Consider the following 114,523-nt stretch of genomic DNA (forward strand, 5'->3'; position numbering starts at 1 on the left):
GGTGCGGGGGGCCGCGCCGGTCGTCGATGCAGCACTCCAGGCCGGGCCGGTGCGCGGTCCACCGTGACAGGTCGTGGACGCTCAACACCCCTTGCGTGCGCAGCGACTTCACCGGGAGGAAGCGGACCAGCGTCCCGGTCGTCCCGTCGGCCGGGAGGGGTTCCAGGCCGGTCACCGGAAGGCCGAGCTCGTAGCGCTGCGTCCACGCGCCGTCGAGGCGGCGGTTGGTGTGGACGAGCCGCTCGCTGAGCGCCGCGACGACGGACATGCCGCGGCGCGCGAAGCCGTCAGGGAGCCTCTCGGGATCGGGCGAGTCGAAGAAGCGCAGGTCCTTCGAGGCCATCACCGGCTTCTTCACGGTCTCGCCGTGCTCGTCGACGCGGGTGTCCGTGCCCCGTCCGTCGTCCGCCACGGACACGGAGCCGTCGCGGTGCAGGGTGACGGTGCAGCGTCCCCCTGCCCGGCTCGCCGCCTCGTCCGCGGCGTAGGCGACGATCTCGAGGACGAGATGGCCCGGGCCGCCTGGCGCGTACCTCTCCGGATCGCGGCGGACGGCGGCGAGGTGGTCACGGTCGACGGCACGGGACCAGTCGTGGGTGGTGTTGGCCCAAGAGGCCCTGGACGAACGCATCCGCACAGTCTCCCGCCCGCCGGATCCGCCCGGAGGGACAGCCGGTCCGTAGGCCGTTCTCCGGGCCGCACGCGGCGGATCCGGGGCCGCGGGGCGACGCTCGACGATCTTGCGTACGCAGGCACCGCGGTTCGCAGCTGTGACGTCGTACGCTCGGAGATATGGCTGATCGTAGAGAGTCCGAGGCCGACGCCCTGTACGTGGACGCGCAGCAGGGCGTGGCGGAAGCGCGCCGGCACGTGCGCGACGCGGCAGCCGGAACCGACAGCACGCAGCTCGAGATCGCTCTCGACGAACTGGAAGCGGCGCTCGCGCACCAGGAGGCCGCCCGCGCACGCCCCCAGGACGACGACTGGCTGCTCACCGCTCTCGGAGCGGCGAACGCCATCGATCCCGAGTTCCACGGCGACGTGGCGACGCGGCCCCACCAGGACAGCGCTGAAGCGGAACCCCCCGGCTGAGCGGCCGGGAGCGTGCGCCGGGGCGACTGCCGTAGCCGAGTGCGCCCGGTTTCCCGGCGCGCGCCGGGCCAGCGCCAGGCGCTGGCCGCACCCGGGCGCCGCCCGGTTCCATCCGGCCCCCTCCGCCGGGCCGTTCGTCTCTCCAGCCGTTACAGCCTTTCCTCCGTGCGCTTCAGAACCGCTCTCCGGAGCGGCCCCCTCGTCCACCGCGACCTCGCTCCGGACGGCACTCCGCGTTCCGCGCCCTCGGCCCGCCTGCCCGGATAACGTCGCACAAGGGCGAGAGTGTCCCGTTTATCGCGCGACACGAAGCGTCGCACCCACGGTTTTCGAAGCACTCTTGACCGATCGGCGCCAGTGCTTGAAATTTCATCATGAAACTAGTTCGGCAATGACACCTGTAATCCATGGGAACACTGCGATGACCTGCGCAGATTGATCACTTCAGTGGTTGCACCGGTGCTGAGATTTTTTCAGCGCCGGTGCTTTTATTTTCCTTCCAATCCGTCGGCGTGTAAGGCGAGTTACCACTGGTACGCTCGCCGCGCACTTCGAGGCTGCGGAATTAGTTGCGCTGCCTCGCACGCGGACATTGCTCGACGCGAAGAAGGAGATATGCGAAGAAGAACACTGTGGACCGCACTGGCGACGACGTCGGCACTGGCCCTGACCGTGGCGGGGGTGACGACCGCCGTCGGCGCGGAGGGGGCGGCGGACTGCGCCCAGACCCGGGTCTTCGAAGTCGGGGGCCACGGCGACGGCGACGCCAAGGTCTACGACAAGAGCAACGGCCGGCTGCCGGCGGGAACCGACTTCCAGAAGGTGTCCTACTCGGCGCAGATCGCTCCGTTCCCGGGCGACACCATCTCGATGGACGACTCGGTTGCCGAGGGAATCAGCAAGCTGGACAAGGCAGTTCGCGATTACCACGCGCAGTGCCCCGACGCCCACATCACCATCTCCGGGTACTCCCAGGGCGCGATAGTCGCCGGCGACGAGCTCAACAAGCTGTCGCAGGAGCAGTCCATCCCGCACCAGCAGATCGACGGTGTGCTCTACGGCGACCCGCGCCGCCCCGGTGTGAAGGGCGGTCCCGGCGGCATCGAGACCAACCTGCCGACCATCATCCCCGGCATCACCATGAAGGGCCCGCGGGGATTCGGCGACATCGCCGTCCACGAGATCTGCAACAAGAACGACGGGATCTGCTACTCGGAGAACCCCGTCACGAACCTGCTCGGCTTCGCCAACGGCGTGGCCGGCTACTTCCTCGGCGACCACAACTACGACATCGACCCGATGGCCCACCGGGGCAACGGCGACACGGTCCACGACCAGCCGCCGCGCGTCCCCCACGGCCCGCCGCTCCCCGTCCCGGCGAAGACGCCGTACGAGCAGTACAAGGGCGGCTCGCCGGAGGCCCAGCGCATCGTCGGCACCTTCCGGGAGGCCGTCGTCAAGCACCTGCCGGCCGACGCACGCGACCGGCTCGACGAGTTCCCCTGGCTCTCCGCTCCCGAGAAGTAGCGGACACCCCCTGTGCCGGGTCGCCACTCCTCCCCCCGCGGCCCGGCGCGCCGCGCCCGCCTGCGGCAGCGCACGCTGCGCAGGCGGGCGTTCCGTGTCCGGGTACCGCCGCACGGCGGGCAGGCGGGCCCGGCGGCGCTCGCACGTCTGCGGCGCCGCCAGCCCTGCGCGCCTGAGCGGGTCAGCGCTGCGGCAGCCCGGCGGTACGGGCCGCTTCCCGCAAAACGTCCCGGAGCATCTCCGGCGTCAGCGTGCCGGTGAACATGTTGCGCTGGCTGGGGTGGTAGCCGCCGACCAGCCGCAGCTCTCCCCCGTCCCGCTCGTCGGCGAGCAGCACCTCGCCGCCGTGCCGGAACGCGGGCCGGGGGCGCGGGAGTCGCCATCCCGCGTCGCCGAGTACGGGCAGCAGCGCCTGCCAGGCGAACCCGCCGAGCACCAGGACGGTGCGCAGGGTCGGCCGCAGCAGTTCGAGTTCGCGGGCGAGCCAGGGGCGGCAGGTGTCGCGCTCTGCGGTGGTCGGCTTGTTGGCGGGCGGTGCACAGTGCACCGGCATGGTGATGCGCACGCCGTACAGCTCCATGCCGTCTCCCCGGTGGACGGCGGTACGCCGGGAGGCCAGCCCGATGTCGTACAGCGCCGCGAAGAACGCGTCGCCCGAGGGGTCGCCCGTGAAGACCCGCCCGGTGCGGTTGCCGCCGTGCGCCGCCGGTGCGAGCCCGACGACGGCGAGTGCGGCGTCCGGCGGGCCGAAGCCGGGGACGGGCCTGGCCCAGTAGTCCCAGTCCTGGTAGGCCCTGCGTTTCGTGCGCGCCGCCTCCTCCCGCCAGGCGACGAGTCTCGGGCAGGCCCGGCAGGCGGTCACCGCCTCCTCCAGCGCGGACGCGGACTGGGCGCGCGGGGCCGCCGCCGCGGGGAAGCGGGGGTCGTCGGGCGGGGGCGTGGGCAGCGGCACCTCGTACTCCTCGGGACCTCTCGGCCGAGTGCGGCGGCTGACGCACCGGGCCATGGACGCGCGGACTCCTCCCCGGATACGTGACCGGTGCGGCCGGACGGCAACCCCGCCGGGCCTGGCCGGCGGCGGATATGCGGGAGGGGGCATGCGGAGGGGCGGGCATGCGGAGGGGCGGGCATGCGGAGGGGCGGCCCGTCTCCGTGACCGCCCCTCCGCTTCCTTCCGTGTTCCGGTCGCGTGACCCCCGTCCGCCGGTGTCAGCGTGCCGACGCCCAGGAGTGGGCGACGTCGACGACGAGCCGGTCGCCCAGCGTGAAGACGCGGAAGGGCAGCCGGGCCCGGACTCCCAGGCCGAGCTGGGTGGTTCCCTCGTAGCTGGCGCCGAAGCGGGCGTCGCGGAACGTCTTGTAGCCGGTCAGGTCGACGCCCGGCAACGGTTTGCCGCCCTTTCCGCCGTACGTCGGCTGGTGGGTGTCCGGGTCGTAGCTCGGCGCGGACGCCACGATCTGGAGGACGGCTCCGCCGTTGATCTTGATGAGGTGGCCGGAACCGTCCTGGTAGAACTTCTCGACGTAGCGGACGTCGTAGGCGGGCGTGCCCGCCGGAGTGCCGCCGCGGATGTCGAGGACCATCCTGTCGTAGCAATCGTGCCGCCCGGTACGGACGTTCGTCAGCGGACGGCTGCCCGTCGCCTCGCTGGTCTTGGGCAGGCTCCCCCAGGTGACGCCGCAGGCGGCTGCGACGGTGCTCCGGGTCGCCTCGGTGGCCCCCTTGGAGCCTTCGGTGCCGCTCGCGGCCGCGGTGCCCGCTGACGCTGTGGTCAGCATTCCGGCGGCGACGAGGACGGCGATGGCAAGCAGCCTGATGTCACGCATGGAGGCCCCCTTGTGGCGCATTCCTCTTGTAAAGCTCCAGACATGTGATAACAGGCCAAAGTTGCACAGAATGCACTCTTTTCTTGAATTCCGCCCGAAAGAGCTGCCGGGAGGCGCACCGCTGCGCCGGAGTCCGAGCCTCCGCCACCGGGGTACCGGGCGGTAGCCGCTTCCGCCCCGCGACCTGCGGCGGAACTCCACGCGTGATCGGACAAACTCTGCGGGCGGACGGGCAGTTCGGCCCGTGACCGCCCCTACTCTGCTCGTGAGGGGCCCACCGCATCCGGGTGGCCGGCTCACGGGAGGGGGAGGTCGTGGGTGGTCCGTCGCCATGGCCGTTCGTCGGACGCGAGCCGGCGGTCGCCCAGTTCGACGAGGCGCTCGCCGGACAGCAGTGCCAGGCGCTGATCGTCCACGGCTCCCAAGGGGCCGGAAAGTCCCGGCTCGTCCAGGTCTGCCGGGAGCGGGCCGAGGGGCGCGGCCACGCGGCCGGCCGGGCCGTCCCCGTCTACGGGAACCCCGTGCCGCTGGCGTCGCTGGCGCACCTGCTCCCGCCGGGCTCCCGGGCGGGCGATCCCGTCGCCCTGTTCAGAGCGGCGCGCGAGGCACTGACCGAGGAGTGCGCGAGCGGTGCGACCGGCAAGCGGTTCGTCCTCGTGGCGGACGACCTCGACGGTCTGGACGAGGCGTCCGCGTCGCTCGTCGGGCAACTCCGCGAAGCCGGCGCGCTGTTCCTCGTGGGCACCGTGACGTCGCTGCCGTCTCTGGGGCCCGCCGCGTACGCGCTGCAGGCGAACGGCGCCGCCCGTCGCGTGGACCTTGCCGGGTTCGACGAGCGGCAGGTGGCCGACGTGATGCGCCAGGCCCTCGGCGGTCCGGTGGAACCGCGGACGGCGGCCCTCATGCACCGCACAAGCGGAGGGAACGCCCGCTGCCTGCGGGAGTTCGTGCGGGCCTCGCTGGACGGCGGCAGCCTCGTGCACGACGGGGAGTCGTGGACGCTCGTCTCGGATGTGCCCGCGGCGCCGTTGCTCGCGGAACTCCTCGAGAGACGGCTGGCCGGCGTCGGCCCCGAGACCCGCAGGACGCTGGACCGGATCGCCCTGTGCCAACCCGTGGAGGCCGCGGGACTGTCCGGCAGCGCGATGGACGAGCTGGAACGGCTGGACCTCGTCACCGCGACGCGTGACGGGCGGCGCGAGTCCGTCTCCCTGAAGCACCCGGCGCACGAGAAGGTGCTCCGGTCCCTCATCCCGTCCTCCGCCCGCAGGCGCATCCTCAACGAGGAGGCGGAGCTGGTCGCTTCACATGGCGCCAGGCGGCTGACCGACAAGATCCGAATCGCCTCCTGGCAGCTTGCCGCCACCGGGTCCGCCGACCCGGACACGCTGCTGCGCGCGGCGACGCTCGCCCGCCGGACGCAGGACTTCCGTCAGGTGCGCGAACTGTCGAAGGCCGCCTGCCGGGACAGCGAGGAGCTGCTGCCACGGCTGCTGCTGGCGGAGTCGCTGTACGAACTCGGCGATCTGGACAGCGCCCGGGAGGTCTTCGAGGACGCGGCCTCGCGGGCCGACTGCGAACTGGACCGCCTGCTCGTGGCGTTGGGCAGGGCGAGGCTCCTCGCGTGGGGGTTCATCGACGGCGAGAAGGCGCTGGAGGTCAGCGCGGAGGCCATGGAGCGGATCGGCGAACCCGCCTACCGCGACGTGCTGACGGCCGTACGGGGCGCGGTCTTCATGGCCTTCGGAAGACCGCAGGAGGCCCTCCAGGCGCTGCACGGACTGTCCCTCGACGGCAACTGCATGGCCGGACTCTTCGGAAAGGGCCCCAGAGCCGCCGCGCTCGTCGCCACGGGAAGCGCGAAGCGGGGACTCGTGCTCGCGCGGGAGGCGTACGACGAACGGCTGGGCCTGGAGGACTCGTTGGGCGTCCCCCACCCGGTGCAGTACCTCAACACGGTGATGTTCGCGCTGGAGGAGGAGGGCCGCCTCGACGAGGCGTGGCGCACCGGGGAGGAGGGCTGGGCGGAGGCTCTGGCCGGGGACGCGGCCGGTGCGCAGGCGTGGACAGCCGCCGCGCTGGCGCGGTGCGCTCTGCTCCGCGGACGCCCGCAGGAGGCGCGCCGGTGGGCGTCGCAGGCGGTATCGGTGGCCTCGCGCAATTCGCTGGTCGGCACCCTCCACATGGCCCTGGCCCGCAAAGCGGAGGCCGCGGCGCTGCTCAGGGACGTCCCCGCGGCCCGGAAGGCGCTCGACGCGTGCGAGGGACTGCCGCAATGGGGTGCCTTCCGCTGCGAACTGCCCCTGGGCCGGGCGTGGTCGGCAGCCGCACAGGGCAACGTCCAGGAGAGCCGCAAGGTCCTGTGGGAGGCGGTGGCGAGCGCCCGCGCGGCGGGCCATCGCGCCAGCGAGTCGCGGCTGCTCACCGACATCGCGCGGCTGGGCGACGCCACAGGGGCGGCGGGCCCGCTGCTGGAGATCCGGCGCTCCATGGACGGAGCACTGGTCGCGGCCCGTGCCGCCTACGTCTCCGCACTCGCCGACGGGCACGCACGCCGCCTCCTGGAGAGCGCGCGTCTGCTGGCCGGTGCGGGAGCCTCGCTCCCGGCCGCGGAGGCGGCCGCGTCGGCGGCCGTGCAGTTCGGCCGCGACGGGGAGCAGCGGGCGGCGACCGCCGCCGGGAACCTCGCCCTCTCCCTTCAGCAGCGCTGTGCGGGTGCCTCCACCCCGGGGCTCTCGGCGCTGGGGGTCGCGAAGCATCTGACGGCCAGGGAGGCGGAGATCGCGCGTCTCGTGTGCGCGGGGCTCACCAACGCCGAGGTGGCCGAGGCGGTCACCATCTCCAAGCGCACCGTCGACAACCACGTGCAGAACATCTACCGGAAGCTCGGCGTCAGCAGCAGGCGCGCCCTCCGAGCGGAGTACCTGCGCCAGGAGTTCGCCTGAGACCGCCCGCGTAGCCGGAGGGTCCGAGGTGCCGCGCGGGGCGCCGTACTCGGTGCTGCCCGGGGTGGTGCCGTCCGGGGTCGGCTGCCGTCGCGCGGCCGGACCTTCGCGGTCAGCTGTCGGCGAGCGCCCGTATCTCGGCCGGGGAGAGCGCCTTGCGGAACGCCCTCACGTCATCGATCGAGCCGTCGAATCCGCGGATGAACTCGTCGCCCTCCATGGCACGTCCGACGACGAAGTCGCCGTCCGCCGAGAAGTCGCCGCCCAGGCCCTCGGTGTCCTGCAGCCGGCCGTCGACGTAGAGGCGGATCTCGCTCTGTTCCTCGTCGTACACGCCGGTCACGTGGGTGGAGACTCCCGTGGCGGGGCCCGAGGGGCCGACGGCCTCGTCGAAGTCGGCGTCCTCCGAGTCCTCCTCGGCGACGCGCATCTCCCAGCGGTCCTCGTCCCCGTCGTACTGGAGCTGGAATCCGCTGATCTCGTCGGCGTCCTGGCTCGCGATGGTCTGGAACTCCCCGCTCGTCCCGAGCTTCACGTCCGCCGAGACGGTGAAGCTCTCCTCCGTGTCGACCACGGGGCCGTTCGCGGCGACCGACTGCTGCCCGGAGAAGTCGATCGCCCCCGCCTGCAGGAGGCGGGGCAGCGGGTCACCGACGAGCGTCCCGTTCAGGCCGTTGCCCGACGTGTCCTTCGTGACGCCGCCGGCCACGCCGTCGAAGAGCCATTCGAGAGCCGCTCCGCGGACCGGCGGCCGCGACGGACGCCCCGTGTCGCTCGGCTTCTCCGGCTTCGAGGGGCGGGTCTTCGTCGCGGTGACCGTCGACGTGGCCGTCGCGGTGGCGGTCGGCGGAGCGGGACGGGGCGGCTTCGGCGACTCGGAGGACTTCTCGGGAGGAGCGATCGGCTCGCTGCTCTGCGGGTCCCCCGGCCGCAGCGCGCCCGAATACGCCAGCGCGACGACGAAGGAGCAGAGGGCCACGAGGGCCGCGCTCTGCAGCACCCTGTTGATGCGCCGGTTCCTGCCGTGAGCGGTGCCGGCGCCGGCGCCCTTGCCGGCGAAGAACCGGCGGAACCTGCCGGAGGAGGGGGCGGGCGCCGCGACCGGGACCAGTTCGGTGCTGGGGACCACCGCGGGAACGGTGGAGCCGGCGTACTCGCTGCCGCCCCACGGCAGCAGCGCCTCGGCCAGGAACCTCCCGCAGTCGGAGTGCATCCTGCCCAGGTCGGCGACCGCGCGGGAGCAGTAGGCGCAGGACTCCAGGTGCGGGACGAGGTCCGCGGCCGTGTCGATGCTCTTCTGGTCCGCGTAGGCGAGCACCATGCGGTGGAAGCGGCGGCACTCGTCGACCGCGCCGTCGTGCAGGAGCTGCACGTACGAGTTGTAGAGCTCCCTGCGCGCACGTCTGTCGAGGAACGACACCCCCTCGACACCGGGGCCGATCAGGAACTCGATCCGCTCGTCGTCGTCATGCTCGACCGCGCGGTGCCACAGCACCGTCTGGCTCCTGTCGGAGAGGTCGGTGAAGGCGAGCGCGGCGAGAGTGGGAGGGGGGAGTCCGGGGCCCACGGAGTCCTCGGAGATGACCACGGGCTGGGACTCGATCCACTCGGCCAAGTCCGCGTCGAGCGCGCTGCGTTCGTCGGTGCCGTACCAGTCCGCGGCCGTGCGCAGCACCGCGGAGAGCGCGTACGGGCGTACGGCGCCCGTGGCGCTGCCGTCCTGCAGGCGCAGCGCCCGGCGCCAGGCCTGGACGGCGAGTTCGTCCGAGGAGAGTGAACTGATGGCGCACACCGAGGCGAAGGCCCTCACGGCGGGGAAGTGCCGTTGTTCCAGCTCTCCGAGAGCGGGCAGGGACGACTCTCCCCCCTCCCGCACGAGTGGGAGCAGCTCGGCGTCTGGCAGTCGCGCGCAATCCATCCGTTCGTTCATTCCCTACGCAGTCGACGGCGTCTCTGACGAGACGGATGCCTCACGGGCCCGCTCGGCTCCGGGACCGTGACACGGACAGTCGGTTGTGGTCACCCTCCAGCTCACCGGATGGTGACCGGAAACGCCATAGGCAATAGGTACCTAGTACTACGGCCCGGACGGTGATGTGGCCGCTTCCGGAGAATTGTGCGAGCTGCGAGCGCTATTGGGCGCGCGCCCGCGTGCAGGGGCGATGCCGGCGGCGGCCGCTACCTTCTGCGGATGGGCTCCGAGAACGGTGACGCCGGCGGGAAACTCCCCGGGAAGTGGCCCATCTGGCCCTCTCCCTCGACAGATCGACGACGGGCTCCCGGCCGGACGTCGCCAAGTGCCTCGAGCCGACCGCCACTTGACGCGAGCGGGACCCCGGCCGGACAAGGGTGGACCTCGACGTGCCGCTCCGGGAGCTCGCCCGCCGCCGTGGCGCCGGCACCGTGCGGGTGGACAGCGGGGGGACGCTCGTCGGCGCGCTCCTTAGAGCGGGCCTGCCGACCGAGGTGAGCCTTCTCCTCCACCCCTGCCTCGCGGGTATGGACTGCAGCCGGCCCCGGTACGGCCGGGCGGCGACCGCGCGGCGGATCTCGCCCTCGTGGCCTGCGAGACGCTCCGGTGGCCTCGTATGGCTCCGGTACGAGACGACCCGGCCCGGCTGCGGCCGGGTAGGCACCACCGCCGGTCCCTCCGCCGGGACGGGCGGCCGGTTCCGGCGGCTCTCGGGCGACCGCCAGTAACACCCCGGGCCGGGGACGGCGCTGAGGGAATGCGGGCGCCGGAACCAGCAGCGGGTCACCAAGCGTTTCCAAGCGGGTCCGCACCGTCATTCCCTCCATCGTCGAGACGCCTCGCGCGTCGGATTGGGGCCTCGTGAGCCATCCCGAACCCATGCACGGGCAGCCGTATCCGTACCAGTCGCAGGGCGGACCGCCGCCGCCCCCCGAGTACACGCAGGGCCCGCCGCCTCCCCCGGGGTACGGGCAGCCGGAGCCGCCGCCGCGCCGCGAGCGCCGTCCGCGTGACGGAGGCGGTTCGGCGAGGACCGCCCTGATCGTCCACACGATCGCGGACATAGCCGCCGTCTTCCTCGGCCTGTGGATCCTGCTGTACCTGCTGGAGGCGAACCAGGCGAACCCCTTCGTGGAGTTCGTCAAGGGCGTCGCGGACTGGCTGGCCTGGTGGGCCCAGGACATCTTCACGATGGACAGCGAAGGCCTGCGCGTCTTTCTGAACTACGGCCTTCCCGCCGCCATCTACCTGCTCGTCGGCCACGGCATCTCCGCGCGGATACGCAGGCTCTGACGGCCGGCAGGCCCGGCACCGGCGAGGACGGATGACCGGACGCGGCTGACGAGCGGTCGGCAGAGCCGCCCCGGGGACGGGAAGGCCGGACGAGCACGAGGCGGCTCCCCGCCTCCCACGGCGGCCCGCAGAGCAGCAGCCGCCGCGCCGCCGCATGCCCTGACGCCGAGGTGCGGCGCGACGTCGACGTGCGTCCGGCACCGACGCGTGCCGCGGAAACGCCGCGCCGGCGCGCGCAGTCATCCGAGCGCCGACGGCTTGCGCGGCGGGGGCAGCCGCTGCAGCAGCTCCCACAGCGGCCGGGAGCCCGCCGCCCACTCGCCGAGAGTCCCCCGGTCGACGAGATGGAGCCGCTGCGAGCGGGCGAGCGGGGCGCACCCGGCGGTGAAGCGGCCGTTCGTCACCAGGACGACGACGTCCCCGTCGTGCAGCTGGCGGCCGGTGCCGTTGAGGACGTGCAGGTCCGGGGTGCCGACGGGGGCTCCTGCCGCGCCCTTCTTGCGGTGCTTGCACTGGATGACCCAGCGCCTGCCGAACGGATCGGTGGCCTTCACATCGGCCCCGCCGTCCCCGGCGCCGCCCACCTGGACGGAGTCCGTGCAGCCGTCCCGGCGCATCAGGTCGCGTATGGCGAACTCGAAGTCCCGGTGGTGGAGTCCGTCGAGCTGGCTCAGCCGGAAGCGCAGGGCCTGGGCGTGCACGTGCTGCCAACGGGCCTTCTCCGCCCGCTGCTTGATCCACAGCGCACCCGCGCAGAGACCGGCCGACGCCATGAGAACGAGCAGCCACCAGTGCAGGAGCAGCCACTGCACGACCGCGACGGCCACCGCCACACCCCCCACGGCAGCCACGAGCAGGGCCACGAGGCGATCGGGCTGCCGCCCCGCTCGCCTCAGCGGGCTCCTGCGGGAACGGGACCGCCGTACGGGCCTGCGCCGGGTCACCGGTGTGCTCCCGCTGCCGGGGCGGAGACGCGCGGCCGTTCCCCGCCCGGCTCCCGCTCACCGCCTTTCTCGATCTTTACCTGGCCGTTTCCGGCACCCAGGACCACCATGCCGACGACGATCAGAGACGCCAGCTGCGTCCGCGCTCCGGGGGCCCAGCGGTCATGGGCCCGCACCTCGGTTCCGTCCTTCTTCGTGTACTGGGCGATCTGCGGCACCGCGCCTCCTCGGTCTCCTGCACCGGCCTCCCTGGCCGCACTCAGAGAAGTGCAGCAGCGAGGTCTGACACCGCGTCAGCTCAGAGAGGCGGGGAGCGCTACTTTCCGGCCGCCGGCCGGGAGCCGTGGGGCGCCCGGGACGAGCCCGCGGTGACCGGAAGCGGGCCTCCGAGGGCGGACCCCCTGCGAAAGTGGCAGCTCAGGGGCACGGAAGCCGTCCTCGCGCACCTACATCGCATTTGCTGATCTTTGCCGCGAGGGAAACTTTCCGGACAGTTCCAGGAGGCGCCGCGCCCCGACCCCACCCGTACCGCCCGCCCCATCAGCCACCGGCCCGGCCCGACCCCATGACACCCGCCGCACCCGCCGCACCCGCCGCACCCGCCGGGGAACGGAAGCCCGGCACGGCGGAAGCCAGGCGCACATCGCGGCCGGACACCCGGGAAAGCACCGCAAAGGAAAGGCGAATGCGGCGCGACGCACTTCCGTGCAACTGGCGCACCCGCAGGCAATATTGAGACGCACCACCCAAAAGTACGGGAGGGGCCGGGAACGGCGTCACAACCGTGACGGAATTCCGCGGATTCCGCGCCGCCGTCCGGCAGTCGCGGAGGTGATCCGGAAATCCTGCCCCACTCGGGGAATCACAGGACGCCGCTCGGCGCCGCCCCGGGACGAAGCACCCCGAACCCCCAGGACAGATCGCCCGATAGACCCACGAAACGACACCGCTCCGTGCCCGCGCGATAACCGTCCGCGACCACAGTGAACCGTGTACGGATCACGGGAAGAAAAGACGTCCGCGGCACTATTCGCGTCCGCTCTCCGGATGGCACTGTGACCCGAAAGCCGTCCGGAGAGGTGCCTTATGGTGTCTGCCAAACGGGTCGCGGCCCGTGCCGTCTACGGATCGCGATACGACAGCGTGCCCTGGGCACAGCGCGTCTACATCAGGCCCGGGGAGCGGGCGGTCAGAGAACTGCAATGGCGGTTGAAGCTCCGCACCTCACCGGTGATACCCCTCGACGAATACCGCTCCCGCGTCGAACTCGGCGCGATAGAGGAGTTCATCGCCTGCCACATGTGCGGGGAGTCTCGTCAGCAGCCGCTCCACATGCCGTCCAGGACGAAGAAGGACGGTACGACGGCGTGGAGTTACCGCGTGGTGCGCTGCCCGTCGTGCGGCTTCCTCTACCGGAACCCCAACATCCTTCCCGAGCGCCTCGGCGACCTCTACTCGAAGAACTACAGCCGCTTCCTCACCGGCGACTACGCGGCCAACAGGCAGCGCCGCTACCGGCAGGCCATGGACGCCTTCCACCCGGTCTTCGCGGAGGGCGGCGGGCGCAGGCTGCTCGATTTCGGCTGCGGCGCGGGGTACTTCCTGGAGCTGGCCGAGCAGCGCGGCTTCGACGCGTGCGGCGTCGACCTCTCCCCCGACTCCGTGAAGGAGGCCAACGAGCGCCTGACGGCGGCCACCGCCCACTTCGGCGCGCCCGAGGAGGTGCCCGAGATCGCCGCGGGCGGCTTCGACGTGGTCACTCTGTGGTCGGTGCTGGCCCACCTCCCCCGTCCCGTCGAGGACTTCCGCAAGTTCCGCGAACTCCTCTGCCCGGGCGGCGTGTTGATGATCCTCACCGTCAACGCCCAGTCGCTGCTGCTGAAGGCGTACGGCTCCGGCTGGAACGGCTTCACCCGCAACCATCTGATGTTCTACTCGCGCGAGACGCTTCCGCTGCTGCTGCGCCAGGCCGGGTTCGCGGGTGTGGCCTTCGCGCCCTTCTACGGTGACACCGTGGAGGCGGGCACCACGCGGCTCAGCCCCGGACACAGCCGGCGCCTGAAGCGCGGAGTCGACTCGTCGGACGGCGGCAACATGATGCGGGCCCTGGCCTTCGCCGACGAGAAGGCGATCGAGCGCTGGGGGGACGAACTCTCCGTACACCGCGTGGACTGAGCGCCCCGCATCCGCGGGGGCGCGGTCCGCGAGCAGGCCGGAACGCGCGGACGTCGTCCGCGGGACGGCGAGTCCGGGGGGACGGCCGCACCGGCGGACGGGAGGGCCGGACCCCGAGGTCTTCCGGGGCCCGGCCCTCCCGCGTTCGTCAGCGCCTCCTTCAGCTCGTCTCCGTCAGCCCGTCCGTAGGCCCGCGTCCGTCAGCCGGCGACCGGCAGCGCGTCGCGTGGACGCACAGCCGCCAGGTCGACGCCCACGGGCTCCCCCGTGTCCGCGTCGACGACGCTCACCCGGGCCGCGGGTGCTCCGGCCGTGTCACGGCTGGCCGTCGCGTCCAGCGCGAACACGACGGACACCGGACGCGCCTCGCCGTCCTCCTCCACGTACAGCCCCGAGTAGAGGAGGAACCGCCAGCCCGCCTCGTCCCAGTGGTCGAGGAGCCCCGAGCGGACCACCGGTGAAGCGGCCTGCCACGCAAGGGAGTTCTCCAGCAGCTGCACGGTCGCGGCCACTGGCACCTGCTTGCCGCCCGCGGTGCCGCCGGCCAGCGGATGCCCGAAGAGGCGCATCCGCGTGCGGCGCAGCGGCAGCAGCCACCAGCGTTCGAGATCGGCGGAGAGCGCCGTCAGGAGCACGCCCCCCGCGGCCAGTACGGCCGCCGAAGCGGCGGGCCGCTCCCCCACCGTCGTCCACCACGCGGCGGACGCCGTGGCGGCCGCGGCCCCGCCCGCGAGCACCAGGCCCGCGCGTGCGAACGCCCGCCACGTCACCGGCGCCGAGTCGTTCGCCGTGCACCCGCACGAGGACTCCGGCGCGATCACCCGCGCCCGGGCCAGGTAGCCGAGGAAGCAGGCGCCCAGCAGGGCCGTCGCCGCCCCGGGCAGCGGGCTGCGGGGCGCCGCCAGCAGCCCTGCCGCGAGCAGGAGTTCGGCGAGGCCCGTGGCCCGTAGCACGAGGACGGCCCGTTCGCTGCTGCTCAGCATCCGGGCGAGGGCGGTCTTGGGCGCCTGCCGTGCGGCGCCGGAACCGAAGAGCTTCAACGCACCCGTCCAGCCGAGCAGTACGGCCAGAGCGACGGGGGCGAGGCTCGATGTCGTCGAGAGCATCTCTTCTTCTCCCGCCGCCCGTCAGTGCCCGACCGAGATCCGTACGACGTCCACCGAGTTGTCGGACGGCCGCCACGCGCCGAGCACTTGGGCGCTCTGCCCGATGCGCAGCCGCGACAGGTCTGAGGTCGGCGCTCGGCCCGCGTAGGCCGCGCTGGTGTCGCCGATGACGTTGCCGGTGATCTCGTGGCTGCCGTGCGCGAGGTGCAGCCGCTGCTTCTCTATGCCGCGGATGGTGGTGTGGATGTTGACGATGTTCACCCACACCGCGTCGGCGGCGACGGTGCCGTCCGGCATCTTCACTCCGCGCGCGTAGAGTCCGTCACCGACCTCGATCACCTTGGCCGTGGTGGGGCGGACCTTCCACACGCTCGTCGCGTTGGTCATCTGCACGCGGGAGCGGTCGCCGTACGATCCCGCGACCTCCAGCACGCTGCCGCTGATGGCGGTGATCCTGCCCTCCACGAACTCGGACTTGCTGATCGCCGGGTCGAGCGAGGGCTGCTGCGCGGCGAAGGCGGCGTCGGCGTCGATCCCCCCGAGGGCGGTCGCTCCGACGATGGTGGCGCCGCCGAGGGCGGCCCGGGCGAGGAGACGCCGGCGGTCGATGCCACCGCTGCCGGTCTGGTGTGCGGTCATCTCGGTTCCCCTCACTCGTAGATGTAGACCGGCAGCATGCCGGAGCTCAGGTCGCCGAGCGCCGAGTAGGCGGCAGGCGTCAGGTCGAGGACGCGGTTGGTGCGGCACTGTCCGTTGCAGCAGGAGGCCTCACCGCACCACTCCTTCGTTCGGGGGCCGCAGTCGGTGATCGTGATGCAGACGGTGGCGCCGGAGCACTGGTGCTTGACGTTCATCACCGATCCGCAGCCGCGTCTCGGGATGTTCTCGCCGCACAGGTCGGGCCGGGTGATGTCCCAGCATGCCTGTGAGGCGTTGGGCCAGGCGCCGTGGTTGGCGCTGGACTGGCAGTTGCCGCACGCGCCGCCTCCGGCGCCGGTGCAGGGTCCCCATGCGTTGCCGCAGCAGAACCAGCTCGTCTCCCCGGCCCAGAGGCTGGTAGATCCGCAAGCCATGGTGCTGTCCCTCTCTGTGAATTTGACAAAGACATGACATGCACATGTGCCGAAACGGGCCCTGTGTCCGTGCGTGAGGGTACGGCCCGATGCGGCGGGTGGTGACGGCCTTGCTGGCGGAGCGGTCCAATGATGCGCGTGTGTACGCCTGTTGGCCAGAGTGTCCGTTCACTGCCTGTGGTCGGCCCAATGGCGGAAGGGAGCCGCGCACACTCACGTGCCGGACGCTCGCTCGCGGGACGCCTGCGGCGGCACACCCTCCTGCGCCGCCGCGGAACACCCGGCCCCGTGCGGACGGCGGCCGGAAGCCGCCCGGCGGGGCGAACGGACGCTACGCGGCGCGGTAGCGGCGCAGCGCCGGCATCGCCAGTGCCAGGGCCGCCATGGCGACGACGACGAGCATCCCGCCCCCGGTGACCGCCGTACGCGCGCCCAGCACGGAGCCCGCGGTGCCGTGGAGGAGGTCGGCGAGGCGGGGGCCGCCCGCCACCACCACCGTGAAGACGCCCTGCATGCGGCCCCTCATCTCGTCCGTGGCCACCGACTGGAGGATCGCTCCGCGGAAGACCATCGAGACCATGTCGGCCACGCCGGCCAGCGCCAGGAACGCCACCGCCCACCACAGGCTGCCGCTCAGCCCCGATCCCGCGACGGCCGCGCCCCACGCGATGACCGCGCCGATGACCATCAGTCCGTGCCGGCGCACTCGGGAGAACGTCCCCGAGAGCAGACCGCCCGCGACCACGCCCAGCGGTATCGCGGCGAAGAGCAGGCCGAGGGCGAACCCCTCGCCCCATGACCCGTAGGCGGTGGCGGCGAGTTGGGGGAAGAGCGCCCGCGGCATGCCGAGGACCATGGCGACGATGTCGGCCAGGAAGGACAGCAGGAGCACCTGATGCGCGGCGATGTAGCGGAAACCCGCGGCCACTTCGCGCAGCCCCGCCCGCCGCGGCGCCCCCGCGCCCTGCCCAGCGGCGACGAGCGGCGGCAGCGGGGGCAGCCGCCATACGGCGACGAGCGCGGCGCACAGAGCCAGCGCGTCGATGAGGTACAGCTCCGGCAGGCCGATCAACGGGATGAGCGCGCCCGCCAGCAGCGGGCCGAACACCATGCCCGTGGCGGACACCGTCGAGATGAGGGCGTTGGCGGCGGGCAGTTCGGAGGCGGGCACGAGCCGTGCGACCGAGGCGCTGCGCGTGGGGGCGTTGATGCCGAAACACGCCTGCTGCGCCGCGAGCAGCACCATCAGCAGCGGCACCGATCGCGCACCCGCCGCGGCCTGTATCCAGAAGAACAGGGACGTCGCGGCGATGCCCGCGTTCGTGACGAGCAGCAGCTTGCGCCTGTCCATGCTGTCGGCGACGGCGCCGCCCCACAGCGCGAAGATCACGAGCGGCACGAGACCGGCGAGGCTGGAGTAGCCGACCCACGCGGAGGAGCCGGTGACGTCGTAGACCTGCTTGGGTACCGCGACCGCGGTGAGCTGGCTCCCGACCGCCGTGACCGTGGTCGACGACCAGAGGTGCCGGAAGCCGGACGACCGGAGGGGGCGGGTGTCCATCAGCAGCCGCCGCCAGCCCGCGCGGGGCGGCGCCTCCTGCTCCGGCCCCGCGGCCTTCTCCGCTCCCGCGCTCTTCTCGGCGGGCTCGGCACCGTGCACGGCAACTCCGGTTCGTCATACATCGATTGGGCGGAGCCAGTATCGCCCGCACGGCGGCGGGCGCCGGGCGAGGTCCGCTGTTCGAGACGGTGGAGAGGCCTCGCGCGCCGAACAGCCGGACGGAACACGGGAGACGGCGTGAAACGCCCGGGGGGCCAACACCCCCTGGAATCCCGGGGATTCAGCGGGTGAACCCCGGGTCGCCCTGGGTGATCGCGCAGGCGTCTTCACAGTACCCACACGTAACAATTTCCCGTCTGGCACTCACAGGTGTTCGAGGCAATGGAAGGCTTCGCAACGGCCGACCACCCATCGGCCGGTGCCGCGTTGCGACCCCCACACTGCGCGCGCGGCGCCACATCCTCGGGGAGAGGACGTAGAAAGTGGATTCCAACCGCTCCGTCGCCCGCCGCAGAACGCTCACCGCGCTCGCGGGCACCGCAGTGATAGCCGTGGCCGTGCAGATTCCTGCGACGGCCGGTACCCCCACAGTCTCGGAGTCCCGTTCGGGCAGCTCCTCCGCCGCGCAGCCCTTCGACGCGGCAGCCGACGACGAGTACTACAAGGACGCCGAAGGCAAGACCGGCGAAGAGCTCAAGACTGCCCTGAACAAGATCATCAGCACCGACGCCACCGCCATCTCGTACGACGAGGTGTGGGAGGCGCTGAAGGAGACGGACAAGGACCCGGACAACGCGGGCAACGTCATCCTCCTCTACTCGGGTGCCTCCTCCCCCGCCGACAACAACGGCGGCGGCGAGGACCAGTGGAACCGCGAGCACACCTGGGCGAAGTCGCACGGCGACTTCGGCACCGCCACCGGCCCCGGCACCGACGTGCACCACCTGCGTCCCACGAACGTCAAGGTGAACAGCACCCGCGGCAGCAAGGACTTCGACGAGGGCGGCGAAGAGGTCGAGGGAGCCCCCGGCAACTTCACCGACGGGGACTCCTTCGAGCCCCGCGACGAGGTAAAGGGCGACGTAGCCCGCATGATCCTCTACATGGACGTGCGCTACGAGGGCACGGACGACTTCCCGGACCTGGAAGCCAACGACGAGGTCGAGAACGGCTCCCAGCCTCTCCACGGCAAGCTCTCCGTGCTGAAGAAGTGGAGCGAGGCGGACCCGCCCAGCGCCTTCGAGAAGAACCGCAACGAGGTCATCTTCGAGAAGGTCCAGCACAACAGGAACCCGTTCATCGACCACCCCGAATGGGTCAACGAGATCTACAAGTAGAGTTCCCGGCAGGCTCTTCCTGCCGCCGCTGGACACCCAGCGCGACGAACACGGACGCCCTCGCCCCGAATTCGGGGTGAGGGCGTCGTTCTGCTGTTCCCGGTTCTTACGGACGAATAAGCTCGTCATTGCTGACGAATACGCTCGGCCGCCCTTTCCTGGAGCGGGCCACATCGCCTCGCGCATTGCCACCGCCGTCCGGGCAGCGCAATGCCCTCGTCCCCGGAGAACTGGGGACGAGGGCACTCGCGGTCAGCGCGCCGGCTCCGCGCTGACCCGTCGACTGAGCCCGGCCGCTACCGCCGAGAGGCCGGCGCGGCCAAGGGGGATGGGCTCAGTACTTCTTGGGACGGTACGCGTCGTACTCGTCGTTGCCGAGACCGTAGCTGCGGGTGCTGTGGTCGGTGCCGTGGCCGCCGCGCTGCTCGTAGGCCCTGTACGACTTCTTGGCGGAGCTGGTCCACTTCTCGAAGATGACGACGTGACGGGTGGTGTTGCTCCCCTTCGCGTCGATGATGAGGTCGCCCTTCTTGAGCTGCGACATCTTGATCTTCTTCGTGAAGCTGGAGGAGGCCAGGCCCACCGTGTTCGTGCCCGGCTTGCCGTACTTGAGCGCCATGCTCACGTAGCCGGAGCAGTCGGTGCGGTAGCCGCCCCACGTCTTGGACTGGCTGTAGGGCACCTGCTTGCCGCCGTTGGCGGTCAGCCACTTCTTGGCGCGGTTGATGACCGTGGCACGGCTGATGGCCTGTGCGTCGACGTCCTGGGCGACGGTCTTCTTCGCCTTCGGCTGCTCCGTCGCGTCGCCCGCGATGGCGGAAGGCGCGAAGGGCGCGAGCACCGCGGCACCGGCGACTATCGGCAGAACAGTGCGCGTAATACGATTCATAATTCTCCCCGTGCATTCTAGGAGTTTCCCCTGGGGCGGGCTGTCGGGTGCTCCGCACGGAATGAGCGGTCGTAATTCTCCGAACGGAACGGGGGTGCAACCTGCTTTTCTCCCGACGGCCGGGAACGTTAAGGGGATTTCGTCGCGGCCGTCAAGGCTTTCCTGGGAACCTGACCCGGTCGATTCCTTTCACGGGGACTGGAATTCGGGCACGCCGGTACGTCCTTCCGGCATGCCCCGAATCGGCTCCGGCGTGGGGTGTGCGCCGCGGCCGGTCTCCGTGTCCGGAGCGTGTGTGAAGTCGGGCCTCGCTCTGGGGTCGGGGGTGGGGGGTGGCTGTGGGGGGTCATGAACACGTCACAGTCATGCACGCGTCACGCCTGGTCGCACATACTTCCCTGCACCCCCAGACGGCGCATGAGTACATGTACTCAGATCGAGCGGCGGGGCACGGCGCGGGCCCACCGCCCTCAGGGCTCCCCCGCCGGCATGCCACGGCCCGCCACGGAGCGGACCGTTTCGCAAGCCTGACGCCACGTCAGCGCTGGTCACGGGCGCGGCCTCACGCCAGCCCGGGAGCCCGGGCGTCACGTCCGGAACGGAAAGGACCGCCGTCGCAGCGGGCGACGGCGGTCCGGCGTCGTCTGAGTACCGGCGGGCCGCTGAGTACCGGCCGGCCGCGCCTCAGGGGCGGGCGCGGCCCGCGGCTTCGAGTGCGGCAGCCGCGGAGTCGTGCAGATTCAGCACACTCTCGATGCCGGTGATCTCGAACAGCCGCCTGACGACGGGCTGCAGCGGGCCGCCCAGATGCAGCTTGGTGCGCGCGTGGGTGCGCAGGAGCATGTTCAACGCCGAGGAGTCGGCGAACGTCACATTGGAGAGGTCGATCACCAGGCCGCCGGGCTGCGCCGCGAGCGCCGCCTCCAGGACAGGGGCGATCTCCTCGACGACGTCGAGGTCCAGGTCTCCGGAGAGGGTGAGGAGCTCCGTGCCGTCGCGCTGCTCCCGGGACACGGGAGAAGGGGCATCGTCCGCTCCGCTCTCGCGCTGCTTCGGCTCGGGCTCTCTGCTCGCATCGTCACCGGTCGTCACAGCGTCATACATTGTCATATGCGAGGGTCTCCAGGGGTCAGGATGCGTCAGGTTCCGGACACTGACATGGCCGGATGCAGCCACTGCGCACGCATCGTCTTCCCGCCCGCGACTGCCACCACTTCCAGCGAGTCGGCGCACTGTTCGGCGATCCGCAGGCCCCAGCCGCCGCTGCCGTCGAGCCGGCCCTGGCGCCAGCGGGGCGGCGTGGGGTCGCTGTCGGTGACGTCCACCCGCACGCGGTGCCGCTCGGCCTGGACGCGCAGGGACCACCGCCCCCGGGCGTGCCGCTGGGCGTTGGTCACCAGCTCGGACACGACAAGGAGGACTCCGGCGAGATCCACCCAGGACGAGCTGCGTACGAGATGGTTCTCGACGGCCCTCCTCACGTCGCCGATGTCCTCGCAGTTCGAATCCAGGAGAAGCACTTCACGCTCCCCGTCGCCTGTCGCCGTGGCAATTCGCCCCGATGACACAGGCGTCACCTCCACTCCCGGTTCAGGTGACCGGCTCGTCGACCCGTCGCCCGCTTCGCGCGCTCCGTTCCCCGGCGGGCAGCACACGCCTCGCCGCGGGGTGCGTTCTCAGCATGTCCGGTACTCCTCGGCTCGCATCTCTCACGTTCGTTACATGCGCTTGCCCGGTCACAGTCACCCCATGCCGAACCCGCACGAATGTCGGAACTCAATACCCCGCATTGCGTTACAAAACGGACAAGAACCAGAACTGGTACGCGTGTTCAGCATCATGCTGGGTACGCGGTCAGCCCGACCGGTTGTTCCAACGAGGTGAAGGGCAGGTTCCAGCGATGACTTCCGCCACGCCGACCGTCGCGACAGCGGAGAACGCCACGGCCGAGGTGACCGTCCCGGAGGGACGGGCAGTTGAGGAGACCTCGGTCCAGCTGCCCACGATCGACGAGCCGGAGAACCTCGCCCCGGAGGACGCACGCCAGCTGTCGAAGACCCTCTTCGACAGGCTCAACGTGCTGGAGGAGGGGACGCACGAGTACCAGTACGTGCGCAACACCCTCATCGAGATCAACCTCACACTCGTCCGGTACTCCGCCCGCCGCTTCCGTTCGCGGGGCGACGACATGGAGGACATCGTGCAGGTCGGCACGATCGGCCTGATCAAGGCGATCGACCGCTTCGACCTGTCGCGCGAGGTGGAGTTCACGACCTTCGCCATCCCCTACGTCGTCGGTGAGATCAAGCGCTTCTTCCGCGACACCACCTGGGACGTCCGGGTCCCGCGCCGTCTGCAGGAGATGCGGATGGACCTGGCGCGGGCCAACGACAAGCTCACCGCCAAGCTGGGCCGGTCCCCCCGCGTGAGCGAACTGGCCGAACACCTCGGGGTGACCGAGGAGGAGGTCGTCGAGGGGCAGGTCGCCGCCAACGGCTACAACTCCTCCTCCCTCGACGCCACCGTCAACGACGAGGAGGGCGAGGCCTCGCTGGCCGACGTCCTGGGCGAACGCGACGGCGCCATGGACCTCGTCGAGGACTTCCACGCGCTCAAGCCGCTGCTCGCCCAACTCTCGGACCGGGACCGGAAGATCCTCGAGATGCGGTTCGGGGACGAGATGACGCAGGCGCAGATCGGCGAGCATCTCGGACTCTCGCAGATGCACGTGTCGCGGCTGCTCAGCCGCAGCCTCTCGGCACTCCGGGAAGGCATGCTCGCAGGCGGCTGAGCATCGCCCGGCCCCGCTCCCCCGACGGAGCGGGGCTCAGCGCTGCCGCACCGCCGGCCGCAGCCGTGAGTCGGGGCAGCCGGGCAGCCGCGCCGGGCACCACGCACACGGAACACACAGAACACGGAAGGAGGCCCCGTGACGGCAGATCCGTCACGGGGCCTCCTTCGCTGTGCTGGGGAACCCGTCCTGGACGGGGCCCGGCCCGGTCAGTGCCGGAAGGCGTCCTTCGCCTTCTCCGCCGCGTGCCGGGCGTCGCCCTTCGACTGCTCGGCACGGCCTTCGGCCTCGAGCCTCTCGTCACCGAGCGTGCGGCCCACGGTCTCCTTGACCTTCCCCTTGATCTGGTCGGCCTTGGCCTTGTTCTTCTTCTCCGCGCTCACAGGTGACTCCTCCTTACGGGAGCTCTACTCCGACTCACCCACCGGGTGCCCGGCGTCCCCGGTGGAAAACGTCGCGAGCCGGCCCTCGGAACCGCCGACGGCCGTGCTCCGAGGGCGAGTTCACCGCAGCGGGCAGTCCGCCAGCAGCTCGTCCGGCGAGGCGTCCCGGGGCCTTTCGACGGTACGGCTGGCCGGCGGCTGCTTCCCGTCCCCGATCCAGTCCTCGAGCGCGGTGAACGCCGAGCGGTGGCAGGGCGTGAGCGGACGGAGCTCGTCGGGGAACTCGTCCGCCAGCGAGTCGACGTGGTTGCCGTCCTCGACGCGGTAGTAGCGGAAGAGCTTCTCCCGCCCGGCGTCGCGGACCATGCGGGCGTAGACGTCGGAGTCCTTCGCGATGGGCAGCAGCGTGTCGCGGGTGCCGTGCAGCGTGACGAGGGGCTTGCCGATCCTGCCCGTCAGCCCGGTCTTCGCGGCGGCGTCGTGGACGCCCGCCGGCCGGGAGCCGTAGTCGTAGTCGGCGTCGCAGGGCGGCCCGCCCGGTGTGCCGGGAGCGCAGAACGGGGTGCCTGCCTCCGTGCCGCCGTCGAAGAGGGGGTCGATCTCCTCGCGGTAGATCCGCTGGGTGAGGTCCCAGTAGTTCTCGTAGAAGTACGGCCACAGGAACTCGGTGCCGCGCGGGAACCCCGCCTGGTGCATCTTCCGGCGGGCCTCGTCCGCGCCGTCCCCGCCCCGCGCGTAGGCCGGGTAGTGGCGCAGCGCGGGCGGCAGGAAGGTGAGGAGGTTCGGCCCTTTGCCGTCGGCCCGCCACAGTGTCCCTTCCCAGTCGACGCCGCCGTCGTAGAGCTCCGGGTGGTTCTCGAGCTGCCAGCGCACGAGGTAGCCGCCGTTCGACATGCCGGTGGCGAGAGTGCGGGCGGGCGGCCGCCGGTAGTGCCGCGCGACGGTCTCGCGCGCGGCGCGCGTGAGCTGGGTGACGCGCCGGTTCCACTCCACGACGGCGTCGCCGGGACGGCGGCCGTCGCGGTGGAAACCGACGCCGGTGTTGCCCTTGTCGGTCGCCGCGAAGGCGTAGCCCCGCTTCAGGGCCCAGTCGCCGATCGCCCGGTCGTTGGCGTACTGCTCGCGGTTGCCCGGCGAGCCCGTCACCACCAGGCCGCCGTTCCAGCGGGCGGGCAGCCGGAGCACGAACTGGGAGTCGTGGGCCCAGCCGTGGTTGGTGTTGGTGGTGGAGGAGTCGGGGAAGTAGCCGTCGATCTGGAGTCCCGGCACCCCGCTCGGCGTGGGCAGCTTCGCGGGGGTGAGCCCGGCCCAGTCGGCGGGGTCGGTGTGGCCGCTTCCGACCGTCCCGGCTGTCGTCAACTCCGCCAGGCAGGCGGCCTGTTGGTGTGCCGCACCGGGTACGCGCGGGACGTCCGTGCGAGAGCAGCCGCGGTCGCCCTGCTGAGCGGCCGCGCCGGCCGGCGCGGGGAGGGAGAGCACCGCCAGGGTGAGGGCGGCGAGCGTGGCGAGGCGGTACGGGCGTCGTGCGCTGCTGTGGGCCCGTGTCATCCGGGAGCCTCCGTGGCGGGGTCGAGGGTCGGGAGAGGACAGACGCGACTGACCCCGCGCAGTGCGACGCGCAGGGTGAGGGCAGGCTACGAGCGCCGGTGCCCTCCCCACACGTCGCCGTCCGACACCTTCGGCGCCGCGGGCATGGTGCCGAGCGACATGGTCCGGAGGCAGCCCGGTGCCGCCCGGTGCCCCCACGGCACCGGCTCCGTTCCCGCGGGCGCCCCTCGGCTGGCACCCCCCGCCGCACACACATCCCTCCGCACGCGTACGGAGCCCGCGCGCCGCACTGGCGCACGGGCTCCGCGGGGGCGGCCGCTCAGGACGGGGCCCGCCGGGCGCCGTCTCTAGACCGTCATCGGGGTCCGCTCGGCCGAGGACGACTCGTGGGCCCGCGCCACCTCCGCCTCCACCTCCCGGTGCAGCCGCTCGCAGGTGCGGCTGATGAGGCGCGAGACGTGCATCTGGGAGATGCCGAGCTGCTCGGCGATGCTGCTCTGGGTCATGTCGCAGAAGAAGCGCAGGTAGAGGATGTAGCGCTCCCGCTCGGGGAGGTTCCGCAGCTGCGGCTTGACGGCTTCCCGGTACGTGACGCGGTCGAAGCCCGGCTCGGTGGCGCCGAGGGTGTCGAGAAGGGAGTAGCCGTCCTCGTTCTTGGACAGCTCGGCGTCCAGCGACAGAGCGCTGTAGCTCTCCAGCGCCTCCATGCCGACGACGACGTCCTCCTGGCTCAGCCCGCTGTGCTCGGCGATCTGCGCGACCGTGGGCGAGCGGTCGTCGAGGGTGACGCCCAGCTCCCGGCTGCTGGCCCGGACCCGGTTGCGCAGCTCCTGCACCCGGCGCGGGACGTGCAGGTCCCACATGTAGTCGCGGAAGTGACGCTTGATCTCGCCCACGATCGTGGGCACGGCGAAGCTCTCGAAGGCGCAGCCGCGCGCCGGATCGTAGCGGGCCACGGCCTTGACCAGGCCGAGCGCGGCGACCTGCTGCAGGTCCTCGAGGTTCTCACCGCGGTTGCGGAAGCGCTGGGCGAGCCTGTCGGCCATGGGCATCCAGGCGCGCACGACCTCCTGGCGCAGCGCCTCCTTCTCGGGCCCGTCGGGCAGTGACGTGATGCGCTCGAAGTGGGCCGCGGTGTCGGGTGCATCGTCATGCGGGTGGCGTGCGTGCTTCGCACGGAAACGAACGGCTGACATGACCTGCTGCCTCCCGGTGCACGGTGATCTTGGGTAGCGCATCACCACGGGAGTCGACACAGCGATCAAGCGCGGCGGCGCCGACCGCCCTCCCGCAGCTGTGCCTACTGGCCGAAGCACAGGATGCTCAAAAGCACCCAAAGAGTATGGAAATCGTCTGTTACTCCCGATCCCCTTCAAACTACGTCGATGAGGAGCGAAGTGCCACACGTAGGCCCCGGTACGCAGTGATGCGTCCGGGGCCTCTGGTGCAAGCCGCTCTGAGCGCCGCCGAGTTGGCGGCCGGCGGCCGGTTCAGGTCTCCGATTCCACCCGCTTGCCCTGGGCAATCGCCTCATCGACCTCGGCGGTCCGCTCGGCCTCCTCCGCGGCGAAGCGCTCCGCGTCGAGCTTCTCCGCGATCTCCTCGTCCTGCGCCATCAGCAGGTCGAGGTTCTGGTCTCCCATCTCGAAGACGCCCATGTCCACGTACGCCCGCTGCAGCCGCTCGCCCCACAGCCCGATGTCGCGCACGCAGGGCACGATGCGGCTGAAGAGGAGCCGCCGGAAGAGCTTGAGGAAGTCCGACTGCTCGCTGAAGGTCTCTGCCTCCGCCTGCGGCACGCCGAAGTTCTCCAGCACCTCCACGCCCTTGAGGCGGTCCCGCATCAGGTAGCAGCCCTCGATGACGAAATCCTCCCGCTCCCGCAGCTCGGCCTCGGTGAGCTGCTTGTAGTAGTCCCGCAGCGCCATGCGCCCGAAGGCGACGTGCCGGGCCTCGTCCTGCATGACGTAGGCGAGGATCTGCTTGGGGAGCGGCTTGGTCGTGGTGTCGCGGATCATGCCGAAGGCGGCGAGGGCCAGTCCCTCGATGAGGACCTGCATGCCGAGGTAGGGCATGTCCCAGCGGGAGTCGCGGAGGGTGTCGCCCAGCAGCGCCTGCAGGTTGTCGTTGATCGGGTAGACCATCCCGACCTTCTCGTGCAGGAAGCGCCCGTAGATCTCCGCGTGCCGGGCCTCGTCCATGGTCTGCGTCGCGGAGTAGAACTTCGCGTCCAGGTCGGGAACGGACTCGACGATCCTCGCGGCGCAGACCATGGCCCCCTGCTCGCCGTGGAGGAACTGGCTGAACTGCCAGGACGCGTAGTGCTGCCGCAGGTCGGCGCGTTCCGCGTCGTTCATCTTGTCCCAGTAGGACGTGCCGTAGAGCGCGATCGCCTCGTCCGGGGTGCCGAGCGGGTCCTTGGGGTCGACCTCGAGGTCCCAGTCGATGCGCCGCTGCCCGTCCCACTGCTTGTCCTTGCCCTTCTGGTAGAGGGCGAGGAGGCGGTCACGGCCGTCGTCGTAGTCCCAGCTGAATCTGGCGGACCCCGAGGCGGGCACCTCCCAGTCCTCGGCTCCGGGGCTGCGTACGTAGAGGTCGTGCGTGGACATGGACGCCTCCTCCTGCCGACAGGCGGGTCCGGGGGCCCATGGCCCCTCGGGCACGGTCTTCGCAGGCTCACACGCGGGTTACCGCCGGGTCAACAAAGACGGCGCAATGTACGCACAGGGGGATGCAATGACGCACGGGGGATTGACTGGCTTACTGACAAGCAGTCTCATAAGAGGACGGCTGACGTAACCTTCGGTAACCCGATGAAGAGGTGCCCCGCATGACGATCACTCCAGAGACGGCCGCCGGCGAGCACGCGCCGGAGGCGCTCCGGGACGCCCTCGGCCTGCTCAAGGACCGCGAGCAGGTCGCGGAGCGCCTGCTCAGCTCGTCCAAGAAGCACTCGTTCGATCCCGACACCGAACTGGACTGGGACGCCCCGCTCGAAGAAGGCAAGTGGTTCTGGCCGCCGGAGCTCGTCTCGCTCTACGGGACCCCCATGTGGAAGCGGATGTCCGAGGAACAGCGCCTGGACCTCTCCCGGCACGAGGCCGCCTCGCTGGCCTCGCTCGGCATCTGGTTCGAGATCATCCTCATGCAGCTCCTCGTCCGCCACATCTACGACAAGTCGCTGACCAGCAACCACGTGCGGTACGCGCTGACGGAGATAGAGGACGAGTGCCGCCACTCCAAGATGTTCGCCCGCCTGATCGGCAAGAGCGGCGCCCCCGCCTACCGCGTCTCCCGCCTCCACCACAATCTGGCCCGGCTGCTGAAGACGGTCTCGACGACCCCCGGCTCCTTCACCGCCACGCTCCTCGGCGAGGAGATCCTCGACTGGATGCAGCGGCTCACCTTCCCCGACGAGCGCATCCAGCCGCTCGTCCGCGGCGTCACCCGCATCCACGTGGTCGAAGAGGCGCGGCACGTCCGGTACGCGCGTGAGGAACTGCGCCGTCAGATGGTCCAGTGCCCGCGCTGGGAGGCGGAGCTGACGCGCATCAGCTCGGGCGAGGCCGCCCGCGTCTTCTCCCTCTCCTTCATCAACCCCGAGGTCTACACCAACGTCGGCCTGGACAAGCGGGAAGCGCTCGCGCAGGTCAAGGCCAGCGGCCACCGCCGCGAGGTCATGCAGACCGGCGCCCGCAGGCTCACCGACTTCCTCGACGAGATCGGCATCATGCGGGGCGTCGGACGCAGGCTGTGGGTCAGCTCCGGGCTCCTCGCCAAGTAGGCGCGGCGGCCCCCGGAGCCGTTCCCCCGTCCGCTCCGGGGGCCGTCCCGCCGTCCCGTCCGGCCCCCGGCCCCCGCCCGCGCGGCGGCGGTTACGCTCGTTGGATGAGCAGCAGCGGCACCGCCCCGGCGTATCGCAGACTCACCGTCGACCAGCGGCGTTCGCAGCTGATCTCCACGGCCCTCGGCCTCTTCGCGCACAATCCGCCCGAGGACGTCTCGCTCGACGACGTCGCGGCCCGCGCCGGCGTCTCGCGGCCGCTGGTCTACCGCTACTTCCCGGGCGGCAAGCAGCAGCTCTACGAGGCGGCCCTGCGCAGCGCCGCCGACGAGCTGGAGCAGTGCTTCGCCGAGGAGCAGACGGGCCCTCTCACGAGCCGCCTCACCCGCGCCCTGGACCGCTACCTCGCCTTCGTCGACGAGCACGACGCGGGCTTCATGGCGCTGCTGCAGGGCGGCAGCGTCGTACAGACCTCCCGCACCCACGCGATCGTCGACGAGGTGCGGCGTACCGCGGCGGACCAGATCCTCTTCCACCTCGGCTTCCGCTCGGAGGAGCCCGCCCCGGGCGGCACCGGCACGGCGGGCCCGGGAGCCGGCGCCCCGGACGCGGACCAGCCGAACCCCCGGCCGGAACCGGGCGCTCCCGCCCCCGGCCGCCCCGCGGGTTCCCGGCTGCGCATGACGGTGAGCACCTGGATCACCGTCGTCGAGGCCGCGTCGCTGATCTGGCTGGACGAGGGCAAGCAGCCGCCCGTCGACGAGCTCCGCGACTGGCTCCTGGACCACTTCGTCGCCCTGCTGATGGCCTCCGCCACCCGCGACGCCGAGACCGCGGGCATCGTTCGGCGCGCCCTGGACCTGGAGGAACGCGACGGCCCCGTCGGGGAGTTGGCACGCCGCATGCTGCCCGTGGTCACCGACAAGGCGCACCTGCTGTGACCCGGGGGCCCGGCCGCCGGCCGGAACGAGCCCCCGCCGTCAACTTAAAGCGAGCTTGAAGCCCGCGTAGGCTGGCCCCATGTCCACCCATCTGTCCTGGCAGGCCAAGGAGGCGACCGTCGGCGAACTCGCCGAGCGGGCAGGCGTGGCGACGTCCGCGCTGCGCTTCTACGAGCGAGAGGGCCTGATCCACAGCCGCCGCACCTCCGGCAACCAGCGCCGCTACAGCCGTGACACCCTCCGCCGCGTCGCGTTCATCCGCGCGTCCCAGCGGCTGGGCATGCCCCTGGCCGCGATCCGCTCCGCGCTCGCCCTGCTCCCCGACAACCGCACGCCCACCCGGGAGGACTGGGCGCGGGTCTCGGAGTGCTGGCGGGAGGACCTCAACCAGCGCATCAAGCTGATGACGCAGCTGCGCGACCACCTCACCGAGTGCATCGGCTGCGGCTGCCTCTCGCTGAGCCACTGCGCGCTGGCGAACCCCTACGACAAGCTCGGCGAGGAAGGCCCCGGCGCGCGATCGCTGGCACGCCCCCGCTGCGACGGCGACGACTGAGAAGCGAGAGCACTGTGCGAAGCGAGGAGACGGTCTTCGTCGGCGGGCCCATGGACGGCCGCGTGCTGCCCGTACTGGTCGGCGCGAACGGACGGCCGCCGAAGACCTACGAGGTGCCGGTCCCCTCCACGGAGTCCGGCCCGGAGACGGTCCACGTGTACCGCCTCGAACCCGCCACCCACACGCCCCGTCTGCGGCTGCCGCGGGGCTGGCGCTACGTCCACGAACCCGGCGCACGCCCGCGCGGCAAGCTCAAGTGGCCCTGGAGCCGCACCTGAACGCGCCGCGAGCACGGACGCGGCGGCGGCTTTCCGCCCTGACGGGCGGCGGTGGTGCGAGCGGGGCATCGGGTGCGGAGCCGGACCGGCCCGGCACTCCCCCCAGAAGGAACATCTGTGCGTTCGGTGACAATTTCCGGGCCTCACGTGAAGTTTGCGAAGAACTGCACAGCTTCTGTCCCGACTATCCCCTTGAACACGCTGTGCGCCTAGTCTGCTACGCGTGATCCAAGGGATGACCGGCCTGCGCAGCACAGATCCCCAGCAGTTGGGCCCGTACCGGCTGCACGGGGTGCTGGGCAGCGGCCGCATGGGGACCGTCTACCTCGGTCGCGGGGCGCCTCGGCGCGGGGCACGCAAGCAACTGGTCGCCGTACGCACACTGCGGCGGGAGCTGCTGCGCGACCGTCCGCTGCGCGCGAGGCTGCGGCAGGAGATGCAGACGGTCGGCATGGGCGTCCGCAGCGCCTACGTCGCCGACGCGGCCGGATGCGAACTGGACAGCGACCAGCCCTGGATCGCCGGGGCCTTCGTGCCGGGCGTCTCCCTGGAGGCCCTCGTCGCCCTCTACGGCCCGATGCACGAAGGCGCGGTACGCGCCCTCGGCGGCGCGCTCGCGCGGGCGTTGACGGCGCTGCACGCCGTGCAGGTCTCCCACCGCGACCTGGGCGCGCACAACGTGCTGCTCACCATGGACACTCCGCGCGTCGTCGACTACGGGCTGGCTCTGGGCCGCATGTCCGGCGGCGGCTCGGACGAACAGGCCGACGACGTCTTCGACCTCGCCGCCACCCTGGTCTTCGCCTCCAGCGGCCACCGGCCCTTCGCGGGGAACATGCTCCCGATGGCCAGGGAGGACCCTGATCTGACGGGTGTTCCGGACGGGCTCTGCCCCGCGCTGTTCGCCTGCCTGCACAAGACGCCCGAGTCGCGCCCGTCACCGAAGGTGCTGGCGCACGCGCTGGACCTCTCGGAGAGCGCCGAACAGCCCGCCGGGCAATGGCTTCCCGAGCCCTACGTGCTGGAGATCGAGGCGATGACGGAGGCGGCGAGGCGTCTCACGTCGCGGCGCCTCTTCGGCCGCTGACCGCGGCCGCCTGACGGAACTCGCCCCGCGGCGCCCCGCTCTGTCGGCGTGCCCGGCGTGCCCCTGCCGCTCCCGCGTGCGGCTCTGCCGCTCGGACGACGGCCCCGAACCCTTCGGGTGACGGACCCCCGTTCGGCGCCCCTAACCTCACCGGTAACGCCATCCGACGTGCACGATCGCTCGGGTATCGAGTCAGATCGGAGGCGAGCCCGTGTCACATCCACCCCGTCTGCGCGCCGTCGGCGCCGGAACGCTGGCCGCCGCGACCGTCGCGGCGCTCGCGTTCCAGCCGACGCCGAGCGTCGCGGACCCGTCCGGCAAGCCCGTCAGCGAACTCCTGCGGGAGCTGCAGGTCCTGTACGCGAAGACGGAAACCGCCACCGGCGCCTACCGGCGGACGGCCGCGAAGCTCGACCGGCAGCGTGAGCGGACCGAGGACGCCGAGACGGCGCTGGCATCCGTACGGACCGCGCTCGCGCAGAGCCGGCGGGAGGCGGGGGAACTGGCCCGCCGGCAGTACCGGCGCGCCGACGTCGGCCTGCCCCCGCTCATGCAGCTCCTGTTGACCCGCGACCCGCGCGACGTGCTGGACGGCATGCACGTGGTCACCCGCGTCGCGAACCATCAAGCCCGTGTGGTGCGGCGGCTCGTGGACGGCGAGCATCACCACCGGGAGCTGGCCGCACGGGCCCGGTCGGCACTGGCGAAGCAGAAGAAACTGACCGACCGTCAGAAGAAGCAGCGGGACGAGGTGCGGCGGAGTCTGGACGACGTCCAGGGCATGCTCGCCTCGCTCTCACCCGGAGAGCTGTCGCGGCTGCGCAACCTGGAGACGCCGCAGAACACCGTCGCCCAGTACTCGGTGATGTCCGCGGCCGCCGCACCCGCCGCCGCGACGAAGCGCCGGATGCCGTCCTCCGCGGGCCGGCAGGCGGTGAAGTTCGCGCTGCGGCAGCTCGGCAAGCCCTACCGGTACGGAGCGGCCGGGCCGAAGGCCTTCGACTGCTCGGGCCTGACCTCCAAGGCGTGGCGCAAGGCGGGTCGGAGCATCCCGCGCACCAGCCAGGGCCAGTGGAAGCAGCTGCGCCGCGTCCCGACGAACAAGATGCGCCCCGGCGACCTCGTCGTCTACTACAAGAACGCCGGGCACGTCGCGCTCTACGTCGGCCGGGGCCGGGTCGTACACGCGCCCCGGCCCGGCAGCGAGGTGAAGCTCGCACCCGTGCGCAGCATGCGTCCCGTCCTCGGCGCCGTCCGGCCGGACTCCGGCGCGCGCCCGGTGAGCGGGTACAGCCTGTCGAAGCTGCTGCGGTCCCTCTGACGGCGCGTCTCCGCGCCGCGCGGGCCGCGAGGAGCGGCCGCGTTCCACGAACCGCGGGCGGGTTCCCCTTCCCCGTCCGCCTCCGTCCGCGGCCCGCCGCCCGGACGGACGAGGCGGCGGCCGCCGCGAACCGGAAGCACTCCGGCGCGGCGGCCGCCCTCCGCTCGTCACGGCCCGGGGCCGGGCGGTGTCCGGGGGAACCGGCGGCCGGTCAGCCCCCGGTGACGCTCTTCAGGTACGCCTCGGTCTTCTCCGGCTCGTAGAAGTACTCCTCGAAGTCCGACGGGTCGGCGAAGCCGTTGGCGAAGCGGTCCGCCACGGGCTGCAGCTCCCCGGCGGCGCCGATGAGGTTGAGGATGTGCTCGGGCGGCGGGGCCAGCATGGCGTTGGTCCACTTGGTGGTGTGCTGCACGAAGTCCCAGAAACGGTCGAACGTCTGCTGCATCCACGCCTCGTCGAAGGGCTCCTCGCCCCGCTCGAGGATCGCCGCCGTGTAGGCCGCCGCGCACCTGGACGCCGAGTTCGAGCCCTGGCCGGTGATGGGGTCGTTGGCGACGACCACGTCGGCGACGCCCAGCACGGCGCCGCCGCCGGGCAGCCGCCCGACGGGCTTGCGCACGGTGGGGGCGTAGCGGCCGGAGAGCGTGCCGTTGGCGTCGGTCAGCTCCACCTTCGTGGCCCTGGCGTACTCCCAGGGCGTGAACTCCTCCATCAGTTCGAGGGTCTTGGCGAGGTGCTCGCCGGGGTCCTTGATGCCCTGGAAGACGTCGAGCGGACCGCCCGGGATGCCCTCCCAGAACAGGATGTCGCAGCGGCCGGACGTGGTCAGGCACGGCATGACGAACAGCTCGCCGACGCCCGGAACGAGGTTGCAGCGCACCGATTCGGTGTCCGGGGTCTCCGGCCGCGGTCCGAGGCCGTGGACGTAGCTGACGGCCAGGGCGCGCTGCGGTGCGTCGTACGGGGAGCGCGACGCGTCGCGCTCGAACATCGACACCAGTTCGCCCTTGCCGGCCGCGACCAGGACGAGGTCGTACCTGCCGGCGAAGAAGTCCAGGTCGGAGACGGCCGCTCCATGGATGACGAGCTGCCCGCCGCGCTGGGCGAACGTCTCCATCCAGCCGGCCATCTTCACGCGCTGGTCGACGGACTGGGCGTAACGGTCCAGCATCCCCAGCCAGTTGATGGCGCGCTGGGTCTCGCCGGGCCCGTGCACGGACTCCGGATCGGCCACGGAGACCCCCAGGCCCGCGACCTTCGGTGCCTGGCTCTCCCAGAAGTTCGCCTCGATGTCGCGCTCGTGCTGGAGGGCCTTGTCGAACTGCATCTGCGTCGACATGACACGGCCGCCGCGTATCTCCTCCGCCGTGCGGTTCGACATCACGGTGACCTCATAGCCGTGCGACTGCAGCCCGAGAGCGATCTGGAGCCCTGCCTGGCCGGCTCCGACGATGAGTATCTTGCGCATGGCGTCTCTCTTCTCCGTGCGTGTGTACGTGCGTCCGTGCGTTCCCGCGCCACTCAGACGGGCGCGACGTCCAAGGCGTGACCGACCAGCGCCAGCAGCGACTTGACGACCGTCGCCCGCTCCCGCGCGTCCATGATCACCACGGGCACCCGGGCCGGGACCGACAGAGCCTCTCGCACGTCCTCCGCGGCGTACGCAGTGGTCCCCTCGAAGTGGTTGACCGCCACCACGTACGGGACACCGCAGCTCTCGAAATAGTCCAGGGCCGGGAAGCAGTCCTCCAGCCGGCGGGTGTCGGCCATGACGACGGCGCCGATCGCGCCTCGCACGAGGTCGTCCCACATGAACCAGAAGCGCTGCTGGCCCGGGGTCCCGAACAGGTAGAGGACCAGGTCGTCCTCCAGCGTGATCCGCCCGAAGTCCATCGCCACCGTCGTGGTGGTCTTCTCCGGGGTGGCGGCGAGATCGTCCGTCGCCTCGCTCGCCTGCGTCATCAGCGCCTCGGTGGTCAGCGGCTCGATCTCCGAGACCGACCCCACGAGTGTCGTCTTGCCGACGCCGAAGCCTCCCGCGACCACGATCTTGGTCGATATGGGGGCACGGGAGAGATCCTCCTGCCAGTCCTGTATCCCGGAAGAGTCGAGCGGGGCCTTCTGCCCGTCCCGCGTTTCTTCCACGACCGGCTCAGAGCCTGCGAAGTCCACCCAGCACCCTTTCCAGCAGCGCCCGGTCGGGACGGTCCGTGCCGTGCCCGGTGCCGTGTACGCGCACGCGTCCTTGATCGGCGAGGTCGCTGAGCAGCACCCTCACCACGCCCAGCGGCATCTTCAGAAGTGCGGCGATCTCCGCCACCGACCGCATGCGGCGGCAGAGTTCGACGATGGCCCGCATCTCCGGCATCACCCGGTCACGCAGACCGCCCGAAGTCAGTTCCGGGCGTTCCTCCGGCGCTTCGATGGCCGCGACGATCGTCTCGACGAGCAGCACATGGCCGAAGCGCGTACGGCCCCCGGTGAGGGTGTACGGGCGTACGCGTTTGGATTTTCCGTTCTCGCCGCGCCTGGCGGGCAAGGGGGGCGGGGAAGCAGCAGCAGGTGTCACTGGTCCAGCTCCATCGACGTGCGCAGTTCGTTGCGGAGTTCGGGGGTGAGGACGTGGCCGGCACGGCCGACGAACAGCGCCATGTGGTACGCGATGACGCTCATGTCGCAGTCCGGTGTGGCGTGCACACCGAGCAGCGAACCGTCGCTGATCGACATGACGAAGAGCGAGCCCTCCTCCATGGCGATCATGGTCTGGCGGATCTCCCCGCCGTCCATCAGCTTCGAGGCGCCGAGAGTCAGCGAGCCGAGGCCCGAGACGATGGTGGCCAGGTCGGCGCTGGAGCCCTTCGGACCCCCCTGCCCGCTCTCCCTGCGGACGGGCGGGGCCGCCCTGCCCGGGGAGTCCTCGCCGCCTTCCGCTTCGGGACCGGACTCCGCGGCCGCCTTCTCCGCGGCGCGCTCGGCCGCCTCTCCGGCCGCTTCGTCCAGCTTGGGGTCGGACGACAGCAGCAGCAGCCCGTCCGAGGAGACGACGGCGACGGACAGGATGCCCGGCACCTCGTCGACAAGGTTGTCCAGCAGCCAGCGCAGATTGCGTGCCTGCCTGCTGCCGGTCGTGCGCGTGGTGGACGCGTTCACGTACGAGCCTCCTCGGCGGTGCCACCCTCTGCCTGCGCCCCCGATTGATCAGTCACATCCCTTTCAGCGCCGGTCTCGACCGCCGCGTCACGGCGTCCGTGCTGAGCTCCCCGCTGGAACCCGCCCAGACGCCTGCGCAGTTCGTCCGCGTTGGCGCTCTGGTTGCGCGGCTGCACGGGGCCCGTCTGGGCGGCCACCTGACGTGGTGTGCGCTTCGGCAGTCCCTTGTCGGTGACCTGCTGCGGGGCCTCCGCCTCGGTCCCGGCGCGTTCCGCACCGGAGGCAGGGGCGCCGCCCGGCGCCGCGTCCTGCTGAACGTCCGTACCGCCCTGGGGAGTCGGCGCAGGACCGGGCTCCGGGCTCTCGTGCTCCGGGCTCTCGTGCTCCGGACCGGGACGCGACGCCTCCCCGGCGAATCCGTCACCGGGTGCCCGGCCGTGCTGCTCGGGCACGGACTGCGGCCTGGGAGCGGCTTCCCCGGCGGGGGGTGCGGCCGGACCGGGGGCCGGCGCCGTCGGCTGCCGCGTCTCGCCGGCGTTCCTGACGGCCTCCTCGGCGGCGGTGACCAGCGGATCCTGCGGCGGCTCCGCTTCACCGAGCGGACCGCCGGACGGCTCCCCCGCGGGCGCGCCGTACTCCGCCCCGCCGGGGGCGTCGCCGCGGGCGGCGCCGGGGGCGCGGCGGACGGGCAGCGCGTTGGAGTTGGCCTCCGCGACGGAACCCGGCAGCGAGGGCGACGTCCCGGTCCGGGCGCTCCTGTCCTCGCCGGACGCCGCTGCGACGGGGCTCGGCCGGGACGGGAGCAGCGTGGCGGGCACCGCCACGATCGCCGCCATGCCGCCGTTCTTGCGTTCGCGCAGCTGCACGCGGAGGCCGTGCCTCGCCGCGAGACGTGCCACGACGTACAGCCCCATGCCGAGACCCGCGTCGGACCCGCCGCCCTGCGTCTGCCGGCCGGGCTCCTCCAGCGCCGGAGGCTCCTGGTCGTCGGGCGAGCTCAGGCGGGCGTTGAGAGCGGAGAGCTTCCTGCCGGTCACGCCGATGCCGTCGTCCTCGACCGAGAGCATGACCTCGCCGGTCTCCAGCAGCCAGCCGGAGAGCTGCACCTGGGCCTCCGGCGGGGAGAACGTGGCAGCGTTGTCGAGGAGTTCGGCCACGAGGTGGCTGACGTCGTCGGCCGCGAAGCCGGAGACCTGGATGTGCGGAGGCAGCGAGCCGAGCTCCACTCGCTCGTAGCGCTCTATCTCGCTGATCGCGGCCCGCAGCACGTCCAGCAGCGGGACGGGGCCCGAGTGGTGCGGGGTGACGTGTTCGGCACCGGCCAGGAGCAGCAGGTTCTCGCTGTACCGGCGCATGCGGGTCGCGAGATGGTCGAGCTTGAAGAGGGTGCTCAGGCGGCCCGGGTCGCTCTCCTGGTCCTCCAGACCCTCGATGACGCCCAGTTGGCGCTCGATGAGACCAAGGGTGCGCAGGGCCAGGTTCACGAACGTGCCGTGCACTGCGCCCGACAGGGACTCGATCTGCTCCTTGAGCGTCGCCGACTCGCCGCGCAGACGGTCGCGTTCGGCCGTGAGGGCGTCCTTGGAGCGGACGAGGTAGGCGTTGTCCGCCTCCGCCTCGCCGGCGCGTTCGTGGCCCGCGACGACCGCGTCCCGGAGCTGGTTCAGCGCCTCGACGACCTCGGCGAACTCGTCGTTCCTGCCGCGGTAGGCGACCGCCTTCTCCCCCACCGGGTCGGTCGCGATCCGCCGCGACCCCCGCTTGAGGACGGACAGCGGCCGGGCCATCGAGCGCGCCGTCTGCACGCTGATGCCGACGGCGAGCAGCAGGCAGCCGGCGACGAAGGCGATGCGCAGCTCCAGGGCCGTCACGTCGTCGTCGCGGAGCTGCTCCAGCCGCCTCAGCTCCTCGGCGGCGAAGGACGAATGGACGCCGCGCATGCTGTCGATGCGCGCGGAGAGCGCCACGTCGGCGCGTTCGGCGTTCACGGCGCGGTCGCGCGGGCCGAGGTACGGCTGGTCGGTGAGCCGGGCCAGGTACCGCTCGGCGAGCGTGACGTCGGCGCCCGTGACGGTCTTGGCGAACCTCTCGGACGCCTGCGTACCCGCGGCGTCGCCGAAGTCGTCCAGGGCGGCCTGCTCCCGGACGTTCGCACGCTGCGCCTCGGCCATCAGGGCCCGCTGCGTCCCGTCGCCGGCGAAGGCGGCACGCAGCAGGCCGCGCACGGCGGACGCCTGCTCGACGGCGCGGCCCAGGTCCGGCAGGGCGTGCGCGCTGCCGGCGGCGCCCGTCGCCGCGGAGTCGCCCTGGGCGCGGGAGGGCAGGGCGCGGACGACGTCGAGGCTCACCTTCTGGAGCGTGCCGATCGTGCCGGAGTAGGCGTCGTAGATGTCCCGCGCGTCGCTCTGACCGGCCTGAGCGTCCTGGCGGATGCGCGAGAGCTTGTCGAGGGAGCTCCTGACCTTCGCCGGCGCGCTCCGCCTGATCTCGGTGACCTGGCGGTCGACGCGGGAGCGCTGCTCCTCGGTGACGCCCGCGCCGTCCCGGCTGGTGCGGCCCGCGGCGACGTACTCGACCATGCCGTCGCGTTCGTCGGCGAGGGCGTGCGCGAGGGCCACGGAGCGCTTGCCGAGCTCGGCCCGCTCCACCAGCTCCTGGGACTCGGAGAGGTTGTCGGTGCCGGTGAGCACCGCGGGCGTCCCTGCTCCGATGACGGCGAGGGAGCACAGTGCGACGCCGGCGAGCAGCCGGTTGCGTACCCGCGAGCGGCGCCCCGGGGCCGAAGGCCGGGAGCCGGAAGCCGTCTCCGGGCTCGCGGTCTGGGCCGGGGACCCACCTGGTCCGGCCGGTTTCCGCTGTAGCTTCGTCCGCACCCGTACTCGCAATCTCGTCGGGGCCTCCCCCTGGCCAGCCAGGGTGGCGCATTCCAACCTCTTGTCGCAGGAGTGGACTTCGCCCCCCGTACGCCCCCGGCCCCCGCCCGACCCTATTCAGCACGGATCGGGACGCGGACCACGATCTCCTGCCGGGCCACCCGAAGGAGTGAACCCCACTCGGGAGTCGGCGAACAACTCCGCCCGCGCACGCCAACGGCCCTGTCCCGGGCACCGGTTGGAAATCCCGGGAGGGCTTTGGCAAGATGCCCGGTCGCATACTTTCGGACCCACTCATTCCGGTCAACTCCGCACCGCTCACCGCTGTGACCAGCCGGTATCGGCGGGCTCCGACCCCTTGACACCGCCGTCACGGGAACGTCGCCCCTGCGCACGCTCCGGCAGACTGACGCCCATGCGCATCGACATGACCAGCGAGCCCGGTGATCCCCGGCGCCCCAACGAGGACTACGCATCGGCGGCGCTGCCCTCGTCCGGGGAGGGCGGCGCGCTGGTCGTCCTGGACGGTGTGACGCCCCCTCAGGGTGACGTGGGGTGCCTGCACGGTGTCCCCTGGTACACGTCCAGGCTGGGGGGTTCGCTGCTCGAACTCTCCACCGCCAGACGGGATCTGACGCTGGCCGAATGCCTGGAGTCGGCCATCTCCCGCACTGCCGCGGCACATTGTGTGACTTGTGACCTTTCTCACAGGCGAACCCCGCAGTCCACGGTGGTCGCCGCCCGCTGGGACGAGGAGCGGGTCGAGCACCTGGTGCTCTCGGACTCGTCACTGCTGCTGGAGCGCCCCGACGGAACCGTCGAGGCGCTGCTGGACCCGCGGCTCGGCCGACTCCCGGCCAGTGTCACCGGCTTGCGCGAGAGGGTGCGCGCGCTGCCCGAGGGGTCCCCCGAACGGGACGCCGCCCGTGACGAGTACGTCCGCGCCGTCGAGGCGCTGCGCAACTCGCCCGGCGGGGAGGGCTTCTACACGGCGGCGGCCGACCCGGCCGCCGCCTCGCTCGCCGTCACGGGCAGCGCGCCCCGGAGCGAGGTGACGGCACTGCTCGCCCTTACCGACGGAGCCGCACGCTGGAGCGAGGTCTTCGGCCTCGGGGACTGGGCGCAACTCCTGCGGTTCGTACGGGCGGAGGGCACCGAGGCGCTGCTCCGGCAGGTGCGGGAGGCCGAGCGGAACGATCCGCTGGGGGCGGCGCACCCCCGGGGCAAGGCGCACGACGACGCGTCAGCGGTCCTCGCCGTCTTCCCGTAGGCGGCGGGCGCGGCGGCCGTCGGGCGGCAGCCGGGGCGGGGCCGCCCCGCGGGTCAGTCGGGACTGCCCGCGTCCACAAGGTGGTTGAGCTGGTGGAGCAGCCTGGCCAGCTCCGCGACCTCCGCCGGGTCCCAGGCCGCCAGCTTCCGTACGTACTCGGCGCGCCTCGCGTCCCGCACCTGCGCGAAGCGCTCGCGTCCGTCCGAGGTGAGGTGGACGAGGGAGGCGCGGCCGTCGGCGGGGTCGGGCGAGCGGGCGATGAGCCCGAGCTCCTCCAGCGCGCGGAGTTGACGGCTGACGGTGGCCTTCCCGACGCCGAAGAACGCCGCGAGCTCCGTGGCGCGCTGCGGCCCGGCCTCCTCCAGGCGCACGAAGAGCCCGTAGGCGGCGGGCTCGAGTTCGGGATGCACCTCCCGCGACAGCTCCCCGGAGAAGGCGCGGGCTCGCCGCAGAAAGACCGCCAGTTCCCGTTCCAGGTCGAGCACTTCGGGTGCGTACTTCCGCATGGACTCGTCCACGTATGCGCCCTCTCCCAGGTTTCCGTGCAGAAAGTTCCCGTCGCTGACGGGGATCGTCGCAGCTACGGCAGTATTTCGCAGGTCTGGACCACCGGCGACGAGCGGTGCGTCTTCCGCGCTCCTGTCTACGCGCGTACGGTCAACCTGACATGCCCACACCAGGTGGCAGGTCGCCCCACCCCCACCCACGGTTTTCGGAGGCAGCGATGCCCGGTTACAGATCCGGCACGGCCCGCCGCAGACGCAGCATCCTCACTGCGGCCGGAATGTTCATCTCTGCACTCGCACTCGTCCTCACCTCGCCCGGCACGGCGAACGCGGCCCCCCAGGACGGGACGCCACTCAAGCCCGGAGAGGCGTCGATGGGCGTCGGCGTACGGATGCACGAGGGCGGCGACCCCACGGACGGCACTCCGCCCGAGTCGCTCGCCGCCGGCGTCGAGGGCGTCGACGTGAGCAGCCACCAGGGGAACGTCAACTGGTCGTCCCTGTGGAGCAGCGGCGTGAAGTTCGCCTACGTCAAGGCGACCGAGGGCACGTCCTACAGGAACCCGTACTTCACGCAGCAGTACAACGGCTCGTACAACATCGGCATGATCCGGGGTGCCTACCACTTCGCCCTGCCGAACAACTCCAGCGGCGCCGCCCAGGCCAACTACTTCGCCGACCACGGGGGCGGCTGGAGCAAGGACGGCAAGACGCTCCCCGGCGTGCTGGACATCGAATACAACCCGTACGGGGCGACCTGCTACGGACTCAGCCAGTCCGCGATGGTCAACTGGATCAAGGACTTCACGAACACCTACAAGGCCCGGACCGGCCGTGACGCCGTCATCTACACGACCACGGACTGGTGGACGACCTGCACCGGCAACAACGGCGGCTTCGGCAACACGAACCCGCTGTGGATCGCCCGGTACGCGTCCGCGCCGGGCGGGCTGCCGAACGGCTGGGGCTTCCACACCTTCTGGCAGTACACCTCGACCGGGCCGATCGTCGGCGACCACAACCAGTTCAACGGTTCGATGGACCGCCTGGTGGCGCTCGCCAACGGCTGACGCCTCGGCGGACGTCCCGCGGGAGCCAAGCACCCGCGCCGCGCCGGAGTCCCACCTCCGGCGCGGCGCTCCCAGCCGGGAGGGGGTGCCCGGTGGCGGCTTCGCAACCGCCACCGGGAGCTGCCGCACTGCTCACCGCGGCAACGGCGCCCTCAGGAAGCGGACGGCTTCTTCTCCGCGGGCGCCGAGCCGACGGCCTCGCAGCGCGGGACGCTCCTGGGCGGCGCGCAGTTGGTGGGGTGGTTCTTGAAGACCGTGCTGCGGATGAGGTTCACCTCGAAGGGCGTCGGCTGCTTCTTGGCCTTGGCTCCGCTCTTCTCCGTCTTCACGGTGGAGTTCGTACCGATGAACAGGCCGAAGCTGGTCCCCGGGTTGGCGATGCCGCCGCCGCTGGTGCGGGCGCCGTTCGACGTGTTGTGGCTGACGGTGCTGCGGTAGAGGGTCGTCGGCTCGTCCGCACCGGTCTGGACGCCGCCGCCGTCGACCTGCGCGATGTTGCCCCTGACCTTGGTGAAGTCCGCACGCAGCGGCCCGGTCTCGGTGTTGATGGCCAGGGTCATGATGCCGCCGCCGTGGTCGCTCGAGGTGTTCCCCTCGACCGACACCCTGTTCAGCTTGGTGTCGCCGGCGTTGGCGAGGCCGCCGCCCCACTGCCCGCCCAGGTTGCCGCGGATGGCGCCGCCGCTCATCCTCATCGTCCCGTTGGTGGCGATCCCGCCGCCGAAGCCGCCTCTGTTGTCCCGGACCGTGGAGTTCTCCAGGACGAGCTTTCCGAGCTGGTTCCAGATGCCGCCGCCGACGCTGCCCTGGTTGCCGGTGACCGTCACGTGCTTGAGGGTGAGGCTGCCGCGGTCGTTGAAGAAGCCTCCGCCGTGGCCCGAGTTCACCGTGGTCTGACCGCCGCGGACGGTGACCGACTCGACGGTGAGGCTGCCGCCCTGCCGCACGTGGAAGATGCGGAAGGGCGCCTGGGCGCTGGTGCCGCGCTGGATGTACGTGCCGTCCCCGGAGATCCGCACATTGCCGGTGATCTCCGGCAGGCCGTCGTCCGCGTTGTCGGCGTTCGAGAGGTTGTAGACGCAGCGGGGGGCGAGGACGATGCTGCCGCCGCCGGAGTTGGCCGCGTCGACGGCCTGCCTCAGCGCGGCGATGTCGTTGCAGGGCACGCGCGTCGGCGCCTGCGCCTGTGCCTGCGCTTGTCCGGCGGGCAGCAGGGTGAGGCACAGGCCGAGGCCGGTGGCGGCGGTGAAGGTTGCGCGTCTGAACTTGTCAGTCATGCGACTTCCTCTGCGTGTGGGGGACCGGGAGGACGGCATCTGCTCGCCGGCCGCGCTGCGGAGTCGGCGGGCAGCCATCGCCCACAGCACCGCCGTGCCGGCACTCCGAGATCTATCCGAGAAGCAGAACCGCCGCATGTCCGGATCTGCCGATCGGCCGCCCGGCCCCGCCCGCGCACGGCGACGCCGCGCCGGCTCGCGGTGCCGGCGCGGCGTCCCGGGCCGGGAGGCCCTCCCGGCGTGACTGACGCAGGCCGCCTCAGGCGGCGACGGGCAACCCCCGCCCCTCCGCGTCGAGGCAGCCGTGCCCGGCCGGCGCGAGCGCCAGTCCGAGCACCTGCCGGACGTCGGAGAGAGGCCGGACGTCGAGCCCCTCCAGCACCTCCTCGGGCACGTCGTCGAGGTCGGGCTCGTTCCGCTTGGGGATGATCACCGTGCTGATCCCGGCACGGTGCGCGGCCAGCAGCTTCTGCTTGACGCCTCCGACGGGGAGCACGCGCCCCGTCAGCGAGACCTCGCCCGTCATGGCCACGTCCGTGCGCACCTGGCGGCCGCTGAGCAGCGACGCCAGAGCGGTCGTCATGGTGACCCCGGCGCTCGGGCCGTCCTTGGGCACGGCGCCCGCCGGCACGTGCAGGTGGATGCCCCGCTCCTTCAGGTCCGCGACCGGCAGCTCCAGCTCCGCGCCCCGCGAGCGCAGGTACGACAGCGCGATGTGCGCGGACTCCTTCATGACGTCGCCCAGCTGCCCGGTCAGGGTCAGACCGGAGCCGCCCGTCTCGGGGTCGGCGAGCGACGCCTCGACGAAGAGCACGTCGCCGCCCGCGCCCGTCACCGCGAGCCCCGTCGCGACACCCGGCACCGACGTGCGCCGCTCGGCGGGGTCCTGCGCGGACTCCGGGGTGTGGTGCGGACGGCCGATCAGGCCGCGCAGGTCGTCCGGGCCCACGGTGACGGGCAGTTCGCGTTCGCCCAGTTCGTGCCGGGCCGCCACCTTCCGCAGCACCCGGGAGACCGCCCGCTCCAGATTGCGGACGCCCGCCTCCCGCGTGTACTCGGCGGCCAGCTTGCGCAGCGCGCCGTCCTCGAACCGGACCTCGCCGGCGTCCAGGCCGGTCCGCTCCAGCTGCCGGGGCAGCAGGTGGTCGCGGGCGATGGTGACCTTCTCGTCCTCGGTGTACCCGTCGAGCTGCACGACCTCCATGCGGTCCAGCAGCGCGTCGGGAATGGCTTCGAGGACGTTGGCCGTCGCGAGGAAGACCACGTCGGAGAGGTCGAGTTCGACCTCCAGGTAGTGGTCGCGGAACGTGTGGTTCTGCGCCGGGTCGAGCACTTCGAGCAGCGCCGCCGCCGGGTCTCCGCGGAAGTCGGAGCCGACCTTGTCGACCTCGTCCAGCAGCACCACGGGGTTCATCGAACCGGCTTCCTTCACCGCACGCACGACGCGTCCGGGCAGCGCCCCGACGTACGTGCGGCGGTGGCCGCGGATCTCCGCCTCGTCGCGGACGCCGCCGAGCGCGACGCGGACGAACTTGCGTCCCATGGCCCTCGCCACGGATTCGCCGAGCGAGGTCTTGCCGACGCCGGGCGGTCCGACGAGCGCCAGGACCGCCCCGCCCCGCCGTCCGCCGACGACGCCGAGGCCCCGCTCGTCGCGGCGCTTGCGCACCGCCAGGTACTCGGTGATGCGCTCCTTGACGTCCTGCAGCCCCGCGTGGTCCGCGTCGAGTACGGCCTGGGCCCCGGCCACGTCGTACGCGTCCTCGGTCCGCTCGTTCCAGGGCAGTTCCAGGACGGTGTCGAGCCAGGTGCGGATCCAGCCGCCCTCCGGCGACTGGTCGGAGGAGCGCTCCAGCTTCTCGACCTCCTTCAGCGCCGCCTTGTGCACGTGCTCGGGAAGACCGGCGGCCTCGACGCGTGCGCGGTAGTCCTCGCCCTCGTCCTCCGGGTCGCCGTTCAGCTCGGCCAGCTCCTTGCGCACGGCCTCCAGCTGGCGGCGGAGCAGGAACTCGCGCTGCTGCTTGTCGACGCCTTCCTGGACGTCCTTCGCGATGGACTCGGCGACGTTCTGCTCCGCCAGGTGGTCGCGGAGCGAGGAGACGGCGAAGCGCAGCCGCTCGACGGGGTCGGACGTCTCCAGCAGCGTCAGCTTCTGCTCGGTGGTCAGGAACGGCGAGTAACCGGCGTTGTCGGCGAGCTGGCCCACGTCGTCGATCTGCTGGAGGCGGTCCACGACCTGCCAGGCGCCGCGCTTGCGCAGCCAGTCGGCGGCGAGCGCCTTGTACTCCGTCATCAGGTCGGCCGCGGCCGCGTCCTCGCCTCCCGGCCGGACAGGCTCCTCGACGACGGTGCCCTCGACCCACAGTGCGGCCCCGGGGCCGGTCGTTCCGGCGCCGATGCGGACGCGCGTGCGGCCGCGGATCAGGGCACCGGGGTCGCCGTCGGCGAGGCGGCCGACCTGCTCGACGCGGCCGAGCACGCCGATGCCCGCGTAGCTTCCGCCGACCCTCGGCACGAGCAGGACGCGGGGCTTCTCTCCGTCGGCAGCGGCCGCCTGCGCGGCCTCGACCGCGGCCCGCACGTCGCTGTCGGACAGGTCCATCGGCACCACCATTCCCGGCAGCACGACCTCGTCGTCGAGGGGCAGCACGGGCAGGGTGAGCGTTGTGGACTTCGGTGCCATGATCTCTCCCTAGGCAGGCAAGTTGAGTATCATCCACTCAATGCCCAGGGCCCGTGGAATGTTCCGCCCCGCAGTCCCTGTTCGCCAGCAGCGATCGTGGCGTGGGGTGCGCAAGGGCGCGAAGGGTGCCGCCCCTCTGGACAACCGCGCGAGACGCTCCGGACTTCCCCGGGCCCCGGGGCCGCCCGGCCCGGAGCACCGGCCCGTCCGCTCCCCGGCACACGGCAGAATCGGGGGATGCACCAGGAAGCCGGCCCCCCGTCACCCCTCGCACCCCTAACCGAACCGCCCGTCGTGCTGGACCGCCGCGAAGGCCCGCACGGCGAGGTCGTACTGCGGCGCCACGGCGAGCTGCTGCAGATCATCTCCAACGGGACGTTCCTGATGGACACCTCCGACGGCCGCTCGGAGCGGCTCCTCGTGGAGGCGGCGCTGGAGGAGCTGCGGGGGCCGATCAGTCCGGAAAACGGCGCAACCCCCGGCCGGGCACCGGTCTCCGGGCCCTCCCGGCAGGGCCCTCGGGAGGGTCCGCGGCTGCTCGTCGGCGGCCTCGGCGTCGGGTTCTCGCTCGCCGCGGCGGCGGCCGAGCCGGCCTGGGGCCGCATCACGGTCGTGGAACGCGAGGAGGCGGTGATCGACTGGCACCGGGAGGGCGGACCCCTCTCACCGCTGTCCGCCGAGGCGCTGCGCGACCCGCGGACGGAGATCGTCCACGCGGGCCTCGCGGAGTACCTGCGCACGGACGGCGGCCCCCTCAGCGGCGCGTCCTTCGACGTCCTCTGCCTGGACATCGACAACGGCCCCGGCTGGACCGTCACCGACGACAACGGGTCCCTCTACTCGCCCGCCGGACTGGCCTCCTGCCGTGCCCGCCTGGCACCCGGCGGGGTTCTCGCCGTGTGGTCCGCTCAGCCCGACCCGACATTCGACGATGCATTGCGCAATGCCGGATTCCAGGGGATTCGCACACATGAGATCCCCGTCGTCCGAGGCGTCCCCGACGTGGTTCACTTCGCAATCAAACCGGCATAGCCGAGGCCTGCTCAGGCCCTTTACGCTTCTGCAAGCACGTATACAAACAAGCCACGGGGCCATCCAGGGGCGGGGTCGAATGGACCAGAAGAACATCACACCAGCACAGAGCAGCAACGCCTCCGCGGCGACCACCCCCGGCGCCCAGCGCCGAATCCTGGTCGTGGAGGACGATCCGACGATCGTCGATGCGATAGCGATGCGCCTGAGGGCCGAGGGCTTCCAGGTGCAGACAGCCGGCGACGGCCCGGCCGCGGTGGACACGGCCGAGGCGTGGCAGCCCGATCTGATCGTGCTCGACGTCATGCTGCCGGGCTTCGACGGACTCGAGGTCTGCCGCAGGGTCCAGGCGCAGCGGCCGGTGCCAGTGCTGATGCTGACGGCGCGCGACGACGAGACGGACATGCTCGTCGGGCTCGGCGTCGGAGCCGACGACTACATGACGAAGCCTTTCTCGATGCGCGAGGTCGCCGCCCGGGTGCACGTACTGCTGCGCCGGGTCGAGCGGGCCACCCTCGCCGCGCACACCCCGCGCAGCGGAATACTCCGCCTCGGGGAGCTGGAGATCGACCACGCGCAGCGCCGCGTGCGGGTCACCGGCGAGGACGTGCACCTCACGCCCACCGAGTTCGACCTGCTCGTCTGCCTCGCGCACTCACCGCGCGCCGTCCTCTCGCGCGAGCAGCTGCTCGCCGAGGTGTGGGACTGGGCGGACGCCTCCGGCACGCGCACCGTCGACAGCCACATCAAGGCCCTCCGCCGCAAGATCGGCGCCGACCGCATCCGCACGGTGCACGGCGTGGGTTACGCGCTGGAGACCCCGTCCTCGGGCGGCGCCGACGGTTCCGCACCGGCGCCCGCGTCGTCGACGGCGGCGGGGAGCTCCCCGACATCCGCCTTCGACGGGTCCTGACGGGTCGCGGACCGGCGTGACAGACGTGCCTGATACGCCTTCGACGACCTCTTCCCACAGCAGCACCCGCGGCGGCTCCCACAGTGGATCCGCTGCGGGCCGCACGGCCCGAGCCAAGGCCGCGCTGCGCACCGCCCGGACGTTCCTCGGGCTCGTCCTGCGTGCGCTGGTGCGCCTGCACAAGCGGCTCCGGCGGCGCTGGGAGCCCGTCTGGACGGGCTGGATCGACAGGCTGTGGGAAGGGCTTCGCCCGCTGGACCCGTACCGCTCGGTGAAGGCGGCGCTCGGGGCGCTCGTGATCGTCTCCGTGGTGATCACCACGCTGCTCGCGCTCTTCGCGGTCAACTCCGCGACGGAGCTGCGGGTCATCACCATCATCTCGATCATCGCCTCGCTGCTGATCACGCAGTTCGTCGCGCAGTCGCTCACCGCGCCGCTCGACGAGATGACGGACGCGGCCCGGGCGATGGCCGACGGCGACTACTCGCGCCGCGTACGGGGCGACCGGCGCGACGAGTTCGGCGAGCTGGCGGAGACCTTCAACCGCATGGCGGCCGATCTGGAAGCCGTCGACCAGCACCGCAAGGAGCTGGTGGCGAATGTCTCGCACGAACTGCGCACCCCCATCGCCGCGCTGCGCGCCGTGCTGGAGAACGTGGTGGACGGCGTCTCCGACGCCGATCCGGAGACGATGCGCACGGCGCTGCAGCAGACGGACCGGCTGGGCAGGCTCGTGGCGACGCTGCTCGACCTCTCGCGCCTGGACAACGGCGTGGTGCCGCTGCACTCCCGGCGCTTCGAGGTGTGGCCCTACCTGGCGGGCGTGCTCAAAGAGGCCAACATGAGCAAGGGCCAGGGGCACGCCCGCACGGACGTCCACCTCCATCTCGACGTCTCCCCGCCCGAACTGACGGCCTACGCGGACGCCGAGCGCCTGCACCAGGTCGTCGCGAACCTCATCGACAACGCGGTCAAACACAGCCCTCCGCACGGCCGCGTGACCGTGCGGGCCCGCCAGGGCGGCAGCGCGGAGAGCCTCGAGGTGGAGGTGCTGGACGAGGGCCCGGGGATTCCCGCGTCCGAACGCGCCCGCGTGTTCGAACGGTTCAACCGCACGAAGAGCGCGGAGGCCGCCTCGCAGCGCGGCGGCGGCGGAAGCAGCTCGGACGGCGGCACGGGCCTGGGGCTGGCGATCGCACGCTGGGCGGTGGATCTCCACGGCGGCTCGATACGCGTGGCCGAATCTCCTCGCGGCTGCCGGATCCAGGTCACCCTTCCGGGCCTGGCCCCATCGCAGGGTTGACGTACGCTCGAAGTGCCACCGGCTCGCCGAGGGAGGGAAGAGCAGGGAGAACAGCGGAGTCCCGCAACCGTAGGACGCCGGAACCGGGTGCGCCGGTTCCGTACCGCGGCAAACCCTGTTTGTTTCCCGCCAAATCCAGCGCCGAAACCGGTCGCTTGATGTGACTTGCACGACGACAACCCCGGCCGGACTGCAAGTAACGCCGGTAGGGGCGTAGCCTTTGTTTCCGCTGTCCACCATCTAAGGAACGCGGAAGAGGGCGGTTGCCGCCGTGTCGTCACAGTCCCCCAACAGCTCGAGCGTCTCGACCCAGCAGGACGGTCAGGGATCCGATCCCGCCGCCGTGTTCGGGCCAAACGAGTGGCTCGTCGACGAGATCTACCAGCAGTACCTCCAGGACCCGAACTCGGTAGACCGAGCCTGGTGGGACTTCTTCGCCGATTACAAGCCGGGCTCCGAGGCCGTGGGCGCCGTCGGAACGCCGACGGCCGACTCCGCCGCCTCGCCGGCCGCGGCCGCGGGCACCTCGGGTGCCGGGTCCGCCGCGAAGCAGGCCCCGGCGAAGCCGGACGCCGCGCAGGCCGCGCCGAAGGCCCCTGCGCAGGCGAAGCCGGCCGCCGCGTCGAAGCCGGCGTCGAAGCCGGCGTCGAAGCCCGCCTCGAAGCCCGCCGCCAAGCAGGACGCCGGGAAGCCCGCCGCCAAGGCGACGCCCGCGAAGGCGCCCCAGGGCGGGTCCGCCGCGAAGGACGGCGCCGGGACGGAGGAGCAGGCCGGGCCCGAGTACGTGCCCATGCGCGGCCCCTCCGCGGCCGTCGCGAAGAACATGAACGCCTCGCTGGAGCTGCCCACCGCCACGTCGGTGCGCGCGGTCCCCGTGAAGCTGCTGTTCGACAACCGCATCGTCATCAACAACCACCTCAAGCGCGCCCGCGGCGGCAAGGTGTCCTTCACGCACCTGATCGGCTACGCCATGGTGCAGGCGCTGAAGGCGATGCCGTCGATGAACTACTCCTTCACGGAGAAGGACGGCAAGCCGACCCTGGTCAAGCCCGACCACGTGAACCTCGGCCTGGCCATCGACCTGGTGAAGCCGAACGGCGACCGCCAGCTCGTCGTCGCAGCGATCAAGAAGGCCGAGACCCTCACCTTCTTCGAGTTCTGGCAGGCCTACGAGGACATCGTCCGCCGTGCCCGGCAGAACAAGCTGACGATGGAGGACTTCTCCGGCGTCACCTGCTCGCTCACCAACCCGGGCGGCATCGGCACCGTCCACTCGGTGCCGCGGCTGATGCCCGGTCAGGGCCTCATCCTCGGCGTGGGCGCGATGGAGTACCCGGCTGAGTTCCAGGGCACCTCGCAGGACACGCTCAACAGGCTCGGCGTCTCCAAGGTGATGACGCTCACCAGCACGTACGACCACCGCGTGATCCAGGGCGCCGCCTCCGGCGAGTTCCTGCGTATCGTCAGCAAGCTGCTGCTCGGCGAGGAGCGGTTCTACGACGAGATCTTCAAGGCGCTGCGCATCCCGTACGAGCCGGTGCGCTGGAACCAGGACATCGACGCCTCGCACGACGACGACGTCACCAAGGCCGCACGCGTCTTCGACCTGATCCACTCCTACCGGGTGCGCGGCCACATCATGGCCGACACCGACCCGCTGGAGTACAAGCAGCGCAAGCACCCCGACCTGGACATCACCGAGCACGGCCTCACCCTGTGGGACCTGGAGCGGGAGTTCGCGGTCGGCGGCTTCGCCAACAAGTCGATGATGAAGCTGCGCGACATCCTCGGCGTCCTGCGCGACTCGTACTGCCGCACCACCGGCATCGAGTACATGCACATCCAGGACCCGAAGGAGCGCAAGTGGATCCAGGACCGCGTCGAGCGTCCGCACTCCAAGCCGGAGCGTGACGAGCAGCTGCGGATCCTGCGCCGCCTGAACGCCGCCGAGGCGTTCGAGACGTTCCTGCAGACCAAGTACGTGGGGCAGAAGCGCTTCTCGCTGGAGGGCGGCGAGTCCGTCATCCCGATGCTGGACGCGGTCCTCGACGCCGCCGCCGAGTCGCGGCTGGACGAGTGCGTGATCGGCATGGCCCACCGCGGCCGGCTGAACGTGCTGGCCAACATCGTCGGCAAGTCCTACGCGCAGATCTTCCGCGAGTTCGAGGGCAACCTGGACCCGAAGTCGATGCACGGCTCCGGCGACGTGAAGTACCACCTGGGCAACGAGGGCACCTTCACCGGGCTGGACGGCGAGCAGATCAAGGTCACGCTCACCGCCAACCCGTCCCACCTGGAGGCCGTCGACCCGATCGTCGAGGGCGTCGCGCGCGCCAAGCAGGACATCATCGGCAAGGGCGGCACGGACTTCACCGTCCTGCCAGTTCAGCTGCACGGCGACGCGGCCTTCGCGGGCCAGGGCGTCGTGGCCGAGACGCTCAACATGTCGCAGCTGCGGGGCTACCGCACCGGCGGCACGGTGCACATCATCATCAACAACCAGGTCGGGTTCACCGCGGCTCCGGAGTCGGCGCGCTCGTCGATGTACTCCACGGACGTCGCCCGGATGATCGAGGCTCCGATCTTCCACGTGAACGGCGACGACCCGGAGGCCGTGGTCCGCGTGGCGCGGCTGGCCTTCGAGTACCGCCAGGCGTTCAACAAGGACGTCGTCATCGATCTGATCTGCTACCGGCGCCGCGGGCACAACGAGACCGACAACCCGCAGTTCACCCAGCCGCTGATGTACAACCTGGTCGACAAGAAGCGCTCGGTGCGCAAGCTCTACACCGAGTCCCTCATCGGCCGCGGCGACATCACGCTGGAAGAGGCGGAGCAGGCGCTGCAGGACTTCCAGGGCCAGCTGGAGAAGGTCTTCACCGAGGTCCGGGACGTCACCGACGCCCCCGCCCCGGCGGAAGTCCCGCAGCCGGAGCCGGAGTTCCCGGTCCACGTCGAGACGGGCGTCAGCCAGGAGGTCGTCAAGCGGATCGCCGAGTCGCAGGTGAACATCCCCGACCACGTCACCGTGCACCCGCGGCTGCTTCCGCAGCTCCAGCGGCGCGCGGCGATGATCGAGGACGGCACCATCGACTGGGGCATGGGCGAGACCCTGGCCATCGGCTCGCTGCTGATGGAGGGCACGCCCGTCCGTCTCGCCGGCCAGGACTCCCGCCGCGGCACCTTCGGTCAGCGCCACGCGGTTCTGCTCGACCAGAACACGGGCAACGACTACACGCCGCTGCTGTACCTCTCCGACGACCAGGCGCGCTACAACGTCTACGACTCGCTGCTGAGCGAGTACGCGGCGATGGGCTTCGAGTACGGCTACTCCCTGGCCCGCCCCGAGGCGCTGGTCATGTGGGAGGCGCAGTTCGGCGACTTCGCCAACGGCGCGCAGACCGTGATCGACGAGTTCATCACCTCCGCAGAGCAGAAGTGGAACCAGACGTCCGGCGTGACGCTGCTCCTCCCGCACGGCTACGAGGGCCAGGGCCCGGACCACTCCTCGGCCCGCATCGAGCGGTTCCTCCAGCTGTGCGCGCAGAACAGCATGACGGTCGCGATGCCGTCCCTGCCGTCGAACTACTTCCACCTGCTGCGCTGGCAGGTCCACAACCCGCACCACAAGCCGCTGGTCGTCTTCACCCCGAAGTCGATGCTCCGGCTGAAGGCGGCGGCGTCGAAGGCCGCGGAGTTCACCACCGGTGGGTTCCGTCCGGTCATCGGCGACGACTCGGTGGACCCGGGCGACGTCCGCAAGGTCGTCTTCTGCTCCGGCAAGGTCTACTACGACCTGGACGCCGAGCGGCAGAAGCGCGGTCTGAAGGACACCGCGATCATCCGGCTGGAGCGGCTCTACCCGCTGCCCGGCAAGGAGATCCAGGCGGAGATGGCCAAGTACAGCGGGGCGTCGAAGTTCCTGTGGGCCCAGGAGGAGCCGGCGAACCAGGGTGCGTGGCCGTTCATCGCGCTCAACCTGGTGGACCACCTGGACCTGATCATCGGCTCCGACCCGGTCCCCAACGCGGACCGGCTGCGCCGGGTCTCCCGGCCGTCGTCCTCCTCGCCGGCCGTCGGCTCCGGCAAGCGTCACCAGGAGGAGCAGCAGCAGCTCATCCAGGAGGTCTTCGACCTCTGAGGCACGGGTGACCCCGTAGCCCTCCGAAGGGCCCCGCCACCCCCGCAGAAGCGGGGGCGGCGGGGCCCTTCCGTGTCTCCAAGCCCGTCGGCGGGCCCTCAACCGCCTTGCGGGGCAAGGGCGTTGACCGCGCTAACCCCTGTCGGCCCATTTGTGTGATTAGTCCACCGGAATGAGATTGAAGTGCGTGGGGGTCGAGTCGGCAGCATCGCTGCATTCGTCACGAATAGGGAGGAATAGTCACATTAGTTCTCCCAGCGTGGGGAGAAACCAGATAGGAGAGAACATGCGCAAATCACTGAGGGTCTCCGCTCTCGCCGTCCTGGCCGCCGCGATGATCGGCGCCTCGGCCACCACCGCCTCGGCGGCCCCCAAGGACTACGGCAACGGCGGGTCCCCCCAGACCAACATCTGCGGCAACACGCTGCAGGAGAACGAGGCCGAGGCCGAGGAGGCGCTCGCCGCCGCAGCCTCGCAGGAGAACAACGGCCACCGCGCCACCTTCTGCCAGACCGGCATCGGCAACACCATCACCAACGTCAACCCCGACATCCACGTGAACCTCGTACTGCCGGAGGGCGCCGGCAACGGCGGCGGCGAGGAGAACGGCAACGGCGGCGGTGAGGCCGACAGCGCGAAGAAGGGCTCCAAGGCCACCAAGGGCATGAAGAACGCGGCGTGACCGCTCCGCTTCAGTGACCCTTCCGTCCCGGATCGGGACAGCCCCGTCGGCGGCGGTCGTCACGGCTCCGCGGTCCCTGCCGCGGCGGCCCGGCGGCCCTGAGGGCTCGCGGGGCAGGGCGCCGGCCCTCAGGGCCGGCGCCTGAGGGGAGAGACGCATCCGCCTCCCGTCGGGCGCGTCTCTCCCTCCTTCATGCCGGGCTCCGGCCGGGCCCGGTCGGGCTCCGGGCGGGAATGCGGCAGGGAGGCGACCGTCGCCGTTCGCGGCCTCAGCCCCGCGGTCGGCCTTCGCGTGCGCCCGCATATTCTGGGGGCCGCAACATCGGCCTTCTCCCGGGAGCACTCCGTGTACTTCACCGACCGCGGCATCGAAGAGCTGACGAGCCGGCGCGGCGAGGAAGAGGTCAGCTTCGAGTGGCTGGCCGAGCATTTCCGGGCGTTCGTGGACCTCAACCCCGATTTCGAGGTCCCGGTCGAGCGCCTCGCGACCTGGCTCGCACGGCTCGACGACGAGGACGAGGACGACGTCTGAGGATCGGACGCCTGAGGATCGGACGCCTGAGGTTCCGACGTCGGACAGCTGACAGCTGACGGACGACGTCTGACACCTGACCGACGGCACCTGACGGACGACGTCTGACATCTGACGGACGATGTCAACGGATTTCTGACATCTCTCGCCCGACTGACAACATCTGACATCTGACACCTGATGACTGACGGACAGAGTCTGAAGTCTGCTATCTGGCGAACAGCGGACAAAGTCTGAAATCTGTTAGCTGACGGACGGCGTCTGACAGACGCCGTCCGATACCTGACCGACGAAGACTGAAGCCCAGCGCCAAGCACCCAGCGCCCGTGGCCCGCCACGCCACCCGGGCCTTGCGACCGTCCGCCGTCCCTACCTCTCCCCCTGTTCCCGCGCGCGCAGTGCGAGGGCGAGGAGCGCGGCGTCGCCGGGTCGGCGGATGTCGCGGCCCGTCAGCTCGCAGAGACGGGTGAAGCGCTGCTGGACGGTGTTGCGGTGGCAGTAGAGCGCTTCCGCGGTCTCCGCGATGGAGCCGCTCCCGGCGAGGTGGACGCGGGCCGTCTCCAGCAGCCGCTCCGTCTCGGCGGCGGGGACGCTGTCCCGGTACACGCCGCCGAGGACGTCCTCGGCCAGGTACCCGGCGAAGCGGTCGGCGCGCTGCACCAGCACTTCGAGCCACGCGTCCGACAGGCGCAGCGGCCCCGTGGCCCGCTCGGGCAGCGCGCGGGCGGTCGCGGTGGCCAGCTCCACTGCCCTGGGCACATCCGCCAGGCCCTCGACCACCGGCGAGACCCCGCACGGCACGCCCTCCAGCGTGCCCAGCACGCCCTCCTCTCCGACGCGCCGGCCCAGCTGCACGGCCAGCAGTGACGCCGAGGAGACCGTGTGGCGCTGGAGCGTCGCACCGGCGGAGCGCAGCGCGGCGGCCGCGCGATGGAGCGCGCCCCCGGCTTCAGGAAGGGCGGCGACGCACAGGAAGCGTCCCGAGGCCTGGAATCCGAGCGCCAGGGACACGTCGCGTACGACTGTCGGGTTGTGCCCGCCGGTCTCCAGCAGCCGGTCGAACCACAGCCTGCGCTCGTCCTCACGCTGCCTGCCCATCTCCAGCACCGTCCGCTGGTACGCGGTCATGATGCCGGTGACGTGGGCTTCGACGGCCTCCCACACGTGGTAGGCGGAGGCGACGAGCTGCACCTTGTCCGCGTCGTCGGCCCTGGCGACCAGCGCCGCCCACACCACACGGAAGTCCAGCCGCGCCGCCGCGAGCAGCGAGTCCAGCGGTACGCCCTGGTGGGCCCGCCGCTCGCCGATGCGCTCCGAGATGCCGGCCAGGTCGGCCGGCACGGGCAGCTCCGCCACCGTGCGCAGCAGGAGCTCGAAGGCCTGGATGGCGCTCTCCCGGAAGTCCTCGTCGGGCACGGCTCCGGCGTACTCGGCTCGCAGGGGGCGGACGGTCTCCATCCAGTCGCCGAGGAGCACGTCGAGTTCCTGGAGGCACTCGACGGCGAGTTCCGCGGCGCGGGGCCCGCGGGGGGACGGTGCGGGGTGACTGTGCATCTGCACAATGGTGGACCTTCAGCCCGCGATACTTCAACGTTGGTCTGCCTCCCCACTCGCGCAATGCTGGGGCGATTGCTTGTGCCCCCCGCCGAGTCGGTCGACCCCGGAGGCCCGACAGTGCATCTGACTCCCCGCGAGAACGAGCGGCTTCAGCTGTTCACCGCTGCCGAACTCGCCCGGCGGCGCCGCAGCCGCGGCCGTCGGCTCAACGCGCCCGAAGCCATCGCGCTGATCTGCGACGAAGTGCTCGAGGCTGCCTGGGACGGGCTCAGCATGGACGAGGTCATCCAGGTGGGACGGTCCGTGCTCACCGCGGACGACGTCCTGGACGGGGTCCCCGCCATGGTGCCCACCGTCCAGGTAGAGGCCCTCTTCCCGAGCGGGACGGCGCTCGTCGCCGTGGACGAGCCGATCGCCGCCGCCGGCACCGGGCCCGCACCGGGCGCGGTGCGCACCGCGCCGGACCCCGTGCGCATCAACGAGGGCCGCCGCCGGCTGCGCCTGACCGTGCGCAACACCGGGGACCAGTCCGTCTACATCTCCTCGCACTACCCCCTCGCCGAGGCCAACGCGGCCCTCGAGTTCGACCGCGAGGCGGCCGCGGACATGCGGCTCGACGTCCCGGCGGGCACGGCGCTCGTCTTCGAGCCCGGCACCGGGCGGGAGGTCGACCTGGTGGAGGCCCGCCACGAGGGAGTCCACGAGGGAGCGCGGCCGGAGCAGGCACCCAGCCCGTACGACCAGGGGGAGAAGGAGGCCCGGCCATGAGCACTCCCGGAAGCGGCGGCGAGCGTGCGCCGCGTGAGATCGACCGGCGCACGTACAACGCCCTCTACGGGCCCACGACCGGCGACAGGATCCGGCTGGGCGACACCGGCCTGTGGGTGGAGGTCGAGCACGACGACGGAAGTCCGGGCGACGAACTCCTGGGCGGCTGCGGGAAGACCGTGCGCGACGGGCTGCTCGCCTCGCCCCGTTCCGACCGCGAGTCGGCCCTCGACCTGGTGATCACGAACGTGGTCCTGCTCGACCCGCGTGCGGGCGTGCGGAAGACGGACATCGGTGTGAAGGACGGCCGTGTCGTGGCGGTCGGCGGGGTGGGAAACCCGGACGTCATGCCGGTCGACTTCGCCGTCGACTCGCACACCTCGATGGTGCCCGGCGAGGGGCTGCTGGCCACTCCGGGCATCGTCGACAGCCACGTCCACCTCTCCTCCCCCGAGATCGCTCCCGCGGCGCTGTCCTCCGGGGTGACGACCGTCGTGGGCATGGGTCTCGGCGGCATGTGGGAGATCGGCTGCAACCCCGCCCACAACCTGCACACGCTGATGAGCGCCTGGCGGGGCACGCCCCTGAACGTGGCGTTTCTGGCGCGTGGTTCGTCCAGCTCGCGCAGGCAGCTCGACGAGATCGTGCTCGCCGGGGCCGGCGGCTTCAAGGTCCACGAGGACTTCGGGGCGACGCCCCGCATCGTCGACACCTGCCTGGACGCCGCGGACCAGGCCGACCTGCCCGTCGCGCTGCACACGGACTCGATGAACGAGTCCGGCTACCTGCGCGACACCGTCGGCGCGACGCGCGGGCGCACCGTGCACGCGTACCACGTCGAGGGAGGCGGGGGCCATCCCGACCTGCTGCAGATCCTCTCCGAGGGCAACATCCTGCCGTCGTCGACGACTCCGACCATTCCGTACACGGTCAACACCGTCGACGAGCTCTTCCCGATGACGATGACCGTCCACCGCCAGAACCACCACATCGACAGCGACGTGGAGGTCTCCCGGGGACGCATCCGCGCCCACGCCATCGCGGCGGAGAACGCCCTGCACGACCAGGGCGCCATCAGCATCGTCAACTCCGACTCGATGGGCATGGGGCGCATCGCCGAGACGGTCCGCCGTACCTGGCAGCTCGCCCACATGCAGGCGATGCGCAGCGACGAGCTGGGCGTCGAGCACTCGGCGAACGAGCGGGTGCTGCGCTACCTCGCCAAGCTGACGCTCAACCCGGCCATCGCGCACGGCATCTCCCACGAGGTCGGCAGCGTCGCGCCGGGGCAGCTCGCGGACATCGTGCTGTGGCACCCGGCCTGGTTCGGCACGAAGCCCGAACTGGTCGTCAAGAGCGGCTTCGTGGCGTGGGGGAACACGGGTTCCGGTTCGGGCTCGACCCGTCTCACGCAGCCGCGCCGCTACCGGCCCTACTACGGCGCCCTCGGCGACGCCGCCTCGCAGCTGTCCCGCGTGTTCGTCGGCGCGGCGGCGCTGTCGGACTCCGCGGCGCGCAACTCCCTGCCGCGCGGCCTGCGTTACGCGCCGGTGCGGGACAGCCGCGGGCTCAGCAGGGCCGACATGCTGCACAACACCGCGACGCCGGTCGTCGAGGTTCCCCGCGAACCCGGCCCCGTCCTCGTCGACGGTGCCCCCACGACGACCGAGGCCGCCACCAACCTTCCGCTGGCCCAGCTCCACCACCTGGCCTGACCGCGGTGCGCGGCGGACGGAACCGACACAAGCCGACGAGGGAGTGCCACACTCATGCGCCTTGACCTGATCGTGCGGGACGCGAACGTCCTCACGATGGACGAGGACAGGCCGGCGGCGCGCAGCCTGGGCGTCCTCCACGGACGCGTCGTGGGTCTCGACGAGGAGATCGAAGGGCTGGACGCGGACCGCGTCCTGCACGCGGACGGCGCCACCGTGGTGCCGGGCTTCCACGACGCGCACTGCCACACGGCGTGGTTCGGGCTCACCCTCTCCCAGCTCGACCTCGCCGGAGCCCGGTCCCTGGACGACGTCTACGACGCCGTCGCCCGGCACGCACGCACCCTGCCGGAGGACGCCTGGGTCGTGGGGGCCGGTCTCGACCACCACAAGGCGGGAGGGGTGCCGCCGCACCGCGAGGCGCTCGACCGCGCCGGGGGCGGCCGGCCCGTGTGGCTCAAGCACACCTCCGGGCACGCCTGTTACGTCAGCTCGGAGGTGCTGGCGCGTGCCGGTGCCCTGGACCCCGGTTTCGAGGCGCCGGAGGGCGGCGTGGTCGTCCGGGACGAGGACGGGCGCCCCACCGGGCTGCTGGAGGAGACCGCGCAGAGCCTCGTGCAGGACCAGGTCCTGCCGTATCCGGCCGAGACCGTCGCCGACGCGCTGGACGCGGCCACCCGCAGGTACCTCGCCGAAGGCGTCACCAGCTTCACCGAGGCCGGCATCGGCGGCGGCTGGATCGGACAGACGCCGGTCGAACTCGCGGCCTACCAGCTCGCCTCGGACACGGGACGGCTCCACGCCCGCGCCCAGGTCATGGTCGCGTCCGACGCGCTGCACCCGCTCACGGCGCATCCCGGCGACGGGATCACCGCGGGTCTCGATCTGGGCCTGCGCACGGGGCTCGGCGACGACAGGCTCTCGATCGGGCCGGTGAAGATCTTCCTCGACGGTTCGCTGCTGGGACGCACCGCCGCCGTGACGGAACCCTTCTGCGGCTGCCACCCCGGCGGGGGCGCCCCGGACACCGGCTACTTCCAGAACGACCCGGACGCCATGACCGAGCTCGTCGTCGCGGCCCACCGGGGCGGCTGGAGCGTGGCGGCCCACGCCATCGGCGACCGCGCCGTGGATCTCGCCCTCGACGCGTACGCGCGGGCGCAGCGCGAGCATTTCCGCACGGACGTCGTGCACCGCGTCGAGCACGCCGGCATCGTCCGTCCCGAGCAGCTGGAACGTTTCGCCGAACTGGGCGTCGTGCCGGTGCCCCAGCTCAACTTCCTGCCCGCCTTCGGCGACGCGATGGCGGCGGCGCTCGGCCCGGAGCGCGCCGGACGGCTGTACCGCATGCGCTCGTTCCTGGACGCCGGGCTGACCGTCCCCGGCTCCTCCGACCGCCCCGTCGCCCCCGGAGCCCCGCTGCCGGCCATCGAGGCGATGGTCAGGCGGCTGACCGACTCGGGCACCCCCTTCGTCGAGGACGAGCGGGTGTCCGCGCGGACCGCGTTGCGCGCCTGGACGGCCGGGTCCGCGCAGGCCACCGGCACCGCGAACAGTCGCGGCAGCCTCACGCCCGGCCTGCTCGCGGACATGGCCGTGCTCGACGCGGACCCCCTCGCGACCGAACCGGAGCACATCGGTTCGACCGGCGTACTGGCCACCCTCGTCGGCGGTGAGGCCGCCCACGACCCGCACGGTCTGGTCGTCCGCCGATGACCCGCGCGGCAGGGACTCCCCACCCGGACCGCGGAGCCGTCCTCCGCGGCACGGGTCCCCGCCGCACGCCAGCAGCACCCTGTCCCCGGACCTCCCGCGCCCGGCGCGAGCGGTCGCCGTCCCCCGAGGAGACTTCATGAGCAACGAGACGCCCGTCAGCAAGGAATCACCGCCGCCACCGGCGCCCAGGACCACGGTCCGCCCGGCGGACATCAAGCGGCTGCTCTCCGCGGCCTTCGTCGGCACCGCGCTGGAGTGGTACGACTACTTCCTCTACGGAACGGCCGCCGCCCTCGTCTTCAACAAGCTGTTCTTCCCGGACCTCGACCCGGCCGTGGGCACCATCGCCTCGTTCATCACCTTCGCGGTCGGTTTCGTGGCGCGTCCCATCGGCGCGGCGATCTTCGGGCACATCGGCGACAGGCTCGGCCGCAAGACGGCGCTGATCGCGACGGTGGTGCTGATGGGCGTCACCACGGGCTGCATCGGCCTCCTCCCCGGATACGACACCATCGGCATCTGGGCGCCCGCGCTGCTGGCCACGCTGCGGTTCCTGCAGGGAATCTCGGTGGGCGGCGAGTGGAGCGGCGCCATGCTGCTGACGCTGGAGCACACCCCGAAGGAGAAGCACGGCAGCTACTCCGCCGTTCCCCAACTCGGTTCCCCCGTGGGCACGTTGCTCTCCAGCGGCGCCTTCGCCCTGGTGGGCATGCTCGATGACGACGCCTTCTACTCATGGGGCTGGCGCATACCGTTCCTGTTCGCGTTCGTGCTGCTGTTCGTCGCGCTGTACATGCGGCTGCGCATCGAGGAGTCGCCGGTCTTCAAGGCGATGATGGAGGAGAACGAGCGGAACGGGCCCCCGCCGGCACCGCTCGTCGAGGCCTTCCGCCGCACCTGGGGGCGCATCCTCATCGGCATCGCCGCCGCCTTCCTCGGCATCGGCGGCTTCTTCCTGCTGACGACGTTCATCATCAGCTACGGCACCGAACAGCTCGGCGTCGACAAGTCGGTGATGCTCAACGCCACGCTGGTCGGCTCGGTCGTCGAGATCGCCGTGCTCGTGGTGGCGGGCCGGATCGCCAACAGGGCCGGGCCGTGGAAGGTCTGCACCGTCGGCGGCATCGTCTCCGTGCTCGCGGCCTTCCCCACGTTCTGGCTCGTCGACACGGGGCAGCCCGCCCTGGTGATCCTCGGCGTCTCGCTGGGCATCGGCGCGATCTCCATCCCGTACGCGCCCATCGGAGCCGTGGTCTCCGGCATGTTCCCCGAGACCTTCCGCTACAGCGCCGTCGCGATGTCGTACAACCTGGCCGGTGTGCTGGCGGGCTTCGTTCCGCTGGCGGCCGCCTCGCTGCTCGGGCTGTCCGGCGGCGCGTCGTGGAGCGCCGCTCTCCTGCTCGTCTTCATCGCGGCCTGCACGGCGGGCGGTTCGTACCTCGCGGGTCCGCAGCTGCGGCGCCGCCTCGGTCACGACCCGAGCAAGCAGCACGCCAACTCGAAGGCCATCGCATGAGCGCCCGGCAGTTGACGGAAGAGCGCGCGGCGCACGACCGCGTGCCCGGCCAGGAGACGGCCGCCGACACCGGCAGGCCCCCCGCCCGCAGCGGCGGGCGGATCCTGGTCGACCAGCTCGCCGCGCACGGTGTGGAGACCGTCTACGGCGTCCCCGGCGAGAGCTACCTCGACGCGCTGGACGCCCTCTACGACGCCCCGGTTCGCATGGTGGTGTGCCGTCAGGAGGGCGGGGCCGCCTACATGGCGGAGGCTTCTGGCAAGCTCACGGGCAAGCCCGGGGTCTGCTTCACCACCCGCGGGCCGGGTGCGTCGAACGCGCTCGTGGGGCTGCACACCGCGTTCCAGGACGCCACGCCGCTCGTGCTCTTCGTCGGACTGGTGCCGCGCGCGCACCGGTACCGCCAGGCGTTCCAGGAACTCGACCTGCGGGGCACGTTCGGGGCGTCGGCGAAGCTCGTCGAGACCGTCGACGACGCGGCCCGGCTGCCGGAGTTCGTCGCCCGCGCCTTCGCCGTGGCGACGGGCGGACGTCCGGGGCCCGTGGTGCTGGGCCTCCCGGAGGACATGCTCACCGACACGGCCCGGGTGCCGGACGCGGTCCCGCTCCCGGTGCCCGAGGGGGCGGTCTCCGCTGAGCAGGTCGACCGGCTCACCGCGCTGCTGGAACGGGCCGAGCGGCCGCTGGTGCTGCTGGGCGGAAGCCGCTGGACGGACGCGGCGCGCGCGGACGTACGCGCGTGGGCGGAGGCCTGGTCGCTTCCGCTGGCCGTCGACTTCCGCTGCCAGGACCTCGTGCCCGAGGAGTGCGAGGTCTTCGCGGGCGCCCTCGGATACGGGCGGTCCGACGCTCTGGCCCGGCGCCTCGACAGCGCCGACCTGGTCGTCTGCGTGGGGGAGGCGCCCGGCGACGTCGCCACCGACGGCTACACGCTGCTGGACCCGCACGACCCGGCCGACGGAGCCCGGCGCATCGTCCAGGTGCTGCCGGAGTCGCAGCCGCCCGGCTCGCAGCACTGCGCCGAACTCGCGCTGCTCGCCTCACCGGAGGCGTTCGGCCGTGCGGTCGCCGGCTCCCGGCCCGCGGGCCCCGTGCCGTGGCGGGACCTCACCGCCGCCGACCGCGCGGCCCACCTCGACCACCGCCGCACCGTCCACGACGACGAACCGCTCGACCTGGGCGCCGTCTTCACCGAGCTGGACGGGCGCCTGGACGCGGACGCCGTCGTCACCTTCGGCGCGGGCAACCACGCGCTGTGGGCGCAGCGGTTCGTCGGCTACCGGGAGGGCATGCGGCAACTCGCCCCGCGCAACGGTTCGATGGGCTACGGCATCCCGGCCGCGGTCGCCGCGAGCGTGGCGCACCCCGGCCGCCAGGTGGTCTCGGTCGCCGGCGACGGCTGCTTCCTGATGAACGGGCAGGAGCTGGCGACGGCGACGGCCGAGGGCGGATCGCCGCTGATCCTCGTCGTCGACAACGGCACGTACGGCACCATCCGCAAACACCAGGAGATGCACTACCCGGGGCGGGTCAGCGGCACCGGCCTGGTCAACCCCGACTTCGCCGCGTACGCCGAGGCGTTCGGCGCGCACGGCGAGACCGTCACCCGCACCGGAGAGTTCACCGCCGCGCTGGACCGGAGCCTCGCCGAATGCCGGAAGGGACGGGCGGCTCTGATCACGCTGCGTCCCGCGCCGGACAGGCTCGCACCGGGCGTGACGGTCGGCTCCCTGCGAGAGGAGTCTTCGCGTGACTGACGCACTGGGGCCGGACTCCGGCCCCGTCGAGCTGCGGAACGTCGTGGACGGGGCGAGCGTGCCCGTAGCGGCCCGGATGGATCTCACCGATCCCGCGACGGGCGAGACGTACGGCACCGCTCCCCTCTCCTCGTCCGCCGATGTGGACGCGGCCGTGGCCGCCGCCCGCCGTGCCTTCACCGGCTGGCGCCGCAGTACGCCCGCCGACCGGCAGCGCGCCCTGCTGTACCTGGCGGACCTCGTCGCGTCCCACGCCGACCGGCTGCTGGAGGCCGAGGTCCGCGCCACCGGCAAGCCCCCGGCGGTCACACGGACCCTCGAAATCGACCGCGGCGTCGACCAGTTGCGCTTCTTCGCGGGAGCCGCACGCGTGCTGGAGGGCATCGCCGCGACGGAGTACACGGAGGGGCACACCTCGTACGTGCGGCGCGAGCCGGTCGGGGTCGTCGCCCAGGTGACGCCGTGGAACTACCCGTTCATGATGGCCGTCTGGAAGCTGGCCCCGGCGCTGGCGGCGGGCAACACCGTCGTGCTCAAGCCGTCGGACACCACCCCCGCCTCGACCGTGCTCCTGGGTGAGCTCGCCGCCCGCGCCTTCCCGCCGGGTGTCGTCAACATCGTGTGCGGCGACCGCGGAACGGGCAAGGCGCTGGCCGAGCACCCGGACGTCGACATGGTGGCCATCACCGGCAGCACCCGCGCCGGCTCGGAGGTGATGGCCTCCGCGTCCGCGCGGCTGACGAACGTGCACCTGGAGCTGGGCGGCAAGGCTCCCGCGGTGGTGTTCTCGGACGTCGACACGGCGCGCACCGCCCGCGCCCTGGCGGACGCCGCCTTCTTCAACGCCGGGCAGGACTGCACGGCCGTGACCCGGGTCCTCGTCGAACGCGCCGCGTACGAACCGCTGCTGCGGGAGCTGGTGGCCGCCGCGGAGGCGACCCCGGCGGGCGGGCCGCAGGAGGAGGCCTTCCTCGGACCGCTCAACAGCGAGGCGCACCTCCGCCGCGTACAGGAGGCCCTCGCCGGGCTGCCCGCGCACGCCGTGGTGGAGACGGGCGGACGCCGGCTGGAGCGTCCCGGCTTCTTCTTCCCGCCGACCGTGGTCTCGGGAGTGCGCCAGGACGACGACCTCGTCCAGCGTGAACTCTTCGGCCCCGTCGTGACGGTGCAGCCCTTCGACACGGAGGAGGAGGCGCTGCAGCTGGCGTGCGGAGTCGACTACGGGCTCGCCTCCAGCGTGTGGACCGCCGACCTGGGCCGTGCGATGCGGCTCAGCTCCGCGCTCGACTTCGGCTCCGTGTGGCTGAACTGCCATCAGGTGATCCTGCCCGAGCTGCCGCACGGCGGGTTCAAGCAGTCCGGCATGGGCCGCGACCTGAGCCGGTACGGCTTCGACGACTACACGCGCGTCAAGCACGTCATGGCGTCGCACACCGCCCCCTGAGACCGGCGCGGCACCGGCCCTGCCCCCTCCGCACGGCCGGTGCCGCGCCACCCGGCGCCCGCACGGGCGCCGAGTCCCGCGCCCCGCCTCGCCCCGTCGCGGCCGGCGCGCGTGGGAGGCTCGGCGGATGGCAGGCGCGCGGATGCGGTTCGAGGGCTCGATCGCCGGCATCGGCACGGAGTCGGGGACGCGGCTGGTGGTGGGTCACTGGACGCGCTCCCCGTTCGGCGCGTTCAGCGACGTCATGCTCGAACAGGCCGACGGGCAGCGCACGCTGCTCGCCCCGACCCTCCCCACAGCGGACTTCGTCGCGGCCACGTACACCTTCGACCGGGCGCACGTCGTACCGGTCACCGTGCTGGAGTCGGGCCTGGAGTGGGACGTCGTCGCCGGCGACCTGCGCCTGAGCCTCACCCTCGGCGCGCACGGCCCGCTGGGGCTCCTGCTGCGCGCGGTCCCGCGGGCCCTCTCCGCACGCCCGGCGTGGGCGGCCCTCGTCGACGTGCCCGCACGCGTGCTGCCGGGGGTGCGGACGCGGGGCAGCGCCGGTCAGGGCCGCCGGGAGTGGTACGGCGTGCACGATCTGCGGCCGGTGACGGCCGCCCGCGCGTCCCTCGCCGGGGAGGACCTCGGACCGCTCGCGCCCGTCCTCCCGCCCGTCCGGTTCGGCTTCGGCTCCGTACCGCGACGGCCTTCCGTCGCCCGCGTCACCACGACCGTGGAACTCGGACGGCACACGTGGCCCGCCTGAGCGGGCACGTACGGGTGCTCCGGGGAACGCACCGGAACCCGTACAGCCGGGCGGGCCGGTGCCGCCCCCCGTACGGCACCGGCCCCTCGCAGACTGGGACCGGGGCGCGTCGCGCCGTCAGAGAAAGCGCTTCAGGAACGCCTGCGTACGCGGATTGGACGGCCGGTCCAGGACGGACGGCGGGCCGCTCTCCAGGACCCGGCCCTCGTCCATGAACACGACGCGGTCGGCGGCCTCCCTGGCGAAGGCGATCTCGTGCGTGACCACGACCATGGTGAGGCCGTCGCGGACGAGGTCGCGCATCGTCTCCAGCACCTCCCCGACCAGCTCCGGGTCGAGAGCCGAGGTCGGCTCGTCGAAGAGCATCAGCTTCGGCTGCATCGCCAGGGCCCGGGCGATGGCGACGCGCTGCTGCTGACCGCCGGAGAGCTGCCGCGGATAGGAGCCGGCCTTCTCCGACAGGCCCACCCGTCGCAGCAGTTCGTGCGCCCGCTCCTGCGCCTCGGCCTTCGGGCGGCGCCGCACTCCGACGGGCGCCTCGATGACGTTCTGCAGGACCGTCTGGTGCGGGAAGAGGTTGAAGTGCTGGAAGACCATCCCGATGTCGCGCCGCTGGCGCGTCACCTCGCGGGGCCGCAGGTGGTGGACGCGGCCCTTGTGCTCGCGGTAGCCGATGAGTTCGCCCGCGACGCGGATGGAACCGCCGTCGGGCGCCTCGAGATGGTTGATGCAGCGCAGGAAGGTCGACTTGCCGGAGCCCGAGGGGCCGAGCAGTACGACGACTTCGCCCGTGCCCACGTCCATGTCGATGCCCTTGAGGACCTCCAGCGAACCGAAGCTCTTGCGTACGCCGCGCGCCCGCAGCATCGGCGGCTGCCCGGAGGCGGCGGAAGCGGAGGCCGCGGTGGCAGCGGCGGGCGTGAGGGGCCCCTCGGATCCGTCGGCCGCGACGGTCCCGGTGCCGCTGCCCGGGGCGCCGACGTCGGCACCCTCGGCGGTGGGACGGCTCATGCTGACTCCTTCGGGTCCGGCTCCTGGTCCTGCCTGGAAGCCGCGGGCGCGGGGACACGGCGCTTGAAGAGCGCGAACGCCCAGAAGCTCTGAGGGGCGTTGCGGGTGGCGCCACGGGCGTAGTAACGCTCGATGAAGGACTGGCCGACGTAGAGGACGGATGTCATGACCAGGTACCAGAGGCAGGCCACCAGCAGCAGCGGGATGGTCTCGAAAGTGCGGTTGTAGATGGACTGCACCGTGTAGAGCAGGTCCGACAGCGCGATCACGCTGACCAGCGACGTGGCCTTGAGCTGGTTGATGACCTGGCTGCCGGTCGGCGGCACGATGAACCGCATCGCCTGCGGCAGCACGATCCGGCGGAGGCTGCGCGCGCGGGTCATGCCGAGGGCGTCGGAGGCCTCCGTCTGTCCTGGGTCCACGCCGAGCAGTCCGCCGCGGACGATCTCCGCCATGTAGGCGGCCTCGTTGAGTCCGAAGCCGAGGATCGCCGCGATCAGCGGGGTGATGAGGTGGTTCGTCTGCCCGCTCATGAACTCGGGGCCGAAGGGGATGCCCAGTGAGATGCGCGGCAGCAGCGCGGACATGTTGTACCAGAACACCAGTTGGACGAGCACCGGCACACCGCGGAAGAACCAGACGTACGCCCCGCACACCGCCCTGAGCACCGGGTTCGCCGACATCCGTCCGACGGCGATGAGCACGCCGAGCACGATGCCGATCACCATGGCGATGACGGTGAGTTCGATCGTGGTGAGGATGCCCTTGCCGATGATCTCGGCGGTGAAGTAGCTGCCGACCGTCTCCCACTCGAAGTTGGGATTGGTGAAGAGGAAGTGGCACAGCTGCGCCCCGAGCACGGCGAGGACCGCGATGGCCAGCCAGCGCAGCGGGTGGCGCACGGGGGCGGCGCCGGCCACGTCGACGTCCGCGTGTCCGGCTGATCCGGACGCGGCTGCCTTCTCGCTTCCCTCCTCGGGATCGTCGCGCTTCGTGGCCTGTGGGTGCGCGGTGGCCATGTCGGGGTCACCTCCTGTGTGGTTCAGGGCCTCCTCCCGCCGGGCGGGGAGAGGACGGATGCCGGCTCGGGTCGGTGCGGTGCGTCGCCCGGGACGCTCCGGGTCCCGGCGGGGGCGCCGGGACCCGGAGCCCGTCAGGCTTCGCCGCCGAGGTTGACCCCCGGCTCCTTGAGGGCGTTGTCGCCGGTGCCCCACTTCTTCATGACGGCGCCGTACGTGCCGTCGTCGATCAGCTTCTTCAGCGCCTTCACGAGCACGTCCCGCAGAGGCGAGTCCTTGGGCACCACGGCGCCCTGGTAGAGGTCGTCGAATCCGTTGGCCTCGCCGGTCCCCGCCAGTTCGAGTGTGCCCTTCGCCTCCTTGACGAAGTAGGTCAGCGGCGCCTGGGAGGAGAAGAAGGCGTCGGCCCGTCCGGACCGCACGGCGAGGATGGAGCCCGGCTGGTCCTTGTACGACTGGACGCGAACGGTCTTCTTGCCGTCCTTCTCGCACTCCTTCGCCTGCTCCTTGATGACGCCCTCGGCCGAGCCGCCCGCCATGACGGCGATGCGCTTGCCGCAGGTGGAGGCGAGCGAATCGATCTTCTCCGGGTTGCCCTTCTTCACGGCGAACACCACGTACTCGCGTACCCAGTCGACGAAGTCGTTGGACTTCTGGCGGTCCTTGAAGTCGCCGACGGGACCCAGCGCGAAGTCGTACCGCCCGGCCTTGATGCCCGTGAGGGAGCTGGGCAGACCGTCCGCCGTCACATGGTCGATCTTGACGCCGAGGAGCTGGCCGAGGGCGGTGGCCATGTCGGCGGAGGCGCCGGTCATGCTGCGCCCGTCCGAGCCGGCGATCTCGTACGGAGGGAAGGAGCCGTTGTTGACGGAGGTCATCTTGCCCTCCTTGCGGATCTTCTCGGGCAGGAGCTTGTGCAGCTCGGGGTCCTTCTCGACCTTCGGCAGCTTCTTCTCCTTGGCCGCCGAGTCCTTCTTGCCGCCGCCCTCGGCCTGGGGCGGGTTGCTGCCGCAGGCGCCGAGGGTGAGGCAGGCGAGGGCGGTGGCCCCGGCGAGCAGCGCACGTGTGAGGGGACGGTGAGCGGATGCGGTGTTCATGGCAGTTCTCCCGGGGCGAGCAGTCGGGGGCTGACGGCGAAGCGGCGGTTGGCGAGCACGGGAAGCGTGCGGCGTGCGGCGAGGGTGGTTTCGGGATCGGTCTCGGACCAGGCCAGGCCCGGGCTGTGCGAGAGCCGGGCCCGTACGGTGCCCAGCGGATCGACGATCATGCTGTTGCCGATGTTGCGGGGCCCGCACTCGCCGCTCGCGGCGACCCAGCAGGTGTTCTCCAGGGCCCGCGCGGCCAGCATGACCTCCCAGTGGCGTTCCTTTGCCGGTCCGCGCACCCAGGCCGCCGGCAGGGCCAGGACCTCGGCGCCGGCGTCGACGAGCAGCCGGGCCAGCTCGGGGAAGCGGACGTCGTAGCAGGTCATCAGGCCGACCTGGGTCCCGGCGACGTCGACGACCACGGGCGCTTCGTCCGCGGGCCGCACGTTGGCCGACTCCTGGTCGCCGAAGGCGTCGTAGAGGTGGATCTTGCGGTAGCGGGCCACCAGGCGGCCGTCCCTGAGGGCCACCAGCGTGTTGAACACCCGCCCGTCGCCCGAGGGTTCGTGGATACCGACCACGACCGTGGTGTGCCCGCCCTCCGTCGTCTCGCGCAGCGCCGAGACGAAGGGCCCGTCGAGGGGCTGGGCGACCTCGCGTATGCGGTGGCGGTCCTCGGTGAAGCGGGCGAGCACGCCCTCCGGCAGTACCAGCAGGTCGGCGCCGCCGCGCTCCGCCTGGGCCGTGAGGTCCTGGCAGGCGAGGAGGTTGTCCTTCCAGTCGGGGCTGGCGGTGAACTGTCCTACGGCGGTGCGCATGTGGTGCTTCTCCGAACTTCGGCGCCCTAGCGGGCGGTCAGTGCTTCGGGCTGGGCGGCGGGGACGGTGAGCGCGGGGTCGGGGAAGAGGACGTCCGGGTCGATCGGCTCGGGCCAGATGCCCTGCTCGTGGAGCTCCGTGCAGAAGGCGCGGATCATCGCGGCGTTGGGCTCGGTGCCGTAGGGCATCCAGTCGTCGCCGAACAGCTGTGCCGACTCGGTGAGTTCGCGCAGCAGCCAGGGTGTCGTGTCGGCGAGGAGGCGGCGCCGCGCCACCCAGTGGCGCTTGGACTGCTCCAGTGCGGCGAGCAGCACGCCCGGCAGCTCGGGCGCGGCTTCGACCGTCTCCCGCCGCAGCGTGACGAGGTGGATACCGGGGACGAAGCCGCGCTCTTCCCAGTACGCGCGCTCCGCGGCGGCGTGGTCGGCGAGCAGGTGCCGGAACCGGCTGTCGCGGGTGAACAGCTCGGGCGGCATGAACGGGGTGAGGACGGCGTCGAGACGGCCGGCCGCCAGCTCGTCCACGAGCGACTCGCCTTCGCCCAGGACGGACACGTTCGAGGGGGGCGTGCGCGGTCCCAGCCGCTCCTTGCCGGACTCCCCCGCGACCAGCGGTCCCACCCGCCAGTCGACTCCGGCGAGTTCGACGCCTTCGGCGCGCAGCAGCGCGCGCGTCCAGGTGTTGCCCGAGTCGGGCCAGCCCGTCAGGCCCACGCGCGCTCCGGCGAGTTCGCCGAGCGCCGTGCGCGGGCTGTCGGAGCGGACGAGCACGCAGCGGTGCCGGAAGCCGCGCATGACGAAGGCGGGCAGGCCGACGAGCCGGTCGTCGCCGGCGGCGCGCGCCTGGACGTAGCGGCTGAACGACGTCTCACCGCCGTCGAGTCCGGGCTCGGCCAGCACGTCGGGCGTGACGTCGCGCGAGTCGATGCGCAGGTCGAAGCCCGGTGTGGGGACGCGGCCGGCCGCCAGCGGGACGAGGTGGTCCCAGTCGCGCAGTGCGAGGCGGATGGCGGTTCGCGACACGTCGTGCTCCCTGTTGCCGTGCGGGCCGGGTCCGTTCTCCGGCCCGGCGCGACTTGTGGCTTTCGTCCTGCTCGCCGGGTTGGGGCGAACAGGTCCGGACGTGACGGAGGTTATTGTTCAGTCTGCTCAGCGCACAAGAGTGTCTTTGTTTCCGAACATATCTTTCTCCCAGGGTGATACGGCGACTACGCTGCGAGCGCCGCATACCGAGACCAGGAGTTGCGTGATGGTTCAGAGCCCCGCAGTGCGCCCGGAGACCAAGGGGCCTTCGGCCGCCGATCTGGCCGGCAAGCTGCCCGAGACCAGCGCCCGCGGCATCGCCGCCGCCATGACGGACCTCATACGCAGCGGCGAACTCCCCCCGGGCGCCTCCCTGCCCACGGTCCGCGCCCTCGCGACCCGGCTCGGCGTCAGCCCGGGAACCGTCGCGGAGGCGTGGGCGGTGCTGCGGAAGCACCGGATGATCACCACGCTCGGGCGGCGCGGCAGCATGGTCAGCGGCCCTCCCGCCATCTCGCACCCGGTCCGCTTCGAGCGCATCGGCGACCTCGGGGACCACCTGACCCAGGACCTGGCTCTCGCCGCCCCCGACCCCGCACTGCTGCCGCCGCTGGAGGAGGCGCTCCTCGCAGGCGTCAGAACTCCCCGCCTCAACGACTACTCGCGCACCGCCGTCACCCCCGCCCTCCTCGAAGCCGTGGAGGGCACCTGGCCGTTCACACCCGAGGCCTGGCTGGCCGTCGGCGGCGGGTTCGAGGGCGTGCATCTGCTCTGCCAGGCGCTGCTCGTCCCCGGCGACCGCGTGGCCGTCGAAGAGCCCACCGCCGTAAGACTGCTGGACATCCTGGACGCCCTGGAGGTCCGCACCGTCCCGGTGGCCTGCGACGACGACGGCCCGCTGCCCGGCTCCCTCACCGAGGCGCTGAGCGCGCGCCCCGCGATGTTCCTGCTCCAGCCGCGCGGCCAGACCCCGTGCGGATGGTCGCTCGGCGCCCGGCGCGCGGCGGAACTGGCGGCCGTCCTGGAGGGCGCCGCGAACGTGTCCGTCGTGGAGGACGACGGCCTCGGCCCGCTCGCAGCCGCCCCCGCGCACAGCATCGGCTCCCACCTCCCCGGCCGCACCGTCGTCGTGCGCTCGTACTCGAAGGCGTACGGCCCCGATCTGCGGCTGGCCGTGCTCGGCGGGCCGCGGAGCATCGTGGAACGAGCCCGCGTCCTGCGTACGTACGGCACGGGATGGACGAGCCGCATCCTCCAGGACGCCCTCGCCCACCTGCTGACGGACGGCGCGACCGCCGAGTACGTCGAGAACGCCGTCCGCCACTACCGGCTGCGCCGGGTGGGCCTCGCGGAACGGCTGGCGGAGCACGGCATCGAGACCCGCAACAGGGACGGCCTGTCCCTGTGGATCCCGGTGGCGGACGAGACCTCCGCCCTGGTCACGCTCGCGGCGCGGGGCACCACCGCCTCGCCCGGAAGCCACTTCTCCACCTCTCCGCACCCGCCCCACATCCGCACCGCCATCACGCGGCTCCCCGGTGACGCCGCGTCACTCGACGCGACGGCGGCACTCGTCGCCCACGCGGCACGCACGGACCGGACGCCCTGAGCGGCGGCGGTCCGCCCGCCGGCCGCCGGACCACGGCGTTCCCCTTCCCCGCCTCCCGGAGCTTGCCCCCGCGTCAGACACGACATATCGTGTTGACAGCGGACGCGATATGTCGCCGCATGCCGATCCAGGAGGCCGCCGTGCCCTCACCACGCTCGTGGCAGATCACCGACGCCCGGACCCTCGACTTCGACGACCCCGTCGAGAACCTCCAAGTGCGCGTCGTGAACGGCACGGTCAACGTCGTCGGGACCGAAGGTCCCGGGGCGCGCGTCGAGGTGAGCGAAGTGCAGGGCCCGCCGCTGCTGGTGACGCGGGAAGGATCGTCCCTGGTCATCGCCTACGAGGACGTCCCCTGGAAGGGCTTCCTGAAGTGGCTCGACCGGAAGGGCTGGAACCGCAAGGCGGTCGTCTCGGTGTCCGTACCGGCGCGGGTGCGGCTGTCCGTGGGCGTCGTGGGCGCCGCCGCGTTCGTCTCCGGCATCACGGGCCGCACCGACATCCGCGGCGTCAGCGGAGACACCACGCTCGTGGGGCTCACCGGTCCGGTGCGGGCCGACACCGTCTCGGGCGACGTCGAGGCGCAGGGGCTCGCCGGCGAGCTCGACTTCAACTCGGTCTCCGGAAACCTCACCCTGATCGACGGTCACGCGGGCGCGGTCCGGGCCGACTCGGTCAGCGGAGACATGATCCTCGACCTCGACCCGGGCGGCCGCGAGGGCGGCCCCGCCCCCGCGAGAGGGATGGACGTCGGCCTGGCCACGGTCTCCGGCGCGGTCGCCGTCCGCCTGACCTCCCCCGTCGACGCCGTCGTCGAGGCCGGCAGTGCGAGCGGCGGAGTCTCCAGCGCCTTCGAGGAGTTGAAGGTCGAAGGGATGTGGGGGGCGCAGAAGGCGACGGGCACGCTCGGCTCCGGGGGCGGCAGGATCAAGGCCGACAGCGTCTCGGGCTCCATCGCGCTCCTGCGCCGCGCCACCCCGCATGACGACGAGACCCCCCACTTCAGCAAGGACGTCTGACATGCCTCCCGTCTTCGCCCATGGCCGTCTGCGCCTCTACCTGCTCAAGCTGCTCGACGAGGCCCCGCGGCACGGCTACGAGGTGATCAGGCTGCTGGAGGAGCGTTTCCAGGGCCTCTACGCGCCGTCCGCGGGCACCGTCTACCCCCGTCTCGCGAAGCTGCGGGACGAGGGTCTGGTCAGCCACACCACCGAGGCCGGCGGCCGCAAGGTCTACTCGATCACCGACGCCGGACGGGAGGAACTCGCCAACAGGCAAGGCGAGTTGGCGGAGCTGGAGGTGGAGATCAGCGAGTCCCTGACCGCCCTGGCCGCCGACATCCGCGAGGACGTCAGCGGCTCCGCACGCGACCTGCGGCGCGAGATGGCCGCCCAGGCCGAGCGTGCGCGCGCGGGCAACGGGAAGGGCGCCCGCGCCGACGCCGGACGGGGCGACCGGGAGTCCTGGCAGCGGGCCAAGGAGGAGATGAAGCGGGCCAGGGACGAGTGGAAGGAGCAGGCCCGCCGCGCGAAGCGGGAGACGCAGCAGGCCAAGCGCAGGGCGAAGGAGGCCGAGGCGCGCGCCGCCGCTGTCGAGGAGGTGCAGCGCATCGCCAGGGACGTCCAGGAGCAGGTCCAGTCGCGGGCCAGGTCGGGCGACTGGCCGGGAGCGGTCCGCGACGGCATGTCGCAACTCGCCCGCGAGATGGGGAACCTGGGCCGTCTCTCGGCGCACACCACTTCCTGGTTCCCCTCCCAGGAGCCGGAGCGGCCGGGCAACGGCGAAGGCGCCGCCTCGGACGGGACGCCGCTCCCCGACCCGGCCGTGGAGCCCGACTGGGCGCGGGAGGAAGGGACTTCGAGCGGCGACCCGGGCCGCGACCTGGAGCGGCTGCTCGACCACTTCCGTGACGACGTACGCGACGCCGCACGCGACAACGGCGTGACCGAGGATCAACTGCGCGAGGCCCGGCGGCACTTGTCGGCAGCGGCGGCCCGGCTCGTCCTGCTGCTGAGGGACCCGGAGAGCTACGGGCGCCTCGGGGAGTGAGCCCGGGGTCGCAGGGCGGGGCGCTCGTGTCGTGCGGCGCGGGCGCCCCTTCGCCCGCCGCCGTCAGAACTGTCCGGTGTCCAGCTCGAAGCCGAGGGGCTCGGGCAGCTCGACGACCTTGGACAGCTTGGCCTCGGCGCTGCGGGTGTACGCACCGTCCGACGGCTCGGAGTAGACCACGGCCTCTTCGGCTTCGCGGTCGATGAGCAGATAGCACGGGATCCCGGCCCGGGCGTAGCCGCGGAGCTTGGGGCCGCGGTCCTGCCTCCCGGTGGAGGGGGAGGTGACCTCGCCGACGAGCAGGACGGGCGCCGGATCGTGGTACTCCGCCGCGTCCCCGAAGCTTCCCTTGGGGGCGATGACCAGGTCCGGCACGACCTTGCCCGTGGGAGAGGCGTCCGGGACGTACAGGCCGAGGCCCGTGTAGCGCCCGAGTTCCTTCCGGTGGTCGCGAACCTGCCCGGACACCTCGGACACGATCTCTTCGTGCTCACCGTTCGCCGGTGGGACCACGTGGATCTCCCCCTCGATCAGCTCCACGCGCCACCCCTCGGGGGCTGCCGCGCTCAATGCGTCGAAGGCGTTCTCCACCGATGACCCCATGCTGTCGTCGGCTACCACGTCGGACTCACGCTCAGGGGCTGCCATGGTCACGTGGACCTCCTTCGTCACCGGCGACGATTCCAGACTAGCGACGTGACGACGGGCCGGGGCGGCCGAGCGCCACCAGATCGTGTGATCGGAGCTCTCAATCGCCTCGCGGAGCCGTGGTGCCGTGCTGTCGAACGGCTGGAGAGGGCCGCCGCGAACCGTCCCTGCCATTGTCCCGGTGAGCGGCGCGACGTGTCGCCACTCCTCCGGATGATCTTTATCCCGCCATGTCCGCCTACCGTGTGCAGTCGCCACACCCGCACGGAGAAGGGGAAGCCTGATGAACTCCGGACTCGCCGCCGAACTGACGCGCATGGCCGAGGAGGACCACCTCACGTCCGCGGACGGCCTCAGCGACGACTTCGCCAGGCAGCTGGCCTGGCGGCGGCTCACCGCGCGGCACGGCGACCGCCTCGCGGAGATCATGGACGAGCACGGCTGGCCGACGCCGGCCCTCGTCGGCGCGGAGGCGTCCCGTGCCGCCTGGCTGATCGCCCAGCACGCCGACCGTCAACTCGACGTCCAGCGGCGCGCGCTGGCCCTGATGGAGCAGGCGGCGGAGACCGGCGGGGCCGACCCCGCACAGGTCGCCTTCCTCCGCGACCGCACGTACGTCAACGAGGGCCGCGAGCAGCTGTACGGCACCCAGATCGCGGGCGTGCGCGACGGCGAACCGATCCCGTGGCCGTGCGTGGACCCCGCACGGATGGACGAGCGGCGCGCGGAGGTGGGCATCGAGCCGTTCGCGGTGCACACCGCGCGGCACGCACCGCCCGCCGCCGGCAGCATGCGGGCGACCGGCGGGCGGGCGGAACGACCTGAACGAGGGGCCGGACGAGGCCCGGTCAGACGGTGAGCACGACCTTGCCGAACAGGTCGCCCTCCGCCATCTTGGCGAAGCCCTCCCGCGCCCGGTCCAGCGGCAGCGTCGAGTCGATGACCGGACGTACGCCCTTGGCCGCGCAGAAGCTCAGCAGCGACGCCAGCTCCTCCTTGCTTCCCATCGTGGAGCCGACGATCTTCAGCTCCAGGAAGAAGACCCGGTTGAGCTCCGCCGCGGGCGGGTTGGGGCCGCTGGTGGCCCCGGAGATCACGACCGTGCCGCCCGGCTTGAGGGACTTCAGGGAGTGCGACCACGTCGCCGCGCCCACGGTCTCCAGCACGGCGTCGACCCGCTGGGGCAGGCGTGCGCCGCTCTCCACCGCCGCCTCCGCGCCGAGTTCGACGGCGCGCTTGCGCTTGTCCTCGTGGCGGCTGGTGGCGAACATGCGCAGCCCGGCCGCGGCTCCGAGCACGATGGCGGCGGTCGCGACGCCGCCGCCCGCTCCCTGCACCAGGACGCTGTCGCCCGGCCGTACGCCCGCGTTCGTGAAGAGCATGCGGTACGCGGTCAGCCAGGCGGTCGGCAGGCAGGCGGCCTCCTCGAAGGAGAGCTCGGCCGGCTTGGGCAGCACGTTCCACTGCGGGACGGCGACCCGCTCGGCGAAGGTGCCCTGGTACTTCTCGGTGAGGAGTGTCCTGCGCTCGCCCGGGCCGACACCGTGGCCGGTGGCGCCGATGACGGAGTGCAGCACGACCTCGTTGCCGTCGGCGTCGACGCCCGCGGCGTCGCAGCCGAGGGTCATGGGCAGCAGGTCCTCGCTGAGGCCCACCCCCCGCAGCGACCAGAGATCGTGGTGGTTGAGCGAGGCCGCCTTGACGTCGACCGTCGTCCAGCCGGCGGGGACGTCCGGTTCGGGTCGCTCGCCCAGCTCCAGGCCTTCGAGCGGCTGGTCCTTGTCGATACGCGCGGCGTAAGCAGCAAACATGATCCAGACGCTACTCCCGGACGGCGACGGCCAGCCAGGGCCCGCCACGGCATAGCGACAGATCTCACGGCGACGCGGGCACGGCGAGCGGCCGGGCTTCCGCCCTGGGACCGCTCGCCGTGCCCGTGTCGCTTGCCGTGGTCCGGCTACTCAGAGGACCTTCGACAGGAAGGACTTCGTCCGCTCGTGCTGCGGGTTCGTCAGGACGTCGCGGGGGTTGCCGTACTCGACCACCACACCGTCGTCCATGAATACGAGGGAGTCTCCCACCTCGCGGGCGAAGCCCATCTCGTGCGTGACGACGATCATCGTCATGCCGTCCTCTGCGAGGTCGCGCATCACGTCCAGCACCTCGCCGACGAGCTCCGGGTCGAGCGCGGAGGTCGGCTCGTCGAAGAGCATCAGCTTCGGCTCCATCGCCAGCGCGCGGGCGATGGCGACGCGCTGCTGCTGGCCTCCGGAGAGCTGCGAGGGGTAGCTGTCGGCCTTGTCGGACAGCCCGACGCGTGCGAGCAGGGCGCGGGCGCGTTCCTGCGCCTTCGCCTTGCTCTCGCGCTTGACCAGTACCGGCGCCTCCATGACGTTCTCCACCGCGGTCATGTGCGGGAAGAGGTTGAAGCGCTGGAAGACCATCCCGATGTCGCGCCGCTGCGCGGCGACTTCGCGGTCCCGCAGTTCGTAGAGCTTGTTGCCGTGCTCGCGGTAGCCGACGAGGGTGCCGTCGACGTAGAGGCGGCCCGCGTTGATCTTCTCCAGGTGGTTGATGCACCGCAGGAAGGTCGACTTGCCCGAGCCCGAGGGCCCGACGATGCAGAAGACCTCGCGCGGCGCGACCTCCAGGTCGATGCCCTTCAGCACCTGCACCGGGCCGAAGGACTTGTGCACCGCCTCGGCCTTCACCATCGGGGCCGCCGTGGACTTCCCCGTGCTGCCGTTCTCGCTCATGCGGCGCCTCCCGCTCCCGAACCGGAGCCCGATCCCGTACCGCGGCTGAAGGTGAAGACCAGCTGCCGCGCCCGCTGCCACGGCGTCGCGGGCAGCTGGCGCGACGAGCCGCGCGCGTAGTGGCGCTCCAGGTAGTACTGCCCGATGCTGAAGATCGTGGTGATGACCAGGAACCAGAGGGTCGCCACGAACAGCATCTCCACGACCGCGCCGGAGTTGTTCCCGATGTTCTGCGACTTGCGCAGCACTTCCTCGTACTGCACGACGGCGCAGAGCGCCGACGTCTTCAGCAGGTTGATGAACTCGTTGCCGGTGGGCGGCACGATGACGCGCATGGCCTGCGGCAGCACGATGCGGCGCATGTTCTGGCCGCTGGTCATGCCGAGGGCCTGCGACGCCTCGGTCTGCCCCTCGTCGACGGACTGGATGCCGGCGCGGCAGATCTCCGCCATGTACGCGGCCTCGTTGAGGCCCAGCCCGAGCAGGGCCGCCATGAAGGGCGTCATGACGTCCGTCATCTCGTCCTTGTAGATCGGACCGAGGTTCAGGTACGGGAAGAGCAGCGCCAGGTTGAACCAGAGCAGCAGCTGCACGTAGACGGGCGTGCCCCGGAAGAACCAGATGTAGCCCCAGGCCACGGACGAGGTCACCGGGTTCTTCGACATCCGCATGACCGCGAGCACGACGCCGAGCACGAGGCCCATCAGCATCGACAGCACGCTGACCACGAGGGTGTTCTTGACGCCCTCCATGATCTGGTCGTTGAAGAAGAACTTGCCGACGGAGCCCCACGTGAGGTCCGCCTCGGCGAACGCCTTGACGACGAGGCCCAGCAGGACGAGGACGACGGCGGCGGACACGTAGCGGCCGTAGTGCCGCACGGGTATCGCCTTGATCGCCTCCGGGCGTGTGACGGCCTTGGGTGGCGCGCCGTCCTGCGCCTTGTCGAGGGGTGCGGTCATGGGTGTTGCCTTTCAGCGTGCGTTCAACGTCGGTCCAGGGGCCTCGTCGGCCTCAGGAACCACTGTTGATCTTCGCCGCGTCGACACCGCCGTCCTCGACGCCCCACTTCTTGAGCGCCTTCTCGTACGCGCCGTTCTCGATGATCGCGCTGAGCGCCTCCTTGAGCGCGCCGCTCAGCTTGTCGTTGCCCTTGGAGACGGCCATGCCGTAGGGAGCGGACTCCATCTGCTCGCCGACGACCTCGAAGTCGCGGCCTTCCTTGGCGGCGTTGGCGGCGACGGGGAAGTCGGAGATGTCCGCGACGACGCCGCCGGCCTTCAGCCGCACCCGGGCCTCGTCGTCGTTGTCGAAGGGCTCGACGGTGATCGGCCGCTTCCGGTCCTTCTTGCACTTGTCCGTCTGCTTCTTGAGGATCTCGTGCGAGGTCGTGCCGCGCTGGGTCGCGACCTTCTTGCCGCAGAGCTGCTCGACGGACTCGATTTTCTCGGGGTTGCCCTTCTTGACGAGGATCGAGGAGCCGGCCGTGAGGTAGTCGACGAAGTCGACGCCCTTGCCGACCTTCTTGCCCTGGTCGTCCAGGCCCTCCTGGCGGTCCTTCGTGTCCGTCATCGAGGACATGATCATGTCGAAGCGGCCGGTCTGCAGCGAGGTGATCAGGCTGTCGAAGGTGCCGTTGGTGAACTCGAAGCGCACGCCGAGCTCTTTGCTCATGGCGTCGGCGAGGTCGGGGTCGAGGCCGACTATCTCATTGCCGATCTTGTACTCCATCGGCTTGTAGGCGGCGTCCGTACCGACCTTGATGACGCCCTTGTCCTGGACCTTCTTCGGCAGCTTGTCGAACAGGGGCGCCTTGCTGCCCTCGACCTTCGAGCTCTCCGACGCGCCGTCCGTCTGGTCCCCGCACCCGGCCAGCAGGAGCGCGCCGGTCACCGCGAGGGCCACGGGAACAGCCGTCCGTGCACGCCGTGCCGTGGCGGTGACCTGGCGTCGGGTAGTGCGTGCGGTCATGGCGGGGTCCTCCTGCTGTGAGCGGCGGCCGGTCGGGCACACCTGCGCGTGTCACGACCGCGTGGGTGGCGGCTGGGATGGGGAAATCCTGCCATCCGTTCAGGCGGTTACCGACGACTGGCGAGTCAAAATCGGATAACGGAGCCCGCAATCCGAATACAGGTCGCTCACGCATCGCGTACAAGGTGTCGCAATCAGTCGGCGGGAGACCTGCGTCACACCGCCACCGAGTCACAGTCCGTTGACACACGGACTGCCTCGGTGGCACCACTTCCTGACGCACGGCGACCTTCCGACTGTTCTGTCAGCTAATGTCCGATTACTGGTTACTGCCGTACGGGAAGCGGGTCGTATCGCAAGGGCCTTGTCCGGTAGAAAGGTCGATTACACCCCTCACCCGGGGACCGGGGCGCGTGTGCGGCGCGCCCGGCGTTCGCCTCTCCCCACCGGGCCTCCACAGCCCACCGGGGACACACCCGGGCCCAGCCGGCCCGGGTCCTGCGCCTGGACGGCGGCCAACCGCCGGCCGGGCAGCGGACGTGGTTTCCCGCCCGTTCCTCAACCAGGGAGCGGCCACCCTCACAAAGATTCGACAAAGGGGTTCGACAAAGTGGCAGCGGAGATCGTCAATTCGAAGGACGGCCTGGACGAGGACGGGTTCGATCCCGCCTTCGCCCTGCACCGCGGCGGAAAGATGGCGGTGCAGGCGACCGTTCCGGTGCGCGACGCGGAAGAGTTGTCCCTCGCCTACACGCCGGGCGTCGCCAAGGTCTGCAGCGCCATCGCACGCCAGCCGGAGCTGGTGGACGACTACACCTGGAAGTCGCAGGTCGTCGCGGTCGTCACGGACGGCAGCGCGGTGCTGGGTCTGGGCGACATCGGCGCCGAGGCGTCCCTCCCGGTGATGGAGGGCAAGTCCATCCTCTTCAAGCAGTTCGGCGGCGTGGACGCCTTCCCCGTCGCGCTCGACTGCCGCGACACCGACGAGATCGTGGAGACCGTCGTCCGGCTCGCGCCCTCCTTCGGCGGCGTCAACCTGGAGGACATCGCGGCACCCCGCTGCTTCGAGATCGAGGCCAAGCTCAAGGAGCGCCTGGACGTCCCGGTCTTCCACGACGACCAGCACGGCACCGCGATCGTCACCCTCGCGGCGCTGCGCAACGCGGCGCTCCTGAAGGGGCGTTCGCTGGGAGACCTGCGCACGGTCATCTCCGGTGCTGGCGCGGCCGGGATCGCCATCGCCAAGATCCTCGTGGAGGCGGGCGTCAGCGACATCGTGGTGACGGACCGCAAGGGCATCGTCTCGGCGGACCGGGACGATCTGACCTCGGTCAAGCGGGAGTTGACCGGGTTCACCAACAAGGCGGGGCGCACCGGGTCACTGGAGTCGGCGATGGACGGCGCGGACGTCTTCATCGGCGTCAGCGGCGGCACGGTCCCGGAGTCCGCGGTGGCCACCCTCGCCGAGGACTCCTTCGTCTTCGCCATGGCCAACCCGAATCCGGAGATCCACCCGGACGTCGCCCGCAAGTACGCCGCCGTCGTGGCGACCGGACGCAGCGACTACCCGAACCAGATCAACAACGTGCTGGCCTTCCCCGGCGTGTTCGCCGGCGCCCTGCAGGTGCGGGCGACGGACATCACCGAGGGCATGAAGCTCGCGGCGGCGGAGGCCCTCGCGGCCGTCGTCTCCGACGAGTTGAGCCCCGAGTGCGTCATCCCCTCGCCGTTCGACGAGCGCGTCGCCCCCGCGGTGACGGCGGCCGTCGCCGCGGCGGCACGGGCGGAGGGCATCGCCCGCCGCTGACGTGAACGCGCGGCCGGACAGACAGGTCGAGGGCGGTACGGGCCGATGGGGCCCGTACCGCCCTCACTTGTGCGCCCACCGCGGAAGAGCGGACCCGCTTCCCGCACGCGGGGCGCGGAGTGTCACCTCAGGCCCAGCACCATCGCGTCCTCGGGGGAGCACCAGACCTGCCCCGCCTCGGCGAACCCCGCCGAGAGCAGCGCCTGCGCGTGCCACGCGGCCGACTGGACCTCGCCGTCGGCGTGGTCGCCTTTCGCGGGGTCGCCGAAGATGCGGTACCGCTCCTCGACGACGCCGGCGAGCGCCGGCTCCCCTGCCATCTCCCCCCACCATGCGGCCCAGTCGCTCGCCCCCGCGGCCTTCTCCCGCTCCCGGCGCCGCTTGCCGAAGGCGTAGGCCGCCTCGTTGATGCGGGGCGTCGACGGATCCGGCATGTGGTCGGCGTGCACGAAGACACCGCCCGCACGGAGCAGGCCCGCGATCTGCCCGTAGAGGGCGGTCAGTTGGGGCGTGCGCAGCCAGTGCAGCGCCGTCGCCGTCAGCACCGCGTCGTACGACGTGTGCGGGAGCGCGCGCACCCAGTCCGCGTCGGTGAGGTCGGCGGTGACGAACTCGACGCGGCTCTCGCCGGCGAAGTGCCCCCGGGCCACGGTGAGCAGCGCGGGGTCGAGGTCGACGCCCGTACTGCGGGACTCGGGGAACCTCCGCAGCAGCCTGTCCGAGATACTGCCCGTGCCGCAGGCGAGGTCGAGCACTCTGGGCTCCGGTCCCGCGAGCGCCTCGACCATGTCGAGCATGACGCGGAAGCGCTCCTCGCGGTCGGGGAGGTACCACTCCTGCTGGCGGTCCCAGCTGTCCTGCCATGCCTGCCAGTTGGCGTGACCGTCGGCCGTCTCCTGGTGCATCGCCACGAGCCCCTCCTCGGCGTAATACCCTCTAAGCGAATACAGCTATTACCGGTACCCGACGTTAGACCAGCAGCCGTAAGGATCACAAGTGGAATTGACCCATTACTCCGACATGGCGGTGCGCCTGGTCAACACCGAGCAGCCGGAACGCGGCGAGGACACGCTCACGTCCGTCGAGTCCGTGAAGGAGCTGTGCGGCAGGAACGTGCAGATGGCCCGCCGTGCGACAGAGGCCGACGTGGGCCGGCTCCGGGGCGTGCGGACCAGGCTGCGCGCCGTCTTCAGCGCCGCTTCCGAGGGCGACGAGACACGGGCTGTCGACCTGCTCAACTCGCTCCTGATGGAGTTCCCCACCAGCCCCCAGATCAGCGGGCACGGCGACCTCGACCAGGAAGGCCGCCCGCGCTGGCACATGCACCTGGCCGAGCATCCCGTCACGACGGCGGCCGGCTACGCCGCCACCGCCTGCATGGGGCTGGCCTTCCACCTCACGGACCTCGGCGTCGACCGGCTCGGCATCTGCCAGGCGTCCCCGTGCAGCCAGGCCTACCTCGACACCTCGACCAACCGCTCCCGCCGCTACTGCTCCGACCGCTGCGCGACCCGGGCCAACGTGGCCGCCTACCGGGCCCGCAAACGCCTGGAGAGCGGAGAGGAACCGGACCGCGCGCGCAGCGCCACCAGCGGACGTACGGCGGAGAGCACCCAGCGCACGGCGTCCCGGAACGACCGCTGACCCCCTCCCCGCGGACGCAGGCGCACCCACGCGCGGGCCACCACGAGATCGTCCGGCACCGCGCCGAACTCGCGGCTGTCGTTGCGGACGTGCGGATTGTCGCCCACCACCCACCAGCCGCCCGGCCTGCGCTCCACGGCGCGCTTGACGATGAGCAGGTCGTGCTGGAAGGGATGCCGGAGCACCACCACCGCGCCGGGCCGCACACCGGAGCCGTACTTGATCACCAGGCGGTCGCCCGGCCGGAGCGTGGGCGTCATGGACGGGTTGTAGACCTCGGCCAGCCCGATCCGCTTCAGCGGACCCCCGCCGGGACCACCGTTGCCCCGCATCCCGCCCCCGCCCGTCTCGATCGCCCGCTCCGGCATGTGCGCGCCTCACCTCGTCCCGGCAGTGTCCCGGTCGTATCCCGGCAGTTCACTCCAGCCAACACTGGACTTTTGTCCTAAGCCCACGGGGGCACACGCGAAAGGGCCTCCCCTACGGAGTAATCTCACAGGTGAGAAGACGATCACGAGGAAGGACGGCTCTATGCTTTCCCGTCTGTTCGCCCCCACGGTGCAGGTCAGCGCCCACTGCGACCTGCCCTGCGGTGTCTACGACCCGGCCCAGGCCCGCATCGAGGCGGAGTCGGTCAAGGCCATCCAGGAGAAGTACCAGTCCAACGACGACCCGGCCTACCGCACCCGCTGCGTTGTGATCAAGGAGGAGCGGGCGGAACTGGCCAAGCACCACGTCTCGGTGCTGTGGAGCGACTACTTCAAGCCCCCGCACTTCGAGAAGTACCCGGAGCTGCACCAGCTGGTCAACGAGACGCTGAAGGCGCTCTCCACGGCGAAGGGCTCCACCGACCCCGCGACGGGTCAGAAGGCCCTCGACTACATCGCCCAGATCGACAAGATCTTCTGGGAGACCAAGAAGGGCTGACTCCGCCGAGCCCGGCGGACCGGCGGTCCACGACCGCCCGTCCTCAGACAGCACCCGGTCCGAGCACCGTCGTAGACGGCCGCCACCACGGACCGGGTGCTGTCGTCTCCGGACCCTGACGCCACGGCCCGCATCCTCACCACGGCTCCGCACCCTCACCGCGTCTCCTTGCCCTCCCGCTTCTCCTCGCGCGCGGCCGGCAGCGGGGTGCCGGCGCCTCCCGTCGCCCTCGGCCGGGTCACCGGCGCCAGGGCGGCGATCGCCAGCGCGGCCAGCACCAGCACCCCCAGCGCGGCGGGCAGTCCGACGAGCGTCGCGAGCCCGCCGACGAGCGGTGAGACCGCCAGCCAGCCCACGTTCCCCGCGAAGCCGAGGTGGCCCATCGCCGGTCCGGGGCGCGGCAGTGCGCCCGCCGCGGTGAAGGCTCCGGGGAAGACCGCGCTGACTCCCGCACCCGCCGCCACGAACGCCGCCATGGCCGCGACCGGGTGACCGGCCAGCAGCGCGGCGGCCAGCACGGTCGCGCAGCCGAGGGTGCCGAACCTGATGAGCCGGACCCAGCCGAACCGGTTGACGAGGCGGTCGTTGAAGAGGCGCGTGCAGACCTCCCCGGCCGAGAAGGCCGCGTATCCGGCCGCCGCGGTGGCCGCGTCCGCCCCCACGTGCCGCAGGTACACGCCGCTCCACGAGGCCGGGGCGTCCGAGACCAGGGCGGCGAGGAAGACCATGACGGCGAGCAACAGCACCGTCCTCCGCCCCTGGGCGCCCTGCCCGGCCGGCGCGCCCGCCCGGGCTTCCGCGCGCCCGGCGGAGGATTCAGCCGCCTCCTCCGCGACCGCCTCGTCCGCGGCCCGCTCCTGCGCGGCGGCCTGCTCCCCGCCCGGCCGGCGGTCCGCCTCCGGCTCGGGCAGCAGGCCCCCCGCCGCCACGGCGGAGACGACGGCCAGCGCCACGGCCGTCAGGGCGAACTGGGCGGCGAGCGTCAGCCCGAGCAGGGCCGTCGCGGCTCCGGCCAGCCCGCCCGCGACCGCGCCGATGCTCCGGATCGCGTGCATCGAGTTGAGGACGGTCCGCCCGTACCGTTCCTGTACGACGACCGCCTGGGCGTTCATCGCGACGGAGGTACAGCCGTCGGCGGCCCCGAGCACCGCGAGCAGGCACAGCAGCGGCCACGCCGAGTCCGCCGCCGGGACCAGGCCGAGCGGGGCGCACAGCACCACGGGAGCCGACGCGCTCACGGCACGTCCGCCGAACCTGTCCACCATCGCGCCGCCCAGCTGGCTGCCCGCAAGGGCGCCCAGCCCGGGTCCGGCCAGCACCAGTCCCAACACCCCTGCGGACAGGTGGAGTTCGTCCTTGACGGCGGGAACGCGGGCCGCCCAGGAGGCGAACACCGCACCGTGCACGAAGAAGACCGCCGAAACCGCGGCTCTCGCCCGCCGCAGCCGTGCGGGCCGGCGGGCTCCGGCGTTCACCTCCGGTCGCGGCATGCGGCGGTCCTCCGGTACGGCTGACGATCGCGGCAACGACGGCGGAGGCTACCCGGCTGCACGCGGCCCCACGCTTCGTGCGCCCCGCTCACTCCGCGGGCGTGCGCGGCAGGGGTTCACGCGGCGGGTGTGCACGCGGCAGTGGTTCACGCAGCGGGGGTTCACGCAGCGGCGGCTCGCAGCCGCCACAGCGAGGTGACCTCCGCCGAGCGGGCCGCGTGCAGGGGGTCGGCCGGGTCGGCGGAACGCGGGTGGTGCGGGCGGGTGTCCTCGCGGCCCGCGACCGTCAGGCCGGCGTCCTCGATCCAGCCCAACAGCTCCTCCCGGCTGCGCAGTTGCAGGTGTTCGGCCAGGTCGGAAAGGATCAGCCAGCCCTCCCCTTCCGGTGCCAGCCGCTCCGCCAGCCCGGCGAGGAACCCCCGCAGCATGCGGCTCCCGGGGTCGTAGACGGCGTGCTCCAGCGGCGAGGTGGGTTTCGCAGGCAGCCACGGCGGATTGCAGACGATCAGGGTGGCCTTCTCCTCCCCCGGCGGGAAGAGGTCCGCCTCCACGACGGTCACCGCTTCCCCGGCGCCCAGCAGGCGGAGGTTCTCGCGGGCGCAGTCCAGCGCGCGCGGGTCCTGGTCGGTCGCGACGACGTGCGTCAGGCCGCGCCGGGCGAGTACGGCGCTGAGCACCCCCGTCCCCGTTCCGATGTCGAACGCCGTTCCGCCCGGGGGCAGTCGCGTCCGTGCGACGAGGTCGACGTATTCGCCGCGCACCGGCGAGAACACCCCGTACGCGGGGCGCACGCGCTCCCCGTCCAGCGCGGGGACCGGCACCCCCCGCCGCCGCCATTCGTGCGCACCGATCACTCCGAGCAGCTCGCGAAGCGGCACGAGGGACCGCTCACCCGCGGCAGGAGGCCCGTACGCCTCGGCGCAGGCCTCCGCCACGTCGGGGGCACGGCGCAGCGGCACCGTGTGGGTCCCGCCCCCGGCGCCGGCGTCGAGCGGTACGAGCAGCATGCCCAGCACCCTCGCGCGCCGGGCCTGGGCGTGCCGCTGCAGATGGAAGTCCTCGCGGGGACCCGCTCCCGCCTTCGGCTGTTTGCGGTCGACTCGCCGGCGCATCGCGGACAGCAGCTGGCGCGCCCCGTGGAAGTCGCCGCGCCACAGCAGGGCGGTGCCCTCGCACGCCAGCCTGTAGGCGGCGTCGGCGGTCATGCGGTCGTCCGCGGGCCGGACGCTCCGGGGCGGCTTCATGCCGTTCTCGGAGCGCCACAGCGCCGAACGTTCCTCGTCGTCCTCGGTCCAGCCGACCGTCTGCCGCTCGTTCACCGGTGCAGCCTATGGCGTGCGCGTGCTCCCCTCGCCCCGGCCGGTCTCGCCCGGCACCCGGGCGGGAGGCGTCCGGACCGCCCCCATGCTGGCGGCGATGACCAGCACGATCGCCACCACCTCCAGCGGCTCCAGGCTCTGACCGAGCACCACGAAGCCCGCTGTCGCCGCCGCGACGGGCATGAGGCTCATCAGGAGGGCGAAGGTCGCGGCGGGGAGCCGGCGGAGGGCGAACAGCTCCAGCGTGTACGGCACGCCCGAGGAGAGCACCGCGACGGCGGCGCCCAGTCCGAGCGTCACCGGGTCCAGCAGTGCGCCGCGGGCGTCTGCCACACCCAGCGGCGCGCTGAGCACCGCGGCGATGCCCATGGCCAGGGCGAGGCCGTCCGCCTTCGGAAAGCGGGCGCCCGTACGGGAGTTGAAGACGATGTAGGCGACCCACATGGCACCGGCCGCGAGGGCGTACGCCACCCCGGCGAAGTCGACGCGCCCGAAGCCGCTGCTGCCCAGCAGGTAGACCCCGGCGAACGCCAGTACCGCCCACAGCAGGCTCAGCAGCCGCCGCGACCCGGCGACGGACAGCACGAGCGGGCCCAGCAGTTCCAGAGTCACCGCGGCACCCAGCGGGATGCGGTCGATGGCCTGGTAGAAGAGCGTGTTCATCGCGCCGAGCGCGATGCCCAGACCGGCGACGGCCGTCCAGTCCGCGCGGGAGTGACCGCGCAGCCGCGGCCTGCACACGACGAGCAGCAGCAGCGCCGAGAACATCAGCCGGAGTGCGACGACCCCCAGCGAACCCGCTCGCGGGAACAGGGTGACGGCGACGGCCGAGCCGAGCTGCAGCGACAGCGCGCTGCCGACGACCATGCCGACCGCGCCGAGCCGTCCGCCGCCCGGCCCGGACGAGGGGCCGCGGGAGAGGACCGCGGCACGGTCAGCAGAGGTCATGCCGCCACGCTAGAACAGGCGCGCCAGGCTGTGAAATGCGGGTTCTCCTGCGGCTATGCTCCCTGGGCATGACCGCCGACCTGCGCCATCTGCGCGCGTTCCTCGCCATCGCGGAGGCCGGCAGCGTGACGTCCGCGGCGGCCGTCCTGCGGATGAGCCAGCCCGCGCTCTCCCGGACCCTGCGTCAGCTCGAGACCCACCTCGGCGTCCGCCTCGTCGACCGCTCGACGCACCATCTGGAACTGACCGAGGACGGCCGCAGGTTCAGGGAGAAGGCCGCGACGGCTGTGGCCGTCGTCGACGAGGCGCTCGATCCGGCACGGCTGCGTCCGTGGCCGCTGCGGCTCGGACACGCCTGGTCCGCGCTGGGCAGGCACACGACGCCCCTGCTGCGCCGGTGGAAGGAGCGCTACCCGGACACTCCGCTCGAACTGCTGCGCGTCGACGACCGTACGGCCGGCCTGCTGAGCGGGAAGGTCGACATCGCCGCGGTCCGGGCGCCGATGATCCCGGCGGACGCGCAGGGCCTGCTGGGCGAGTGGCTCCGCAACGAACCCCGCGTGGCCGCCGTACCCGCCGGGAGCGAACTGGCTGAAAAAAGCCCCCCGTTGACCCTTGAGGACCTCGCTTCGCACACGATCGCCCTGAACACCGTCTCCGGTCTGACGACGCTGGACCTGTGGCCGGAGGAGATCCGGCCGGAGGCGAGCGAGACGGTCAAGGTGGCCAACACCGACGACTGGCTGGGCGCCATCGCCGCGGGCAGCGCGGTGGGCGTCTCCACCCTCGCCACGGCAGAGATGCACCCGCACCCCGGTGTCGTCTACAAGCCGCTCGACGGAGCCGCCGAGGTGCCGCTGATGCTCATGTGGCGGGATACGCCCAGGGGTTCCGGGCGGCCCGGCCACCCGGCCGTCCCCCGGCTGGTGGAACTCGCCCTCGACGTGCTGGCGGAGGATGAGCGGGGAACCGCCTGATCACGGCATACGTTGAAGGGCCGGGACAGAAGGTGCTTTTGGGCTTCTTCCCGCGCACGGCCGCACGCCGTTCGAAGCGCGGCGCGACAGCGCACAGCCACGCGACCGCACGGGCTGACGCGGCCACAGGCGCACCGGTACAGACAGAAGCACACGCAGCCGACGGAAGGCAGAACGATGGCGGGTTTCCTCGACAGGGCCAAGGAGCAGGCGCAGCGCGGGCTGGCGCAGGGCAAGGAGAAGATGGAGGAGGTCCAGGCACAGCGCGCCGGAAACGACCTGCTGCGCCGCCTCGGCTCCGCCTACTACGCGCAGCAGCGCGGCAGCGGCTCGCCCGCAGAGGTGCAGCAGGCCCTGTCCGCGCTCGAACAGCACATCGCACAGCACGGCGACGGCTTCCTGCGCAACCCCTGAAGGGCGCGCCTCCCCTCCGCCCGCCGGCCCGTCCGGCACCTCCGGTCCCCGGTTCGCGCGCTGCGAGCCGGGGACCGGGGCGTGCGAGCGGCTATCCGAACCGCAGCCGGTACAGCATCAGCAGCGCCGCCGCCGTGTTCGCGGCGGGCACCTCACCCTTGGCGATCAGCTCGGGCGTCTCCTTCAGCGGAACCCACTCCCGCTTGTCCGACTCGAAGTCGTCCTCGGGATGACCGACGTAGTCGGCACCGTCCGACCAGTAGATGTGGTGCCGTGCGTCGGTCAGCCCGTTCGAGGGTTCGACCGTCATCAGATGCCGCAGCGTCCCAGGCCGCCAGCCCGTCTCCTCGAGCATCTCGCGGGCCGCGGCCTCGGCGAGGTCCTCGCCGTCCTCCACGACTCCGGCAGCCAGCTCCCATCCCCAGCTGTCGGTGATGAAACGGTGCCGCCAGAGCATCAGCACCTCGTTGCGCTCGTTGACGGCTGTGGCCATCGCCACCGGCCGCAGCCGGATCAGGTAGTGATCCAGATGACGGCCGTCCGGGAGTAGCACGTCCGCGAGGTTGACCCGTAACCACTGGTTCTCATACACAGTGTGTTCACCCAGGTTCTTCCATTGCACGTATGTGCCCCCTTCCTGACGGAGGTTGGGCACATCCCAGCACGCTGCGGCGTACCTCTGACAGAGTCGCCGCCCCGCTTCCCTCCCCTCAGAGAGGCACTCGCAGCGTCTCCTCGATCAGCCTGGCCGCCCGGTCGACAGGCGTACCGGGATGCCGGAGCAGGTGCTCCCTCACCCGCCGCATACGTTGCCGCAGCCGCTGCGACTCGATGCCCTGCGCGTTGTCGACCATCCGCACCGCCGTCTCCGCGGCGCTCTCCGCCGCACCGCTGCGCAGCTCCACGTCGGTGAGCGTGGCCAGCCGGTTCACCCGGCCGCGCACGTGAGCGGGTGCCCTCGCCGCCTCCTCGGCATACCGGCGCGCGCTGTCCAGCTCGCCGAGTACGAGCAGCGCCTCCGCCAGACGCACCTGCACCAGGCCCTCCTCGACGTAGCCGGTCTCCTCCGGCTCCTCCTCGGGACGGATGCGCGTGGAGCAGCTCTCGGCGCTCCGCATACGTTCGTACGCGCCCTGCCGGTCGCCGATGCGGGCGTAAGCCCTCGCCTGCATCGCGTACAGGTCGGTCGCCAGGGCGGGCGTGCAGTGCGGCCCCGGCGTCCGTAACACGGCCTCCGCGCAGGCGATCGCGCGCCTGTCGTCCCCGAGGAACAGGGCCTGGTTGACGAGCAGCGCCACGACGTAGCCGCCGAAGTGCCTGTCCCCGGAGGCCTTCCCGAGCCGCAGCGCCTGGTGGAAGTAGCGCTGGGCGAGGCCCTGCTCGTCCGCGTCGTACGCGCAGATGCCGCTCATGGCCGCCAACGACCCTGCCGCGCGGCACAGTTCACGTCCCGTCCGGTCGTCGTAGCTGCCGCGCAGCAGCGGTGCGACCTCGCCGGTCAGGAATCCGACGACGCGCGGCCGTGTCGCGACGCCGCCCGCGTTCCGGTACAGGTGCTCGTAGTGCCCCCGCGCGGCGTGCAGCACCTCCACGTCCAACTCGGAGACCTCGTGCGGGCCTTGGTGCGACACGTCGAGATCGTCCGGCGGGTTCTCCCACTCCCAGACCGGGGCCACCGCGGCGGCCCCGCGCAGCAGGCCCGGCCCCGGTGCGTCCGCGTGCATCTGGTCGGCGCGCCAGGACACGGCGGCACGCTCGACGAACCGGCCCAGCGAGGCGCCGTCTCCGCTCTCGTCCCCGGCCTCCCCGGCGTGGCTGCCGCCGCCGGCATCCTGCACCGATGCCGCCGGTCCGCGGCCGTGCGGGCCGCCCATGCCGATGTCGCCGAGAGTGAGCGTGCGCCCGAGCCGTGACCCGAGTATCCGGCAGACCATCTCCGGAACACTGCCGCGCGGACGTTGGCCCTTCAGCCATCGTGCGACGGAAGTGTGGTCGTAACGCAGAGTCATACCGCTCTCCGCGCCGAGACGGTTCACCCTCATGGCCAGACCGGCCCGGGAGATTCCGGACTGGTCAAGCAGTACGTGCAGTTGACTGTTGGGCTCCATCACGCCCTCCGGTCGTCCAACCCTTGTTTCGCAGAGTAACGGACGCTGTTTCACACGGGGTGTGAAAGAGCCACCTGTGCGTGCACGCGACACATCTCCCGGACAAGCGGAAGCTGCGGTTCGCTGTAAGCAGTCCGCACACGGCCCCGTGTACGGAGAGCGACAGTGAGGAGCAGCACCATGAACGACCCGATCCGGTTCCACTTCGAGGTCAGCGGGGCGGCCGGCCATGCAGCCTGACGCGCGCCGCAGGCGCGATCCCACGCCGAACGGCGAGTTGCGCGGCCTGCTCGCCGAAACCGAATGGACGCAGGAGGCGTTCGCCCGCGCCATCGGGCGGCTGGGCGCCGAAGCGGGCGTCCGGCTCAGGTACGACCGCACCTCCGTGGCGCGCTGGCTGCGGGGCAGCCGGCCCTCGCCGCAGGTACAGGGCTTCATCGCGGAAGCTCTGTCCCGGCGCCTGGGCCGGCCGGTCCCGGTCGCGCAGCTCGGCATGGGAGACGGACGCAGCGGCGGCAGGGGCCGCCGGAGCGCGGAGAGCCGCGCGGAGCCCACCGGCCGGACGTACGTCCCGGCGGCACGCCCCGCTCGTCCCGCCGACCAACTGGCCGCGCTCACCGCGGCGGTGGTGGGCCCGCCGCGAGCGGACTCCCCGCCCGCCGCCCCCTACCAGCTCACGCTCCTGAAGCAGCAGGGCCTCGCGCACAGCCGTCCGTCCGGCAGCAACCCGCCGGCGTCTCCCGCGAATTCGCCCTCCGCGGGAGAGGGCGAGGAGCACGGGGGCATCGGCGACGTGCCCACGGAGACGCCCGAGCCCCTCCGTCCGCGTCCGCCCCGGGATCACTCCCCCTCCTCCCGGGGCGGACGTCCCGCCCGTCGTACGGCGCCGGACGAGGTGGCGTCGGTGCGCGAGCACGTCCGCTTCTTCTCGCAGCAGGCCGACCGGCACGGCGGCGGCCACATCCGCACGACGCTCGCCGCCTCCCTCGCCGCGCTCGTCCGCAGGCTGCGTACCGGCGGAGAAGGGCCCCACCATCCGCAACTCGTGGCCGGGGCCGCCCGGTTGAGCTACCTGCTGGCCCGCGTCTACGCGGACGAGTACCGGCACGGACTCGCCCAGCGGGCGTTCCTCACCGCCGCCGAACTGGCGGAGGAGGGCGGCGACCCCGAGGGCGTGGCGCTGGCCCGCCGGGCGCTCAGCTCCCAGGCGCACCAGCTCGGTCACCGGCGCCAGAGCCTCGAACTGGCCGAGGCCGCCTGCGAGTCGGCGCCCGCGGGTACGGCTCCGTCGGCACGTGCCTTCCTCTACGCGGGACTCGCCGTCGCACAGGCCGGCCAGGGCCGGCGCCACCGCGCCCTGGCCGCGTTGCGCAGTGCCGAGCACGAACTGGCGCGCTCGCCCGCGGACTTGACCACGGGCCCCGAGAGCCCCGACGGCGAGCCCGTCGGCTCGTACCAGGACGCGGCCCTCCACTACCAGGCCGGCCAGGTGCGGGCGGCACTCGGCGACCGCGAGGGCGCCGTGCGCGAGCTGCGGGCCTCGCTCCGCTTCCGCCCCGAGGGCGAGTGCCGCTCCCGCGCCCTCAGCGAGGCCGAGCTGGCCGAACTGCTGCTTGCGCAGGGCCGGTTGGAGGAGGCCTGTGCCGCCTGGGAACTCTTCCTGGAGGACTCCGCCCTCATCAGGTCCGGACGCGCCCGCCGCGCCCGCGACCGCATGCCGCGGCTGCTCCGTCCGTACACGCAAGAGCCCTGCGTGCAGGGCCTGCTGACGCGGGCCGGGATGCCGCTCGGCACGCTGTGAGCGGAGTAAGTGCCGGACGAGCGGGGCATACCCCTCGAACACCACGAGAGCGCACGGGAAGGTACGGGGCGAGATGGCCACACCCATCACAGCGAGCACCCTCCTCGAAGCCCTGAAGAAGGCGGGCGTCGAGTACGAGGAGGTGCGCGACTGGCGCAACCACAACCGCAACCACAAGGGTCCCTGGGGCCCCGTGCACGGGGTCATGATCCACCACACGGTGACCAGCGGAGCGGAGGCGACGGTCGACCTGGTCTACGACGGCCGGTCGGACCTTCCCGGCCCGCTGGCGCACGGGGTCGTCACCAAGGACGGCACCGTCCACCTCGTCGGGCACGGCCGCGCCAACCACGCGGGCCTCGGCGACGACGACGTGCTGCGCGCGGTGATCGCCGAGAAGAAGGACCTGCCGAACCCCAACCAGGCCAACACCGACGGCAACCGCTACTTCTACGGCTTCGAGTGCGAGAACCTCGGCGACGGCGACGACCCCTGGCCGGAGAAGCAGCTCGACGCCATCGCACGCGCCGCCGCCGCGCTGTGCAAGCACCACGGCTGGAACGAGCGCTCGGTGATCGGCCACCTGGAGTGGACGGACCAGAAGGTCGACCCGCGCGGCTTCACGATGGACGAGATGCGCGAGCGCGTCGCGGAGCGGCTGAAGTAGCGGAACCCCGCGGGGCCGGCAGCGCGACAATGGAGCCGTGAACAGCAGCGCGCCCGCCCCACAGCCCCCGCCGCAGCGCGTCCCGGCCCCCTCCGACGGGGGCGGGGACGCGCTGCTCGCCGCTCTCCGCCCCGCACCCGTGCTGCCCTCGCCCGTACAGGAGCTCGACGACGCACGCTTCGCGCGGCGCGGCGTGCGTCTGCTTCTCAAGCGCGACGATCTGATCCACCCCGCCCTTCCGGGCAACAAATGGCGAAAACTCGCCCCTAATCTGCGTGACGCGCTCGATTCCGGAGCCGGCACGCTCCTCACGTTCGGCGGCGCCTACTCCAACCACCTGCGCGCCACCGCCGCCGCGGGACGCATGCTCGGGCTCGCGACAGTGGGCGTCGTGCGGGGCGACGAACTGGCGCACCGCCCGCTCAACAGCTCCCTCGCCGGGTGCGCCGCCGACGGCATGCGCCTGCACTTCGTCTCCCGTTCCGCCTACCGGCACCGCGGCGAGCCCGAGTTCCTCGCCCGGCTCCGCGACGACCTGGGACTCCCCGGCGGGGAGGGCGCCCTCGTCATCCCCGAGGGCGGCAGCAACCCCCTTGCCGTACAGGGCTGTACGGAACTGGGCCGCGAGCTGCGCGGCCGCGCCGACGTCGCGGCCGTCGCCTGCGGCACCGGCGGCACCCTGGCGGGCCTCGCGGCCGGACTGTCGCCCGGCCAGAGCGCGCTGGGCGTCCCCGTGCTGCGCGGCGGCTTCCTCACCGATGAGATACGTGACCTGCAACGATCGGCGTTCGGCGGTCCGAGGGGCGACTGGCGCCTGGACGGGCGCTTCCACTTCGGCGGCTACGCCCGCACCGCTCCCGAGCTGACCGGCTTCGCCGCCGACTTCGCCGGGCGGCACGGCCTGCCGCCCCTGGAGACGGTCTACGTCGCCAAGCTGCTCTTCGGCCTCACGACCCTCGCCGAGGAGGGGGCGTTCGCCCGCGGCACGACCGTCGCGGCCGTCGTCACAGCGCGGGGTTAGCCTTGCCGCATGATCAGATCCGCCGTCCCCGCCGACGTGCCGGCCATCCACGCGATGATCCGCGAACTGGCCGAGTACGAAAGGGCGCTGGAGCATGCGCGAGCCACCGAGGAACAGCTGCACGACGCCCTCTTCTGCGAACACCCCGCCGTCTTCGCACTGATCGCCGAGACGGACACGGAGAGTGACACCGTCGGTTTCGCTCTGTGGTTCCGCAATTTCTCTACTTGGACGGGCACTCACGGTGTGTATCTGGAAGACCTCTACGTACGCCCCTCCGCTCGCGGTGCGGGACACGGCAGGGAACTGCTTTCAGCCCTTGCCGGAATCTGTGTCGAACGGGGTTATGAACGCTTCGAGTGGTGGGTATTGGACTGGAACGACCCCTCTATCGGTTTTTACAGATCTCTCGGGGCCGAACCGATGGAGGACTGGACGGTCTTCCGCATGTCCGGAGAGCCGCTGCACGCACTGGCGGGTGTCAACGCAGCGTAACCACTTCGGATTCACGACCTCCGACCCCTAGCCACAGACAGTGCCCATATGTTTACTATGGGTGACGCTCGTGGGCTGGGGCGCCGTAGATCCGTGCGGGCGACATCTGGTCGCGGATCGCGATAGCGTCGCAGGCGAACCATCGACAGAGTCAGGCCGTTGGTTCTCCGTGGAAGAGATCCACGGCTGCGCGGCGGACCGCGCACGCGCAACAGCGAACGAGCCGAACCGGCTTGTGCCACCTTGGAGGTGAGGGTGTCCCAGATCGCAGGTGAGCCCGTGGGGCAGGACGGACAGGACTTCGTCGAGGTCCGGTTGCCCGCGGCGGGTGCCTATCTGTCGGTGCTGCGTACGGCCACTGCCGGACTCGCAGCCCGCTTGGACTTCACCCTCGACGAGATCGAGGATCTGCGGATCGCCGTGGACGAGGCGTGCGCGATCCTCCTCCAGCAAGCGGTGCCGGGCTCCGTTCTCAGCTGTGTCTTCCGGCTCGTGGGCGACTCCCTCCGGGTCACCGTGTCGGCGCCCACGACCGACGGCCGGGCCCCTGAACGCGACACCTTCGCCTGGACTGTGCTCTCAGCCCTGGCCGGCGAGGTGGATTCGGCTGTCTCCGACGACCGTACGGTCAGCATCAGCCTGCACAAGAAGCGCGGTGCCGGCCCCGGAGCGCCGTGACCGCGCACGAGGCACGGGAGCATGGGGCCGGTCGCATCGGTGCGGCGGCCGACCCGGTCGTGCCCGAGCAGGCCAGACCGCACCCCGCCGACCCCACCAGTCAGCCGGAGCAGGCAGAGCGGGCGGACGCGATGGAAATGCAGCAGCAAGAGACCCAGGGCCACGGGTCCGGCCAGCACGGCGCCCGTGCGGCGCGGGCCACCCAGTTCGCGCAGTTCGACCCGCGGGACCGCAGCGGGGCGCGCGCCATGTTCATCGCGCTGCGCAACCTGCCCGACGGCTCTCCCGAGCGCGCCGAGCTGCGCAACCATCTGGTGCGTATGCACCTCCCCCTCGTGGAGCATCTGGCCCGCCGCTTCCGCAACCGCGGCGAGCCCCTCGACGACCTGACCCAGGTGGCGACGATCGGCCTGATCAAGTCCGTCGACCGCTTCGACCCGGAGCGCGGGGTGGAGTTCTCCACGTACGCCACCCCGACCGTGGTCGGCGAGATCAAGCGCCACTTCCGCGACAAGGGCTGGGCCGTCCGCGTCCCGCGGCGCCTTCAGGAGCTGCGGCTGTCTCTCACGTCGGCCACTGCCGAGCTCTCCCAACTGCACGGCAGGGCACCGACAGTTCACGAACTGGCGCAGCGCCTGTCGATCTCCGAGGAAGAGGTGCTCGAGGGCCTGGAGTCCGCGAACGCCTACAGCACGCTCTCCCTGGACGTCCCCGACACTGACGACGAATCCCCAGCTGTCGCCGACACCCTGGGCGCCGAGGACGACGCGCTCGAGGGCGTCGAGTACCGCGAATCACTCAAACCGCTGCTCGAGGAGCTGCCGCCGCGGGAGAAGAAGATCCTGCTGCTGCGCTTCTTCGGCAACATGACCCAGTCGCAGATCGCGCAGGAGGTCGGCATCTCCCAGATGCACGTCTCCCGTCTGCTGGCCCGCACGCTGGCCCAGCTGCGCGACCGGCTGCTCGTGGAGGAATAGACCGGCACAGCCAGCACCACGCCAGTAGCGCGCGTCCATCCATATCCATGGGTGGACGCGCGCCGTGTGTGCCACGGCACACACGAATACGCGGCGGAGGGTCCGGCCGTGATGCCTTGCTGCGCCGCCTCAGGCGTCGCGCGGCCCGATGCCCAGCGCCTCGGTCGCCGTCGGGTTGATCAGGCAGCCGAGAACCACCGCGCCGGTCAGCGCGATCACGACGCCTCCGGCCACCCAGACCCCGCCGTTCTGCGCCATCTGGTAGCCCGAGGGCAGTGCGATCAACTGCACCATCATCGAGGGGCCGCGGCTCCAGCGGCGGCGCAGCCACAGGCCACGCGCCGCGGCCAGCGGCAGTACGGACAGCGCAAGCACCGTCAGCGCCATGGTGACCGCCTGGACCATCCCGTCCGGCTCGTCCGTCGCCAGCATCACGAGCGACGTCACGCCGAAGGCGGCCACGACCACACCCTCCAGGGCGGTCAGCACAGCGGCTGTCGTGAGCCGTCGAGGACGGCCGGCGGCGGAGGTCTCGTTGACTGCTGACACAGGAGCAGCGTAGCCCTCCCCAAGGGCCGGTTCGAAAGGCCCGTGCGCACACCCCCTGTGGCTGCCGCGGCCGATGAGTACGCTGCACCCCATGCGCGCTCTCCTCGTGGTCAATCCGGTTGCCACCACCACCAGCCTGCGTACGCGTGAGGTCATCACGCATGCGCTGGCCAGTGACCTCAAACTGGACGTGGCGACCACGGAATCACGCGGCCACGCACGTGAACTCGCCCGTCTCGCGGCCCAGAACGGCGAGACGGAGCTGGTCATCGGCCTCGGCGGCGACGGCACCGTCAACGAGATCGTCAACGGCCTGCTGCACGACGGCCCGGCCCCGGAGCGCCTGCCCCGCCTCGCCGTCGTTCCCGGGGGTTCCACCAACGTCTTCGCCCGCGCCCTGGGTCTGCCCAACGACGCCGTCGAGGCGACGGGCGCGCTGCTGAACGCGATCGAGTCGCGCAGCGAACGCACGATCGGCCTTGGCCTGGCGTCCGGCGTGCCCGGCACCGACGACGCGGGAGTACGGCCGCGCTGGTTCACCTTCTGCGCGGGCCTCGGGTTCGACGCCGGAGTGGTCGGCCGGGTCGAACAGCAGCGTGAGCGGGGAAAGCGGTCCACCCATGCTCTGTATGTGCGGCAGGTGATGCGGCAGTTCCTGAAGGAGCAGCACCGCAGCCAGGGCACGATCACGCTGGAGCGGGAGGGCGAGGCACCCGTCGAGGACCTGGTGCTCTCCATAGTCTGCAACACCTCCCCCTGGACTTTCCTGGGCAACAAGCCCGTCTACGCCACCCCTCAGGCGTCTTTCGACACCGCCCTCGACGTGCTCGGTCTCTCCCGCCTCACCCCTCTCGCGGTGAGCCGCTACGGGACCCAGCTGCTGACGTCCAGCCCCAGGCGCGGACCTCGCGGTAGACACGCGGTAACCCTGCACGACTTGATGGACTTCACCTTGCATTCGCAGGCGCCACTGCCGTTTCAGATGGACGGTGACCACCTGGGAGTGCGGACAAGTGTGAAGTTCACAGGTGTACGCCGTGCACTGCGTGTGATTGCTTAAGTGGAAGTCGCGAAAGTCCTTTCACTCGAACGTTTAAACCAGGGTGCACCCCCTGGAAGTACGACTGTGAGTGAGTCGACACCAAGGATTCAAAAAAAACTTTCCTGAGGGGGTTGTATCCGCCGCCGAGGTTTGCGAGTCTCTTCATGGCGATCGGGACGGCCCCTCACGGCGGCCCCCAGACGCCCGAATCCTCCCTCTCATTTCCGCTGGGACCCGTATCACAGTTGAACGGCGCCCCTTCCCTTGCGAGGGGATTCGTGAAAGCGTTCACATTCACAAGCATCAGCACCAACCCACGAGGAGAGGTAGCAGCCATGGACTGGCGTCACAACGCCGTTTGCCGCGAGGAAGACCCCGAGCTGTTCTTCCCCATCGGCAACACCGGTCCTGCGCTGCTGCAGATCGAGGAAGCGAAGGCCGTCTGCCGCCGCTGCCCCGTTATGGAGCAGTGCCTGCAGTGGGCCCTGGAGTCCGGTCAGGACTCCGGTGTCTGGGGTGGCCTCAGCGAGGACGAGCGCCGCGCGATGAAGCGCCGCGCCGCTCGCAACCGGGCGCGGAACAACGCCGCGACCGCTTGAGCCTGACGCTCACACCCCGCCGATCGCTGCATCCCGAGCCGCAGCGCGCAGTGCCGAGACGCGCACCGCGTAATCAAAGGCCTTGAGCCCCTCGTCCCACCGGACAGGGGCTCAACGCCTGTTCGGGCGCGGTTGCGGCAGCCGCGGCTCCGGCAGGAGCGCGTACCTCCGCCCCGCTCCGTGCGTGACGCTTCCCACCTGCCGCGGCGGAACCGCGCGTTCAGCGCTTGTCGCGCTTCTCCGCGGCGACCGGCAGGTCGAAGACGACGCGCGTGCCGCGGCCGCCCGGTGCGGGGACCATGTCGAACTCGCCGCCCAACTCCCCCTCCACGAGCGTCCGTACGATCTGCAGGCCGAGGTTGCCGCCCTGCTTCGCCTGGAAGCCCTCCGGAAGCCCGCGGCCGTCGTCCTGCACGGTGACGAGCAGCCGTCCGGGGTCCTTGCCGACGCCCGCGCTCCGGACCGCGCCTACCTCGATCGAGCCTTGCTCGCCCGGCCCGAAGCCGTGCTCCAGGGCGTTCTGCAGCACTTCGGTGAGCACCATGGACAGAGGCGTGGCGACTTCGGCCTCCAGTACGCCGAAGTGGCCGGTGCGGTGGCCGGTGACACGGCCCGGGGAGATCTCCGCCACCATCGCCAGGACGCGGTCCGCGATCTCGTCGAACTCGACGCTCTCGTCCAGCGTCTGGGAGAGGGTCTCGTGCACGATCGCGATGGAGCCGACGCGCCGTACCGCCTCGTTGAGCGCTTCCCTGCCCCGGTCGGAGTCCATCCTGCGGGCCTGCAGCCGGAGGAGCGCGGCTACCGTCTGGAGGTTGTTCTTCACCCGGTGGTGGATCTCGCGGATCGTGGCGTCCTTCGTCATCAACTCGCGTTCCCTGCGGCGCAGCTCCGTGATGTCGCGCAGCAGGATCAGTGAACCGATGCGGGCGCCCTTGGGTTTGAGGGGGATGGCGCGCAACTGCACCACGCAGTCGTTGGCTTCGACCTCGGCCCCGCGCGGCGCCCAGCCGCTCGCGAGCTTGACCAGCGCCTCGTCGACGGGCGCGCGGGAGGGCGCGAGTTCGGCCGTGACCTGGCCGAGGTGGAGCCCGACGATCTCGGTCGCCAGGCCCAGCCGGTGGTAGGCGGAGAGGGCGTTGGGGCTGGCGTACTGGACCACCCCGTCCGCGTCGAGGCGGATGAGCCCGTCGCCGACGCGCGGGATGTGGTCGATGTCGAGCTGCTGCCCGTGGAACGGGAAGGAACCCGCCGCGATCATCTGGGCGAGGTCCGACGCGCTCTGCAGGTACGTGAGTTCGAGGCGGCTGGGCGTGCGCACCGTCAGCAGGTTCGTGTTGCGCGCGATGACCCCCAGGACGCTGCCCTCCCTGCGCACGGGAATGGACTCGACGCGTACGGGCACCTCCTCGCGCCACTCAGGATCGCCCTCCCGCACGATCCTTCCCTCGTCGAGCGCCGCGTCGAGGAGAGGCCGGCGGCCGCGGGGCACGAGGTGGCCGACCATGTCGTCCTGGTGCGACGTGGGACCGGTGTTGGGACGCATCTGCGCCACCGAGACGTAGCGGGTGCCGTCGCGGGTGGGGACCCACAGCACGAGATCGGCGAACGAGAGGTCCGAGAGCAGCTGCCATTCGGAGACGAGCAGGTGCAGCCACTCCAGGTCGGTGTCGGTGAGGGCCGTGTGCTGGCGTACGAGATCGTTCATCGAGGGCACAGCGGCGAGCCTACCGGCGGTCCGCCGGCGGCGGAGGGGACGGTTCCTCCACGGGTCGTTCACGTCCGCGGGCCGAGGCTCATCCGCGAGCTACGAAATCCGTTGCGTATTGCACCCGGACTTCGTCTTCTGGTGATGAAAATCCGCGATGGCATGGACAGAGAAGAGTGGTCTAGTCCACAATGAACCCGAAGTAACACAGCCTTCTGCCCTCCCCGCACAGGGGGGCAGAGCGAGACCGCGGCGCTCTCTGCCCTGACTGCGCCCCGGTCTCCGGGCTCCGGGCTGCGGTGCCGGGCGGGTTGAGGGTCCCGCTCTGGTACCGCGGCCCGAAGTGCTTTCCGGGCACGGTGCGCGAAGGCCGGCCGGGGCCGGACAGGCGCCGGGCGCCGGGTCCGCCGGACGCGGACGTCCGACAGCCGGGCGGCCCGACGGCCCTTCGTTCGCGCCCGAACCTCCCCCGCCCGTCGTCAGCGGGTCTCCGTCACCTTGGCCAGTGCCCTGGGGGCGTCGGGGTCCTGACCGCGGGCGATGGTCACCTCGTAGGCGAGCATCTGCAGCGGAATGATCTCCAGGATCGGCTGCAGCTCCTCCGGAAGCCCCGTCGGCAGGGCGAAGCCCGCGGAGGCGCGGGCGACCGCGTCCTCGCTGCCGATGACGACGAGGTCCGCACCGCGGTCGCGGAGCCTGTCGAGGACGGGCTGCAGGGCCTCGCCGCCCTTCCCCTCGGTGACGACGGCGATGACCGGGGAGACGTTGTCGACCATGGCCAGCGGCCCATGCAGCAGGTCGGCCCCCGAGTAGGACAGGGCGGGGATGTAGCTGGTCTCCATCAGCTTCAGCGCCGCCTCCTTCGCCGTCGGGTAGCCGTAGCCGCGGGAGGTGAGCACCATCCGCTCGGCGAAGCGGTAGCGCCCGGCCAGGGCCCTCACCTCGGACTGGCGGTCGAGGACGGAGCGTGCGAGGTCCGGCAGCGGCTTGGCCGCCTCCACTCCGCTCCCGCCGCGCATGCCCTCCACGAACAGATAAAGGGACAGGAGTTCGGCCGTGTAGGTCTTCGTGGCGGGCAGAGCCTCCTCCGGGCCGGCCAGCACGTCGATGTGGAACTCGCTCACCTCGGCGAGCGGAGAGCCCGAGTTGTTGGTCACCGCGAGAGTCAGCGCCCCCGCCTCGCGTGCCGCCTTCGTGGAGGCCACCAGGTCGGGAGAGCCGCCCGACTGGCTCACGGTGATGACGAGGCAGTCGTTCAGGTCGGGCTTCGCCTCGTACGCCGTGGTGGTGGACATGGAGGTGAGACCGCACGGCTTGCCGAGCAGGATCTCCACCAGGTACTTCGCGTACAGCGCCGCGTTGTCCGATGTCCCGCGCGCCGTGAGCAGCACGAAGCGCGGGCTCCGGGCGGCCACCTGCTCGGCGATCTCGCGGATCCGGGGCGCGCCCTCGTCGAGGATCCGGCGCAGCACGGCGGGCTGTTCGGCCATCTCGCCGGCCATGATGCGGCCCGGCTTGCTGCTGCTCTCCTGCGACGGGGCGGACATGTGGCTGCCTCCAGGTGGCTGTTCGACGGTGTGGGACGGACGTACCGCGGCCTCAGTCACCGGCACCTTCGCCTGCGATGACCTCCGCGGCTGCCCGTCCGCAGACGCGGGCGGCTCCGTGGGTGGCGATGTGCAGCGATCCCGCGGGCGGCGCCTGGGGCACCCCCATCTCGACCACGACCGTCTCCGGACGGACGGCGAGCAGGGCGTCCAGGGCGTCGGCCATCCAGCGGTGCCGGTGGACGTCGCGTACCACGGCGACGATCCTACGGCCGCCCGCCACCCGCAGCACCTCGTCCACCAGGCGAGACGGACCACGCGGGGCCCCGGCTTCCGGACCTTCCGCTGCTTCCGCCTCGCCCGCTCCGTAGGTGGCCGCCTCCGTGCCGGGCAGCAGCTGCGAGAGTTCCGCGGCCACGCCCCACGGGGTCTCCCCTCCGACCGCGATGTTCGCCGTCGGGGAGAAGACCGCGACGAACGGCGCCTCCGTCAGGGGCCGGTGGCCGCCGGCGCCCGTGACGCGAAGGGCGCGGCGGGCCGCTTCCAGCCCGATGCCGTCCCCCTGCGGACGGGGCGGCCCGTCCGCGCCCGCGGCCGCGGTGCCGCCCGCCCAGGCCGCGAGGGTCCGTACGCGCGCGGCGGCGTCGGCGAGGCGGACCTCGGGCAGGTCGCCCTCCAGTACGGCGCGCACCAGGGCGTCCCGGAGCCGCAGCACCGTCTCCTCGTCGGCCAGGCCCCCGCCGACGCAGAGGGCGTCGGCGCCCGCGGCGACGGCGAGGACGCTGCCCCGCTCCAGTCCGTAGGTCGCGGAGATCGCCTGCATCTCCATGCCGTCCGTGACGATCAGCCCGGTGTGCCCGAGGCCGCCCTCTTCCCGCGGTGCGCGCAGCAGCCCGGTGAGGGCGGCGGGGCTCAGCGTCCCGGGGAGCGAGGCGTCGAGGGCGGGCAGCAGGATGTGGGCGCTCATGACGCCCTTGCTGCCGGCGTCGATCGCGGCCTGGAACGGGACGAGTTCACGCTCGTGCAGGGTGCGCAGGTCGGCGTCGATGCGGGGCAGCGCGTGGTGCGAGTCGACGGCGGTGTCGCCGTGTCCGGGGAAGTGCTTGACGCATGCGGCGACCCCCGCCGCCTGGAGGCCCTCGATCCAGGCGACGGTGTGGCGTGCGACCAGCCCGGGGTCGTCGCCGAAGGAGCGGACGCCGATGACCGGGTTGTCGGGGTTGGAGTTGACGTCGGCGGACGGCGCCCAGTTGAGGTTGACCCCGCATGCGGCGAGCCGGAGCCCTAGCTCGTGGGCGACCGCCCGCGTCAACTCGGGGTCGTCGACGTGGCCGAGGGCCAGGTTGCCGGGGAAGGACGAGCCGGTACGCGCCTCCAGGCGGGTCACGTCGCCGCCCTCCTCGTCGATGGCGACGAGGACCTCGGGGCGGACGCCCCGCAGTTGGGCGGTGAGGGCGGAGAGCTGCTCCGGCGACTCGATGTTGCGGCCGAACAGGCCGACGGAAGTGAGACCTTCGCCGAGCTGCCGCAGCAGCCATTCGGGCGCGCTGGTGCCGGTGAAGCCGGGTTGCAGCACGGTGAGCGCGTCCCGGGTGAGGCTCTCGGTGCCGGTTGCGAGCGTGGTCATGTGGCGCATTGTCCCTTCACTGTCGGCCCGTCGCCGCCGGACGGCGGACGTGCGGGTACGGGCGGGATGTGCGGGGTCGAAGACGGGCGGTCGTGCCGGGAGCCGGGGTTCAGCCCTTCACGGCGCCGGCGGTGAGCCCGCCGACCGCTTTGCGCTGCAGGTAGAGGAAGAGCACGAGGATGGGCAGGGCGAAGAGGGACGCGGCGGCCATCGTCGCGCCCCAGTCGTCGCCGAACGCGGTCTGGAAACGGGAGAGCCACAGGGGCAGGGTCTGCGCCTCGGCGTCCTTGTTGAGGATGAGCACCATCGGGAACTCGTTCCACGCGGTGATGAATCCGAACAGGGACGTCGCCATCAGCCCTGGAGCGAGCAGCGGGAAGATGACCTTCCGGAACGCCTGCGTGCGGCCGCAGCCGTCCACCATTGCCGACTCCTCCAGCTCCTTGGGCACCGCGGCGACGTAGCCGCGCAGCGTGAGGATCGTCAGCGGAAGCACCATCACCGTGTAGAAGAGCGTGAGCGGCACGAGGCTGTTGAGCATGTCGGCGTCCCGCACGGTCATGTAGATCGCGATGACCATGACCTCCCAGGGAGCCATCTGCGCGATCATGAACGTGAGGATGACGCCCTTCCGCCCCCTGAACCGCATCCGCGCGAGCGCGAACGCGGAGAACAGCGCGATGAGCAGGGCGAGTCCTACCGCGAGGAGCGTGACGGTGACCGAGTTCCGCACGAGCGTCCAGAAGTGCTCCGCCCGCACCGCCGTGGCGAAGTGCTCGAACGTGGGGCTGGAGGGGAACCAGACCGGCTCCTCGCTGATGATCTGGGAGTTCGGCTTCAGGGCGGTGCTGAACATCCAGTAGACCGGGAAGACGAAGCCCGCGAAGAGCACGAGCGCCGCCGCGTTCGGCCAAAGGCGTCCCCGGAGACGGCCGAGCTGTGGCCCTTTCACTGTTCGTCCTCCTCTTGTTTCAGCGCGATGCGCAGGTAATACGCCATCAGGGCCAGCAGGATCAGGATCGTGAGCACGGAGATCGCCGCGCCCGTTCCGTAGTGCTGGTTGCCGACCCCCTCGACGAAGGCGTAGACGGGGAGGGTCTCGGTGAGCCGGTCCGGGCCGCCCTCGTTGACGGCGAAGATGTGCGGGAACGCCTTGAAGATCCAGATGACTTCGAGGAACGTCGTCACCAGCAGGAATGGGCGCAGGAAGGGCAGCGTGACCGTGCGGAAGCCCTGCCAGGCGCCCGCCCCGTCGAGTGCCGCGGCCTCGTACAGCTCCCTGGGGATGGTCGTGGTCGCCGCGTAGAGGTTGACGGCGACGAACGGCACCGACGTCCAGACGATGAGCAGCGAGATGACGAAGAAGGTCGACAGCTGCCCACCGGTCCAGTTGTAATCGGCCATCGAGTGCAGACCGGCCGCGTCGAGCAGCCAGTTCACCACTCCGAAGCGCTGCGCGAAGAGCCATTGGTAGACGGTCGTCGCCGCGATGACGGGCATCGCCCACGCGAGGACGAGACCGGCCGAGAGCAGCAGCCGCATGCGGGGGCCGAGACGGGCCAGCAGCAGTCCGGTCAGCGTGCCGCCGACCATGATGACCACCACGTTGACGACCGTGAAGAGGATGGAGCGGAGGGTGACTCTCCAGAAGTCCTCGCTGCCGAGTGTCCTGCTGTAGTTGTCCGTTCCCGTCCACTCGGTGACGTGCTGGATCAGCTGCGTCATGTTGAGGTTCTGGAACGAGAGCATCCCGTTCATGACGAGCGGCCAGCCGAGGAAGACGGCGGTGGCCACCAGGGCGGGAAGCAGCAGCACGTACGGGAGTGCGCCGCGCCTGCGTGCGCCGTCGTTCCCCGGGGCGGGCGCGCTGCCCGGCGGTGTGACGGTGGGACTGCTGCGTGCGGAAGTCGGCGCCTCGTGGGTCTGCACTGACATCTGGGCTCCAGCTCGCGTGGTCGAAGTGCGCCCGGCTGTCCGCCTGCCGGGGGCTGCTCGTTCGTACGGCCGTTCCGGTCCTGACGCCCCGGGCTGACGTCCCGGAAGGACGTTCCGGGCTCGGGCGCCCGGCGGTCGCGCCCCGCGCGCGGGTCCTGTCGAGCGGGGGCGCGGATGCGCGGGGCGTCGGGCGAGGCGGGCGGTCGCGCCGGCCCCTCCGACGGCGCGACCGCGACGGGCCGTCAGGCGGAGCCCGGCCGGAGGGGCCGTGCTCCGCCCCGCCCGTCACTGCTCCTGGGAGAGCCGCTTGTTGATCTCCTGCTCGACCGACTCGGCGGCCTCGGCGTGCGGCGTGCCCTTGAGCACCGCCGTCATGTAGCGCTTCACCGGGTTCGGCGGGTTCTCCACGGCGGCCCACTGCGGGATCAGCGGTGTGAGACCCCCGCCGGCCACCGCGGGTGCCGCCGCCTCGGCCGCGGGGTTGCCCTCGACCTGCTTCTGGAGCGACGCCTTGTTCGGGATCACGCCGCCCTCCTTCGCGAGGGCGCCCTCGAACTCGTCGGACAGCGCGATCTTGAGGAATTCGCGGGCCAGTTCCTGCTTCTCGCTGCCCGCCGCGACGGCCAGGTTGGAGCCGCCGAGGAAGACGCCTTCCGGCTTGTCCGGGCTCTCACCGGGGATCGTGAAGTATCCGATGTCCTTCTCGATCTTCGGATTGGCCTCAACGGCCGTCCCGGCCTCCCAGCCCAGTCCGATGAACGCGCCGGTCTTCCCCTTGGCGAAGACCTCCGCCTGCTGGGGAGTCGCCTCGTCCTTGTCCTTGGGAGCGTCGGAGTAGGAGGCGTACTTCGCGTAGAGCTTCATGGCCTCGCCGGCCTCTGGGGCCGACAGGTTGGAGACCCACTTGCCGCCCTGCTTCCTGACAAGGCCGGCGTCCTTGCCGATGAGCAGTCCGTCGAAGAAGTACCAGTTCTGGCCGGGCAGATAGAGCGGTTCCGCGTCGGTCTTCTTCTCTATCGCGTCCAGCGCGTCGAAGAACTCCGCCCGGGTCCTGGGCGTGCCCTTCAGCCCCGCCTCGGCCCAGATCCGCTTGTTGTAGATGACGGTGCGGTTGACCGTGTACCAGGGGGCCGCGTACTGCTTCCCGCCGTAGACGGCGGACTTGTTGACGGACTCCGTCCAGTCCGCGCCGATGCTCTTCCTCAGGTCGCCGAGGTCGGCGAGACCGCCCGTCTTCGCGTACGCCGGCGTCTGGGTGTTCCCCACCTCGATGACGTCCGGCGGCTCCGACTCGGACAGCGCGGTGGTGATCTTCTGCTGGATGCCGTTCCACTGCTGGACTTCGAGCTTGAGCTTGGCGCCGGTCTTCTTCTCGAAGGCCGCCCTGACGTCCTTCTCCCACTGCTTCGGGGTCGAGCCGTCCATCGCCCACAGGGTGAGCGTCTGGCCCTCGAAGCCGTCCGCCGCGGACTCCGCGGGTCCGGATCCGCAGGCCGTAACAGCCGTCAGCAGAGCGGCGGTTGCGGTCGCGGCCATGAGTCGTCGCTTCACAGCATCCTCCTGGAACGGCCTTGACGTGACATGATGGGGTAATGGTTTAGACCAGTCCGCAGCTTGGCCTAGACCTATAAGGGTGTCAACGGGGGAGAAGACCCGCGGCCGGTTCCGTTATCGGAACGACATCTGAGCGGGGCGGCCCCGTTCACCCGCGGTCATGCCACGATGTGAGCCCCGAAGTGGAAGCAGAGCCGAGGACACGCGCCGGGATGTGACCCGGCCTGTTCCGGCAGCCGAAGCCCGAACGGGAGCCGGGTGCGAGGCGTTCAGCACGGTCCGCGTACACGGAGGAAGCCGGAGACGGCAGCACGAGGAGAGGCGGGGAGTCGAGCGATGAGCACGGACGGGGGCGCGGTCGCAGCCGCGGCAGAGCCGGAGTCGGGAAGCGGCAACGGCGGCGCGCGGACCGCACGCGTGCCCAAGTACTACCGGCTCAAGCGGCATCTGCTCGAGATGACGGAGACCATGCCGCCCGGTACGCCCGTCCCTCCGGAGCGCACGCTGGCCACGGAGTTCGACACCTCGCGCACGACCGTCCGGCAGGCCCTGCAGGAACTCGTCGTCGAGGGGCGGCTGGAGCGCATCCAGGGCAAGGGCACGTTCGTCGCGAAGCCCAAGGTCTCCCAGGCGCTGCAACTCACCTCCTACACCGAGGACATGCGCGCCCAAGGCCTGGAACCGACCTCCCAGCTGCTCGACATCGGCTATGTCACCGCCGACGACCGCCTCGCCGCCGCGCTCGACATACCGTCGGGCGGACGCGTACTGCGCATCGAACGGCTGCGGCTCGCGAGCGGCGAGCCGATGGCCATCGAGACCACGCACCTCTCGCAGCGGCGCTTCCCCGCCCTGCGCCGCAGCCTCGTGAAGTACACCTCGCTCTACACGGCCCTCGCCGAGGTGTACGGCATCCACCTCGCGGAGGCGGAGGAGACCATCGAGACCTCGCTCGCCACCCCGCGGGAGGCCGGACTGCTGGGGACGGACGTGGGGCTGCCGATGCTGATGCTCTCCCGGCACTCCGTGGACACGGAGGGTGAGCCCGTGGAGTGGGTCCGCTCGGTGTACCGCGGCGACCGGTACAAGTTCGTCGCCAACCTGCAGCGGCCACAGGACTGACTCGGCACCCGGCCGCCCGGCCGGGGCTCCTCCGGCGGGAGCGCGTCCCCGCACGGCGGCGACCGTCACACAGGGCCCCGACGGGCCCGGGGCGCATCCCCTGCCCCATGAGGGGGCGCCCCCGCCGCCGCGTGAAACAAAAGGTGCTGTTCCGTTATCCGTGCAGGTAGTGACGGGGACCGAGCCGTTCGTTTAGATTTCCTGCGCGTCTCGACAGGACATGAACCGACGGACGGAGCACCGGCATGCCAGCGCCACCCGAACCACCAGAGAACGAGCCGCCCGTCGTCACGCCGACGCGGGTCGTCATCGGGCTGTGCCTGCTCATACCGTTCGTCGCGATGCTGTGGGTCGGGTCCTACGCGCGGCTCGAACCCACCTTCATCGGGCTGCCCTTCTTCTACTGGTACCAGATGCTCTGGGTGCCGGTGTCCGCGGTGCTGACCATGATCGCGTACCGGCTCGTCAAGCGTGAGAACGCCAAGCGGCGCGCGGCACGAGGGGGTGACGCGTGATGGGCGGAGTGAACGTCACCGCGCTGGTGGTCTTCGTCTTCTTCTTCGTCCTCGTCACCGCCATGGGCTTTCTCGCTGCCCGCTGGCGCAAGGCGGAGAACAGCAACAGCCTCGACGAATGGGGCCTGGGCGGCCGGAGCTTCGGCACCTGGGTCACCTGGTTCCTGCTCGGCGGCGACCTCTACACGGCTTACACGTTCGTGGCGGTCCCGGCGGCCATCTACGCGGCGGGAGCGGCCGGCTTCTTCGCCGTCCCGTACACGATCCTCGTCTACCCCCTGATCTTCACGTTCCTGCCGCGGCTCTGGTCGGTCTCGCACCGCCACGGCTACGTGACGACCTCCGACTTCGTGCGCGGACGGTTCGGCTCCAAGGGGCTCTCGCTGGCCGTCGCGGTCACCGGCATCCTCGCCACGATGCCGTACATCGCGCTGCAACTGGTGGGCATCCAGGCCGTCCTGGACGTCATGGGCGTCGGCGGCAGCGAGTCGACGCACTGGTTCCTCAAGGACCTGCCGCTGCTGATCGCCTTCGGCGTGCTGGCGGCCTACACCTACTCCTCGGGACTGCGCGCTCCCGCGCTGATCGCGTTCGTCAAGGACACGCTCATCTACATCGTCATCGCGGTGGCGATCATCTACATCCCCATCAAGCTCGGGGGCTTCGACGACATCTTCGCCAAGGCCGGCGAGGCGTTCTCGCAGACCAACCCGGCGACGGGCAAGCCGAGGGGCGAACTGTTCAGCGGCCCCAACAACCAGTGGGCGTACGCCACCCTGGCGTTCGGGTCGGCGCTGGCGCTGTTCATGTATCCCCACTCGATCACGGCGACGCTCTCCAGCGGCAGCCGCAACGTGATCCGCAGGAACACCACGATCCTGCCGCTGTACTCGCTGATGCTCGGCCTGCTGGCGCTGCTCGGGTTCATGGCGATCGCCGCCGGGATCAAGCTCAAGAACGGGCAGCTCGCGATCCCGCAGCTCTTCGAGAACATGTTCCCGGACTGGTTCGCGGGCGTCGCTTTCGCGGCCATCGGCATCGGCGCGCTCGTACCGGCGGCGATCATGTCGATCGCGGCGGCGAACCTCTTCACGCGGAACATCTACAAGGACTTCATCCGGCCGGACGCGACACCCGCGCAGGAGACGTCGGTCTCTAAGGTCGTCTCGCTCCTGGTGAAGGTCGGTGCGCTGGTCTTCGTCCTGGGCATGGACAAGACGGTGGCGATCAACTTCCAGCTTCTCGGGGGCATCTGGATCCTCCAGACGTTCCCCGCGCTGGTGGGAGGCCTCTTCACCCGCTGGTTCCACCGCTGGGCGCTGCTCGGCGGCTGGGCCGTCGGCATGATCTACGGAACGGTGACGGCGTACAACGTCTCGTCCCCCGTCCAGAAGCACTTCGGCGGTTCCAACGAGATCATCCCGGGCATCGGGCAGATGGGCTACATCGGCCTGACCGCCTTCGTGCTGAACGCGGTGGTGACCATCGTCCTGACCCTCGTGCTGCGGGCCGCGAAGGCGCCCGACGGCGTCGACGAGACGCACCCCTCCGACTACACGGCGGACGCCGGAGACCCGGGCGTCAAGGAGGAGTTGCCCGCCCCGACGGCGGCGCCCTGAGCCTCCGGGCACCGCTGATCACACCGGGACCGCAGCCCGCCGGCAGCCACTGTCGGCGGGCTGCGGCATGCTCGTCATATGGACATCACGATCAGAGCCGTACTCAACCGCGAGGTGGAAGAGGTCGGTGAACTCACCGCGCAGGCGTACCTCCAGGACGACCTGCTCGATTCCGGCGAGTCGGACGCGTACCTGTCCGTCCTGCGCGACGCCCGGCACCGCGCCGCCCACGCCGAGGTACTGGTCGCCGCCGACTCCGGCTCCGGAGCGCTGCTGGGCACCGTGACCTACGCGGGCGACGGCGGCGAGTACGCGGAGATCGCGCGGCCGGGCGAGGGAGAGTTCCGGATGCTGGCCGTACGCGCCGAGGGCCGCAACCGCGGCATCGGCGAGGCCATGGTCCGGGCCTGCGCCGACAGGGCGCGCGCGAGCCGGCTGGAACGCCTGGTCCTCTCCAGCCACCCGGCGATGCACGCAGCGCACCGCCTCTACGGGCGGCTGGGGTTCGTCCGCACTTCCGGCAGGGACTGGGAACCGCATCCGGAGCTGTACCCCGGCCTGCGCCTGATCACGTTCGCCCTGGACCTGTGACGCGCGACCAGGCATCAGCCCAAGCCACCGCCGGGTACTAGATGTAGGGCCTGCTCGCGAAGCGCGCCACAACATGTATGCTCGTCCCCGCTGCCGCACAGGGGAATCCGGTGCAAGTCCGGAACTGTCCCGCAACGGTGTGCGATGTGCTGTCTCCTGCCTTCGGGCCGTCGGCAGCACATCGCGAGTCCGAATGCCTGTCCGGCTGCTTCGAAGACGTCCGGGTCCCGAGGGATGGGCCGGTGGACGCTGCGTGGCGTGCCCTGAGCTGACGGCGTGACGCCCGTACGCGCCTGCCGCGTACCTCCCTCGAGATCCTCGTCGTACCACCGAGCGAGGGAGAGCCCGTCCCGTGACCATCGCACCCGCCGGCCCGGATGCCCCAGCCGGCACCGCCGGTCCCGAACGTCCGCACACACCGGAAACCGCGCTGCTGCGCACCCTCACCGAACTCGCCGCGGATCTGCCCGGCACGGACCCGGAGCGGATCGCCGCCGCCGCGCTGCGGGGACGCCGGAAGGGCGGCAGCCAGGCCGAGTTGCGCGGACTGGCGATGGAGGAGGCCGCCGGCCTCATCGGCGAGGAACCCGCGTACTCGCGGCTCGCCTCCCGGCTGCTGACCCTGGCCGTGCGGGAGGAGGCCGCGGCGCAGGGCTGCGTGTCCTTCTCCGCGTCCGTCGCCACCGGCCACCGGGAGGGCCTGATCTCCGACCGCACGGCCGCGTTCGTGCGGGCCCACTCCGGCCGGCTGGACGCCCTGGCCGACCGGGCCTCGGCGGACGGCGCGGACGACCGGTTCGGCTACTTCGGCCTGCGGACGGTGTACTCGCGCTACCTGCTGCGTCACCCCGTGAACCGTCAAGTGATCGAGACGGCACAGCACTTCTTCCTGCGCGTGGCGTGCGGACTGGCCGCCGACGAGTCGGAGGAGGCCGTCGACGAGGTGGCGGAGCTGTACCGGCTGACCAGTTCGCTGGCCTACCTGCCCTCCTCCCCCACGCTCTTCAACTCGGGCACCAGGCACGCCCAGATGTCGTCCTGCTACCTGCTGGACTCGCCGCTGGACCAGCTCGACTCGATCTACCAGCGCTACCAGGAGGTGGCCCGCCTCTCGAAGCACGCCGGGGGCATCGGCCTCTCCTACTCCCGTATCCGCGCACGCGGTTCACTCATCCGGGGGACGAACGGGCACTCCGGCGGCATCGTCCCCTTCCTGCGGACCCTCGACGCCTCCGTCGCCGCCGTCAACCAGGGCGGCCGGCGCAAGGGCGCCGCCTGCGTCTACCTCGAGACCTGGCACGCCGACGTCGAGGAGTTCCTCGAACTGCGCGACAACACCGGCGAGGACGCCCGCCGCACCCACAACCTCAACCTCGCCCACTGGATCCCCGACGAGTTCATGCGGCGGGTCGAGGCGGACGGGCAGTGGTCGCTCTTCTCCCCCTCGGAGACGCCCGAACTCGTTGACCTGTGGGGCGAGGAGTTCGACGCCGCGTACCGGAAGGCCGAGGCGGAGGAGCGCTTCGAGCGGCAGGTGCCGGCCCGGCAGCTGTACGCGCGGATGATGCGCACACTCGCCCAGACCGGCAACGGCTGGATGACCTTCAAGGACACCGCCAACCGGACCGCGAACCAGACGGCCGAACCGGGCGGCATCGTCCACTCGTCGAACCTCTGCACCGAGATCCTGGAAGTCACCGAAGACTCCGAGACGGCCGTGTGCAACCTGGGCTCCGTCAACCTCGCCGCGCATCTCACCCCCGGGGGCGCGGACGGTGAGACCGCCTGGACCGTGGACTGGGAGCGCCTGGACGCCACTGTCCGTACGGCCGTGACCTTCCTCGACCGCGTCGTCGACATCAACTTCTATCCGACCGAGCAGGCCGGCCGCTCCAACTCCCGCTGGCGCCCCGTCGGTCTGGGCCTGATGGGGCTCCAGGACGTCTTCTTCCGCATGCGGCTGCCGTTCGACTCCGACGAGGCCCGCGAGCTCTCGGCACGCATCTCCGAGCGGATCATGCTCACGGCGTACGAGACCAGTGCGGAGCTCGCCGAACGCCACGGTCCGCACCCCGCCTGGGAACAGACGCGCACCGCTCGCGGCGTGCTGCACCCCGATCACTACCCGGAGGCGCAGAAGGGGTCCGCGTGGCCGGAGCGCTGGGCCGCGCTGCGCACCCGTATCGCGGGGACGGGGATGCGCAACTCCCTGCTGCTGGCCGTCGCCCCCACGGCCACCATCGCGGCGATCGCCGGCGTGTACGAGTGCATCGAGCCGCAGGTCTCCAACCTCTTCAAGCGGGAGACCCTCAGCGGCGAGTTCCTGCAGGTGAACGCGTATCTCGTGGAGGTGCTGAAGCGGCTCGGCCTGTGGGACGAGCGTGCCCGCGAGGCGCTGCGCGAGTCGAACGGCTCCGTGCAGGACATGCGGCAGCTGCCCGACGAGGTCCGTTCGCTGTACCGGACGGCGTGGGAGCTGCCCCAGCGCGCCCTCATCGACATGGCCGCCGCCCGCACCCCGTACATCGACCAGGGCCAGTCGCTGAACCTCTTCATGGCGGCGCCCACGATCAACAAGCTCAGCTCGATGTACGCCTACGCCTGGAAGCGCGGCATCAAGACCACGTACTACCTGCGGTCGCGTCCGGCGACGCGCATCGCCCGCGCCGCGGGCTCCGCGGCCGGCTCCCGGCTGCCCGTCCCGCGGACGGAACCGGCCGTGCCGGACACGGCGGAGACCGGCGCCGCCGGCCCCCGCACGGCGGCGGAGGAAGCCGCCGCCTGCTCCCTCGAGAACCCCGAGACCTGCGAGGCCTGCCAGTGACCACCGACAACGCGAACGCCTCCGCCCCCGGCGCCCGGCGCGCGAACCTTCTCGACCCCGGGTTCGAACTGACGCTGCGGCCCATGCGCTACCCGCTCTTCTACGACCGCTACCGCGACGCCATCAAGAACACCTGGACCGTGGAGGAGGTGGATCTCCACTCGGACGTCGCCGACCTCGCCAAGCTCTCCCCCGGCGAGCAGCACATGATCGGCCGGCTCGTCGCCTTCTTCGCGACGGGTGACTCGATCGTGGCCAACAACCTCGTGCTGTCCCTGTACAAGCACATCAACTCCCCCGAGGCGCGGCTGTACCTCTCGCGGCAGCTGTTCGAGGAGGCGGTGCACGTCCAGTTCTATCTGACGCTGCTGGACACGTACTTGCCCGACGTCGACGAGCGGGCGGAGGCCTTCGCGGCCGTCGAGAACATCCCGTCCATCAGGGAGAAGGCGCAGTTCTGCTTCCGCTGGATGGCCGCCCTGGAAGGCGGCGAGGGCGCGGAACGCATCGACGAGCTGCGGAGCAGGTCCGACCGCAGGAAGTTCCTGCTGAACCTGATCTGCTTCGCCGCCTGCATCGAGGGGCTGTTCTTCTACGGCGCGTTCACCTACGTCTACTGGTTCCGCTCGCGGGGACTGCTGCACGGCCTGGCCACGGGCACCAACTGGGTCTTCCGCGACGAGTCGATGCACATGTCCTTCGCCTTCGACGTCGTCGACACCGTTCGCGAGGAGGAGCCCGAACTCTTCGACGCGGAGCTGGAGAAGGAGGTCACGGCGATGCTGGACGAGGCCGTCGAGGCGGAGCTCCAGTTCGCCCGCGACCTGTGCGGCGACGGGCTGCCGGGCATGAACACCGCGTCCATGGAGGAGTATCTGCGGGCGGTCGCCGACCAGCGGCTGCTGCGGCTGGGCTTCCCGGCCCGCTACGGGGCGAGCAACCCCT

At 71.4% G+C, this 114,523-nt stretch carries 102 protein-coding genes and 1 riboswitch (2 of these 103 only partly in view); of the genes, 52 read left to right on the plus strand and 50 right to left on the minus strand.

The genetic code is table 11. The features are described from left to right. Positions 1 to 631 carry the 5' portion of a DNA topoisomerase subunit B gene (locus IEY56_RS13375; RefSeq protein WP_229711861.1) on the minus strand. It extends 23 nt beyond the left edge of the window, so the window shows 631 of its 654 coding nt (coding positions 1-631); it begins with the start codon at positions 629 to 631; its stop codon lies beyond the left edge, outside the window. Positions 632 to 792: 161 nt separating this feature from the next. Here IEY56_RS13375 and IEY56_RS13380 point away from each other — a divergent pair, with 161 nt between their 5' ends. Together IEY56_RS13380 and IEY56_RS13385 are read left to right on the plus strand one after the other, a co-directional pair. Continuing rightward, complete coding sequence (locus tag IEY56_RS13380; protein ID WP_229711862.1) at positions 793 to 1,092, plus strand: hypothetical protein; 300 nt, start codon at positions 793 to 795, stop codon at positions 1,090 to 1,092. Between the two features lie 615 nt (positions 1,093 to 1,707). Then, entirely contained in the window at positions 1,708 to 2,619 is a 912-nt protein-coding gene (locus IEY56_RS13385) for a PE-PPE domain-containing protein (protein WP_189037395.1), read from the plus strand. A gap of 181 nt (positions 2,620 to 2,800) precedes the next feature. Here the strand turns inward: IEY56_RS13385 and IEY56_RS13390 are convergent, their stop codons facing one another. Both IEY56_RS13390 and IEY56_RS13395 read right to left on the minus strand, forming a co-directional pair. After that, positions 2,801 to 3,571: a uracil-DNA glycosylase gene (locus IEY56_RS13390; protein WP_373292077.1), complete on the minus strand. Its 771-nt coding sequence runs from the start codon at positions 3,569 to 3,571 to the stop codon at positions 2,801 to 2,803. Between the two features lie 257 nt (positions 3,572 to 3,828). Next, complete coding sequence (locus IEY56_RS13395) at positions 3,829 to 4,446, minus strand: AMIN-like domain-containing (lipo)protein (protein WP_189037397.1); 618 nt, start codon at positions 4,444 to 4,446, stop codon at positions 3,829 to 3,831. A 314-nt stretch (positions 4,447 to 4,760) separates the two neighbouring features. On the opposite strand from IEY56_RS13395, the gene IEY56_RS13400 reads away from it, so the two are divergent. Beyond that, positions 4,761 to 7,391, plus strand: coding sequence for a helix-turn-helix transcriptional regulator (locus tag IEY56_RS13400; protein ID WP_189037398.1), 2,631 nt, complete (start codon positions 4,761 to 4,763; stop codon positions 7,389 to 7,391). Positions 7,392 to 7,503: 112 nt separating this feature from the next. Here the strand turns inward: IEY56_RS13400 and IEY56_RS13405 are convergent, their stop codons facing one another. Then, positions 7,504 to 9,309, minus strand: coding sequence for a LamG domain-containing protein (locus IEY56_RS13405; RefSeq protein WP_189037399.1), 1,806 nt, complete (start codon positions 9,307 to 9,309; stop codon positions 7,504 to 7,506). 431 nt (positions 9,310 to 9,740) lie between these two features. On the opposite strand from IEY56_RS13405, the gene IEY56_RS29075 reads away from it, so the two are divergent. After that, positions 9,741 to 10,091: a dihydrofolate reductase family protein gene (locus IEY56_RS29075; RefSeq protein ID WP_189037400.1), complete on the plus strand. Its 351-nt coding sequence runs from the start codon at positions 9,741 to 9,743 to the stop codon at positions 10,089 to 10,091. Positions 10,092 to 10,242: 151 nt separating this feature from the next. Further along, a complete protein-coding gene (locus tag IEY56_RS13415) occupies positions 10,243 to 10,656 on the plus strand; it encodes a hypothetical protein (protein ID WP_373292088.1) in 414 nt (137 codons plus the stop codon). 239 nt (positions 10,657 to 10,895) lie between these two features. Here the strand turns inward: IEY56_RS13415 and IEY56_RS13420 are convergent, their stop codons facing one another. Both IEY56_RS13420 and IEY56_RS13425 read right to left on the minus strand, forming a co-directional pair. Further along, positions 10,896 to 11,600: a restriction endonuclease gene (locus IEY56_RS13420; protein ID WP_189037401.1), complete on the minus strand. Its 705-nt coding sequence runs from the start codon at positions 11,598 to 11,600 to the stop codon at positions 10,896 to 10,898. Beyond that, the gene (locus tag IEY56_RS13425; RefSeq protein WP_189037402.1) at positions 11,597 to 11,818 is read right to left on the minus strand and encodes a hypothetical protein; all 222 of its coding nucleotides are present in this window, start codon (positions 11,816 to 11,818) and stop codon (positions 11,597 to 11,599) included. Before IEY56_RS13425 ends, IEY56_RS13420 begins: the two co-directional genes overlap by 4 nt. 871 nt (positions 11,819 to 12,689) lie before the next feature. On the opposite strand from IEY56_RS13425, the gene IEY56_RS13430 reads away from it, so the two are divergent. After that, positions 12,690 to 13,775: a class I SAM-dependent methyltransferase gene (locus tag IEY56_RS13430; protein WP_229711864.1), complete on the plus strand. Its 1,086-nt coding sequence runs from the start codon at positions 12,690 to 12,692 to the stop codon at positions 13,773 to 13,775. Between the two features lie 200 nt (positions 13,776 to 13,975). On the opposite strand, the gene IEY56_RS13435 is transcribed toward IEY56_RS13430, so the two are convergent. From IEY56_RS13435 to IEY56_RS13450, 4 genes are all read right to left on the minus strand, one after another. Beyond that, positions 13,976 to 14,881 carry a MauE/DoxX family redox-associated membrane protein gene (locus IEY56_RS13435; protein WP_189037404.1) on the minus strand — a complete coding sequence of 302 codons (906 nt, stop codon included), beginning with the start codon at positions 14,879 to 14,881 and terminating at the stop codon, positions 13,976 to 13,978. 21 nt (positions 14,882 to 14,902) lie between these two features. Next, a complete protein-coding gene (locus IEY56_RS13440) occupies positions 14,903 to 15,520 on the minus strand; it encodes a cell wall protein (RefSeq protein WP_189037405.1) in 618 nt (205 codons plus the stop codon). 11 nt (positions 15,521 to 15,531) lie between these two features. Further along, positions 15,532 to 15,954, minus strand: coding sequence for an RlpA-like double-psi beta-barrel domain-containing protein (locus IEY56_RS13445; protein WP_189037406.1), 423 nt, complete (start codon positions 15,952 to 15,954; stop codon positions 15,532 to 15,534). A 331-nt stretch (positions 15,955 to 16,285) separates the two neighbouring features. Next, a complete protein-coding gene (locus tag IEY56_RS13450; RefSeq protein WP_373292078.1) occupies positions 16,286 to 17,614 on the minus strand; it encodes an MFS transporter in 1,329 nt (442 codons plus the stop codon). 383 nt (positions 17,615 to 17,997) lie between these two features. On the opposite strand from IEY56_RS13450, the gene IEY56_RS13455 reads away from it, so the two are divergent. Then, positions 17,998 to 18,852 carry an endonuclease I family protein gene (locus tag IEY56_RS13455; protein WP_189037407.1) on the plus strand — a complete coding sequence of 285 codons (855 nt, stop codon included), beginning with the start codon at positions 17,998 to 18,000 and terminating at the stop codon, positions 18,850 to 18,852. Positions 18,853 to 19,186: 334 nt separating this feature from the next. Here IEY56_RS13455 and IEY56_RS13460 read toward each other — a convergent pair whose 3' ends face one another. From IEY56_RS13460 to IEY56_RS13470, 3 genes are all read right to left on the minus strand, one after another. Further along, positions 19,187 to 19,741 (minus strand): NlpC/P60 family protein, encoded by a 555-nt coding sequence (locus IEY56_RS13460; protein ID WP_189037408.1) that lies wholly within the window; start codon positions 19,739 to 19,741, stop codon positions 19,187 to 19,189. Positions 19,742 to 20,425: 684 nt separating this feature from the next. After that, on the minus strand, positions 20,426 to 20,851 hold the full coding sequence (locus IEY56_RS13465; protein ID WP_189037409.1) for an STAS domain-containing protein: 426 nt from the start codon (positions 20,849 to 20,851) through the stop codon (positions 20,426 to 20,428). Positions 20,852 to 20,880: 29 nt separating this feature from the next. After that, on the minus strand, positions 20,881 to 21,261 hold the full coding sequence (locus IEY56_RS13470) for an ATP-binding protein (RefSeq protein WP_229711865.1): 381 nt from the start codon (positions 21,259 to 21,261) through the stop codon (positions 20,881 to 20,883). A gap of 380 nt (positions 21,262 to 21,641) precedes the next feature. On the opposite strand from IEY56_RS13470, the gene IEY56_RS13475 reads away from it, so the two are divergent. Then, entirely contained in the window at positions 21,642 to 22,532 is an 891-nt protein-coding gene (locus tag IEY56_RS13475; RefSeq protein ID WP_189037411.1) for an RNA polymerase sigma factor SigF, read from the plus strand. Positions 22,533 to 22,741: 209 nt separating this feature from the next. On the opposite strand, the gene IEY56_RS13480 is transcribed toward IEY56_RS13475, so the two are convergent. From IEY56_RS13480 to IEY56_RS13495, 4 genes are all read right to left on the minus strand, one after another. After that, positions 22,742 to 22,915: a CsbD family protein gene (locus tag IEY56_RS13480; RefSeq protein ID WP_074467689.1), complete on the minus strand. Its 174-nt coding sequence runs from the start codon at positions 22,913 to 22,915 to the stop codon at positions 22,742 to 22,744. Between the two features lie 120 nt (positions 22,916 to 23,035). Next, positions 23,036 to 24,463: a tannase/feruloyl esterase family alpha/beta hydrolase gene (locus tag IEY56_RS13485; protein WP_189037412.1), complete on the minus strand. Its 1,428-nt coding sequence runs from the start codon at positions 24,461 to 24,463 to the stop codon at positions 23,036 to 23,038. A 347-nt stretch (positions 24,464 to 24,810) separates the two neighbouring features. Continuing rightward, positions 24,811 to 25,659, minus strand: a complete 849-nt coding sequence (locus IEY56_RS13490) for a SigB/SigF/SigG family RNA polymerase sigma factor (protein ID WP_052708434.1) — start codon at positions 25,657 to 25,659, stop codon at positions 24,811 to 24,813. A gap of 294 nt (positions 25,660 to 25,953) precedes the next feature. After that, positions 25,954 to 27,072, minus strand: coding sequence for a ferritin-like domain-containing protein (locus IEY56_RS13495; RefSeq protein WP_189037413.1), 1,119 nt, complete (start codon positions 27,070 to 27,072; stop codon positions 25,954 to 25,956). Positions 27,073 to 27,293: 221 nt separating this feature from the next. Here IEY56_RS13495 and IEY56_RS13500 point away from each other — a divergent pair, with 221 nt between their 5' ends. The 6 genes from IEY56_RS13500 to IEY56_RS13525 all read left to right on the plus strand — a co-directional run bounded on the left by IEY56_RS13500 (position 27,294) and on the right by IEY56_RS13525 (position 32,430). After that, positions 27,294 to 28,247, plus strand: a complete 954-nt coding sequence (locus IEY56_RS13500) for an AurF N-oxygenase family protein (RefSeq protein WP_189037414.1) — start codon at positions 27,294 to 27,296, stop codon at positions 28,245 to 28,247. Positions 28,248 to 28,351: 104 nt separating this feature from the next. Further along, complete coding sequence (locus IEY56_RS13505; RefSeq protein ID WP_189037415.1) at positions 28,352 to 29,188, plus strand: TetR/AcrR family transcriptional regulator; 837 nt, start codon at positions 28,352 to 28,354, stop codon at positions 29,186 to 29,188. 79 nt (positions 29,189 to 29,267) lie between these two features. Next, positions 29,268 to 29,744 carry a redox-sensitive transcriptional activator SoxR gene (gene soxR / locus IEY56_RS13510; protein WP_189037416.1) on the plus strand — a complete coding sequence of 159 codons (477 nt, stop codon included), beginning with the start codon at positions 29,268 to 29,270 and terminating at the stop codon, positions 29,742 to 29,744. A 14-nt stretch (positions 29,745 to 29,758) separates the two neighbouring features. Next, positions 29,759 to 30,022 carry a DUF8847 domain-containing protein gene (locus tag IEY56_RS13515; RefSeq protein ID WP_189037417.1) on the plus strand — a complete coding sequence of 88 codons (264 nt, stop codon included), beginning with the start codon at positions 29,759 to 29,761 and terminating at the stop codon, positions 30,020 to 30,022. Positions 30,023 to 30,245: 223 nt separating this feature from the next. After that, positions 30,246 to 31,109 carry a protein kinase domain-containing protein gene (locus IEY56_RS13520; protein ID WP_189037418.1) on the plus strand — a complete coding sequence of 288 codons (864 nt, stop codon included), beginning with the start codon at positions 30,246 to 30,248 and terminating at the stop codon, positions 31,107 to 31,109. A 211-nt stretch (positions 31,110 to 31,320) separates the two neighbouring features. Beyond that, positions 31,321 to 32,430 carry a C40 family peptidase gene (locus tag IEY56_RS13525; protein ID WP_189037419.1) on the plus strand — a complete coding sequence of 370 codons (1,110 nt, stop codon included), beginning with the start codon at positions 31,321 to 31,323 and terminating at the stop codon, positions 32,428 to 32,430. A 211-nt stretch (positions 32,431 to 32,641) separates the two neighbouring features. Here IEY56_RS13525 and IEY56_RS13530 read toward each other — a convergent pair whose 3' ends face one another. From IEY56_RS13530 to IEY56_RS13550, 5 genes are read right to left on the minus strand one after another with little or no spacing between them, the layout of a single operon-like run. After that, a complete protein-coding gene (locus tag IEY56_RS13530; protein WP_189037420.1) occupies positions 32,642 to 33,898 on the minus strand; it encodes a styrene monooxygenase/indole monooxygenase family protein in 1,257 nt (418 codons plus the stop codon). Positions 33,899 to 33,951: 53 nt separating this feature from the next. Next, the gene (locus tag IEY56_RS13535; RefSeq protein WP_229711866.1) at positions 33,952 to 34,575 is read right to left on the minus strand and encodes a GTP-binding protein; all 624 of its coding nucleotides are present in this window, start codon (positions 34,573 to 34,575) and stop codon (positions 33,952 to 33,954) included. 7 nt (positions 34,576 to 34,582) lie between these two features. Beyond that, positions 34,583 to 34,999: a DUF742 domain-containing protein gene (locus IEY56_RS13540; protein WP_189037422.1), complete on the minus strand. Its 417-nt coding sequence runs from the start codon at positions 34,997 to 34,999 to the stop codon at positions 34,583 to 34,585. After that, entirely contained in the window at positions 34,996 to 35,580 is a 585-nt protein-coding gene (locus tag IEY56_RS13545) for a roadblock/LC7 domain-containing protein (RefSeq protein WP_189037423.1), read from the minus strand. Before IEY56_RS13545 ends, IEY56_RS13540 begins: the two co-directional genes overlap by 4 nt. Beyond that, positions 35,577 to 38,270, minus strand: a complete 2,694-nt coding sequence (locus IEY56_RS13550) for a sensor histidine kinase (protein WP_229711867.1) — start codon at positions 38,268 to 38,270, stop codon at positions 35,577 to 35,579. The genes IEY56_RS13545 and IEY56_RS13550 overlap by 4 nt, the downstream gene beginning before the upstream one ends. Positions 38,271 to 38,868: 598 nt before the next feature. Here IEY56_RS13550 and IEY56_RS13555 point away from each other — a divergent pair. Then, a complete protein-coding gene (locus tag IEY56_RS13555) occupies positions 38,869 to 39,723 on the plus strand; it encodes a protein phosphatase 2C domain-containing protein (protein WP_189037425.1) in 855 nt (284 codons plus the stop codon). Between the two features lie 53 nt (positions 39,724 to 39,776). Here the strand turns inward: IEY56_RS13555 and IEY56_RS13560 are convergent, their stop codons facing one another. Continuing rightward, on the minus strand, positions 39,777 to 40,229 hold the full coding sequence (locus IEY56_RS13560; RefSeq protein WP_189037576.1) for a MarR family winged helix-turn-helix transcriptional regulator: 453 nt from the start codon (positions 40,227 to 40,229) through the stop codon (positions 39,777 to 39,779). A 218-nt stretch (positions 40,230 to 40,447) separates the two neighbouring features. Here IEY56_RS13560 and IEY56_RS13565 point away from each other — a divergent pair, with 218 nt between their 5' ends. Then, entirely contained in the window at positions 40,448 to 41,299 is an 852-nt protein-coding gene (locus tag IEY56_RS13565; protein WP_189037426.1) for a lysozyme, read from the plus strand. A gap of 152 nt (positions 41,300 to 41,451) precedes the next feature. On the opposite strand, the gene IEY56_RS13570 is transcribed toward IEY56_RS13565, so the two are convergent. Further along, positions 41,452 to 42,576, minus strand: coding sequence for a hypothetical protein (locus tag IEY56_RS13570; protein ID WP_189037427.1), 1,125 nt, complete (start codon positions 42,574 to 42,576; stop codon positions 41,452 to 41,454). A 259-nt stretch (positions 42,577 to 42,835) separates the two neighbouring features. Next, positions 42,836 to 45,259, minus strand: coding sequence for an endopeptidase La (gene lon, locus IEY56_RS13575; RefSeq protein ID WP_189037428.1), 2,424 nt, complete (start codon positions 45,257 to 45,259; stop codon positions 42,836 to 42,838). 237 nt (positions 45,260 to 45,496) lie between these two features. Here lon and IEY56_RS13580 point away from each other — a divergent pair, with 237 nt between their 5' ends. The 6 genes from IEY56_RS13580 (at position 45,497) to IEY56_RS13605 (ending at position 53,861) form a co-directional block, all read left to right on the plus strand. Then, entirely contained in the window at positions 45,497 to 46,291 is a 795-nt protein-coding gene (locus IEY56_RS13580) for a spermidine synthase family protein (RefSeq protein WP_189037429.1), read from the plus strand. A 79-nt stretch (positions 46,292 to 46,370) separates the two neighbouring features. Continuing rightward, complete coding sequence (locus IEY56_RS13585) at positions 46,371 to 47,204, plus strand: response regulator transcription factor (protein WP_189037430.1); 834 nt, start codon at positions 46,371 to 46,373, stop codon at positions 47,202 to 47,204. Between the two features lie 175 nt (positions 47,205 to 47,379). Then, complete coding sequence (locus IEY56_RS13590; RefSeq protein ID WP_189037577.1) at positions 47,380 to 48,507, plus strand: HAMP domain-containing sensor histidine kinase; 1,128 nt, start codon at positions 47,380 to 47,382, stop codon at positions 48,505 to 48,507. Positions 48,508 to 48,778: 271 nt separating this feature from the next. Continuing rightward, positions 48,779 to 52,648, plus strand: coding sequence for a multifunctional oxoglutarate decarboxylase/oxoglutarate dehydrogenase thiamine pyrophosphate-binding subunit/dihydrolipoyllysine-residue succinyltransferase subunit (locus tag IEY56_RS13595; protein ID WP_189037431.1), 3,870 nt, complete (start codon positions 48,779 to 48,781; stop codon positions 52,646 to 52,648). Positions 52,649 to 52,934: 286 nt separating this feature from the next. Further along, positions 52,935 to 53,330, plus strand: coding sequence for a hypothetical protein (locus IEY56_RS13600; protein ID WP_189037432.1), 396 nt, complete (start codon positions 52,935 to 52,937; stop codon positions 53,328 to 53,330). A gap of 345 nt (positions 53,331 to 53,675) precedes the next feature. Continuing rightward, on the plus strand, positions 53,676 to 53,861 hold the full coding sequence (locus IEY56_RS13605) for a DUF6104 family protein (RefSeq protein ID WP_189037433.1): 186 nt from the start codon (positions 53,676 to 53,678) through the stop codon (positions 53,859 to 53,861). A 369-nt stretch (positions 53,862 to 54,230) separates the two neighbouring features. On the opposite strand, the gene IEY56_RS13610 is transcribed toward IEY56_RS13605, so the two are convergent. After that, on the minus strand, positions 54,231 to 55,415 hold the full coding sequence (locus IEY56_RS13610) for a PucR family transcriptional regulator (RefSeq protein WP_189037434.1): 1,185 nt from the start codon (positions 55,413 to 55,415) through the stop codon (positions 54,231 to 54,233). Positions 55,416 to 55,496: 81 nt separating this feature from the next. On the opposite strand from IEY56_RS13610, the gene ureA reads away from it, so the two are divergent. The 7 genes from ureA (at position 55,497) to IEY56_RS13645 (ending at position 65,085) form a co-directional block, all read left to right on the plus strand. Then, on the plus strand, positions 55,497 to 56,186 hold the full coding sequence (ureA, locus tag IEY56_RS13615; RefSeq protein ID WP_229711890.1) for an urease subunit gamma: 690 nt from the start codon (positions 55,497 to 55,499) through the stop codon (positions 56,184 to 56,186). Next, a complete protein-coding gene (locus IEY56_RS13620) occupies positions 56,183 to 57,901 on the plus strand; it encodes an urease subunit alpha (RefSeq protein ID WP_189037435.1) in 1,719 nt (572 codons plus the stop codon). Before ureA ends, IEY56_RS13620 begins: the two co-directional genes overlap by 4 nt. A 54-nt stretch (positions 57,902 to 57,955) precedes the next feature. Next, positions 57,956 to 59,617, plus strand: a complete 1,662-nt coding sequence (locus IEY56_RS13625) for an amidohydrolase (RefSeq protein WP_189037436.1) — start codon at positions 57,956 to 57,958, stop codon at positions 59,615 to 59,617. Positions 59,618 to 59,753: 136 nt separating this feature from the next. Then, a complete protein-coding gene (locus IEY56_RS13630) occupies positions 59,754 to 61,133 on the plus strand; it encodes an MFS transporter (RefSeq protein ID WP_189037437.1) in 1,380 nt (459 codons plus the stop codon). Further along, complete coding sequence (locus tag IEY56_RS13635) at positions 61,130 to 62,890, plus strand: thiamine pyrophosphate-dependent enzyme (RefSeq protein WP_189037438.1); 1,761 nt, start codon at positions 61,130 to 61,132, stop codon at positions 62,888 to 62,890. Before IEY56_RS13630 ends, IEY56_RS13635 begins: the two co-directional genes overlap by 4 nt. Further along, entirely contained in the window at positions 62,883 to 64,334 is a 1,452-nt protein-coding gene (locus IEY56_RS13640) for an aminobutyraldehyde dehydrogenase (RefSeq protein WP_373292079.1), read from the plus strand. Before IEY56_RS13635 ends, IEY56_RS13640 begins: the two co-directional genes overlap by 8 nt. A 127-nt stretch (positions 64,335 to 64,461) precedes the next feature. Continuing rightward, entirely contained in the window at positions 64,462 to 65,085 is a 624-nt protein-coding gene (locus IEY56_RS13645) for a hypothetical protein (protein WP_189037439.1), read from the plus strand. A 117-nt stretch (positions 65,086 to 65,202) separates the two neighbouring features. Here the strand turns inward: IEY56_RS13645 and IEY56_RS13650 are convergent, their stop codons facing one another. The 5 genes from IEY56_RS13650 to IEY56_RS13670 all read right to left on the minus strand — a co-directional run bounded on the left by IEY56_RS13650 (position 65,203) and on the right by IEY56_RS13670 (position 70,040). Next, complete coding sequence (locus IEY56_RS13650; protein WP_189037580.1) at positions 65,203 to 65,952, minus strand: amino acid ABC transporter ATP-binding protein; 750 nt, start codon at positions 65,950 to 65,952, stop codon at positions 65,203 to 65,205. A gap of 140 nt (positions 65,953 to 66,092) precedes the next feature. Continuing rightward, the gene (locus IEY56_RS13655; RefSeq protein ID WP_189037440.1) at positions 66,093 to 67,115 is read right to left on the minus strand and encodes an amino acid ABC transporter permease; all 1,023 of its coding nucleotides are present in this window, start codon (positions 67,113 to 67,115) and stop codon (positions 66,093 to 66,095) included. 134 nt (positions 67,116 to 67,249) lie between these two features. Beyond that, positions 67,250 to 68,212 carry an ABC transporter substrate-binding protein gene (locus tag IEY56_RS13660; RefSeq protein WP_189037441.1) on the minus strand — a complete coding sequence of 321 codons (963 nt, stop codon included), beginning with the start codon at positions 68,210 to 68,212 and terminating at the stop codon, positions 67,250 to 67,252. Further along, positions 68,209 to 69,018, minus strand: a complete 810-nt coding sequence (locus tag IEY56_RS13665; RefSeq protein ID WP_189037442.1) for a deaminated glutathione amidase — start codon at positions 69,016 to 69,018, stop codon at positions 68,209 to 68,211. The genes IEY56_RS13660 and IEY56_RS13665 overlap by 4 nt, the downstream gene beginning before the upstream one ends. A gap of 26 nt (positions 69,019 to 69,044) precedes the next feature. Next, positions 69,045 to 70,040, minus strand: coding sequence for a type 2 periplasmic-binding domain-containing protein (locus IEY56_RS13670; RefSeq protein WP_189037443.1), 996 nt, complete (start codon positions 70,038 to 70,040; stop codon positions 69,045 to 69,047). Positions 70,041 to 70,266: 226 nt separating this feature from the next. On the opposite strand from IEY56_RS13670, the gene IEY56_RS13675 reads away from it, so the two are divergent. The 3 genes from IEY56_RS13675 (at position 70,267) to IEY56_RS13685 (ending at position 73,698) form a co-directional block, all read left to right on the plus strand. Beyond that, positions 70,267 to 71,649 carry an aminotransferase class I/II-fold pyridoxal phosphate-dependent enzyme gene (locus IEY56_RS13675; RefSeq protein ID WP_189037444.1) on the plus strand — a complete coding sequence of 461 codons (1,383 nt, stop codon included), beginning with the start codon at positions 70,267 to 70,269 and terminating at the stop codon, positions 71,647 to 71,649. Between the two features lie 119 nt (positions 71,650 to 71,768). Next, the gene (locus tag IEY56_RS13680; RefSeq protein WP_229711868.1) at positions 71,769 to 72,668 is read left to right on the plus strand and encodes a DUF4097 family beta strand repeat-containing protein; all 900 of its coding nucleotides are present in this window, start codon (positions 71,769 to 71,771) and stop codon (positions 72,666 to 72,668) included. Position 72,669: 1 nt separating this feature from the next. Next, complete coding sequence (locus IEY56_RS13685; RefSeq protein WP_189037446.1) at positions 72,670 to 73,698, plus strand: PadR family transcriptional regulator; 1,029 nt, start codon at positions 72,670 to 72,672, stop codon at positions 73,696 to 73,698. Between the two features lie 63 nt (positions 73,699 to 73,761). Here the strand turns inward: IEY56_RS13685 and IEY56_RS13690 are convergent, their stop codons facing one another. Next, positions 73,762 to 74,346, minus strand: coding sequence for a Uma2 family endonuclease (locus IEY56_RS13690; RefSeq protein WP_229711892.1), 585 nt, complete (start codon positions 74,344 to 74,346; stop codon positions 73,762 to 73,764). Positions 74,347 to 74,629: 283 nt separating this feature from the next. Between IEY56_RS13690 and IEY56_RS13695 the strand changes: the two genes are divergently transcribed. Then, positions 74,630 to 75,205, plus strand: coding sequence for a DUF6624 domain-containing protein (locus IEY56_RS13695; RefSeq protein ID WP_308424139.1), 576 nt, complete (start codon positions 74,630 to 74,632; stop codon positions 75,203 to 75,205). On the opposite strand, the gene IEY56_RS13700 is transcribed toward IEY56_RS13695, so the two are convergent. The 4 genes from IEY56_RS13700 to IEY56_RS13715 all read right to left on the minus strand — a co-directional run bounded on the left by IEY56_RS13700 (position 75,195) and on the right by IEY56_RS13715 (position 79,073). Then, positions 75,195 to 76,157, minus strand: a complete 963-nt coding sequence (locus IEY56_RS13700; protein WP_189037447.1) for a zinc-binding dehydrogenase — start codon at positions 76,155 to 76,157, stop codon at positions 75,195 to 75,197. The two genes, IEY56_RS13695 and IEY56_RS13700, sit on opposite strands and share 11 nt — an antisense overlap. A gap of 150 nt (positions 76,158 to 76,307) precedes the next feature. Beyond that, entirely contained in the window at positions 76,308 to 77,060 is a 753-nt protein-coding gene (locus IEY56_RS13705) for an amino acid ABC transporter ATP-binding protein (protein ID WP_189037582.1), read from the minus strand. Between the two features lie 38 nt (positions 77,061 to 77,098). Beyond that, entirely contained in the window at positions 77,099 to 78,064 is a 966-nt protein-coding gene (locus IEY56_RS13710) for an amino acid ABC transporter permease (RefSeq protein ID WP_189037448.1), read from the minus strand. A gap of 52 nt (positions 78,065 to 78,116) precedes the next feature. Further along, positions 78,117 to 79,073, minus strand: a complete 957-nt coding sequence (locus IEY56_RS13715; protein WP_189037449.1) for an ABC transporter substrate-binding protein — start codon at positions 79,071 to 79,073, stop codon at positions 78,117 to 78,119. A 610-nt stretch (positions 79,074 to 79,683) separates the two neighbouring features. Here IEY56_RS13715 and IEY56_RS13720 point away from each other — a divergent pair. Further along, positions 79,684 to 80,880, plus strand: a complete 1,197-nt coding sequence (locus IEY56_RS13720; protein WP_189037450.1) for an NAD(P)-dependent malic enzyme — start codon at positions 79,684 to 79,686, stop codon at positions 80,878 to 80,880. Between the two features lie 122 nt (positions 80,881 to 81,002). Here IEY56_RS13720 and IEY56_RS13725 read toward each other — a convergent pair whose 3' ends face one another. Continuing rightward, positions 81,003 to 81,785 (minus strand): class I SAM-dependent methyltransferase, encoded by a 783-nt coding sequence (locus IEY56_RS13725; protein WP_189037583.1) that lies wholly within the window; start codon positions 81,783 to 81,785, stop codon positions 81,003 to 81,005. A 91-nt stretch (positions 81,786 to 81,876) separates the two neighbouring features. Here IEY56_RS13725 and IEY56_RS13730 point away from each other — a divergent pair, with 91 nt between their 5' ends. After that, positions 81,877 to 82,524 (plus strand): CGNR zinc finger domain-containing protein, encoded by a 648-nt coding sequence (locus tag IEY56_RS13730; protein ID WP_189037451.1) that lies wholly within the window; start codon positions 81,877 to 81,879, stop codon positions 82,522 to 82,524. On the opposite strand, the gene sodX is transcribed toward IEY56_RS13730, so the two are convergent. Further along, positions 82,410 to 82,892: a nickel-type superoxide dismutase maturation protease gene (sodX, locus tag IEY56_RS13735; RefSeq protein ID WP_189037452.1), complete on the minus strand. Its 483-nt coding sequence runs from the start codon at positions 82,890 to 82,892 to the stop codon at positions 82,410 to 82,412. The two genes, IEY56_RS13730 and sodX, sit on opposite strands and share 115 nt — an antisense overlap. A gap of 163 nt (positions 82,893 to 83,055) precedes the next feature. Here sodX and sodN point away from each other — a divergent pair, with 163 nt between their 5' ends. Beyond that, positions 83,056 to 83,451: a superoxide dismutase, Ni gene (gene sodN, locus IEY56_RS13740; protein WP_045862705.1), complete on the plus strand. Its 396-nt coding sequence runs from the start codon at positions 83,056 to 83,058 to the stop codon at positions 83,449 to 83,451. A gap of 155 nt (positions 83,452 to 83,606) precedes the next feature. Here sodN and IEY56_RS13745 read toward each other — a convergent pair whose 3' ends face one another. From IEY56_RS13745 to IEY56_RS13755, 3 genes are all read right to left on the minus strand, one after another. Next, on the minus strand, positions 83,607 to 84,941 hold the full coding sequence (locus IEY56_RS13745) for an MFS transporter (RefSeq protein ID WP_189037453.1): 1,335 nt from the start codon (positions 84,939 to 84,941) through the stop codon (positions 83,607 to 83,609). A gap of 161 nt (positions 84,942 to 85,102) precedes the next feature. After that, complete coding sequence (locus IEY56_RS13750) at positions 85,103 to 86,260, minus strand: methyltransferase (RefSeq protein ID WP_229711869.1); 1,158 nt, start codon at positions 86,258 to 86,260, stop codon at positions 85,103 to 85,105. A 9-nt stretch (positions 86,261 to 86,269) separates the two neighbouring features. After that, the gene (locus tag IEY56_RS13755; protein WP_229711870.1) at positions 86,270 to 87,208 is read right to left on the minus strand and encodes an EamA family transporter; all 939 of its coding nucleotides are present in this window, start codon (positions 87,206 to 87,208) and stop codon (positions 86,270 to 86,272) included. 68 nt (positions 87,209 to 87,276) lie between these two features. On the opposite strand from IEY56_RS13755, the gene IEY56_RS13760 reads away from it, so the two are divergent. Both IEY56_RS13760 and IEY56_RS13765 read left to right on the plus strand, forming a co-directional pair. After that, a complete protein-coding gene (locus IEY56_RS13760) occupies positions 87,277 to 88,185 on the plus strand; it encodes a LysR family transcriptional regulator (RefSeq protein WP_189037454.1) in 909 nt (302 codons plus the stop codon). 177 nt (positions 88,186 to 88,362) lie between these two features. Continuing rightward, positions 88,363 to 88,599 (plus strand): hypothetical protein, encoded by a 237-nt coding sequence (locus IEY56_RS13765; RefSeq protein ID WP_045862709.1) that lies wholly within the window; start codon positions 88,363 to 88,365, stop codon positions 88,597 to 88,599. A 91-nt stretch (positions 88,600 to 88,690) separates the two neighbouring features. Here IEY56_RS13765 and IEY56_RS13770 read toward each other — a convergent pair whose 3' ends face one another. After that, a complete protein-coding gene (locus IEY56_RS13770) occupies positions 88,691 to 89,221 on the minus strand; it encodes an NUDIX hydrolase (RefSeq protein WP_045862710.1) in 531 nt (176 codons plus the stop codon). Between the two features lie 88 nt (positions 89,222 to 89,309). Beyond that, a complete protein-coding gene (locus IEY56_RS13775; RefSeq protein WP_189037455.1) occupies positions 89,310 to 90,707 on the minus strand; it encodes an NsdA family TPR-like regulatory protein in 1,398 nt (465 codons plus the stop codon). A 229-nt stretch (positions 90,708 to 90,936) separates the two neighbouring features. Between IEY56_RS13775 and IEY56_RS13780 the strand changes: the two genes are divergently transcribed. From IEY56_RS13780 to IEY56_RS13805, 6 genes are all read left to right on the plus strand, one after another. Further along, on the plus strand, positions 90,937 to 92,508 hold the full coding sequence (locus IEY56_RS13780) for an NsdA family TPR-like regulatory protein (RefSeq protein ID WP_189037456.1): 1,572 nt from the start codon (positions 90,937 to 90,939) through the stop codon (positions 92,506 to 92,508). 73 nt (positions 92,509 to 92,581) lie between these two features. Continuing rightward, positions 92,582 to 93,175 (plus strand): N-acetylmuramoyl-L-alanine amidase, encoded by a 594-nt coding sequence (locus IEY56_RS13785; protein WP_189037457.1) that lies wholly within the window; start codon positions 92,582 to 92,584, stop codon positions 93,173 to 93,175. A 37-nt stretch (positions 93,176 to 93,212) separates the two neighbouring features. Further along, positions 93,213 to 94,196, plus strand: a complete 984-nt coding sequence (locus IEY56_RS13790; RefSeq protein WP_373292080.1) for a 1-aminocyclopropane-1-carboxylate deaminase/D-cysteine desulfhydrase — start codon at positions 93,213 to 93,215, stop codon at positions 94,194 to 94,196. 9 nt (positions 94,197 to 94,205) lie between these two features. After that, on the plus strand, positions 94,206 to 94,691 hold the full coding sequence (locus tag IEY56_RS13795) for a GNAT family N-acetyltransferase (protein WP_189037458.1): 486 nt from the start codon (positions 94,206 to 94,208) through the stop codon (positions 94,689 to 94,691). 255 nt (positions 94,692 to 94,946) lie between these two features. Then, positions 94,947 to 95,369 carry an ATP-binding protein gene (locus IEY56_RS13800; RefSeq protein WP_045862715.1) on the plus strand — a complete coding sequence of 141 codons (423 nt, stop codon included), beginning with the start codon at positions 94,947 to 94,949 and terminating at the stop codon, positions 95,367 to 95,369. A 35-nt stretch (positions 95,370 to 95,404) separates the two neighbouring features. Next, positions 95,405 to 96,346 (plus strand): RNA polymerase sigma factor SigF, encoded by a 942-nt coding sequence (locus IEY56_RS13805; protein WP_107068685.1) that lies wholly within the window; start codon positions 95,405 to 95,407, stop codon positions 96,344 to 96,346. 129 nt (positions 96,347 to 96,475) lie between these two features. Here the strand turns inward: IEY56_RS13805 and IEY56_RS13810 are convergent, their stop codons facing one another. Beyond that, positions 96,476 to 96,895: a hypothetical protein gene (locus IEY56_RS13810; protein ID WP_189037459.1), complete on the minus strand. Its 420-nt coding sequence runs from the start codon at positions 96,893 to 96,895 to the stop codon at positions 96,476 to 96,478. Positions 96,896 to 96,986: 91 nt separating this feature from the next. On the opposite strand from IEY56_RS13810, the gene IEY56_RS13815 reads away from it, so the two are divergent. Both IEY56_RS13815 and IEY56_RS13820 read left to right on the plus strand, forming a co-directional pair. Continuing rightward, positions 96,987 to 97,955, plus strand: a complete 969-nt coding sequence (locus IEY56_RS13815) for a diacylglycerol/lipid kinase family protein (RefSeq protein WP_189037460.1) — start codon at positions 96,987 to 96,989, stop codon at positions 97,953 to 97,955. 317 nt (positions 97,956 to 98,272) lie between these two features. Next, the gene (locus IEY56_RS13820) at positions 98,273 to 98,536 is read left to right on the plus strand and encodes a WhiB family transcriptional regulator (protein WP_027747983.1); all 264 of its coding nucleotides are present in this window, start codon (positions 98,273 to 98,275) and stop codon (positions 98,534 to 98,536) included. Positions 98,537 to 98,756: 220 nt separating this feature from the next. On the opposite strand, the gene IEY56_RS13825 is transcribed toward IEY56_RS13820, so the two are convergent. The 6 genes from IEY56_RS13825 to IEY56_RS13850 all read right to left on the minus strand — a co-directional run bounded on the left by IEY56_RS13825 (position 98,757) and on the right by IEY56_RS13850 (position 106,904). Next, positions 98,757 to 100,244: a sensor histidine kinase gene (locus IEY56_RS13825; RefSeq protein ID WP_189037587.1), complete on the minus strand. Its 1,488-nt coding sequence runs from the start codon at positions 100,242 to 100,244 to the stop codon at positions 98,757 to 98,759. A gap of 479 nt (positions 100,245 to 100,723) precedes the next feature. After that, a complete protein-coding gene (locus IEY56_RS13830; RefSeq protein ID WP_189037461.1) occupies positions 100,724 to 101,791 on the minus strand; it encodes an SIS domain-containing protein in 1,068 nt (355 codons plus the stop codon). Between the two features lie 52 nt (positions 101,792 to 101,843). Then, positions 101,844 to 103,418 (minus strand): glycoside hydrolase family 3 protein, encoded by a 1,575-nt coding sequence (locus IEY56_RS13835; RefSeq protein ID WP_189037462.1) that lies wholly within the window; start codon positions 103,416 to 103,418, stop codon positions 101,844 to 101,846. Positions 103,419 to 103,527: 109 nt separating this feature from the next. Next, positions 103,528 to 104,370 carry a carbohydrate ABC transporter permease gene (locus IEY56_RS13840; protein ID WP_189037463.1) on the minus strand — a complete coding sequence of 281 codons (843 nt, stop codon included), beginning with the start codon at positions 104,368 to 104,370 and terminating at the stop codon, positions 103,528 to 103,530. Then, complete coding sequence (locus tag IEY56_RS13845) at positions 104,367 to 105,353, minus strand: carbohydrate ABC transporter permease (protein WP_189037464.1); 987 nt, start codon at positions 105,351 to 105,353, stop codon at positions 104,367 to 104,369. The genes IEY56_RS13840 and IEY56_RS13845 overlap by 4 nt, the downstream gene beginning before the upstream one ends. Before the next feature lie 285 nt (positions 105,354 to 105,638). Continuing rightward, entirely contained in the window at positions 105,639 to 106,904 is a 1,266-nt protein-coding gene (locus tag IEY56_RS13850; RefSeq protein ID WP_189037465.1) for an extracellular solute-binding protein, read from the minus strand. Positions 106,905 to 107,243: 339 nt separating this feature from the next. On the opposite strand from IEY56_RS13850, the gene IEY56_RS13855 reads away from it, so the two are divergent. The 6 genes from IEY56_RS13855 to IEY56_RS13880 form a co-directional block, all read left to right on the plus strand. Then, positions 107,244 to 108,029, plus strand: a complete 786-nt coding sequence (locus tag IEY56_RS13855; protein WP_189037466.1) for a GntR family transcriptional regulator — start codon at positions 107,244 to 107,246, stop codon at positions 108,027 to 108,029. A 245-nt stretch (positions 108,030 to 108,274) separates the two neighbouring features. Then, the gene (locus IEY56_RS13860) at positions 108,275 to 108,544 is read left to right on the plus strand and encodes a DUF3311 domain-containing protein (protein ID WP_189037467.1); all 270 of its coding nucleotides are present in this window, start codon (positions 108,275 to 108,277) and stop codon (positions 108,542 to 108,544) included. Beyond that, entirely contained in the window at positions 108,541 to 110,163 is a 1,623-nt protein-coding gene (gene mctP, locus IEY56_RS13865) for a monocarboxylate uptake permease MctP (RefSeq protein ID WP_189037468.1), read from the plus strand. The genes IEY56_RS13860 and mctP overlap by 4 nt, the downstream gene beginning before the upstream one ends. A 78-nt stretch (positions 110,164 to 110,241) precedes the next feature. Beyond that, positions 110,242 to 110,754 carry a GNAT family N-acetyltransferase gene (locus IEY56_RS13870; protein WP_189037469.1) on the plus strand — a complete coding sequence of 171 codons (513 nt, stop codon included), beginning with the start codon at positions 110,242 to 110,244 and terminating at the stop codon, positions 110,752 to 110,754. A gap of 101 nt (positions 110,755 to 110,855) precedes the next feature. After that, a riboswitch (cobalamin riboswitch) is annotated at positions 110,856 to 110,952 on the plus strand. Between the two features lie 154 nt (positions 110,953 to 111,106). Next, positions 111,107 to 113,578: a ribonucleoside-diphosphate reductase subunit alpha gene (locus IEY56_RS13875; protein ID WP_189037470.1), complete on the plus strand. Its 2,472-nt coding sequence runs from the start codon at positions 111,107 to 111,109 to the stop codon at positions 113,576 to 113,578. Beyond that, positions 113,575 to 114,523 carry the 5' portion of a ribonucleotide-diphosphate reductase subunit beta gene (locus IEY56_RS13880; RefSeq protein WP_373292081.1) on the plus strand. The gene runs 113 nt beyond the window's last position, so the window shows 949 of its 1,062 coding nt (coding positions 1-949); the start codon lies at positions 113,575 to 113,577; the stop codon falls past the right edge of the window. Before IEY56_RS13875 ends, IEY56_RS13880 begins: the two co-directional genes overlap by 4 nt.

The sequence above is a fragment of the Streptomyces daqingensis genome (assembly GCF_014645895.1).
Classification (GTDB): Bacteria; Actinomycetota; Actinomycetes; order Streptomycetales; family Streptomycetaceae; genus Streptomyces; species Streptomyces daqingensis.

Coding starts and splice junctions, on each gene's coding strand:
- IEY56_RS13555 (WP_189037425.1), top strand. CDS start 38,869: ATGCGCATCGACATGACCAGCGAGCCCGGTGATCCCCGGCGCCCCAAC.
- IEY56_RS13835 (WP_189037462.1), bottom strand. CDS start 103,418: ATGACCACGCTCGCAACCGGCACCGAGAGCCTCACCCGGGACGCGCTC.
- lon (WP_189037428.1), bottom strand. CDS start 45,259: ATGGCACCGAAGTCCACAACGCTCACCCTGCCCGTGCTGCCCCTCGAC.
- IEY56_RS13685 (WP_189037446.1), top strand. CDS start 72,670: ATGCCTCCCGTCTTCGCCCATGGCCGTCTGCGCCTCTACCTGCTCAAG.
- IEY56_RS13435 (WP_189037404.1), bottom strand. CDS start 14,881: ATGCTCTCGACGACATCGAGCCTCGCCCCCGTCGCTCTGGCCGTACTG.
- IEY56_RS13760 (WP_189037454.1), top strand. CDS start 87,277: ATGACCGCCGACCTGCGCCATCTGCGCGCGTTCCTCGCCATCGCGGAG.
- IEY56_RS13620 (WP_189037435.1), top strand. CDS start 56,183: ATGAGCACTCCCGGAAGCGGCGGCGAGCGTGCGCCGCGTGAGATCGAC.
- IEY56_RS13645 (WP_189037439.1), top strand. CDS start 64,462: ATGGCAGGCGCGCGGATGCGGTTCGAGGGCTCGATCGCCGGCATCGGC.
- IEY56_RS13855 (WP_189037466.1), top strand. CDS start 107,244: ATGAGCACGGACGGGGGCGCGGTCGCAGCCGCGGCAGAGCCGGAGTCG.
- IEY56_RS13830 (WP_189037461.1), bottom strand. CDS start 101,791: ATGTCCGCCCCGTCGCAGGAGAGCAGCAGCAAGCCGGGCCGCATCATG.
- IEY56_RS13650 (WP_189037580.1), bottom strand. CDS start 65,952: ATGCTGCGGGCGCGCGGCGTACGCAAGAGCTTCGGTTCGCTGGAGGTC.
- IEY56_RS13755 (WP_229711870.1), bottom strand. CDS start 87,208: ATGACCTCTGCTGACCGTGCCGCGGTCCTCTCCCGCGGCCCCTCGTCC.
- IEY56_RS13675 (WP_189037444.1), top strand. CDS start 70,267: ATGGTTCAGAGCCCCGCAGTGCGCCCGGAGACCAAGGGGCCTTCGGCC.
- IEY56_RS13695 (WP_308424139.1), top strand. CDS start 74,630: ATGAACTCCGGACTCGCCGCCGAACTGACGCGCATGGCCGAGGAGGAC.
- IEY56_RS13710 (WP_189037448.1), bottom strand. CDS start 78,064: ATGACCGCACCCCTCGACAAGGCGCAGGACGGCGCGCCACCCAAGGCC.
- IEY56_RS13845 (WP_189037464.1), bottom strand. CDS start 105,353: ATGTCAGTGCAGACCCACGAGGCGCCGACTTCCGCACGCAGCAGTCCC.
- IEY56_RS13635 (WP_189037438.1), top strand. CDS start 61,130: ATGAGCGCCCGGCAGTTGACGGAAGAGCGCGCGGCGCACGACCGCGTG.
- IEY56_RS13500 (WP_189037414.1), top strand. CDS start 27,294: ATGACGATCACTCCAGAGACGGCCGCCGGCGAGCACGCGCCGGAGGCG.
- IEY56_RS13625 (WP_189037436.1), top strand. CDS start 57,956: ATGCGCCTTGACCTGATCGTGCGGGACGCGAACGTCCTCACGATGGAC.
- IEY56_RS13655 (WP_189037440.1), bottom strand. CDS start 67,115: ATGGCCACCGCGCACCCACAGGCCACGAAGCGCGACGATCCCGAGGAG.
- IEY56_RS13780 (WP_189037456.1), top strand. CDS start 90,937: ATGCAGCCTGACGCGCGCCGCAGGCGCGATCCCACGCCGAACGGCGAG.
- sodX (WP_189037452.1), bottom strand. CDS start 82,892: ATGCCGGAGCGGGCGATCGAGACGGGCGGGGGCGGGATGCGGGGCAAC.
- IEY56_RS13765 (WP_045862709.1), top strand. CDS start 88,363: ATGGCGGGTTTCCTCGACAGGGCCAAGGAGCAGGCGCAGCGCGGGCTG.
- IEY56_RS13580 (WP_189037429.1), top strand. CDS start 45,497: ATGCACCAGGAAGCCGGCCCCCCGTCACCCCTCGCACCCCTAACCGAA.
- IEY56_RS13415 (WP_373292088.1), top strand. CDS start 10,243: ATGCACGGGCAGCCGTATCCGTACCAGTCGCAGGGCGGACCGCCGCCG.
- IEY56_RS13460 (WP_189037408.1), bottom strand. CDS start 19,741: ATGAATCGTATTACGCGCACTGTTCTGCCGATAGTCGCCGGTGCCGCG.
- IEY56_RS13600 (WP_189037432.1), top strand. CDS start 52,935: ATGCGCAAATCACTGAGGGTCTCCGCTCTCGCCGTCCTGGCCGCCGCG.
- IEY56_RS13465 (WP_189037409.1), bottom strand. CDS start 20,851: ATGACAATGTATGACGCTGTGACGACCGGTGACGATGCGAGCAGAGAG.
- IEY56_RS13495 (WP_189037413.1), bottom strand. CDS start 27,072: ATGTCCACGCACGACCTCTACGTACGCAGCCCCGGAGCCGAGGACTGG.
- IEY56_RS13715 (WP_189037449.1), bottom strand. CDS start 79,073: ATGACCGCACGCACTACCCGACGCCAGGTCACCGCCACGGCACGGCGT.
- IEY56_RS13570 (WP_189037427.1), bottom strand. CDS start 42,576: ATGACTGACAAGTTCAGACGCGCAACCTTCACCGCCGCCACCGGCCTC.
- IEY56_RS13815 (WP_189037460.1), top strand. CDS start 96,987: ATGCGCGCTCTCCTCGTGGTCAATCCGGTTGCCACCACCACCAGCCTG.
- IEY56_RS13690 (WP_229711892.1), bottom strand. CDS start 74,346: ATGGCAGCCCCTGAGCGTGAGTCCGACGTGGTAGCCGACGACAGCATG.
- IEY56_RS13395 (WP_189037397.1), bottom strand. CDS start 4,446: ATGCGTGACATCAGGCTGCTTGCCATCGCCGTCCTCGTCGCCGCCGGA.
- IEY56_RS13475 (WP_189037411.1), top strand. CDS start 21,642: ATGACTTCCGCCACGCCGACCGTCGCGACAGCGGAGAACGCCACGGCC.
- soxR (WP_189037416.1), top strand. CDS start 29,268: ATGTCCACCCATCTGTCCTGGCAGGCCAAGGAGGCGACCGTCGGCGAA.
- IEY56_RS13630 (WP_189037437.1), top strand. CDS start 59,754: ATGAGCAACGAGACGCCCGTCAGCAAGGAATCACCGCCGCCACCGGCG.
- IEY56_RS13680 (WP_229711868.1), top strand. CDS start 71,769: ATGCCGATCCAGGAGGCCGCCGTGCCCTCACCACGCTCGTGGCAGATC.
- IEY56_RS13795 (WP_189037458.1), top strand. CDS start 94,206: ATGATCAGATCCGCCGTCCCCGCCGACGTGCCGGCCATCCACGCGATG.
- IEY56_RS13385 (WP_189037395.1), top strand. CDS start 1,708: ATGCGAAGAAGAACACTGTGGACCGCACTGGCGACGACGTCGGCACTG.
- IEY56_RS13660 (WP_189037441.1), bottom strand. CDS start 68,212: ATGAACACCGCATCCGCTCACCGTCCCCTCACACGTGCGCTGCTCGCC.
- IEY56_RS13440 (WP_189037405.1), bottom strand. CDS start 15,520: ATGACCGCACACCAGACCGGCAGCGGTGGCATCGACCGCCGGCGTCTC.
- IEY56_RS13785 (WP_189037457.1), top strand. CDS start 92,582: ATGGCCACACCCATCACAGCGAGCACCCTCCTCGAAGCCCTGAAGAAG.
- IEY56_RS13745 (WP_189037453.1), bottom strand. CDS start 84,941: ATGCCGCGACCGGAGGTGAACGCCGGAGCCCGCCGGCCCGCACGGCTG.
- IEY56_RS13405 (WP_189037399.1), bottom strand. CDS start 9,309: ATGGATTGCGCGCGACTGCCAGACGCCGAGCTGCTCCCACTCGTGCGG.
- IEY56_RS13485 (WP_189037412.1), bottom strand. CDS start 24,463: ATGACACGGGCCCACAGCAGCGCACGACGCCCGTACCGCCTCGCCACG.
- IEY56_RS13825 (WP_189037587.1), bottom strand. CDS start 100,244: ATGAACGATCTCGTACGCCAGCACACGGCCCTCACCGACACCGACCTG.
- IEY56_RS13860 (WP_189037467.1), top strand. CDS start 108,275: ATGCCAGCGCCACCCGAACCACCAGAGAACGAGCCGCCCGTCGTCACG.
- sodN (WP_045862705.1), top strand. CDS start 83,056: ATGCTTTCCCGTCTGTTCGCCCCCACGGTGCAGGTCAGCGCCCACTGC.
- IEY56_RS13565 (WP_189037426.1), top strand. CDS start 40,448: ATGCCCGGTTACAGATCCGGCACGGCCCGCCGCAGACGCAGCATCCTC.
- IEY56_RS13665 (WP_189037442.1), bottom strand. CDS start 69,018: ATGCGCACCGCCGTAGGACAGTTCACCGCCAGCCCCGACTGGAAGGAC.
- IEY56_RS13530 (WP_189037420.1), bottom strand. CDS start 33,898: ATGCGCAAGATACTCATCGTCGGAGCCGGCCAGGCAGGGCTCCAGATC.
- IEY56_RS13870 (WP_189037469.1), top strand. CDS start 110,242: ATGGACATCACGATCAGAGCCGTACTCAACCGCGAGGTGGAAGAGGTC.
- IEY56_RS13445 (WP_189037406.1), bottom strand. CDS start 15,954: ATGGCTTGCGGATCTACCAGCCTCTGGGCCGGGGAGACGAGCTGGTTC.
- IEY56_RS13775 (WP_189037455.1), bottom strand. CDS start 90,707: ATGGAGCCCAACAGTCAACTGCACGTACTGCTTGACCAGTCCGGAATC.
- IEY56_RS13380 (WP_229711862.1), top strand. CDS start 793: ATGGCTGATCGTAGAGAGTCCGAGGCCGACGCCCTGTACGTGGACGCG.
- IEY56_RS13505 (WP_189037415.1), top strand. CDS start 28,352: ATGAGCAGCAGCGGCACCGCCCCGGCGTATCGCAGACTCACCGTCGAC.
- IEY56_RS13700 (WP_189037447.1), bottom strand. CDS start 76,157: ATGTTTGCTGCTTACGCCGCGCGTATCGACAAGGACCAGCCGCTCGAA.
- IEY56_RS13585 (WP_189037430.1), top strand. CDS start 46,371: ATGGACCAGAAGAACATCACACCAGCACAGAGCAGCAACGCCTCCGCG.
- IEY56_RS13490 (WP_052708434.1), bottom strand. CDS start 25,659: ATGTCAGCCGTTCGTTTCCGTGCGAAGCACGCACGCCACCCGCATGAC.
- IEY56_RS13705 (WP_189037582.1), bottom strand. CDS start 77,060: ATGGTGAAGGCCGAGGCGGTGCACAAGTCCTTCGGCCCGGTGCAGGTG.
- IEY56_RS13610 (WP_189037434.1), bottom strand. CDS start 55,415: ATGCACAGTCACCCCGCACCGTCCCCCCGCGGGCCCCGCGCCGCGGAA.
- IEY56_RS13560 (WP_189037576.1), bottom strand. CDS start 40,229: ATGCGGAAGTACGCACCCGAAGTGCTCGACCTGGAACGGGAACTGGCG.
- IEY56_RS13725 (WP_189037583.1), bottom strand. CDS start 81,785: ATGCACCAGGAGACGGCCGACGGTCACGCCAACTGGCAGGCATGGCAG.
- IEY56_RS13820 (WP_027747983.1), top strand. CDS start 98,273: ATGGACTGGCGTCACAACGCCGTTTGCCGCGAGGAAGACCCCGAGCTG.